The following is a 113600-nucleotide window of genomic DNA, read 5'->3' on the forward strand; positions in this document are numbered from 1 at the left end:
CCTGGCGACGGCCGTCGGCGGGAGTGCTCGCCGCCGGCGCCTGGCTGAGCGCTGTGGCGCTCGCGGCGCTGCTGATGCCCCTGCTGCCCGGATTCGACCCACTGCACGGAGACTTCGCCGCCCCCTCCGCACCGCCGGGCCCCGGCCACTGGCTGGGCACCGACGCCTCCGGTCGCGATGTCCTTCAGCGCACCGTCGCCGGCGCCCGCGCCTCCTTCGCGGTCGCCGCCCTCACCATCACCGTCGGCCTGCTCGGCGGTGGCGCGCTCGGCCTGGCCGCGGGCTGGTTCCGTGGCCCGGTCGACAAGGCCATCGGCTTCGCCACCGACGTACTGATGTCCGTGCCCACGCTGATCCTGGTGATGATCGTGGTCTCGCTGCGCGGCCCCAGCCTGCCCGTGATCGGCGGGCTGATCGGCCTGTTCACCGTTCCGCACTTCACGCGGGTGGTGCGCGCCGTGGTGCTCTCGCTCAGCGAGCGCGGCTTCGTCCAGGCCGCCCGGATGATCGGCACCGCGCCTCTGCGCGTGCTGCGCCGCGAAATCGTCCCGCACGTCGCGTCGGCCTCGCTCACCTTCGCCTTCACCGCGACCACGGTCGCCATCGTCGCCGAGGGTTCCCTCAGCTTTCTCGGCTTCGGCCTGCGTCCGCCGGAGCCGTCCTGGGGCGGTGTCATCGCCGAGGGCCGCACCATGCTCGGCAGCGCGCCCTGGATCTCACTCGCCCCGGCAGCGGTGCTCTGCCTCACCGTCCTGGCCCTCAACTACCTCGGCGAACAGCTGCGTTCGTCCGCACCGAAGGGAGTACGCGCATGACCGCCCCGAGCCCCGCGCCGAGCGCGGAAGCCAGCGCCGTACCAAATGCGGAAGGCATCGCCGTACCGAATGCAAGAGCGAGCGCCGTACCGAATCCCGCCCCCGGCGCCGCCCCGGTGCTGGACGTCCGCTCGCTCGACACCACCCTGCACACTCCCGACGGCCGGGCACTGCACATCCTGCACGGCGTCAGCCTCACCATCGACGCGGGCGAATGCCTCGGCGTGGTCGGCGAGTCCGGCTCCGGCAAATCGGTCCTCGCCCGCACCGTTCTCGGCGTCCACCCGCGTACCACCACCGTCACCACCAGCGGGCAGGTGCTCCTCCGCGGTGAGGACCTGCTCGACACCACCCCCGTACGGCGCTCCGAACTCCTGGGCACCGGCGTCGCCATGGTCCACCAGGACCCGATGACCTCGCTCAATCCCGTCGTCCGGATAGCCGACCAGGTCACCGAATCGATCACCAACCGGCGCCGGCTCTCCCGCCGCGCCCGCCGTGATAAGGCCGCCGAACTCCTCGCCGCCGTCGACGTCCCCGACCCGGCCCGACGCGCCCGCGCCTACCCGCACGAACTCTCGGGCGGTCTGCGCCAACGCGTCGGCATCGCCGCGGCCCTGGCCGGCTCTCCGGCACTCCTGCTCGCCGACGAACCCACCACCGCGCTCGATGTCACCGTCCAGCGAACCGTCCTGGACCTGCTCGACCGCCACCGCGAGACCCGCGGCCTCGCCACCCTGCTCATCACCCACGACATCGGCCTGCTCTACGGCCGGGCGCGGAGAGTCGCGGTCATGTACGGCGGCCGGATCGTCGAGACCGGCCCCACCGAGGTCGTCACCGAGCGCCCAGCCCACCCCTACACCGCCGCGCTGCTGCGCTCCGTCCCCCGCGTCACCGGCCCGCTGCGGCGTACCCTGCCGGCCATCCCCGGCACACCACCGGACCTCGCCCGACCGGCGACCGGCTGTCCGTTCGCGCCGCGCTGCGAGCGCGCCGAGGCCGTCTGCGCCACAACCGCCCCACCCGTCCACCCGGCCGGTCCCGACCACACGGCCACCTGCCACTTCCCCCTGACCAGGTCGGAGCACACCGCATGACCGCCGTCCTGCACGCCACCGGACTCTCGGTGGTCCACCGCACCCGCTCCGGGCCGCTGCACGCCGTCAGCGAGGTAGACCTGACGCTGCGCGAACGCCGCACCCTCGCCCTGGTCGGCGAGTCCGGCTCGGGCAAGAGCAGCATCGCCAGAGCCCTCCTGCGGCTGCCCCCGCCCACCGCCGGAACCGTCACCCTCGACGGCACCGACCTCGCCACCCTGACTCCCCGTGCGCTGCGCGGGCTGCGTCCCCGGATGCAGATGGTCTTCCAGGACCCGTTGTCCTCGCTCAACCCACGCCGCCAGGTCAGCGACCTGGTCGCGGAACCGCTCGACGCCCACCCCGACCCGGCGCGCGACCGCGCGGCCGTCATCGAACGGCAGCTGAACGCGGTGGGGCTGCCGCCCGGCCTGTTCGGCGACCGCCGACCGGGCCAGCTCTCCGGCGGCCAGGCCCAGCGCGTCGCCATCGCCAGGGCGCTCGCCGCCGAACCCCGCGTACTCATCGCCGACGAAGCCGTTTCCGCCCTCGACGTCTCCGCCCAGGCCACGGTGCTGAACCTGCTCCGCCGGCTCACCGAGGAACGTGGCCTGGCAAGCCTGTTCATCTCCCATGACCTCGGCGTCGTGCGGGCGGTCAGCGACGACGTCGCCGTGCTCCAGCTCGGCCGACTCTGCGAACAGGGCCCCACCGAAGAGGTCCTCGCGGCCCCGGCCCACCCCTACACGGCCGCCCTGCTCGCCGCCGTCCCCGAACCCGGCCGGCCCCTCGGCGACACCGGTCTGCTTCCAGCCGACCCGCCGTCCCCGCTGAACCCGCCCTCCGGCTGCCGCTTCCGTACCCGCTGCCCACTCGCCGACGCCCGCTGCGCCACGGAGACGCCCACCCTGCGCGAGATCGCCCCACACCGAACGGTCGCATGCCACCGGCCGCTGATCACCCCGGCCGCACCAGGGCGACGAGCGCCGATCAGTCGATGACCGCGGTGGCTTCGACCTCGACCAGATAGTCGAGGCCGGCCAGTGCCGCGACGCCCAGCAGCGTGCCCGGCGCGACCGGGGTGACACCCAGCTTCGCGGCGGCCCGTGAGACCCCTTCGAGGAAGAGGGGCATCTTGTCGGGGGTCCAGTCGACGACGTAGACGGTCAGCTTCGCCACGTCCTCGAAGGAGGCACCGACCTCGGCAAGAGCGGTGGCGATGTTGAGGTAGCACCGCTCGACCTGAGCCGCGAGGTCACCCTCGCCGACCGTGACCCCGATCTCGTCAACGGCGACCTGGCCGGCGATGAAGACCAGCTTCGAACCGGTTCCGACCGACACCTGCCGATAGACATCGGTCTCCGGCAGCCCGCCGGGGTTTACCAGGGTGATGGCCATGCTGTCTGTCTCCTTGCCTTGAGTACCCACGGGCTCACTTCCACCCGCCCAAGAGCAGCCTTTGGTTTCTGGTGGTTACTGGGAAACCGTAGGAGAGCGGCGGCTGACATGGAAGAACGCACTTCTTGGTGACCGGGGAACCTGATGGTGACCGAGAAGCCGTGTGTACGGCGGTGGGGCGTCGGGAGGCACCGGAGTGGGCTGCCGCACGATGCCAGGGCGACAGCGGCTCGGGTGCCCGGCCTGAGATCGCCGACATCGCTCAGGTCGCCGAGTCCGCCGAGATCGCTGAACTCACCCCCTGCGAAACTGGGCCCGGCGGTGCGAGAGGTTGCAGAGCATGCGCAATTTCGATGCGGCGTGGGCGGTGACGTCCAAGGCGATCGGACGGTGCCTGGCACTGGCTTACGAGGGTTTGACAGCAGGCGGTCCGGCGGGTCGTTGCTGGTGAACTCGTCCCGGAGACCGGGGCAGAGTCCATGACCGACGCCATCCCTGACGCCGGTCGGTCCAACAGCGCCTCCATGCCCGGGAGAGGGCTTACCGTGCGCGGTCCGCCATGAGCGCTCTCATGTCCTTGATCATCAAGGGCTTGAGTTGCTCGGGAGTGTGCGTGGAACCGGCGTAGAAGTTGAAGGAGAACTCCGCTGCGCCGTCGAGAACCGTGAGGATGACGACGGCGCCCTCGCTGAGGTCGATGACCCCGAAGTACGCGCGCTCGCCGAGACCTTCGACGCGTTTCTTGACGATCGTCGGGCCCGTGTTGGTCTCGACTGCCTCGCCGTTGGCCTCGAATTCCGGACGCGGGTCGGTGGCCCTGTGCAACTTGAGACGCAGGGTGAGCGTGTTCCCGGCCTCGTGGCTGCCCTTCTCGGCGAGCGTGTCGATGCATTCCGCGACATCCATCGCCCGATGGCGGTTTTCCCCGTGGGAGGAGTCGTCGCTGCGGTCGAAGAGCGCGCCTAGAGCGGCCATCTCGGCGTCCGCGCAGAGATTGTCGCTCATCCGGTACCGCACCTCGCGAGCACCCGAGGTACCTCCCGCCAGCAGGATTGCCCCGCCGCAGACAGCGGTGGCCAGTGCCGCACCACAGAGCGCCCACAGCGGACCCCTGCCTCGTCGGGACGTCGCCACAGTGGCCGGTTCCATGTCCGGCCGGTCTTCGACGGGGAGAGGCTGCTGCGATGAGATCTGCACGCACGTGAACATACGTCACCACCGAGTTGGTGCCCATCCGGGGTCCGGTGGCCGGTCCACGGGCGGAAGGACAGCCTGAACCAGGCCCCGAACGGCCCCTCCAAGAGCTCCCAGAGCCGCTGGGGCCACCAAGGCCCCAGAACGAAGTCGCATGGTGTGACTTTCCGCGCCGACGGGTGAACGGCGTCGCGTTCATGCGGGGCGGCCTTCACGAACCCGATACCAACATCGTGTCTGGTTCGTGGTCTTGGGAGCGGGGGGCGCGATGCGTACGGATGTCAGGGCAACGGTCGTCACGGCGGGCCAGGAAGCCGATGCCCTTGTCCGGCGCTGCCTCGGTGGCGGCGGAAACGGCGGTGTCAGGGGTGGCGGTGCCGGGCTGGGCACCCCGGTCGAGATGGCGTCCTCCCGGTGATGCGGAACCGGCTGTCCGGGGCACGGTGCCTGCCGTGGGCCGCGACGCTCACCTGCCTGGTTCTCGCGACGACCATCAACCACGCGGTCGCCACCCCGGCAGCGGCACAGCCGACGAAGTGCACCGGAGGGAGGACGGACTCACGTGGACATTCCTCGGTCGACGGGTCCGAGATCGCGTGGGAGGACGAGACCCGCTACGACGACGCCCGAAAGTTCGCCGCGACGGTGTGGTCGTCCAACGGACTCGACCGGGTGACCTTCCCGAAGGACGACGCATCACGGATCGCGGACATGGAATGGTCGGACATCAGCAAGACCGACGGCACATGGTTCAACGTCGGCGCCGCATGGAGCCCCGGCCCCGGCACCGACTGGATCCGCATGAACAACGCCTACCTCGGCAAGGGGAAGAAGTTCGGTACGAAGAGTGGGCGGCGCAGAGTCGCGGCCCATGAGCTCGGGCACGCTCTCGGCTTCTGCCACAAGGCGGCGTCCGGGCCGGCGTCTCTCATGAAGCGATACCTGGTCGAGCAGCCGACGAACGGCCGTCCGACCCGCTCCGACCGTACGAACTATCACGCACTGTGGGGCTGACTGTGAAGAAGACCCGGATCGTGGCCGTTGCCGGAGCGGCTCTTACGGTCATCGTCGCCACCGGCTGGACCGCGTACTCCTACCTCACCCCGGGCCGGTCGTTCTTCGAGGCGATGACGCTCCACGACCCTGACGACGACCAGGAGGTCGCCACGGCGGCCCGCGACGTCTTCCGCGCCACCGTCCAGCGCCACACCGGAACCCGGACCATCCAGGACGTGCCCTCCGACCTCTACGAAGTCCGCGTCATCCACACCTACAAAGGCAACCTCACCGGCACTGTCGTCATCACCCAGACCACCGGCGACCCCGCGCTGCGCCCCGGCCACGCCTATGTCATCCCGACCGTGCCCTGGAACAACCCCGAGCACGAACACGCCGTCCTCGCCGAGGCGCTCCCCCGCCCCGCCGACGACCCCGGCGCACCGGCCACCACCGTTACCGGCAAGGCCCACGGCACCATCGACCAGCACTGGACCTGGGCCGCCACCCACCCCTCACCCGGCGTCAACAGCTACCCCTGATCACACCCGGGACAGCAGCACGCGCCACTCGGATCCGCAGAGGTTCGAGTGAAAGGTGCGCCAACTCAGCCCCGACAGGGGGGCAGGGGTGAAGGTGAGCTCAGCGTGCCGTGACCGGCCGTGACGGGCCCGTGGGTACGACGCCGCCGATCAAAGGCCCCTGCTGCCGGCGTCCACCAGCCGCCGCTGCACTTCCGACACCCGACGCTGGAGCCGTCCCGATCGCACGCCCTCGTTCTGCATCCACTCGTCGAGGTGTGGCCGCAGATAGCGCGCCATGCCGGACCCGTGGCGGCGCAGCGCTGAACGGCTGATCGAAATCTCTTCCTGAATCTCTCTCCGGAGATCGTCGTTCCAGCCCTGCTCGAGGTCTTCCTGCTCCAGAGGAGCCTTGAGAGTGGCCACCGCCTCATCGAGGACTGTGAGCAGGTCCATGGTTCCTCCAAGACATCGGGTGCAACTGTTTCCCGTGAACAGCCCGTGGCCGAGCCGGTGACAGACCCGTCGGAGCCGGCGGAGCCCGGTCTCACGAGCTACGCCGTGCCGGCTTCGAGGGCCAGGAAGTCATCATGGACCTTGGGAGGCGACAGGACTGCATCGTGCGGCGGGCCGCATACTTCGACACGAGCTGTCGTGGCGGCGCGCTGGGGACCCGGCGAAAATCGTCGACATGGGGCAGGCCATCGAGGTCGGGGGAGATCCTCGCAATACGAAGGGTTAGCGTGCACCGACGTGGACACCGAAGATCCCAAAGACCTGGTCCGGCGTGGGTACGACGCGCTCTCCCTCCGCTATGACCAGGCGTACGCCGCCGAGACGAAGTACCAGCCGTGGATCAGCGAACTGTGCGCTCTCATCCCGGCCGGAGGCGCGGTGTTGGATCTGGGGTGCGGAAGCGGAGTCCCCGTCGTCCGCGACCTGACGACCGCAGGCCACCACGTCACCGGCGTCGACATCAGCGAGGAACAGATCCGCAGGGCGCGGGAGCTCGTTCCTCAGGCCGAGTTCGTCCGCGCCGACGCCACGGGCGTGGAGTTCGGAGCGGCTTCCTTCGATGCGGTCGTCTCCCTGTACGCACTCATCCACATCCCTCTCCCGGAACAGCTTCCGCTGCTGGAGAAGATCGTCGGATGGCTGCGCCCCGGCGGTTGGTTCCTGGGCACCACCGGCCATCAGGCCTGGACCGGCGTCGATGAGGACTGGCTGGGCGGCGGAACCCCTATGTGGTGGAGCCACGCAGACGCCGCCACGAATCGGAGCTGGATCACTCAAGCCGGTCTGACCGTCGAGAGGGAAGAGTTCGTGCCCGAAGGCGACGGCGGGCACGCTCTGTTCTGGGCCAGACGCCGCTGACAACCCCTCCGGCCGCCTCCCTGATCGGGAACTCCGGCTCCGGTCCCGCGCCCGATGGCTGCATGGGCACAGCCGGTACCGTCCTGACATTACGCATGAGTTCGATATGGCGCGGTCGCTCGCTGCGGGTACTGAAGACCGCAGGGCGCCTGGAAGTTCATCCGGGGTTTCGTCGCGGTCTGGGTGAAGGCGCTCGGTGATGACGACGGCTGGGGCGAGACGGATCTCGTGGCCGCCGAGGAAAGGCTCGGCATCCAGCTGCCGTCGGCGCTTCGAGAAGCGTATCTGCTGTTCGGCCACCGTCATGACCTCACCAGTAACCATGGCGTCCTGCTCAGCCCTTCCGAGCTGTATGTGGACCAGGCCGAGGAAGCTGGTCTTCCGGCATGAGAATCAGGGGGCCGCTTCCTGGGAAATCCGGCTCGGTGAGCTGACGGACGAAGACCCCGCCGTGTTCATCAGTGCCGACTTGGCCGACAAGGCTGCCGAATACTGGGAGACGTGGCTGGAACGGCTGTCTCCGTACTTCATCGAGATCGTGCTGTCGGAAGCTCCGCAGGCCGACAACGTGCTCTGCGACTTCCTGAGCGACTTCCGGTAGATCACTTCCGGCCGTCTGCCGGCCCGCCCAGTGGCGACTGAATCACGTCGGCTCGTCTGAGTGTGCCGGAGCACCGGCTCATGCGCGGAGCGACGTACAGGCTCATGTGCGGGAGGTGCAGGTGTTCAGTCCACCCAGGTCACCCACCGCCACGCCTGGCCGGGCGGCGGTGTTGTGGAAGCTCCGCAGCAGAGCGAGGCGCTCCGTGAGACAGGCGCGCGGATCTCCGCTGAACGCTGAGAATCCGCCTGCCTCCCGATAGGCGGAGCGTCTCCAGCAGGGGGCTGAGGTCCGTATCGGCCAGGGTGGCTGGTGGTGCGGACTGACAGAATGGGCTCATGAACGCAGTGGACCTTGGCGACTTCGTTGTGCGCCGCGCGAATGAGTCGGAGTCGGGCGCGCTGGTGGAGATCGACTCGGTCGCGGTCGAGGGTGACGTCGAGCGGCAGGCGAACATCCGGAGGTGGTGCGAGCAGGGCTTGGTGGTCGTTGCGGAGGACGCTTCTGGCCTGCTCGGCTACTGCGTGGTTGAGTACACGTTCTTCGAACAGGGCTTCGTCACGATGCTGATGGTGGCGTCATCCGCCCGTGGTAGGGGCGTTGGCCATCGATTGCTGGACGCCGTGGCAGCCTCGCGCACGACCCCGAAGCTGTTCACCTCGACCAACGTGTCCAACCAGCCGATGCAGCGACTGCTCGAACGAGCCGGATGGAGCCCGGTCGGCCTTCTCCACGGCCTCGATGAGGGCGATCCCGAGCTGTTCTACCTCTGTCGGCCGCAGAACGGGCCGGCCTGAAGCGGACCACACGGAGGGCATCGCAGAGCAGTACCGGCTCCATCCCAAGATGAGAGCCGGGAGTCTACGTGGGGCTGCCGAGGAACATTCATCCGTGCGCGGACACCTGGTCAGCGAAGGTGGTTCAGACCTGTCCGATCCTCACCTCATGGGGCCGACGGTCACTGTCTGTGATGCGATACTCAAGCGGTTGATCCGCATGAGTCGGCGCGTCGCCCGAACAGGCCCTGATTTCAACCTGTGCTGACGCCCCCGCATGTCCAGGTGGAAGGACCGCCCATGACGCTCCAGGCCGAGAAGACCACCATTCACCCGGACACCGCCTACAAAGCGTGGCTCGGTCACACCATGAATTGCTCCGCCTGCCGGACCACCACCACGTGCGCCACCGCTGCCCGCCTCGGCCGTACCTGGCGCGAGACCCGCCAATAGCGTCACGCCCGACCGGTGCCGAACGAGGTCCGCGCCGACCAGCCACAGCTACGGACCACGGCTGCGGACCACGTCGATCGCGCCGCAGACGTCCACGGGCGTCCGCCATCCGGCCAACCCCCGGGTGCGCCGCACACGAGTCGCTGTTCCTCTGCGCCTTGGACACGGTGCAGTTCAGCGGGTACGTCGCCCCGCCACGGCGTAGAGCCATGAATCAACCGCATCCAGCGCGCGGCCAGGGCCGGGAACACCCGCGGATCTCCAACAAGCGCCACGGACACGGACTCCCGCACCGCACCAGAACGGACCGGTCGGCCAGTCGGCTGGCCCGAAGTCCAAGAAAGCGCAGCGCAGGCCGCGTCGGCCACGCCGACGCGCCCCTCCCCCACAGGTCGGCGCAGCATCGCCTCGTCGTGCAATCCGGCCGACCCGCACCGCGCCCACCCCGCCCGAACTGATCCGACGGCCGTAAGAGGCCCGCTGCTCACGGCCGTGCCGGGGCACTTTGAGCACTCTCGCATTGCCGGTGCCTTCCAGGTTCGCAGAACGGGTAGAGGAGCACAGCAAGTTGGTGATCTGATGTCCATTTCCGCCCGTTCACTTCCGCGCACGTCACAGCGGTGAAGCCGAAGGACACCCAGGACGGATCCCACTCAAAGGCGGCAAGAGTGCACGAAGAAGAACGACCCACACATCGGCTGAGACCACGGTCCGGCCCGGTGGCAGGAGACACACCCGAATCCGCTGAACTCGCGAAATGGTTACGTGCGTGCGTAGCCGGACGGACCATGCAGCAGCTGGAAGACCTGTTCCCCTACCCTCGCGCCCAGTGGAGCGAATTCCTCAAAGGCCACAAGCTGATTACTCTGTGGCTGCTGGAAAACGTCGTCACCAAACTGGTCCCTCCACAGGACCAGCAACGGCAACGGGGCATCGGGCGCGAACTATTGAAAGCCGCCGAACAGGCCGACGCGACCCGCCGAGCGGCCGGATCCACTGCCGCTCCCCCCGATGGCACCGTGAACGAACTCCAGATGCGCCTGGACGACGCACGCCAAGGTCAGATCAAGGCACAGGCGACGGTGCAGGGTCTCACCCAGCTCATCTATGCCTTCGTGGCTCGACTCCTACGACGCCCACATGGACGCCATTCGCGAGCAGATCGGCATCCCCGCCCCGCCCGCATCCGACGAGCCGCGGACCATCCCTGGCGAGGCTGTCCCCACTCCGTCCACGGACGCCGCGGACAGCACCGGCACCGCGGATACCACCGGCACCGGGGACGTCGCCAATGTTTTCTCCGCTCTGCCGGAGGACAACAGCGCCGCCGGCAGCGGCTGGACCCGTGGAGACGATCCCCCGGCGAGCGGATCCGGATCACCACGCGGCCGAAGAGGCAGAGGATGGCCCGTAGCACTGATCAGCACGACCTGTCTGGCTCTGCTGGCGGGCGGCTGGCTCGCCTGGGACCAGCTGCGGGATGAAGGAGAGAAGGCCCCGCCGGTCGCCCGGGGGCCCCAGCGGGAAACCGACGGCGCATCCCTGCCGGAGTCCGACGTTCTCCGGAAGGCGAAGAATAATGAAAAGATCAGAATCGGGGTGAAAGCCGACCAGCCCGGACTGAGCGAGAATTCCGACAACAAATGGTCCGGATTCGATATCGAGTTCGCCAGGAACATCGCGAAGGCACTGGGATTCGGAGACAGGATCGAATTTATTGCAGCCGGTTCCCGCAACCGAGAGGACATGCTGCAGAATGGGCAGCTCGATATTTTTGCAGGAAGTTACAGCATCACCCCGGACCGTAAGACCAAGGTAGCTTTCGCGGGTCCTTACCTCTCCACCAACCAGGGAGTTCTGGCAGTAAAGGATCCGAGCGACACCGCCAAGAGCCGCATGGTGGAGGGCGGGAAAATACTGACGAAGGAGGTCAACAGTCTCGAAGAGTTCCCCAACGGAACAAAAATCTGTACAGCAAGCGAGTCGATCCCCAAAGAGATCTTGGATAAATTTCCGGAAAAAGACTTCGATGTCGATGACAGCAAAACCGACTACAAGGCTTGCGTAGAAGAGCTCAAAGAATACCGGAACACTACTGCCGCATCCTGGAAAACCCACGCAGTGGTCACGGACAGAATCATCCTGTCCGGCTTCCTGACCCGCAACCCTGACCTAAAAGTGATCCGCGACTACCTGAAAGGAAGTACGACTCACTGGGGTGTGGGAATGGCGCAGAACGACCCCGCCCTGCGCCGCCTGGTATGCAAATCCATCGCGGAACAGATCGAGGACAAGACCTGGGACAAACTACGCGAGAGTCACCTGCAGGAGGGCATCGACAAGGCGATGCCCACAGATATTTACGTCACCGCCCCGCAAAGAAAAGACCGGACCGACTGCCCCGACAAGTAAGATTTTTGGACACGAAACTCTTCAGCGCTCTGCGGGACAGGGGCGTCGCGAGCGGCTTCGCCCACTGACGCGACGGACAACACACCGAGCGGTTCGAGCCGAGTTTCACCCACAACAAGCCAACTCCGCCACACCTCACGTAGGCCCCGTTCAGGAACGGCTCGACGCGATCTCATGGCGCGGAGATATCGTCGGCCGCGCCGGCCCGTCGGGCCAGGATTCCGTCGACCGACCCGCCCGCCTGTCCGACTGCCCGACTGCCTCCACGCAGAGGCAGGCTCGTGAACGCGCCGACGGAGCGATCCCGCCATAGCGAGCGGTGATCAGGCGCCCTCACCGGCCGGGAACCAGTTGATCATCTCGTTGTGCAGGGCCAGGGGCTGATCGTCGGACGAGAGCCAGTCCGTCTCGCCCCGGCGCCACTCGTAGTCCCGATGGCGGGCCGCGATCTCCTCGACGAGTTCGGCGGCCAGCCGGGATGCCTCGTACAGGTCCTGGTCGGTGGTCTGTGAGCTGGCGGCGACGATCAGGCCCCGGACCTCGGCGGAGTGGCCGTAGCGGAAGGCGCCGGTGCCGAGCAGGTGCGGATCGGTGTGGACGGACGTCCCGTTGTTGCGGCCGAGGCGCCGGTGGGCCGCGGCCTTGGCGGCCGCCTTCGGCAGGAACTGACGCGCCTGGTCCCCGACCGTAATGGCGCCCAGGACCGCGTCTGCGTGGCCGGCCTGCGCGTCGGCCGTCGGGTCGAGGATGACGAATCCCATGGCGGGGCGCGGGTAGGGCCCGCGCGGCGCCTGTCCGAGATCGGCGGTGTGGTTCCGAAGGATGCTCTCGGCGCGACGGCGTCCGAGGTCCGACAGCAGCTCGGTGAGTTCGGTGTCGTCCAGCATGTATCGGTAGGGGTTGCGGCGCACGGCCGCCTGTACGCGCTGAGTTTCGGTCATGTCATTCTCCGATGCCGTCGACTTGAGGAACTGGGCGGCGAGTTGGGATGTTCGGAGCGGCCGGATCCGTGCCTTCTGGCGTGTCGGCGAGCGACAGTTTCTGGACACTCAAGGGGGCTAATTCCGGACGTCGCCCGCCGTTCGGCCCCGGGATTCACGAATGTCGTCTCCTGACCGATGATCCCCAACTCGCCCGGTGAGGTCCAGGATTGGCCATACGGGCGTATCGAATCCGCCTCCCCGAGGCAATCCACAATGGCCCACTCGGAGATCAACTTCCGTCCGCTGCCGGAGAGATCATGCACTCCCGACAGCCCCTTGGCAACGCCGTCGTATCGCACGGTGAGCTCGGCGACTGCCGTCATCCGCCCCATGACCAGGGGCGATGACTCAGCGGCGAAACTCCAACTGTCGCTGGACGTACGGACCCTGACGGATCTTGAAGGCCAAACGGCCTTGACCCCCGGGCGAGGCGCCTCGTAGGCTCCAGTTTCGCCTGCAAGGTCTAGACCAGCCATTCACGATTCGATGCTCTTCCGTAGACAGCTTTCTCTCCGTGTTGCGCCGAACGGCCCGGCGAGGTAGCGAAGGAGTTGTTGAGTTTGACCACGCAAGTGTTTTCCAGGACTTTGGAGAAGTTCTCCGATGACGGGTTCACGCCGCTGGGGGAGGTGATCTCTCCCGACGATCTCGCCGTCTACCGGGTCATCTATGACCGCCTCCTGAGCGGTGACATCGAATCCGGCGACAAAAGGTCTGATCTCGGCTCACACGTTCCGCGCAAGGAGGGTGTACGGGAGAACATCACCCAGATAATGTGGCCGTCGGCGCTCCATCCGCCGCTGTGCGATCTCCCGTTGCACCGGCGGGCCCTCACGATGGCCCGTGAACTCATCGGCGCGGACGCGGAACTCGATTTCGACATGATGATTCACAAGGCACCGCACACGGCCGTTGCCACGCCCTGGCACCAGGACGCGGCCTACTGGGTCGACATGCCCGATCGCCGCGCCGTCTCGATCTGGGTGGCGCTGGACGACGCGGATCTCGACAACGGCTGCATGTGGTACGTCCAGGGCTCCCATCAGGAGCCACTGCGGCCGCACCGGCCCACGAGCGACGGCAGGAACATCGAATGCGACTGCTCCGAGGACGAGCCGGGTGCCACGCCCGTACCCGTACGGGCAGGAGAGGCGGTGGCGCACTCCGGGACCACGCTGCACTACTCGCGCGGCAACACCACGGACGGCACGCGACGCGCGTACATCCTCAACTACCGCCCCGCCGCCATGATCCAGCTTGAGCGGGAGCGCGGCGCCGACCACGGCCTCAACGAGAACGTGCGCCAGGTCCGTAACCCGGACGCGGCCGAGGACTGACCGGACCGGCCGCAGCAGCCTGCGCGCCCCGCGCGCGCTGCCCACCGCGCAGACACTTCTCCGCCCAGCCGGGCCGGCCGATGGGCCGGCCCGGCCCTGAACGGCCAGAAAGGCATGCCGTGAACGCTGTCACGCTGACAGGCGCTGTGATGACCCACCCCAGGAGAATTGCCGCAGCCGAGGAAGTCGCGGCGAAAGACTCGCAGGGGCGCATTCGCGTCATCGTGGACCCGGACCCCTCCGGCCCGCCCACCGCGCTGCGTACCGCGAATCCGTCGTGGAACTGCGTCGGGGACGCGGCAACACATCACATCGTCTTCCAGGACGATGTCCTCCTGGCCGACGAATTCTTCGCTTACGTGGAAAAGACCGCCGCCGCCGTTCCGGGAGAGGCAGTCGCCTTTTACGAAGGGTGGGAGGGCAGGAACAGTGGTGTCGTGCGCCTGGGGGCCCTCACCGGAGAGCACTGGGCGTACGCGATCGACGAGCATGTCCCGTCGCTGGCGCTGATGCTTCCGGCCGATGTGGCCCGGGGATATGCCCAGTTCGCCGCGGAGCACGGTGACGGGTGGCCGTACGACGTTGTCATTCAGCGCTACCTCAAGGCGCTGGGCATTCCGGTCAGACTCGCTGTTCCCTGCACGGTCGACCACGACGACGTGCCGAGTCTCGCGGGGAACAGCAAGCACGGGTGGCGGCGGGCGACTCTCTTCTCCAGCAGGACTGTTGATGTCACCACGCACGCGTGTGCGTCGTTCTCCGTCGTGCCGTTCTACCAGTACGGGGAATCCAAGTGCGCGGTGCGCAGCGGCGCGCGCTGGGAGTACCTGGACACCGACCGCTATCTGCGGCGTATCGGCCTGGCCGAGCGCTGCGACGGCTACTTCGCCGAAGCAGGCGAAGCGAGCGAGGTGCGCGAGGCAGGCGCGGCGGGCGGAATGGCCGAGCCCGGACTGCCCGCCGTCGTGCGTCGGCAGGTGTGGCTCACGGCCTTCGCGACGGGCGTCGTCGTCGCCGGTCTGACGGAGCAGGACCCCGACCCCGGGACGGCCGGAGCCGTGATGGACTCCCTCGGCCCCGGTGGGCTGTGCGAGGAGTACACCGGCGCCGAACTCCTTCCCATGATTCCCCTGATCACGGAACTGGCCCTGGCCGCCTTCGAATCCGGCCGGTCGGCCCGCCGGGCCGGAAGTGACACCACTCCCCCTGTCACCGCCGCGGCCGCGGGCGCCGTGGTCACCGGTGGCAGTCCGGCGTTCGGTGAGCAACTGGCCGGGCTGCTCACCGACGCGGGCTGCGGCGCGGCGTATGCCGGGCAGCTCGGCCCGGAGCAGGACAGGGATGTACGCGCCCTGATCCACCTCGGTGATCCGCACGGCGGCCGCTCCGTGTCGGACCTGCTCGCCGACGCCGAGAAGCTCGGGATCGAGCGTCTGGTCCATGTGAGCTCGGCAGCCGTCTACCGCGGCGCGGGCACCGGCGATCGCGCGGAGGACGCCCTCGCCACGCAGCCTCACGACGCGGAGGCCCGCGCCTGGTGGGACCAGGAGCAGGAATGCCTGCGCTGGGGCAGCGAGACAGGCACCCCCGTGCAGATCGTGCGCGTCGCCGAGCAGGTGGGAGCGCACGCGCCGCTGCGCGGCGTGCTGGCCACCTGGATGCTGCGGGCATGGACGCGCCGCCCCATGGTCCTGGTCGAAGGGCGCCACCACCAGGTGGTCGACCACCGTGACCTGGCGGAGGCGCTCGCCGCCGTCCTCGCCGGGCCCGTGCGGTCCCCCGTCTACAACGTGGCCTCGGCGCGTTACGACGAGACCGAGTTCGCCGAGCTCGCCGCGGAGACGGCGCGGCGTACCCCGTGGGAACGGGCTTCCGGCACCGATACGCCGTACACGCCCCCCATGTCCACCGTCCTGATCACGGCCGAGACCGGCTGGCGGCCATCGGCCCCGGTACGGAGCGGGGCGCGGGCACAGGCCCAATGGCTGGCCTGCGACACCCACGACCACATCCCCGGTGTACTGCGGCAGGACACCGATGCCTGAGGAACAGCAGACTCTCCGGCCGGAGAACACCGTACTGCCGGGCCTCTTCTCCCGGCAGTACGCCGCCGCCACCACGACGTTCAGCGTGGTGATGTTCCTGACCGGGTTCGCCGCGCTGGCCGTGGTGCCCACCCTGCCGACCGCCGCCCGGGACCTGGACGGAGTGTCCCTGTTCCCGATGGTGGCGGGCTGCTTCGTGGCCGCCAGCCTGTTGGGCGGGGTGATGGGGGGCCACTGGGCGGACCGGTCCGGAGCTCGCCGCCCGCTGGCGCTCGGCATGGTCCTCTCGGTGGTGACGCTGCTGGTGTCGGCGTCCAGCGTGTCGATCTGGCAGCTGGCGATCGGCCGCTTCGTGGACGGTCTCGCGGCGGGGATGGTCGCGGTGTCGGTGACCACCGCGATCGGCCAGTCGTACCCGGAATACCTGCGGCCCCGGATGCTCGCGATGATGAGCGCGAGCTGGGTCATCCCGTCGCTGGTCGGGCCGCCGCTGGCCGGTGTGGTCGCCGAAGTCTGGTCCTGGCGTGCGGTCTTCTACGGCCTGGCCGTCCTGACCGCGCTGCCCGCCCTGGCCCTGGTGGTCGTACTGCGCGGAGCTCCGGCGGGAGGTCCGGACGCGAAGCCCGCCGATGCTCCGCCCGCGGAGGAACGGGCGGCCCGCCCGCCGCTCATGATCGCGGCGCTGCTCAGTCTGGGCGCGGCGCTCGGTCAGTACGGCGTGTCGGAGTGGGACGTACGCCACCTGGTGTTCGTCGCCGTCGGCGTCGTGCTCCTGGTGACCTTCGCACCGAGACTGCTGCCGAAGGGTACGTGGCGCAGCGCGCGGGGACTGCCGACCGCGGTACTGCTGCGCGGTCTGACCTCCGGCACCTACTTCACCGTCGAGGCGCTGGTGCCGTTGATGCTGATCACCGAGCGGCACGTCGCCGCGGTGGCGGTCGGCGTGGCGTTCACCGCCTCCGCGGTGTTGTGGGCCGGTGCCTCCTGGGTGCAGGGCAAATTGCTCCAGCACGTCGCCCGGCACCGTCTCGTCACGGCCGGCGCCCTGATCATGACGGCCTCCGTCGCCTTCGCGGTGGTGGGAAGCTTCTCGGCCGTGCCGCCGCTCACCGCGGCGGCGGCCATGCCCCTGGCGGCGATCGGGATGGGACTGCTCGACCCCTGTGTCACCGTGCTGTCCCTGTCACACAGTGCCCGGCACCGGCAGGGGCACACCACCAGCGCCATGCAGACCAACATGAACCTCGGCCAGGTCGTCGTCCTGGCGCTCGCCACCGCGGTTCTCAACGCCTGTCTCGCCGTGGGAACTTCGACGCTCAACGGCTACGCGACTGCCTTCGCGCTCCTGCTCGTGCCGACCGTTCTGGTCGCTCTGCTGGCCGTCCGGGCGCGCAGCAACTGAACGCTGCCGCCTCCTCGGACCGGTCCGGACTTCCCACCTCCAGCAGTACTCCACCCTTCCGAAAGGGAACGTTTTGCGAAGTGACCTTGTCGTCATTGGTCTGGGTTACGTAGGTCTTCCTCTCGCGGTGGAAGCCGGCCGCTCCGGTCTGAGCGTCATCGGTCTCGACCGTGACGCGGCGACCGTCGCGCGGCTCAACGACGGTGTCTCGCACGTGGACGACATCGACGACGCCGCCGTGGACGGCCTGCGGGCCCAGGGCTTCACGGCGACCACCGACGAGCGTGTCATCGCCGAGGCGGACACCGTCGTCATCTGCGTGCCAACCCCGCTGTCGACTCACGGCGGGCCGGATCTGGCCATGGTCGAGAGCGCATGCGCCATGATCAGCCGCCAGTTGCGGCCCGGAACCCTGGTCGTGCTCGAATCGACCACCTACCCCGGAACCACCGACGAGGTGGTCCTGCCCATCCTCGAACAGTCGGGCCTCACCGCGGGCACCGACTTCCACCTGGCCTTCTCGCCGGAACGGGTCGACCCCGGCAACAAGGTCTACGGGATCCGCAACACGCCCAAGGTCGTCGGCGGTTACTCATCCGCCTGCGCCACCGTCGCCACGGCCTTCTACGGAAAGATCGTCGACCGGGTCGTCCAGGCCGCCGGTACCCGCGAGGCCGAGATGGCCAAGCTCATCGAGAACACCTACCGGCACGTCAACATCGCGCTGGTCAACGAGATGGCGATCTTCTCCCACGAGCTCGGCATCGACCTGTGGGACGCCATCTCCTGCGCCGCCACCAAGCCCTTCGGCTACCAGGCATTCCGCCCGGGGCCGGGGGTGGGCGGACACTGCATCCCGATCGACCCCAACTACCTGGCCCACAAGGTCCGTACGCTCGGCTACCCCTTCCGGATGGTCGAGCTGGCCCAGGAGATCAACACCCGGATGCCCCGGTACGTCGTCGAGCGGGCGCAGCAGCTCCTGGACAGCAGCGGCACCACCCTCAGCGGGGCACGCGTCCTGCTGCTGGGCGTCACCTACAAGGCGGACATCGCCGACCAGCGGGAGACCTCCGCCCGTGACGTCGCCAGAAGGCTCCGTACCCTCGGCGCGGAGGTCTCCTACCACGACCCCTACGTACGCGACTGGGAGGTGGACGGTACGTCTGTCCCCGAGGCCCCTGACCTGACCGCCGCCCTGGACCGGACGGATCTGGCGATCCTCCTGCAGCAGCACAAGGCGTTCGACATGGCCGAGATCGAGAACCACGCCCCGCTGCTCCTCGACACCCGTGGCTCCGTGCACCCGCAGCCGCACATCACCCGCCTGTAGGACACCCCTGCGGTGCCGGAAATCCCTTCGTAGACCCGGGCACGATGCCCGATCAGCTCTCAGGAGTACTTCTCATGTGCGGTATTGCAGGGTGGGTAGACTTCGCGCGCCCCGTGGACCAGGATCTCGCGCGGACCATGACTGCCACGATGGCCCGCCGCGGACCCGACGCGGAAGGTCTCTGGACCGGGGACCATGTCGCCCTCGGGCACCGGCGCCTCTCCGTCATCGACCTGGAGGGCGGCTGCCAGCCCATGGTGGCCGACGGGGCGCCCGGCGCCCGCGCCGCGCTCACCTACAGCGGCGAGACCTACAACTTCCAGGAACTCCGCTCCCAACTGACGTCACTGGGGCACCACTTCACCAGCCGGAGCGACACCGAGGTCGTTCTCCGCGCCTATCTCCAGTGGGGTGCCGGCCTCGCCACCCGCCTCGAAGGCATCTACGCCTTCGCGGTCTGGGACATGGACCGGGAGGAGCTCGTCCTCGTCCGGGACCGGATGGGCGTAAAGCCGCTGTACTACGCCGAGACCCCGTCCGGGGTGCTCTTCGGGTCCGAGCCCAAGGCGATCCTCGCCCATCCCGAGTTCAAGGCGGTGCTGGACGCCGACGGGCTGCGGGACATCCTGTCGGTGGCCAAGGTGCCCGGACACGCGATCTTCCGTGGCATGCGGGAGGTCCCGGCCGGCTGCACGGTACGAGTGAACCGTGCGGGCCTCACCGAGGACCGCTACTGGCAGCTGGAAGTCGCCGAGCACACCGATTCGCTCGACCGGACCATCCACACGGTGCGCGAACTGCTCGAATCCGTCGTCGAGCAGCAGATGGTGTCCGATGTACCGCTCTGCACGCTCCTGTCCGGCGGCCTCGACTCCAGTTCCCTGACCGCGCTCGCCGCCCAGGTCACCCGCCGGAAGGGCCTGGGAGAGATCCGCTCCTGCTCGGTCACCGACCCGGACCTCGACGGCACGGCGGGAGCGGGGGCGAACGAGGATCACATCTACGCCCGTCTGCTCGCCGAGCATGTCGGCTCCCTGCACAGCGAGCTGCCCCTGCACGCCCCCGACCTGCTCGCCCCGGACCTGCGGGCATCCGTCCTCAATGCCTACGACCTGCCGATCGCCAAGGGTGACGAACACGCTTCCCTGCACATGCTGTTCGGTATCGTCCGCGGGCATTCCACCGTCGCCCTCTCCGGGGAGTGCGGCGACGAGGTGTTCGGCGGGTACCGCTGGCAGCGCGACCCCGACGCGGTGTTCTCCACCACGTTCCCCTGGGTGCACGAAGGCCGCCACAACTACCAGGGCAACGACGTCGTCTTCGCTCCGGGCCTGCTCGCCAAGCTCGACCTCGACGCCTACGAGCGCGACTGCCACAGCAAGGCGGTCGCCGAGATCTCCGCAGGCCACCACCTCGACGACCCCGCCGAGGCCCGCTACCGCGAGGTCACCTACCTCGCCCTCACCCGCCACGCCCAGGTCCTCTTCGACCGCAAGGACCGCATGAGCATGGCCTGTGGCCTGGAGGTCCGGGTGCCCTTCGCGGACCACCGTCTGGTCGAGTACACCTTCAACGTCCCGTGGGCCATGAAGAGCTTCGACGGACGCGAGAAGAGCCTGCTCCGCGCGGCCATGAAGGATCTGCTGCCGGAGGCGGTCGCCCAGCGCGTCAAGACCCCCTACCCGTCCATCCGGGCCGACGCCTACAACCGGACGCTCCGCGAGCGCCTGGCCGACGTCGTCCTCACCGGGTCGAGCCCCCTCGCCCCCCTCCTCTCCCCCCGTCTCGGAACGCGGATCCGCCACCATGGTCCCGCCGCACTGGAGGAGGGGATGAGCAGGGCGGCCCTGGAGACCACGCTGCAGCTCGACGGCTGGCTGCGTACGTACGACGTGGACATCGCCCTCTGACACGACACCCGAACGGACCCGGACCCCATATTCGTACGGGAACAGCCGCTGCCCGGAAGAGCGTTGCACCGCGCTCTCCGGGCGGACCCACCGGCATCCCGATGCCTGCCGTTCGCGCCGCGCGCAATTCGCCCGCAGCAGAAAGCGGCGGCCGTCTCTGGACCGCCGTCTAGCTTCGCACCATGAAGCCCCTCCGGATCACCCCTGTCATCTGGCAGTTGCCCTTCCCCGTCGGGCACGTCCACCTCGTGCGCCTGCCGGACGGATACGCCTTGATCGACACCGGAATGCCGGGGTCCGCCCCGGCGATCCTGGACGCCCTGGAGCGGCTCGGCGGCCGTCCTCAAGACGTGCGACAGATCGTCGTGACCCACTCGCACGTGGACCACATGGGCTCCGCCGCGGATCTAGCCGCGGCCACGGGCGCCCGTGTGCTGGCCGGTGCGCTGGACGCCCCGGTCATCCGAGGTACCGCCGCCGAACCCGAGCCGGTGCACACCGCCTCGGAACGTACCCTCCATGAGCAGATCTCGGCCGGCTTCGCGGACGGGGACATGCCACCTGTGCGACATGTGCCCGTGGACACCGAGCTGCATGACGGCGACACCCTCGCCGGCTGGTCGGAGCCCGTCCGCGTCCTGCACGCGCCGGGCCACACCCCGGGAAGCATCGCGCTCCACCTCACCTCCAGCAACGTGCTGTTCCCGGGCGACACCATCGCCACCGCGGAGGGGCGGGCCATCCTCGGTCCGTTCAACGTGGCCAGGGAGCAGGCCATCGCCTCCTTCCGGAGGCTGGCCGCGCTGGAGGTCGAAACGGTGTGCGTACCCCACGGCGAACCGTTGCTGGACAACGCGAGCGCGGTGCTCCGGGCGGCGACTCCGGAGAACGACTGGGCGTGAGCGTCGGGAGACCGAGAAGCCTCCGCTCCACCACGGCATGCCGTTCCCACCCCGGATACGCCGCCGGTCCGGGAAGCCCCGGAAGCAACGCCGATGACGCCCGCACGGCCGTCGAGCCACACACGGGAACCCACCGGATCCGCTCGCAGGCGGAGAGCCTACTCACGAGAGGCGGCGGTTGTGGGGGCGTCGGCTGCGGCGTCGGCGTAGCGGCGGGCCAGGTGGGCGAAGGCGTCCTTGAGCTCGGGCGGCCCGACGACCTCGATGCCGGCGTCGAACCTGCCGAGGGAAGCGGCCAGGCCGGGCCATGACCACGAGCCCATGACGAGCCGACAGCGCTTCGGGCCGAGTTCCTCGACGACCGCGTCGCGGGTGTAGCCGGACACTACGGCGGCGGGCAGGTCGAGGATCACCTCGCCGCGGCAGGGCCAGTCGCCCGAGCCGTCGGAGCCCCGGAACCTGCCCGCGACAAAGGCGGCCACATCGCCTCCGGGCAGCTCGCGCGAGGTGAAGCGGGGCCCGGCAGGGGTACGCGGGTTGATGCGATCGGCACGGAAGGTGCGCCAGTCCTCTCGGTCGAGGTCCCAGGCGACGAGGTACCAGCGCCCGCCCCAGGTGACGAGGTGATGGGGCTGCACCCGGCGCGGCGGCGTGTGTCCGCCCTTGCCGTCCTCTCCCGGTGGTGACGCGGGGGTGTAGTCGAAACGCAGCACTTCGCGGGCGTGGACGGCGGCGCCGATCGCCATGAGCACGCTGCTGTCGACCTGTGGGTCCGGTCGGGGCGTGGGCCGTTCGACGGCAGTGACCTGGAGGGTGTCGATCCGGTGGCGCAGCCGTGCGGGCATGACCTGGCGGACGGTGATCAACGCGCGTGCCGCGGCTTCCTCGATGCCCGCGATGGTGGTGGTGGCGACCTGGAGTGCGACGGCGAGGGCGACGGCCTGCTCGTCGTCGAAGAGCAACGGGGGCAGTTCCGTGCCCGCGTCGAGCCGGTACCCGCCGTCGGGGCCCTTGACCGCCAGAATCGGGTAGCCGAGTTCGCGCAGGCGGTCCACATCGCGGCGCACGGTACGCGGGCTGATCTCCAGCCGCTCTGCCAGTAGTGCCCCTGGCCAGTCCCGGCGCGCCTGGAGCAGCGAGAGCAGTGAGAGCAGTCGCGCTGAGGTCTTCGGCATGGCTCCATATTGCCTCAGGAAGCGGCCACACCCTGTCCTCTTCTCTTGCGAGTGTTGTCTCTGTCAGACAACGAGAACGACCGGAAGGGCCCGACCACCGTGACCACCACGACCGAGCAACCCTCAGCTCTCGACGCCGAGCGGGCCGACCTGCTCGCCGCGCTCGCGACGGCGCGATCCGCGCTGACCAACACGACGCGTGGGCTCAGTGACGAGCAGGCCGACGAGCATCCGACGGTCAGCGCGCTGTCCCTGGGCGGGCTGATCAAGCACGTCGCGTCCATCGAAGAGGGGTGGATGCGTTTCGTGGCCGAGGGCCCGTCGGCGATGCGCTACGACCTGCCCGACGGTGTCACGTGGGACGACCTCGCGGCCGGTACCGCACGCGAGTTCCCGCAGTGGGCGATCGATCACCAGGACGACCTGCGGATGCTGCCCGGCGAGACGCTGGCCGGAATCGTCGCGCGGTACGAGCAGGTCGCCGTCCGGAGCGAGGCGGTCATCGCCGCCGTGCCCGACCTGTCGGCGACGCACCCGCTGCCGGATGCGCCCTGGAACGAGCCGGGGACGGTGCGCAGCGTACGCCGGGTGCTGACGCACGTCATCGCCGAGACCGCCCAGCACGCCGGGCACGCGGACATCCTGCGCGAGACACTCGACGGCCGGACGTCGACCTGAGCGATGGCGAGTTCCTGCCGGATCGGGCCATCGGCCCGACCGGTGACGTCCGGTGGAATCCGGGCCCGGGGCCGGGTGGCCAGTAGCCGCCCGGCCCCGGGCCCACGGTCTCGCTGGGCCGGACCCTCGACTACCGCCCCCGCACAGTACGGAGACGAACATGTTCAACGCCGCCGACACCACACACGCGTCGCTACGCCGACGATCGGCCGACGGGCGTGCTGCGGCATGACCCCGATGGCCGTTCTCGACACCCGGGCGCTCAACCGCGCCACGCTTTCCCGGCAGTTGCTGCTCGATCACGCCGACGTACCGGTCCTCGACGCGGTCGCGCACCTCGGAGGTCTGCAGGCGCAGGAACCGCAGGAACCGTTCGTCGGCCTCTGGTCGCGGCTGCGCGCGTTCGACCCGGCGGAGCTCTCGGACCAGTTGGTCCGACGGAGCGTGGTGCGGACCCATCTCATGCGCCGCACCGTCCACCTCGTGACCGCCGACGACGCTCTGGCCTGGCGGGCCCGCCACGGCACCATGCTGCGTCAACGGGTGCTGGGAACCTACCGCCGGGAGCTCGACGGGATCGACCTCGACGAACTCGCCGCGGCAGGCCGGGCGGTCATGGCCGACGGCGAGCCGCGCTCGATGACCGAACTCGCGCGGGCGCTCGCCGGGCGATGGCCGGCGCCGGGGCCGCGTGCACTGGGCGAGATGCTGATCGCCGCCCTCCTCCCGGTGGCGCAGCTGCCGCCGCGCGGGCTCTGGCGGCAGAAGGCGGGTGTGCGCAACGTCCTGCTCTCGTCGTGGCTGGGCCGCGAGATCGACGCTCCCTCCCCCGACGGCTCCGATCCTGTGGGCCAGGCGCTGGTACGACGCTATCTGGCCGCGTACGGCCCCGCGGCCTCCGCCGACCTGCGCGCCTGGTGCGGTCTCGCCGGACTGCCCGCGGCGATCGCCGCGATGCGCGAGGAGCTGGTCACCTTCCGCGACGAGAACGGCCGCGAGCTGCTCGACCTCCCCGACGCACCGCGCCCCGACCCCGGCACACCTGCCCCGGTACGGTTCCTGCCTGCGTTCGACAACGCGATCCTCGGCTACCACGACCGCAGCCGCATCATCGATGACGCCGACCGCGGCCTGTCGGTCACCGGCGCTCGTGTCGTCCTGGTCGACGGCCGGGTCGCCGCGACCTGGAACGTGGAGGCCGGCACCGTGATCGTCACGCCGCTGCACCGTCTCTCGCGAGCCGACCGCGCCACCGTCGCCGAGCAGGGCCGGTCGCTGGCGTCGTTCCTCTCCGACAACGACAGCGACCGTGTACGGATCGCCGCTTCTGCCCGATGAGCCGCACCCACGGGCCGCTTCCGGGGCCGGGCGGTGAAGGCTGATCGCGGTGCGCGAGCGGCCCGCACCGCCCTGCTCCGCCGGGCGGTCAGGTGAGGTTCTCCTCCAGGCGGGTCAGGTAGGAGTCGATGAGGTGGTCCCGGATGCCGTCCGTGGTGGGGGCGAACAGGTCGGCGGTCAGTCCCCTGATCCTGTCCTGGATGCCGGGGACGAGGGGCATCCGGTCACGCAGGGCGCCCAGGGCGTCGAAGTAGCGCAGTTGATCGACATGGCTGAACAGGGGTGCCGGAGGGACCTGAGGGACGATGTCGTTGTTGTTGACGAACCGGTGGGTGCGGTTCTTGAGAGCGGTGTTGTAGGCGCCGGCCAGCGTACGGTCGCAGGTCCGTGGCTGCCCGTAGGTGTAGATCCCTGCGGGGAGGATGTCCGCCTCGAAGTGGAGCCGGGAACCTGCCAGCATCGCCAGCGCACCACCGAGGCTGTGCCCGGCCAGCCACACGCTCTGGCCCCGGTCGGTGAACTCGGTGACGGTGTCGCGGACACGCGGGTACACCGCTGCGAGGGCCTGATGGAATCCGTAGTGCACGAATCCCTTCCCGCCGGGGCCGGGAACGGGCGGAGTATTGACGTCGGAGAGCCAGTCCTGGATGTTCAGCGGTTCAGTCCCGCGGAAGGCGACGAGCACCATGTGCTCGCTTCCCGCGACGTACGCCTGAGTGTCCTCCAGGGGGAAGGGCATCGCGTGCGGCGAGACGAAATGACGGAACCGGTCGAAGCCCCAGCCCGAGAGTTCCTCACGGGCCGCGTCAGCGTCCAGATAGGCGGCACGGGCAGCCCTGGCCAGCCAGTAGGCGTGTGCGAGGTCGTACCCGCTCTGGCGGTGATCGAGGGCGGGAATGGGCACGGAAGCCTCCAGATACGACGGATGGATCGGGCTGCTCCGCATCCTTGGGCATCAGGCCCCGCCGACGCCCGCTCCCGCTCACCCATTCGGACGGCGCGCGGAAGCAACACCCCGTCCGCCTCCTCCCTCACCGTCGGCCCCGGCGGTGTCCGGCTCCCGCTTCCCCACTACCGCCGACCGGACTCTGAACGCGGAACCGCCCCTGGTGTGTCAGAGGCCGCCTGTGTACAGGAGGCGGTCGGGTGAACCCGCGCCCGGCGAGATCACGGCCCCTGTGGTCGCGGTGTCGATGAGGCGGCGGGTGACCTCCTGGGGAGTGGCCTGGGGGTCTCGCTCCTCAAGAAGTGCGGCTGCCCCGGCGACGTGCGGGCCGGCCATGGACGTACCGCTGAGCGTGCTGGAGCCGCCGCCGAGCTGCGCGGAGACGATTCCGACGCCGGGCGCGTACAGCGAAAGGCACGGGCCGAAGTTACTGAACCCGGCCTGGTGGTCCTGCCGGTCGACAGCGCCGACGGCGAGGGCCTTCTCGGCTCGGGCCGGGGAGGCGTCGCAGGCGTCCTGCGCGTCGTTGCCGGCGGAGACGACGGGCAGGACGCCGCGATCGGCCACCGCGTCGGTCGCGGTGTCGATCGCACGGGACGCCGGATCGCCGATGGACGCGTTCAGGACCGCCGGGGTCCGCGCGTGGGCGGCGATCCAGTCGAGTCCGGCGATGGTCTGCGCCGCGGTGCCGTCACCGGTGCAGTCCAGTACGCGGACGGCGACAAGGGAGACCTCACGCGCGACACCGTAGGTTCTGCCGCCGACCGTTCCGGCCACGTGGGTGCCGTGGCGGTGGCAGTCCTGGCCGTTGCGCCCGTCCTGGACGGCGTCGAATCCCACGGTGGCACGCCCTTCGAATTCGGCGTGCGCGGTCTCGATCCCGGTGTCGATGATGTACGCGGTGACGCCACGGCCCGTTCCGGTGACGGTGAATTGGCCGTCGAGGGGAAGGCCGCGCTGATCGATCCGGTCCAGACCCCAGCTCCCGGCCTCTGCCGCGGCTCCGCTCCCCGCAGCCCCCGCACCTCCGGTCGTCCTGTTCACAGCTCCCGGCGACGACATCGCGTCGAGGGTGATCTCACTGTTCTCCTCGATGGCCTCGACGGCGGGAAGAGTACGCGCGAGCCGCAGTTGGAGCGGCGTGAGGGCGGCGGCGAAGCCACGCAGCGCTGCGCCGTACGTGAACAGGGGTCTGACACCCAGTTTCCCGAGCACGTCGTCGGGCGAGAACGCGGGCTTGACCGTGACGATGTACTCGCCCGGCACCGCCCGGACGGAACGCTCCACCCCGAGCGGGCTCCCGCCGGGCGCGTCCACCGCGCCCGCCGTGCCGGTCACCGGAAGCAGCACGAGAACAAGAGCCGCCACCCAACGCATACGCACGCGCATACACACTCCGTAGAAAATTCCGCAGAAGAATGAGAACAAGCACCGTCGGGCCCCGCCATGATCCGTCGGCGCCCTCTGTCCGTTTCGGCCGAACGCGCCCTCGACTTGAGCGTTGCCGAACGACGCTGTTCCGGTGGGGCGTTGCCGATCCAGGGGCCGGGGACCGGCGGCGGCCGCGCCCGTCACACGTGGCGAGTGGTCAGGGGTGCTGTGCCAGTGCGGTGAGCAGTTCGGGCAGGGTGGTGCACGGGTCGGTGTCGTCGTCGCGGGTGAGCACGACGATGCCGGTGTCCTGTTCGGGGAGTCGGACCAGGAGCGAGCGGTGGCCGGGATTGTCGCCGTGGTGGAAGTGTGCCGGGTGTCCGGCCAGGGTTCCCAGGAACACTCCGTAGCCGTAACCGGTGGCGATGAGAGGGGTCGGGTACTGGGTGCGGGGGATGGCGTGTGGGGTGTACATGCTGCGGAGGGAGCCGGGGTTGAGGAGTTCGCTCTGTTCCAGTACGCGGGCCCAGCGGGCGAGGTCGTGGGCGGTGGACCAGAGGTCGCCGGTGCCGGGCAGACAGGAAAGGTCCGTCGTGCCGCTCTGCGCGCCGGCCCGGTGACTTGAGGTGCCGGTGTGGTTCAGGCGCAGCGGGAGGAGGATCCGCTCGCGGAGGATGTCGGTGTACGCACGTGCGCCGGCGTGCTCGATCATGAGGGCGGCCAGGACGTATCCGGGGCTGCTGTAGTGCCACCGGTCCCCCGGGGCGCTCAGCAAGGTCAGGCGCATGATCCGGGCAAGGGTGTCCCCGCGGGAGGGGGACGTGTGCGGACCGGGTTCGGGAACCGCGTCCCAGTGGGGCAGGCCGGACGTATGCGTCAACAGGTGGTGAAGGGTGAGGGCGGCCCACGCGGGCGGGCAGCCCGGGAGCCCGTCGGCCAGGCGGTCCGTCAGGGACAGGACGCCGTCCTCGGCGAGGAGCAGGGCGGTGGCGGCCACGAACTGCTTGCTGAGGGAGGCGATCTGGAACCGTGTCCCCGGGTGGCGGCGAGCCCCCGTCGCGGGATCCGTGCCGGTGTACACCTCGTGAACCACGACGCCGTCACGGGTCATCAGCACGGCTCCGGTCGGTCTCATGAGGAACAGCCAATCATGCGCGGGCGGTGCCGTCCGGCGGCCCGCGCACCGATCACCGGTCGCCGCGGGTACGACCTCACCCGCCTGCCCCCACGACGTGGGTGGATAGCGAAGGGCGGTCTTGTCTGAGTCGGGCGACTCCGTCAAAGTTGGGGCTTGTTTGTTCCGAGGAACGGGGGCGGTACGAAATCGTCGTCACGCCCCCGTCGTCGCGATGCTGTTGGCACGATCCGCTCCGGCCACGGGCCGGACTGCTCTTCCCGGAAGGACAACTGTGGAACTGCCGCGTCCCGAGTTGATGATCAATTCTTCTGAGCGTCTTGAATCCGTGGTGGCCAAAGTAGTGCAGGAGTGCCAGAACGGGCTGCCGGAACGAATAATCCATCTGTCGAGCGACGTAGGTTGGCCCGCCCTGCGGAAGCGTCTGGGCACGTATGCGCGCCGGATCGAGGCGTCCGTCGAGGAATGGGAGAACGGTCTGCGGCTGCGGCTTCCGCGAGCGGCGGTGACGATCGAGGAGCGGGCATCGTCCCTCGTGGTCCATGGCCATCGCGCCGGACCGGGCGTTGCTCGCGGTGGCCCGTTGTTACCGGCGCCGGAGCAGGCCGCGGAAGTCTGGCAGCTCGCCGAGTACCTCACTGGCCTGCCGGGCGACGCCGGCTCCGTACTCACCGGTGACGAGGAACGGCTCAGGGCCGCGCTGAAGCACGAGAGCTGGCTGGTGGCCACGCTCGCGTGTGACGTGCTGAACCGGTCCGGGGTCCCGGCCGTACCGCGATTCGTGCGTGACCACGATCCCCACCAAAACGTCGGAACGGGGGACGCCGCCCACGGTGACGGCACGTTCACCGAGGTGTGGGAGGCCCGCATCAGCGTGGACGAGTACGCGCTCTTCGAAGCGGTACACCCGGGCTATGCCGTGCAGATGGTGGAGTTGGGCCGCATGGTGCGGTCCCATTGCCGTTCTCTGCCGGATGTGGTGCTCGATGTGGGAAGCGGGCCCGGCCTGCCGACGGTGATGCTGGCCGAGATGTTCCCGGGCGCGCGGATCGACGCGGTGGAGCCCAGTCCGGCGGCCATCCCTCATCTGGTGAAGAACACGTCGGGTCATGCGGTGTCCGTGCACAGGACGGGGATCACCGACTTCGCCGGGCCCCACGACTACCCCGTGACGGTTTCGGTCGGCGCCTCCCACCACATGGACACACGTATGTTCCTGCGGGGTCTGAAGCGGCACACGGCGCCCGGTGGGCTGATTGTTGTCGCGGACGAGATGGTCACGCCGTACGCGTCGGAATCCGAGCGGTCGCGGGCCGTCACCGACCACCATTTCGTCTATATGGACCAGGCGCTCGCACATGTTCCGGACGCCCGTCTCCCGCCTGTCGAGCAGCGCCGTATCCGGGCCCTGCGTGATACGGACCGGCGGGTGCCGGGTCGTTTGGCGGACCTCCTTGAGGAAGTGCGCCAGGACCGGTGGTTCCACATCGGGGATGACAGCCCGTGGCAGCGCGTGCGTTTCTGCGTTCTGGAACTCGAAGCCCTGGTGGCTGGAGTCGACTACGACGTGGAGCGCAAAACCTGGGTGGAGAACTTTCTGACCCTGGCTCGGGACGAGGGGCTGGAGCCCGTCGAACACCGCCGTGTCCACGCCACGGTGGGAGGCCGTGACCTCGATGCGGGTACCCATGTTGTTGCTTTGCGCAACCCCCACCTGTCGCCCGTAGCTTCGAGGACGTTGTGACTGAACCGCATCGACGCCCCACGGCCCGTATCCACATCGAGAGCCGTGAGTGCAGCCCGCAACTGCTGGAGCGGCTGACCGGCGCGACGTACTTTCCCGAACGGCTGCTGGGACCCGCGATCGTCAACACGGTGCTCCGTCGTGACGGTCACCTGCTGTACGTGACAGCCCCGGGCCTGATCGACGCCGACCAACAGGTGGACTACTACCTGGGCCTCCTGTCGGGAGACGCTCAGGAGGCCGGTATCGGCGAACGGCGCCGGAAGCGCGACCTGGTCCGCATCGTGCCCCTTGACGATGCCTCCACCCGCTGGCTGAGCGTCAAGGTTCTCGATCCCGTCAGCACGCGTGCAGCCTCTGTGCGGGAGGTGCTGCGGGAGTTCGCGGACGCGCACCGGAGCACCGGAGCAGATGTGCGGCTGAGCTATTTCGAGCCATCCCAGCCGCTGGAGCAACTGGCCCGCGACCTGGAAGTGCCTGGCACTCAGCCTTCCGCTTCCCACATCCCGCTGGGAACCAAGCACGCCGGCCGTCAGATCTTTACCGCCGCCGCCATTCCGGTACCCGCGGGCAGCAGCGTGTGCCGTGACACCGCGGCACTCGCCACCGAGGTGGCCAAACTGGTCAGGGCCGGGAAACGCACACTGGTGTTGAAGCTCAACAGCACCGCGTACGGCGGGGGTCTGGGCAATGCTCTGCTCGAACTGGAGGACGGGATCGCCTCGGCACCCGATGACAGCGTCGAGGAACAGATCTCCCGGGCGCTGCCTCATTCGTCCCTGATGGACCCCAAGATCACCTGGGACGACTACGTCACCCTGATGAAGGAATCCGGGGTGATCGCCGAAGAGATGATCACGGATGTCCCGCTGCCCAGCCCGAGCTTCCAGGGCCGCCTGACCGACAGTGGCACCGTGGAAGCCGTGTCCACTCACGACCAGGTTCTCGGTGCCAACGGCCAGAGCTACCACGGCTGCACCTTCCCGGCCCATGCCGACTACCGGCAGTTGATCATCGAGTACGGGCTGCGGGTGGGTGAGGTACTGGTGGAGCGCGGCGTCAACGGCGGGGACTACGGAGTGGACTTCCTCGCCGTGCGGTCAGGGTCCGGGTGGCGCCTGCTGGGCTGCGAGATCAATCTCCGTGCCACAGCGACCAAACACCCCTTCACCATGGCCGTCGGCCTTCTCGGCGCGGAGCCGACAGCGGACGGTCGCCTCTTCGTGGACAACACCGAGTACAGCTATGAGGCATCGGACGCCATCATGGACCAACGCTACAAGGGGCTGCGCCCGGCCCAGCTCATCGAGGCCGTCACCGGTTCGCCGATCGGCTTCGACCCGGCGCGGAAGACCGGCGTGGTACTGCACATGATGAGCCCCGTCACGGAGTACGGAAAGTTCGGCGCCCTCTGTATCGGCCGAAGCCGTGCTCAAGCGGCCGCACTCATGCGAGAACTGCACGACCTCGCACAGCAGTTGACCCCGTCGCAGTAGCCACCGGGGGACTCGTCGCGTGTCCACACCGTTGGGTGCGGTTCGGTTCGGTTCGGTTCGGTTCGGTTCGGCCACGGTGCGGACCCGTCCTATCCGCGTTCGCGGAGGTAGACCTCCAGTGCGGCGCCCCCGGTCAGCATCGCGCGCCCGCGGGCGGACAGCCGGCCGCGCCAGTCACGCAGGGCGGCCTCCAGCGGCTCCAGCCCGCCCGCCGCCCGCACCTGGGCGAGCAGCGGAGCGATCTGCTCCAGCAGGTGGCCGCCCCGCCTGAGCTGATGGGCCAGCCGGGCGTCCCGCACGTCGGCCTCGTCGTAGACGCGGTATCCGGTGCGTGGGTCGCGGTGCGGGAGCACCAGTCCTGCGCGCTCCCATGTGCGCAGGGTCGCGGGCCGGATTCCGAGCTTCGCTGCCAGTGGCCCGATGAACGTGCCGCCGGGTCCGGACACCACGTCGGGCCCCGCGTCGGGCCCCGAGGCGTCGATGGGCCCCAGGTCGCGGAGGGCGCTCTCCACAGCCTGGAGCGTGCGCCGGTCCTCAAGGAGTTGGGCGTGACTCTCGTCGATGAGCCGGAATGCCTCATCGGGCACTGCCTCGTTCACCGCCCGCATGATCGACGTCGACCGCTGGTGGCCGTGGCCGGGCACCAGGGCGAGGAACGCGTCCAAGGCCCGCGCGTGCAGCGGGGTATAGGTGCGGTAGCCGTGGGGTGTGCGCCCGGCGGCCGGAAGGATGCCGGCCTCCTCGTAGTTCCTGACGGCCTGCGTGGACAGACCGTGTCCGCGCGCCAGGTCGATCGGCCGGAGCCGCTCACCGCTTTGAAGGTTTCGCCCCATGATCCTGCCGATATCGCGAGAAAGTCTCCACCGAAGGTTCAACGATACCGTTGAAGGCATGGCTACTGACATCAAGGACACCGTCCATGCCGTCGAGGCTGCCGCCGTCATGAGGCTGCTCCCGGCCCGGCCCCGGCTGCTCGCCCTGGGCGAGCCCACCCACGGCGAGGACACTCTGCTCGACCTGCGCAACGAGCTTTTCCGGCAGCTTGTCGAACAGGAGGGCTACGGGACGATCGCGATCGAGAGCGACTGCATGATGGGCCTGGTCGTGGACGACTACGTCACCTCGGGCACGGGCACCCTGGACGAGGTCATGGCGCACGGCTTCAGCCACGGCTGGGGCGCCTCCGCGGCCAACCGCGAGCTCGTGCGCTGGATGCGCGCCCACAACGACGGCCGGCCCGTGTCCGAGCGGCTCCGCTTCGCCGGTTTCGACGGCCCGCTGGAGATTGCGGGCGCCGCCAGCCCCCGGCAGGCCCTCACCGCGCTCCACGGCTACCTCGCGGCCCACGTGGACGAGGGTCTGCTCCCCTCCACCGCGCAAACGCTCGACCGGCTGCTCGGCACCGACGACCGGTGGACCGATCCCGCCGCGATGACGGACCCGTCCCAGTCCGTGGGGCAATCGGCCGAGGCGAGTCGACTGCGGCTGCTCGCCGACGATCTGGTGGCGCTGCTCGACACGCAGACGCCGCACCTGATCACGGCGACGCCGCGGGACCACTGGGACCGGGCACGCCTGTTCGGGCGCACCGCCACCGGACTGCTGCGCTACCACTACTGGATGGCCGACACCTCACCGGCCCGCATGACCCGGCTGGTGGGCCTGCGGGACCGGATGATGGCCCACAACATCCTCGCCATCGCCGAACGGAGCCCGGCACTCATCCACGCCCACAACGGCCATCTCCAGCGGGAGAAGAGCTCGATGACGATGGGCGGGATACCGCTGGAGTGGTGGAGTGCCGGTGCGCTGGTGAGCGCCCGGCTCGGCAAGGAGTACGCCTTCGTGGCCACGGCCCTCGGCACGATCCGGCATCAGGGAGTGGACACGCCGCCACCGGGCACCGTCGAAGGACTCCTGTACGCGCTCCCGGAGGACCGCTACCTCGTCGACGCCCCCCGGCTGGCCGCCGCCCTCGGCGACACACTGCCCGCGCCGCGCGTATCCCCCTGGTTCGGCTACGCCCCGCTTGACCCGGCCCAGTTGGCGGACAGCGACGGGGTCGTGTTCGTCAAGGACGTCCCCCAGAGCTGAGGCCTGTACCGGCACACGGGCGGCACTGGGACAGGGCCGCGGCACAGCACGCTGACCAGCATGGACACTAAGCACGAGGTCCGGGACGTCTGTAGGGCGTCCCGGACGGACGTTCCCCGTTCCGCACCGCCTCCTCCTGTCCCGGCATCGATGGGGCCGAGAGCGGACTTGCCGTTTCCGGCCGCGAGGCAGCGGAAGCGCTCAGCCCGGCGGGCCCGCTCACTCTCGACTCACCGTCAACGGTCCACTCCCCCGGGCAGCACGGTCGGGGCGGCGCATGTCAGCATGATCCGCCTGGTCCGGTGCACCGGACCAGCCCCGACCGAGGAGAAAAATGAACCGAAGACCGCTCTGGGCGACGGCTGCCGCCGCTGTTGTCCTGACGATGCTGGGAGCACCATCGGCTCAGGCGGAGGGCCGCGGAGACATCCGGATCACCAAGACTGTCGTCGACAACGGAACGAACGTCATCGTGGGCGTCTCGAAGCCTGTGACATTTCCGATCAAGATGACGGTCAAGGACAACTCCGGCGTCAAGCGCGTCGACTACGTGAGCACGTTCAGCACGCACAACCGCAGTGGCCCCGTGGAGTGGGTCGGCACGACCTGCGTGAAGAAGTCGAAGACCACGTCCGACTGCACGGCGACGATGCGCGTCAACCCGCTGGAGATGCCGTACATCAGCGATGAGGATCCGAACAGGATCGCAGGCGAGTGGCAGGTCAACGCGACTGTCGAGGCCAATGACAAGGATTACTGGATCTCCGACCGCATCGCGCTGTACCACTTCAAGCGTGCGGCGACCCTGACGACGAACGCGGCCCCGGAGCCCGTCACGAAGGGGAAGAAGCTCACGGTCAAGGGGAAGCTCTCCCGGGCCAGTTGGAAAGACCTCAAGTACCACGGCTACAGCGGGCAGAACGTCACGTTGCAGTTCCGCAAGGCGGGCTCGGCCTCGTACAAGAGCGTGAAAACGGTGAAGACCAGCGGTTCCGGCAACCTCAGCACCACCGTGACGGCGTCCGCGGCGGGCACGTGGCGCTGGCATTTCGCCGGCACCGGCACCACCATGAAGGTCACTTCGGCCGGCGACAGCGTCAAGATCAGCTGATCGCGTCCCGGTCCGAGGACCCCTGATGGACATGTGCGCCGCACCAGTGGCAGGGCACCTCCCACCGGTGCGGCGCACGGGTGTCCCGAGGGCATCGCGGCAGGCCCGGCGTGGAGCACCAGCGGGTGCGGGGCCGGCAGGTCGACAACGGCCAGACCTCCAGGGCCTCCGTACGTCTGGATCGCGACTGCCTTCACTTCCGTCTCCCGTGGTCCCGGCCGCTCAAGCGCGGTCCTGCTCCATCGCAGTGGGGCGGCCCGCAATGCCCACCACCGATCGCCGCTGACGACGGGGTCGCGGACCGCCGGGCACGGGACCGTCGGGGCAGGCCATCACCGGGTCTGGGTGCCGAGCGGGATCATGGGGAGCTGATGGTGGGGGCGGGCGGGGTCCAGCGCCGGGTACGTGGAACGGTTCCGGAGACGCCGTACTCCTTCTTGAGCTGCTCGGGGATGGTGTAGCGCATGACCCGGCCGCGGGTGAGCGAGGACAGTTCGAGGACCGTGGTGAGGTGGCCGAGGCGGTCCAGGGCCCAGGCACCGAGGGGTGAGCTGTCCTCGATGGTCTCCAGGACGCCGAGCAGGGGCGGCACGGCCTTGACGGCGGTGTCCCAGGCGGTGCGCGGCACGTCCAGCCAGTCGGCGCACGTGTCACCGATCAGGTAGCGGATCAGGGCGGCGACGATCGGGTCGAAGAGGGTGCCCGGGGCCACCTCCTCGTACAGCTCGATGAGGCGTCGGGTGAGGTGGGCGCCTTCCTCCGACGGGCCCATATAGCGGGTCATGTACAGGTCGAAGAACTGACGGGCGGACTCCAGGTCCGTGGGCGCATGGGCCTGGTCGACACCGAGCATCGCGCCGACGACACGCCACGCGTAGAAGTACGCCTCGGCTCCCTCGACGCTCATGTGGATGTTGAGGCGGTGCAGGGAGTCCAGGACGAGCAGGGAGAACATCATCTGCCCGCCGATCATGTCCTCCTGGCAGATCGGCCTGCCGAGGCTCTCCGCGTTCCAGTCGCCTTCTCTCGTGAGGTGGTGGCGGATGGAAGCGTGCAGCAGACGGACCTTCTGGACGGCGGGGATGAAGCGGCTGCCGGCGGACGTGTGCGGGGGAGATCAGTGCCGACGGTCGGTCGCGGTGCGGGACAGGTCGACCAGCGCCCGCACGACGTGCGTGGGAAGGCCGATGCCGTTCAGAGCACGGATGGCTTGCTCGACTCGGGCGCTGATCAGGTTCTCGATACGGGCAGGCGCTCCCAGGCGGCTCATCACGTCGCGTACCTCGTCCAGTTCTTTCGCTCCCAGGGCGCGCCGTCCCAGCACGCTGCGCAGTTGCTCGCGCTCGGCCGGGCCGGCGACCCGCCAGGTCTCGGCGAGCAGCACGGTCGGCCTGCGGGAGCGGAGGTCATCGAGATTGGCCTTACCCGTACGGGCCAGTACGCCGAAGAGGCCCAACAGGTCGTCGCGCAGCTGAAACGCCTCCCCCAGCGGCAGGCCGTAGGCGGAGAACGCCTCTCGCAGCCGCGAACCGGCACCGGCCAGCGCACCGCCGATGAGCAGGGGCTGTTCGACGGTGTACTTGGCCGTCTTGTACCGGATCACCTTCAGTGAGGCGTCCGTGTCCGGGGCGGTGCCGGTGCGCAGGATCTCCAGGCACTCCCCGGCGACAAGATCCCGGGCCAGGTCCGCCCACAGCGGACGTGCCCGCGTCACATGGGCCGCGGGCAGCCCACCCGTGACGAACATGTGCCCGGCCAGGGTGACCAGCAGGTCTCCGACGAGCATCGCCAAGTCCCTGGCAACCGTCCGGGAACGCGGACGGCCGTGCCGCACGCGGCGCAGCGCGACATGCGCCGTGGGCAGGCCGTGCCGGACGGGGCTGTTGTCGATGATGTCGTCGTGCACGACCGCGGCGGCGTGCACCAGTTCCATGGACGCCGCCGTCCGTACCAGGGCGTCGCTGTCCGGCTGCCCGACCGCACGCCACCCCCAGTAGCAGAACGCCGCGCGCAGCCGCTTCCCGTGGGCCACGAACTGCTCCAGCGCACGGTCGATACGGGCCTTGAGAGCGTCGGACTCGTACCGGTCAGGCATCGCCGCGAGCGGCCTGTCGATCGGTCACATGCCGGGCAAGCACTTCCAGGTGGGCAGGTGGTACGCCGAGATGCCGGTCCAGTGCCAGGCGCCCGCGCGCCACCAGATCGTCCTTCGCGTCACCGACCAGTTCGGCGGCGTCCGAGCGCAGCAGCAGCCCACGCGCGGCACTGATCACCGAACCGAGAGTGCTCGCGGCCACATCCGCCAGCCCCGCCACCACCAACACCGCACGCTCTTCGCGCACGGCTCGGCGCCCCGTCCCTCGCGTCAACGCGACTCCCCTTTCTGTCGGTTCCGACAGCGATCAGGCCACCAGGTCGTCCAGTGCGACGGTGACGTGGCGGGCCAGTTCCTGGATCTGGGCATCGGTGTACCAGGCCCGGCTGTAGGTCAGGGCGACGGCGAGGCGGCCTTTGTAGCGGCTGACGACCGCGAAGATCATCGGTACGTGGCCCAGCGGTGCCAGGCGCACGTCGCGGATCCGGAGACCGCCGGGCAGGCTCGGTTCGGTGATGATGCCCACGTTGGTGATGACCAGGCTGGGTGGGTGCTGGTCGAGCATGTACGCGAAGGCGGCCAGTTCCATCGCCGCGGCGCCCGTGTCCAGATCGGCGCGCAGCCGGGCGGCAAGGTCGTGCCCGACCTCGACCGGGCGGGACCGGTCGGTGACCTGGAGCCGGATGGACGTGGTGGTGGCGGCCGACTGAAGAACCTGGTCGGGCGGTGGCGGGTCGAGTCTGCGGCGCATGTCCACGGCCGTGGTGCACAGCATCCGTACGGGACCGTCCGGAACGGGACACAGGGAGCGCGGGCTGGTCAGCAGGATGCCGGAGACAAGGGCGTCGAGGGTGAGCGAGGCGTCGCGGGCGCGCTGGACCAGCGTCCCGCACCGGTCCGCGTCGGCTTCCACGCCGATGATGCCGAAGCTCGTATCGGGGCCGGGACCGCCGTCGCGGGAGGCGAGGGCGGGCAGCGGGGAGGGCGGCGCCCCGGAGTCCAGCCGCGCGCGTTCCGCGACGAATTCACTCAGCTGTTCCGAAGTGAAGCGGGAAGCGGGCATGTCGTCCAGGGCCGGGCCCAGCACCGGCCGGACGGGCTCGGTGGAAACCGGCCGGTGCGTGGCCAGTGCGGTGTAGAGGTCCCACAGCCGTTGATGGACGGCCGGATAGCTCATCCCGTCGGCGAACGCCCGAGGCAGCGTCATCACTACGCGGGTGCGGTGAGGCTCACGCAGCAGCGTGAGTCGCAGCAGCGGGCCCTTGTCCCGGGCAAGGGGGTGTTGATCTCCTGATCGAGATCAACACCGTTGTTCAGTAAGGGTCCTGGGGCAGTCTCGTCGATCCGGACGACCTGCTCGCCCTCCGCTCTCCGGATGATGCCGCCGGCCAGCAACGGGTAGCAGAACCGAAGGCGAGCCAGCGCCTCTGCCAGGATCTCCTCGTCCAGGTCGCCCTCGACCTCGCTGTGGAGCACGACCCGGACACCGGCCTCGGCGACAGCCGCCTCGTGCGGTGCGAGCAAACGCTCCACCATGGACTCCTCCCCAGCCTGACGCGCAGTGGCACCACCACCCACGAGGCCGCCTGCCCGATTACGGCCCTCGATAGTGCTGCCCACTCACCGGCCCACATCGACAGGCTCACCGAAGCACTCGACGGCGCCCTCCCGGCACGCGACTGCGCCCCCGCTCCCCCGCAGTCGCCAACGCGCTGTGCAGGACCAACGCACCGTGCAGCACCAACGCACCGTGCGATACCCGCGCCCCGTGTCGATCGCTTGTCAATCGCTCCTTCATAGAGCCGAAGCCGCCTTGACCGGTTCCGCACGCGTCGGCGACACGGCGGCCCGCGTGATGTTCCGTGCCATGCCGCCGAAGACGATGGCGTGGAACGGGGAGACGCTCCACCAGTAGGCATGGCCCAGCAGCCCCCGGGGATGGAACAGCGCCCGCTGCCGGTACCGGACACCGCCTGTACCGTTCGGCTCCGCGTAGAGCTCCAGCCAGGCCAGGCCCGGCAGTCGCATCTCGGCGCGCAGCCGGAGCAGATGCCCCCGCTCGATCTCCTCGACCCGCCAGAAGTCCAGCGAGTCACCCACTCTGAGCCGCGTGGCGTCCCGGCGGCCCCGCCGCAGTCCGACGCCGCCCACGGCACGATCGAGCCAGCCGCGGACGGCCCAGGCCAGGGGGAAGGAGTACCAGCCGTTGTCACCCCCGATGCCCTCGATGGCGCTCCACAGCGCCTCGGGCGGCGCGTCCACCTCAACCTTCCGCTCATCGACGTAGAGACTGCCGCCCGCCCAGTCCGGATCGGTGGGCAACGGGTCGCTCGGCACGCCGGGTACCGAGGCCGACGACCATCGTGTGGTCACGTTCGCCTCGCGCACCCTCTGGAGCGCGAGCGTGAGCGCCCGTTCGAAGGTGAACGGCTGCCCCGGGCCGTCGGGAACGTATCGCCGGATGTCGTGTTCGGCGCACACCACCTCGTACTTCAACGACTCCGCGAGCGGTCGCGCGATCGAGCGGGGCACCGGGGTGACCAGTCCGATCCAGTGGCTGGACAGGCGCGGCGTCAGCATCGGGACGGGCAGGATCAGCCGCTGCCGCAGCCGGGCGATCGCCGCGTACTCCTCCATCATCTCCCGGTACGTGACGACGTCGGGACCACCGATGTCGAAGGTGCGGTTCACCTCGGCGGGCATACCGACGCTGCCCACCAGGTACCGCAGCACGTCCCGGACGGCGATCGGCTGGATCCTGGTCGACACCCAGCTCGGGGTGACCATGACCGGCAGGCGTTCCGTGAGGTAGCGCAGCATCTCGAAGGAGGCCGAGCCCGAACCGATGATCACGGCCGCGCGCAGCACCGTGGTCGGAACCCCGGACCGCAGGAGGATGCCGCCGACCTCCGCGCGCGAGCGCAGATGCGGTGACAGCTCCTCCTCCGGTACGTCCGCAGGCGTGAGGCCACCGAGATAGATGATGCGGGACACCCCCGCGGCGCGGGCCTGCTCGGCGAAGTTCCGGGCCGCCTCACGGTCCGTGGCCTCGAAATCGCGCCCGCTGCCGAGCGTGTGGACCAGGTAGTAGGCGACATCCACGCCGTGCATGGCGGCCCGGAGGGAATCCGGGTCCAGGACATCGCCCCGGACGACCTCGGCCCGGCCCGCCCACGGGTGGTCGCGCAGCTTCTCAGGGGTACGCGCGAGGCATCGCACGCGGTGGCCGGCGTCGAGCAGCTCGGGAACCAGCCGCCCGCCGATGTAGCCGGTAGCCCCGGTCACCAGGCAGTGGAGCCCCGCTGCGGCGTCTTCCTGATCCATGGCGCCCTCCGTATCCTGTCGATCGCCGCCCCTTCCACCGTGCCCGTACACGGCTCATTCCGCTTCCCGGCGCGCGTCGCAGTTCCCGGTACCGGTAAGTCCCGCTGTGGGTGCCGGGGCAGATTTGTGTGGCGACGGGCGCGCCCAGGGACGTGAGCCGCGCGCTGAGCATCCGTGTCTCCTCGCCGCGGACGGCCTCGGTGATGGAGACGACATCGGCAAGGGCGAGCGCGACCCATCTCTCCGTGCCCGGGATGCGCGGATCGGGTTCCTCACCGTCGAGCGGGCCGGGTCACCGTCGCCGGAGGCCAGGTAGACAGGTGTGTGACTCAGCCCCTCGGCGCGGCGGTAGGGATCCCAGCCGAGCCAGGTCTCCCAGCGCTTCGAGGGGTCTCCGAAGACCGTGTAACCATCCACGCCAAGGAATCTCGCTCCGGAGAGCCACATTTCCGGGTGCCGTACCGGGTGCACGGGAGCCCCGAAAGCGGCGACGGCGCCGAACAGTCCCGGTAGCCGGGCCGCGAAACCCGGGGCGGCGTCGGTCCCGGCCGCGCTCGCGAGCAGGGTCCGGCGTGAGTGTGTGTTCTTCATAGGTGAGTCTTCGACCGCACACCACCACGCCATGAGGCTGACATCGCACGGTCGCCGACGGGCGGAGTCGCGGCGCCTTCCACCCGGCCGTGCGCCTTCGGCCCGGGTCGTCGGTCCCGGTCCCGGCTGCGGCTGCGGCTGCGGCTGCCATGACAGGCGCGATGACGAGTGCCACGGCAACCGCAGGGGTCCCCGGGGTCCCCGAAAGCCTCACCGCGTCATCAGCGCACCTCCGTTGACGTGCAGCACCTGACCGGTGATGTGCCGGGCGGCCGGGGACGCGAGGAAGTCGACCGGGCCGACGATGTCGGACGGTGTGCCGGGGCGACCCGTGGCCGTGCCGGCGATCAGTTGGTCGCGGCGTTCGGAGGAGAGGTGGTCGCGGAAGAACTCCGTGTCGGCGATGTAACCGGGCGCCACCACATTGGCCGTGATGTCACGCGGACCGAGCTGTCCGGCGAGGTCGAGATTCCACGTGGCCAGGCCCGCCTTGGATGCTCCGTAGGAGCCCGCGCCCTGGTCCGCGGCGATCGAGCCGATGTGCACGACCGCGCCGCCGGGTGCGAGGCGGCCCTCCAGCGCCTTGGTGGTCAGGGCCGCGCTGACGAGGTTGGCGTCGAGGTTGGCGCGGAAGTCGCGGGCGTACGACGCGAGGTCGTCGGCACCGTCGGCGTCGAAGTCCGTGTTGCCGCCCGCGTTGTTGACGAGTACGTCGATCCGGTCGGGGAGCTCGGACAGCAGTGCGGTGAGTGCCTCGGGCCGGGTGTGGTCACAGACCAGCCCACGGGCGCCGACAGCCGCGGCGGTCTCCTTGAGCGGGCCGGGCCGGCGGCCGGTGATGATCACGGCGTCGCCGCGCTCGGCGAAGTGACGGGCAAGGGCCTGGCCGATGCCGGTGGATCCGCCGGTGATCAGGATGGTGCGTGCCATATGCTGAGCTCCGTATCGCGTTCATGTAGGTCTAAATTTAGATCTAAACGTACCACCTGGGAGTAACACGGTGACGAGAGATCCCCTCACCCCGCCGCCGGGCGAGCCGGACGCCGGTGCTGCGGACGCCGGTGCTGCGGCCGGTGCCGCTTCGTCCGGCCCCGGTGAACAGTCCACGCCGGTCGACGGCGCCTTCCACTCGGCCGAGGACATCGCGGCCGCCTGGGAGCGCGAACGTCCGGGCACCCCCGTCTCCTCGATCGGGATCGTCACGCCGATCTGGCAGCTGGCCAAGCTCTTCGGCGACGACCGGCGCCGGGTGCTGGCCCGAGCCGGGGTGGACACGGCCACCCTCGACCTGCTCAGCGTGCTGCGCCGCAGCGGCGAGCCGTACACCCTGAGCACCCGCGAACTCGCGCAGCACTCCCTGGTCACGGCGGGCGCGATCTCGCAGCGGGTGGCGCGCGCGGAACGCGAGGGGCTCGTCGCCCGTCGGCCCGCCCAGGGGCGCCCGCGAACCGTACTGGTCACGCTGACCCCGGCAGGTCACGAGCTGGTCGAGGCCACCGTCGACCAAGTCCTGCGCGGCGAGGCCGACCTGATCACCGCTCTGACACCCCAGCAACAGCGTCAGTTGAACGAACTGCTGCGCGTACTCCTCCAGGACGTACAGCAGAGGCTCGGCGACGAGCGGATCACGCAGGTGGGCGAGCAGCGGTAGCACGGTAGTGCCGGGCAGGCCGTCCTCGTAGCTCTACGGTGCCGAGCAGTTCTACGGCGCCACGCAGCTCCATGGCGCCACATAGTTCTACGGCGCCATAGAGCTGAGTGGCCGATCACCGCCGGGCCCCTGGACGCCGCCCGTCCACAGCGACGGCATGCCGGTCACCCTCGATACCTCACGGGAGCCGAGGTGCGTCTCCGGGGTGTGCGCTGCGCCTCTTCGTACCGCCAGGGCCCGAAATGGTGTGTACGGGACGGAGGTTCGGGCGTTTGGCCGTGCGCCCGTCGCCGGAGGAACGGCCGTGCAGGCGCCTGCCGATCCAGGGACCGAGGAAGGAGGCCGCCCATCGCAGCTCGCCCGCCGCATGCCGCCATCCGGCGGGTACAGGTGCGCTTGGTCCGGCCAGGGGGTGGGTCCAGGAGTCGTCGCTGCCCGGCAGGCCGAGTGCGTGCGCGACGGCGGCTGCGATCCGTTCGTGGCCGAGCGGACTGGCGTGCAGCCGGTCCGGGCTCCACAGCCGGGGGTCGGTGACCACGGGGTGGAGTGCGGTCTCGGCGACGGCGACACGGTGCCGCTGGGCCGCCTGCCGGATGCGGTGATTCAGGGCGTCGACGCGGGAGCCGATCGGGCGGGCGAGCGGGGTGATCCGGGCGATGTCGGGGAAGGTGACGGTCGCGACGCGGGCCCCTCGGGCGGTGAGCGCCTCGAACATCGCCTCCAGGTGACCGGCGACCTCGTCGGCGTCGAACCGGGGCCGCAGCAGATCGTTGACCCCGGCAACGACCGTGGCCAGGTCGGGGCGCAGCGCGAGAGCGGGCGCGAGCTGCTCCTCACGGACCTGCCCGGCCAGTCGACCGCGTACGGCCAGATTGGCGTACTGGACGCCGGGGTGGTGCAGCGCGAGCTGCTCGGCGAGCCGGTCGGCACATCCCCGCAGTCCCACGGTGTCGTCGCCGTCTCCGAGCCCCTCGGTCTGGCTGTCGCCCAGCGCGACGAAGCGCAGATGGTCATCGCTGAGCACGGGTCGCCCGCCTCTCCCGCAGGAGCGCCGCCGTACGCCTGCACCAGTCCAGGTTGCCCCGCTCGAAGTCCAGGCCACGGCAGCAGGTCAGATAGGGACCGATGCGTTCGCCGTGGCGCAGGAACTCCTCCTCGTCGCGATCACCGCGCATCTTCCGCAGCTGCGCCTCGAACAGTCCGATCTTGGCCGCGGCGAAGGAGGCCCGTTCGGTGAGCTGCGCGACGAGCGCCTCGGTGTCGAGATGGTCCGCGGCCTGGACCATGACGAGCAGGTCGTCACGGATGAAGGAGGGCTTGGTGGGCGTCTCCGCGAACTGTTCCAGCTCGGCCAGCCCGGCGGCGGTGACACCGAACAGGCGCTTGTTGGGCCGAGTGTCCTGGACCACCTCACGGCCCACGACCAGCCCTTCCCTCTCCAGCTTGGTCAGCTCGGCGTACAGCTGTTGCGGCAGCGCGTGCCAGAAGTTCGCCACACCCATGTCGAACGCCTTGGCCAATTGATAACCGCTCAGCTCCACATCGATGAGCGCCGCCAGCACGGCGTGGCGCAAAGCCATCGGACCGCCTCCTTCTCGCCTCTGTCCACGAACACCGATTACATGATAATCAAGAATCTGACTAATCATATCCATGACTATCAAGGAGGAGCCATGGCCACAGCGGACCGTTTCCGTGCCGCCGTCGACAGCCGCGATCTGACAGCTCTGGACGACCTCTTCACCGAGGACGTCCGGCTCTACAGCCCGGTGAAGTTCACGCCGTTCGAGGGCAGGCCGATGGTGCTGGGGCTTTTCGGGGTCCTCCTGCGTACCTTCGAGGACTTCCGCTACGTCGGTCACTTCGACGGCACCGCCGAGACCAGCGCCGACGGCACCGAGGCCCCCTCGGCGGTCCTGCTCTTCCGCGCCACCGTGAACGGGAAGCAGATCCACGGCATCGACCTGCTGCATTTCGCCCCGGACGGACGGATCAAGGAGTTCACCGTGATGGTCCGCCCGCAGTCCGCGGTGCACGCCCTGGGCGAGGCGGTCCTCGCCGGTCTTGTCGCCGACGGTCTCGTACCGGCGCCGGCCGACCAGTAGCCGGCCAGGAATCCGAACAGACAGCACCCGGCGCAGAGACCAGCAGCCACCGCACCGCGCTCCCCCAAAAAAATATCCTGCCGTCGATGTTTCGTTCACCTACGCTCCGAAGCATGGACCATGGCGTGAGAGACCCCGCCCGGCTCGGGCAGACCCGGCTTCCCGACGGCCGGCGGCTGGCATGGGCGGAGTGGGGCCCGCAGGACGGCTGGGCGGTGCTGCTGTGTCCGGGCGCGGCAACCACCCGGTGGCTCGGCTTCGGCGGCAGCCTGGTCGAGGACGCCGGAATCCGCCTCGTCTCCGTCGACCGGCCCGGACTCGGCGCCTCGGACGCGTATCCCGGCCGAACGCTGGCCAGTTGGACCGCGGACATTCAGCACTTCATCCGATCCCGGGAACTGGGTGATCCGGCCGTCGTGGGGTTCTCCCAGGGGGCACCGTTCGCCCTCGCCCTGGCGGCGGCCGGTGCCGTGAGCGCCGCCGCCATCGTGTCCGGCAGCGACGAACTGGCCGGTCCCCGTTTCACCGATGCGCCTCACCCGCACGTCAGGGCGATGGTGGACGCCGTGGCCTCCGACCCGGACAGCGCCGCCGTGTCCTTCGCCGACTTCGGCAGCGCGGACGCGTTGTGGGACCTGATCATGGCGACATCCTGCGAGATCGACCGCACTGTGTACGCCGACCCGGTTCTCCGGTCCGCGTTCCGCCACGCGATGGGGGAGGCCTTCGCCCAGGGAACGGACGGGTACGCCCGCGACACCGTCCTGGCGATGGGCCGTTGGCCGTTCGACCCCGCCCGCATCACTGTTCCGGTCGACCTCTGGTACGGGCGGCACGACACCAGCCCGTCCCACTCACCCGATCACGGCGCTTCCCTCTCCCGCCTCATCCCCACCGCGCGACGCCACGTGCTGCCCGACGCGGCGGGCTCCCTGCTGTGGACACACACCGACGCGGTCCTCCGTTCCCTGCTCGCCCACCGGGATGCGCGCTGAGAAGGTGCCGGGCGGATGCTCGCGGGATATCGCCTCACCGCCCGGGGAGCAGTCGGGCCCCGGAGCCGGGCAGCTTGCTCCACCAGTGGTCGTAGCGGCGGTAGACCGCCGGTTCGCGGTCGGCGAGGAAGGCCGTCAGCGACTGTGCCTCGGCGGCGATCTCCTCCCAGACCTCGTCCGGCAGGTCGTGGAAGGCGGTCACCTCGACGCCTCCCCCGGCCGTGCGCCACACCCCTGCGACGTACCCGTCGACCAGCAGGGTCGGCAGCACGTCTCCGTTTCTGCGGATGACGAGCCCTCGGTACCGCGGTGGGATGACCCGGCCGCGGTCGGAGTAGGCAAGCAGCGCGCTGTCCCACATCGCCATCAGCCGCGGCGGTGCGGGCGCGTCCCCGTCCGGACGCGGCGCGCCCGGCGTGTCGAACAGTTCCTCGCCGTCCGGTCCTTCCAGCCGCTCGATGCCGCCGTCACCGGCGAGTGCGCCCAATGCTGTCCTGGCCCGGGTCCGCTGAACCAGCGCGAACTGCGCCACGTCCGCCACCGACGCGGGCCCGAACCCCTGGAGGTAGCGCAGGACCAGCGTCCGCAGGGACGCGGCTGACACCTCGGGGTTGTCCTGCTCCGGGCGGGCCGGAGGCGCGATGCAGGACGGACGGCTGCCGAACGACCACGGTGGGGTGGTGGGGGCGTGCAGCAGAGGCGCGTACTGCCGCAGCCCCCACCACGCTCCGGGCCTCGGCGGCCCGCTCAGCCGTTGGGTGAGCCACGACTCGAATTCCGCAGCCGTCCGGGGCCGGTCGGCGAACGCCAGCAGTTCCGGGACCAGCATGTCGGCGTCCTCGGCGGTCAGCCCCGATGCCGTGAAGCGGTCACCCAGCCTGGCGGCACGCACCGACGGCTGCACGGCCTGGCGGAAGGCCCGGAAATCGTCGGCGTGGACAGCGTGCAGCGTGATCCGCATCAGGATCGACTTGACGACCGTACGGTCATCGAATGCGGCATCGAGCTCTGCCGGGTCGAAGCCCACCAGCCGGTTCCACAGCGCCAGATAGGGCGAGGCCGCCTGTTGCGCCTGGAGCGCCACCACGCGCCGTATCCCCTCGGTGGCGCCGAGCGCTTCCCGCCGCAGCAGCAACTGCCGGGCGAGTGTGGAGCGGTTGAGCTCGCGCGCCGTGATTCTCATGCGGTGACCGCCTCGTTCCCCTGCGTTGACCACGACCATGACCACGCTCGCGGCTTTCCCGACCGTGCGCCCCAAGGGCTGTCCCGCTGTGCACCCCAAGGGCTGTCCCGACGGGACAGCCATGGCCCCGGACGTGCGGGGCCATGGCGGTTCCACGGGACGCCACCGGACTCAGGCCGGCCGGACGAGTCGCCCGTCGGCCGGCTCCAGCAGTCTGTCCCGATGGTGTTCCCGGAGCGCACGGTCATGGGTGACCATCACGACCGGCCCGGTGAAGTGTTCCACCGCCTCCTGAAGCTGCTCGACCAGGGCCAGACTCAGGTGGTTGCCGGGTTCGTCGAGCAGGAGCAGATGCGGGCGCCGCGCGAACAGCATCGCGAGTTCGAGGCGCCGCAGTTGCCCCACGGACAGCCGGTTCACCGGAACGTCGAAGTCCGCGGACCCGAACAGGCCGAACCTGGTCAGTTCGGCCGCGGCGTCGTCGATATAGGCCGCGCGATGCGCGGCGAAGGTGTCCAGCAGGCCGCGCCGCTCGTGCGCGAAATGACTGTCCTGCGGCAGGTAACCGATGCGCAGCCCCGGTCGGCGTACGACCACCCCGGCATCGGGGGCCCTGCGCCCGGCCAGGACGGACAGGAGCGTGGACTTGCCGGAGCCGTTCGGTCCGGTGATGACGTACAGCGAACCGGGTGAGAGTTCCAGGTCCACACCACGTACGACGTCGCCGACGACCAGTCCCTCGGCCCTGATCAGCACGCCGTCGGGCAGCTCCGCGTTCTCGGGCGGCGTGAAGGCGAGCGGCTCCGGTGGCCGGAGGACCTCCTCGTCCAGCAGCCGCCCCAGTTGTTGCCGGGCCGCGCGGGTCGCGCGGGCGACGGCGGCCTCGGCAGCGCTCCCGGCGGCGTTGTAGGCCAGCTTGTCGCCGTCCCGGATCCCACTGAAGGTGCGGCCGGATCTGCCGGCCCTGTCGAGCCGGCGGCGGGCTTCGGCCAGTTCCTGGCGCCAGTCGCGGTACCGCTGCCACCAGTGCGCCTGCGCCGCGGCACGCTCGTCGAGGTAGTCGCGGTACCCGCCGCCGTACCGCACGGTGGAGCCGGCGGGGCCGTCCAGATCGACGATGGCGGTGACGGCGGTGTCGAGCAGCACCCGGTCGTGCGACGCGATGAGGCACGGCCCCCGGTACTGGGCCAGCCACTGGACGAGCCAGTCCACCGCGCGGTCGTCGAGGTGGTTGGTCGGCTCGTCCAGCAACAGCCCGGCGGGTTCGGTGAGGACCAGGGCGGCGAGCGCCAGACGGGACCGCTCCCCGCCCGACAGCGTCTGTGTGGGACGTTGCCGGTCCGGACGGCCGAGACCGAAGACGTCCAGCACCTCACCGACGCGGGCGTCGAGTTCCCAGCCGCCACGTCGTTCGAACTCGTCCTGTAGCCGGCCGTACTCGGCGAGCACCTCGCCCGGGTCGTCGTTGCCGGATGCCATCAGCTCCTCGGCGGCGCGCATCCGTTCGGACAGTTCCCCGAACTCGGCGGTCGCCCGCGCGAGCACGTCCTCGATGGTCGCGCCGGCCGGAAAGCCCGGCTCCTGCGGCAGGAACCCCACCTGGCCCGCGACCGCGCGCACGACCTGACCGCGCCGCAGCGGCAGTTCACCGGCGAGGGCACGCAACAGCGTCGACTTGCCCCGGCCGTTCTCACCGATCAGCCCCACCCGCTCGCCCCGGGACACCTTCAGCGAGACGTCGCGCAGCACCAGCCGGTCCCCGAGCACGCAGTGAACGTTCTCGGCGAGGAGGTGCGCGGAGCGATGGTCGCCGGACAGCACGTCCTGCCGCACCGCTGTGGTCCCTGTGTGTCTCAGTCATCTTCAGGGGCTCCCCCGTCCACTTGCGGGGGCTGCCCCCGCCGTCCCCGCCCATGTGCGGCCGCCTCACCACGGGTTCAGCCCGCCTCCGTCGCTTCGAGCATTCCCCGGACCTCCTCCGCGTTGGTCTCCCGCAACTCCTCCCCGACGAGCAGCCAGCGGGTGATGCCGACCGATTCGAGGAAGGGCAGATCGTGGCCCGCGATCAGGAGCGCGCCTTCGTAGGATTCGAGCGCGCTCGTCAGCTGCCGCACGCTGGCCAGGTCGAGGTTGTTGGTCGGTTCGTCCATCATGACCAGTTGGGGTGCCGGTGCGGCGAGCATCGTCGCCGCGAGTGCGGCCCGGAAGCGCTCCCCACCCGAGAGGGTGCCCGCCCACTGCTCGGCGCGCGCCCCCTTGAACAGGAACCGTGCGAGCTGGGATCGGATGTGGTTGTCGCTGACCCCTGGCGCCAGACGCGCCACGTTCGCCACGACGCTCAGCCCCTCGTCCAGCACATCCAGACGCTGCGGAAGGAACCGCCACGGTACGAACGTCCTGGCCTCGCCCTCCAGGGGCGCGAGCTCCCCGGTGAGGGTGCGCAGCAGCGTGGTCTTCCCGGCCCCGTTGCGCCCGACCAGCGCGATGCGCTCGGGCCCGTGCACATGGAGTTCGCCGTCGCGCAGCTTGCCGAACCGCGGGCGCAGCTGGTGCAAGGTCAGAACGGTTCGGCCGGCGGGCACGGCCGTACGGGGAAGGCTCACCCTGATCTCGGCATCGTCGTGGATCGCGTCCGCGGCCTCCTCGCGCCGCTCGCGCGCCTCATTGAGCCGTTCCTCGTGTACGCCTCGGAGCTTGCCGGCCGACTCCTGCGCGGCCCGCTTTCGCGCACCGGCGAGGATCTTCGGCAGCCGCCGCTCGGCTTCCACCTTCCTGCCGTGCCGCTCGCGACGGGCCAACTTGATGTGGGACTCCTCCAGCTCGCGCTTCTGTCGCCGTACGTCGGCATCGGCGGCCCGCAGCATGCGTTCGGCCGCTTCCTGCTGGGTGGCCAGCGCCTCTTGGTAGGCGGACCAGCCACCTCCGTACCAGCTCACCGATCCGGTTCGCAGCTCGGCGATACGGTCCACGCGTTCCAGCAGTTCACGGTCGTGGCTGACCACGATCAGTACCCCGGAACGCCAGGAGTCGACCGCGTCGTAGAGCCGGCGGCGGGCGACCAGGTCGAGGTTGTTGGTCGGTTCGTCGAGCAGGAGTACGTCGGGGCGCTCCAGCAGCAGCGCGGCCAGGCACAGCAGAACGGTCTCCCCGCCGGACATCTCGCCCACGGTGCGGTCCAGTTCGACGTCGTCGAGCCCCAGTGAGTACAGGGTCGCCCGAGCCCGCTCTTCGACGTCCCAGTCTTCGCCGATCGTCGCGAAGTGTTTCTCGTCCACGTCTCCGGCCTCGATGGCGCTCAGCGCGGCCCGCCGCTCGGCGATGCCCAGAGCCTGATCGACGCTCAGTGTCGTGTCCAAGGTGATGTTCTGCGGCAGGTAGGCGAGGCTGCCGCCGACCGTCACCGATCCCCGGGAGGGGACCAGCCGTCCGGCCAGCAGGCGCAGCAGGGTGGATTTGCCTGTGCCGTTGGTGCCGACCAGGCCGGTTCGTCCCCGGCCGATGGTGAGAGAAAGCCCGTCGAAGAGGCGTGTGCCGTCCGGCCAGTTGAAGGACAGGCCCGAGCAGGTCACAGAGGCACTGGGCAGGGTGGGGTTGGCCATGAAGGTCCTCGCAGTCGCAAGCGCGGTGAACAGGGGGGCTTCGTATGCGAGCACCACACGGCGACCAGACCGAGAAGAACAAAGGGGGTGCGGCCTTCCGAAGGGTGAAGGACGGCTCATGCACCGAGGTCGCATCCACGCGGGGTCACGGGCGGCAGGAACGCCGGAAAAGCGTGACAGGTGTACGGACTGTGCCGTACCGCGTGATGATCGCGAACCTCAGATGCGCAACGTCCACCTCTATCGGAGACAATGGGACACGAGCACTATACCTCAGCTGCTCACGGCAGTGCCTTTTCCAGTCGGATGCCAGGCGGTTCGGCGTCGAGACCGCAGGCGCGCGGGGCCGGATCAACCGGGGCCCGCCGGACAGCGAACGTGGCCAGTACGCAGGCGATTCCCGTCAGGACGAAGGCGTAGACCGGGGTGGCCCCCGTGGGATGGGTCTCGTAGACGAGCGCCGCCGACAGCACGGTCAGCACCCTGACGGTGCGGCCGTGCGCCTGCGTGGCTGCGATCACCGCCATGCCCCACAGCAGGTACCAGGGCTGCACCATGGGCGAAAGGGCGACCAGGGCCAGCAGCGCCAGGCCCAGGGCGCGCACCGGGGCCATACGGCCATTCACCGCCCGCCAGGCCAGGAGGGCGATCAGTACAAGTGCCGCCCCCAGGCCCAGGGTCTGAACGGCGCTCTTGACCGGTTCGGGATCGGTGCCGAGAAGCAGGCGCAGCGATTCACCGAGCAGCAGGCCCAGGTCACTGGTGGCCGACAGCGCCGTGTGAATGGAGCCCGCGACGCTCTGGGTCCCGAGCCAGCCGAAGCCCGTGCCGGCGACCACCGTCGCCCCCGCGGCAACGGTCCCCGCGACGAGACCGGGCGCCAGCAGCGCCTTGGCCGCCCTGCGTACGAGAGGGCCGGTCGCCGCCCTGTACATGATCACGCCGATGAACAGCAGCGCGACCGCCGCCGGGGACTTCACCATCATGGCGAGGCCGATGAGCACGCTCCCGGCGATCCACTTGCCACGGGTGGCGAGCACCATTCCCGCCAGCATGAGGCCGATCATCAGACCGTCGTTGTGCATTCCGCCGACGACGTGCATGAGCAGCAGCGGGTTGAGCGCGGCGAGCCACAGGGCACCGCTCTCGCTCCTGCCGTGCTCGCGCGCGAGGTGCCGCACGGCCCACACGATCAGGACCAGCGCGGCCAGGGCGATGAGCCGCATCCCCAGCACGGCGGGAACGATCGTCCCGCCCGTGAGCTGGACCACCGCTCGCGCGAGGACCAGGAAGACGGGGCCGTACGGAGCGGGTGTGTCCGTCCAGTGACCGCCGACGCTCGCGGCGGCGTCGCCCCCGAGCCCGCCGGGGTCGAGAACCGACGGTCCCACGCTGTAGACGTCGTGTCCTTCGAGGACCATCGCGCCCTGGGAGATGTAGCTGTACACATCGGCGCTGTAGAGCGGCGGTGCCAGTACGAGCGGGGCCGCCCACCACACGAGGGTGATGAGCGTGGCGCGGACTGACGCCCCGCTCCTGCCGTACCCCCACCAGGCGATGACGAGGAGCGTCAGCCCGATGTACGCGAGAACGGCGGCTGCCACACTCACCCCGGGCCCGTGGGGGACCCAGAGTCCCCATGGGTCGCGGGCCGGCAGACTTCCGGCGGCCCAGCCACCCACGGCGGCCGCGGCGGAACCGGCCACTCCGAGCCGACGGTACCCTTCAGCGCTCAATGCCCACATGAGGCGCCAACCTACCGAACGGGGGCGCGGGCGGATCACCACACCCCAGCTCAGGGGCGATGGCAGACTCCGTGAGCACTCCGCGCGAAACCTGTTGGCCGGGTGCGGCCGGGGATGCCAGGCTGATCGGCACCCGAAGGGGCGTAGCTCAGAGGCCAGAGCGCCGGTCTCCAAAACCGGATGCCGCAGGTTCGACTCCTGCCGCCCTTGCCCATGGTGCGGCTGTGCCGTCACGACCCGGCTCGTGCGCGTGCTGTGCTCGTGCTCCGCCAAGAGACCGAGTGCGGCCGGGAGGCGGACCGGAGCGCCGGGAAGGGAGAGCCGGCCGAAGGGCCGGGGCGCGGCCGGAACGCCGCCCGTGTTCCGATCCTCACGCCGGACCCGCGCGAGCGCATCCGGAACAGCGGGGCGTCATCCGTCGGTGCGACGCGCGGGTGCGGAGCGCAAGCCCTGCCTACCGCACGTCGCCCCGCCAGTCCCACCGGTCCGGATCGCTCGGCCGGGGCCCGTACTCCGCGCGCCCACCGGGCCCGTAGGCCCCGATCTCCGTGATGAGTCCCGCACCCTCGCGCAGCGCGGCGGCGCTCCAGCCCGTGACGTCCAGGAGCAGCCCGTCCAGCGGGCCGCCCACCAGTTCGCGGTAATCGTGGCCGGTCTTCGGGCCGGGGTGGGGGTCGTCGTGGTCCGTGCCGTAGACCCGGCGCTGCCTCATGAGCTCGTCCATGCGGGCAGCATCCCACCGGGCACTGACAACGGCACGGTGCGTCGGGCCATCCGGCACCCGGACCGTGCTCCGGATCGGTCCGGTGTGCGGTACCTCTTCCGGCTCCGGAGTCGCCGCACACCGGCACCCGAAATATGATGCAGGGACTAACGCACCGCGGAGCGGCCCATGAACCGGCGTCGGACTTCCCGCTCAGCAAGCGCCGAGGACCTGCTCAATACGCTGCAGAGTCTCACCGCCCGCGCTCGGCAGGAAGTGGAACTGCACCAGGCCCGAGTGGAACTGGCGCAGGCCCTCCAGCGCGAGATGCTGCCGTCCTCCCTGCCGACGCTTCCCGGACTTGAGGCGGCGGCGGGTTACGCCCCCGCGCGTCATGGGCTGGACATCGGCGGCGACTGGTACGACGGTTTCCCGCTCCCCGACGGGGCTCTCGCCTTCGCCATCGGCGATGTGCAGGGTCACGATGTCGAGGCGGCGGCCTTCATGGGGCAGATACGGATAGCCATGCGCGCGATCGCGGCCACGACGTCCGATCCGGGTGAGGTCATGGGCCGTACCAACGATCTGCTGCTGTCCGTGGACTCCGGCCTCTTCGCCACGTGTACGTTTCTCCGGCTCGATCCTCTCACCTGGGAGCTGCACAGCGCGCGTGCCGGCCATGTGCCCTGCGTATGGGCGAGTGTGGATGGGGAGTCCGGCATCACCGAGGACCCCGGGGGGCTACCTCTCGGCATCCAGGCCGGGGAGGCGTATCCGGTCACCCGGCGCACGCTCGACAGCGCCGGTGCCCTCGTGCTGCTCACCGACGGCGTCGTCGAGGGGCCGTCGCTGCTGATCGAGGACGGTCTGGACAGGGTGCGGCGCCTCGTCGGCGCCCATGCCGGGGCGAGCGCCGAGGAACTGGCCGACGAGGTGCTGGGTGCGGCGGAGTCCACGGGCCATGAGGACGACGCGGCGGTACTCGTCCTGCGCCACGAGGCCACCGCACGCCGGACGCGGTGACTGCGGGACTGCGGGACTGCGGGACTGCGGGACTGCGGGACTGCGGGACTGCGGGACTGCGCCGAGCGTGTCACAGCCGCCTCCCGACCAGGTCGGTGTCTGATGATCCGTGTGATCCGCAGCGAGGAAGCCAGACGTCGGGCCGTGGCAGTCGCTCAGATTCTGGGCGTCGCCGCCGTCTACTACGGGTCGGGACGGCTCGGACTGCTCAGGGAAGTGGTGGTGCACGGTTCCGTCGTCACCCCGCTCTGGCCACCCACCGGCGTCGCGCTGGGCGCGCTACTCGCTCTGGGGACCAGGATCTGGCCGGGCATCGCGCTCGGCGCGCTCCTGACGATCACCGCGACCAGCGGCTCCTTCACGTGGTCCGGCCTCGGCATCGTGGCAGGCAATACGGTGGCCCCGCTGTGCGCGTACGTCATGCTGCGCAGGGCGGGCTTCCGGAACGAGCTCGCTCGTCTGCGGGACGGCATCGCGCTGGTCCTTCTCGGCGCGTTCGCGGGGATGCTCATCAGCGCGACGGTGGGCAGCGGAGTGCTGATGCTCACCGGCAAGCTCCCCGCCAGCAGCTTCTGGCTGGTCTGGTCGTCCTGGTGGGCGGGCGATGCCATGGGAGTGCTCGTGGTCACCCCGCTCCTGCTGGTCCTGCGCAAGGTACGGCTTCCGCGACGGAGCGACCGGTGGCTGGAGGCTTCGGTACTGATGGTCGTCACGCTCGTGGCCGGCCTGCTGGCGACGAGAAGCTCACTGTCCATGATCTATTTGGTCTTCCCGGTCCTCATCTGGGCGGCGCTCCGCTTTCAGCTGCCCGGCAGCGCACCCTGCGCGTTCCTGGTGTCCGTGCTCGCGATCGTCGCCGGAACCGACCGGGTGGGGCCGTTCGCGGATCACAGCCTCGTGGAGATCATGGTCAACCTGTCGCTCCTCAACGGCTGTGTGGCGCTCACCGCCCTGCTGCTGGCCGCGATCGTGGCCGAGCAGTCGAACATTCGCCGGAGGACGGAGCGTGCCGTGGAGGAGTTGCAGGCGTTGGTGGAGCAGTTCGCGCCGCTGCCGAGGCCACCGGCACGGCGCGCCACCGACGAAGGCCGGCCCGGCGGTCGGGACGGCGGACCGTCCTCCCGCTCCTGACGGCCCGGCCCCGGCCTGCCGCCGCTCCCCCGTTACCCCGTTACCCGACCGCCCTGCCGTCGGTTCTCACGAGGCGTGCGACGCACCGGGAAAGTGGTGCGCCAGGAACTCGTTGCGGAAGGTGCCCGTGGGGTCGGACCGGGCCACCAGCCGTTCGAAGTCGCCGTAGCGTGCGTACAGGCTCCGCAGGGTCTCGGGAGTGGTGGTGAACAGCTTCCCCCAGTGCGGCCGGGCGCCGAACGGTGCCAGTGCGTCCTCGATCGACCGAAGCACCGGGATGACCGCGTCGGTGTCCGGCAGCCAGGTGAAGTGGAAGGCGACGGAGTCCCGGCCGTGCGCCGGGCTGAGCCACAGGTCGTCGGCGGCGACGGTACGTATCTCCGAGATCCGGAGCAACGGTGCGATCCGTTCCTTGAGCCGGTCCAGGGCCGCGAAGGCGGCTGCGGCGTCGGACCGGGCCACGAAGTACTCCGACTGCAGTTCCTGTCCGCTGCTCGGGGTGAACTCGGGCCGGAAGTGCGGCAGACGGGTGTGCCAGGCCCCGGGCTCACCCTGCTGCGCGGTGCAGTTGGCGGGCGGCATACCGGGAACCGGATGACGTGGCCCGTCCGCGAGTGACGCGCCGAGCCACCGGGGCGGCGCCGTACGCGGACCTTCGTCGCCCATCCGTCGCTTGACCCACACCTGGTCGATCGGGCCGTCCTGCCAGGAAGTGAAGAGACTGACGCTGTACGCCTCGGACATGACCTCGTCGAAGTGGCTGCGCACGTGTTCCCGCGGCAGTCCCTCGTACACCCATTGCCGCATGTCGAAGGCGGGTACGAGGTCGAGGGTCAGACGGGTCACCACGCCGAGGGCGCCCAGCGAGACGACCGAACCGGCGAAGTCGGAGTCGGGCCTGGTCAGTTCCGCGGTGGCACCGTCGGCCGTGACCAGTTCCAGCGCACGGACGGCGCCGGCCAGCGAACGGTTGCCGACGCCCGAACCGTGGGTACCGGTCGCGCAGGCACCGGCGACCGAGATGTGGGGCAGCGAGCCCAGATTGTGCAGGGCGAAGCCGCGCCGGTGCAGCTCGCCGGTGAACTCGCCGAACCGTAGTCCCGCGCTCACGGTGACCGACCGGGCCTCTTCATCGATCTCCAGGAAACGGGGCAGCCCGGCCACGGAGACGAGATCGCCGCGGGTGTCGGCGACGGTGTTGAAGGAGTGGCGGGTGCCCAGGGCGCGTACCGCGCTCGCCGAGGCCACCGTCTCCTGGAGTTCGGCCAGGGAACGCGGGGTGCGCAGTCGGCGCGCGCCGAAGGTGACGTTACCGGCCCAGTTCGTCTCACCGGGGGTCACCGCGTGTTCCTCCGTCTCACGGAGAGTCACGCTCCGTGCCGCCGAACGCGCTCAGTACGGCAGCGGACGCCCTGAGGGGGTGCGCAGGTCGAGCGGGGGCGGCCCCGAGGGGGGCGGCGGACGACGGACGATCCTGATGCGGCCCACTGCCACCACCTCCTATTGGTCAACCGGTATCTGCCCACGCAGCCGGTCTTCAACCTTCCGTCCCCGCTGCGTCGCCACGGCCGGCGTACGTGTGCGGACGGTCCGGATGCGGCCCGGCCGATGTGCGGTGACCCTGGATGGGTGGGGGCGCCGAGGCGAGGAGGATCAGCCATGTCCGCGTTGGACAAGCTCAAGAGGATGCTCAAGGGGCATGAGGCCCAGGCAGGCAAGGCCGTCGACAAGGGCGGTGACATGGTCGACGACAGGACGAAGGGCAAGTACAGCCAGCACGTCGACACCGCGCAGGACAAGCTCAAGCAGCAGCTCGGAACGGACCGTGACCAGGACGGGCCGCCCCGCACCTGACGACACCGCCCCGGCCGCACTCCCCACGTCGGCCGTTGTTCACGCGTAGCTGCGCGTCGCCGCAGCACGCCGCTCCGACCTCCACGGCGTTTCCGCCGTGGAGGTCCGGCGTGCTGCGTACGACAGCGAAATCGGAGCAGCCGATCTCGCTGTCGCGGGAAAGAACGTGGGGTCGTCCGGCGGTTTCTTGTTATTGTCCCGGCCGCACCGCATCTCCCGGGTGTGGGAAGTGACAGAACAGGACCCCGGAAGAGTGAGCACAGTATGGGCGAGGACTACGGAACGGCGCTGATCACTGCGGCGCGGAGCGGCGATCAGCGGGCCAAGGACCGACTCGTCGCGTCGTGTCTGCCGTTGCTGTACAACATCGTCGGCCGTGCGCTGGACGGTCACGCGGATGTCGACGATGTCGTGCAGGAGAGCGTGCTCCGCATGCTGCGCGGTCTCCCCGGTCTGCGTGACCCGGAGAGTTTCCGCTCCTGGCTGGTGGCGATAGCCATGAACGAGATACGGGGGCATTGGCGGGACCGCACGACCGGAGCCCTGCCCTCCGATCGCCTCGACGACGCCCACGACCGGGCCGATCCGGGCGCCGATTTCGTCGACCTGACCATCCTGCGGCTCGGGTTGACCGGACAGCGGCGCCAGGTGGCCGAGGCGACACGGTGGCTGGACGAGGACGACCGGGCCCTGTTGTCACTGTGGTGGCTGGAGACTGCCGGGCAGCTGTCCCGCGCGGAGGTCGCCGCGGCACTCGAACTCTCCCCGCAGCACACCGCGGTCCGGGTCCAGCGGATGAAGGCCCAGCTGGAGGCGTCCAGGGTCGTGGTGAGCGCGCTGGGTTCGGACCCACGCTGCGTGCTGCTGGCGGACATCGTCGGCGAGTGGGACGGGGTGCCCTCGGCACTCTGGCGCAAGCGTCTGGCCCGCCACGCCCGTGGCTGCACCGTCTGCTCGGGGCACGGCTCGGGGCTTGTGCCCGCGGAGGGTCTGCTCGTGGGGCTGGCGCTGGTGCCTCTGGCAGCTTCTGTGACAGGCGTTGCTCCGGAGCTGGTTCCCACGGCCGCCGCGCACACGACCGTGCATCCCACGAACACTCCACATCCCACGCACACCTCACATGCCACCGCCGCCTCGCATGCCGACGCCGCCATCCATCCGTCCGGGCCCGGACGGGCGGAGCGCAGGCGCGGCCAGGTCCGGCGCCGCCGCCGCAACAGCGTCGTGGCGGCCGTGGTCGCGGTCGCGGCCCTGGGCACCGGCGGTGGCGCCGTACATCTCTACGCCACCGACGACGACCACCGGGACCGGAACGAGGACTCCGTGACGGCCGTTGCCCCCGCCGACCGTGCCCGTTCCTCGGCACCCGCCCCGACGCCGTCGCACCCTGCGTCCTCGGCACCGTCCTCGCCCACCGCTTCGCCGTCCCGGAATCCGTCCCGCAGTGCCGAGCCCACCGCGAGCAAGAGCGCCCGGCCCGAGCCGAGTTCGGCGGCTCCCGCGCCGAAGCCCGCCCCGCCGGCCCCACCCTCCATATCGGAGCAGGTCACCGAGCTCGTCAACACCGAACGTGAGAAGGAGGGCTGTGCCCCTGTACGTGGCAACGGCCTGATGTCCACGGCCGCGCAGGGGCATTCCGCCGACATGGCGACCCGGAACTACTTCTCACACACGTCCCCCGACGGCACGGATCCGGGTGATCGCCTCACCGCGGCCGGCTACCGCTGGAGCACGTACGGAGAGAACATCGCGAAGGGCCAGCGCACCCCGGCCGATGTGATGAGCTCCTGGATGGACAGTCCGGGGCACCGGGCCAACATTCTCAACTGTTCGTTCAAGGAGATCGGCGTCGGGATGCGGAACACCGGGAGCGGGCCGGTGTGGACCCAGAACTTCGGCGCTGCCGGATGAGCTGTTGACCATGCCCAGGACGCGCTGTCGGGCCTGCGGTTTCGCCGGTACGCGGGTTCCGCGGCCGAGCGTCGGCTGCGCGGGCGGCCGTTGAGCTGTCGTCGGCCGGACTTCCCCGGTCGCACACGGAGAGACTGGCGGCGCGTCCGTCGGCCCTCGACGACACACGCGGGGCACCGCGGCTCGCGGGAGCCGTCCTGGTGTGACTCCGCATCCGGCGTCGGGCGTCGGCCGACGGCTCCCTAGGATGTGGCCATGATCGCGGAACTGCAGTGCGTGGTGCTGGACTGCCCGGCTCCGAGGGAACTCGCGGAGTTCTACGCGGGGGTGCTCGGGGGCACCGTCGACCGGCCGGACGGACGGTGGTCGCTCGATGAGGGGTGGTCGACACTGCACACGGCGGCTGGGCTCGTGCTCGCTTTCCAACGGGTCGTGGACCACCGGCCGCCGCGGTGGCCCGATCCCGCACGGCCCCAGCAGTTCCATCTGGATTTCGCCGTCACGGATCTGGACCTGGCCCAGGAAGGGGTGCTGGCGCTGGGGGCGACCGTGCTCGACGGCGGTCCTGAGAAGCGCGGCTGGCGGATCTACGCCGATCCCGCGGGCCACCCGTTCTGCCTGGTGCGTCACTGACCGGATACGAGAGAGGGAAGAACGATGAACGCCCCGCACGTGCGGCACGCCCGCCCGGCCGACCTTCCGGTGGTCGTCGCCCTGGTGGCCGAGCACGCGGCGTACGAGCGGGCCGCCCCGCCGGCCGCCGCTCTGGAGCGCCGGCTGGCCCTGCTCCTCTTCGAGACGCCGTCGCCCCGGCTGCGGTGCCTGGTCGCGGAATCGCCCGACGGCGAAGTCGTCGGCTACGCCACCTGCGTACCGGAGATCTCCACCTGGGACGGCGCCGAGTACCTCCACATGGACTGCCTCTTTCTGCGCGACAGCACCCGGGGGCAGGGCCTGGGAGCTCTGCTGATGGACGCCGTGGTCGCCGAGGCGCGCGGGCTCGGCCTCACGGAGGTCCAGTGGCAGACACCCTCGTGGAACGAGGGCGCGATCCGCTTCTACGCACGGCGGCCCGGCGTGCGTTGCCAGGACAAGGTCCGCTACACGCTGCCGGTCGGCCCTCCGGTCACCGGGTGAGCAGGGTGAGCGCGGTGCAGGCGCCGATCGCCGCGCTCACAACCAGAGCGGAAGCGGCCACGCAGCGCGCCCTGAGCTGCTCGTAACGCTCGGTGTACTCACCGCGCAGCTCGGCGGCCCGGCCGGTGACACGCGTCAGCGATTCACGGCAGAGCGTCAGCCGGTCCATGAGGTAGACGCGCTCCACGTCCTCGCGCTGCGCCGTGGTGAGCCAGGGCAGTTGGCCGGTGAAGCGGCGGGCTTCCCGGCGCGCCTCCTCGACCTCGGCGTTCCACAGCAGATAACCCTCCATCTGGGCCAGTCCCCGGGCGCTGTCCTTGTCGGGTTCCACCAGTGCTCCTCTCGTCGGGCCGTCCCGGTCCGGGCGGCCGCCCCCTCACGCCTGCTTGTCCCCGGGCGCCACGGTCACGGAGGCGGCGGTGCTGTTGGCGGCGTCGTCCAGCACGCGGACCGTGGGGTGGTGCAGGTCGAACGCCGGGGATTCGGAACGGATCCGCGGCAGGGTGACGAAGTTGTGCCGCGGCGGCGGGCAGGACGTGGCCCACTCCAGCGAACGGCCGTAACCCCACGGGTCGTCGACCTCGACCTTCTTGCCGTACTTGGCCGTCTTCCAGACGTTGTAGAAGAACGGCAGCATCGACAGGCCGAGCAGGAACGAGGAGATCGTCGAGATCGTGTTCAGCGCGGTGAAGCCGTCAGCGGCGAGATAGTCCGCGTATCGACGCGGCATTCCCTCGGCACCGAGCCAGTGCTGCACCAGGAACGTGCCGTGGAAGCCCACGAACAGCGTCCAGAACGTGATCTTGCCGAGCCGCTCGTCCAGCATCTTGCCGGTGAACTTCGGCCACCAGAAGTGGAATCCGGCGAACATCGCGAAGACCACGGTGCCGAATACCACGTAGTGGAAGTGCGCGACGACGAAGTACGAGTCGGAGACGTGGAAGTCCATCGGGGGCGAGGCCAGGATGACACCGGTCAGACCACCGAAGAGGAAGGTGACGAGAAAGCCGATGGACCAGAGCATCGGTGTCTCGAAGGACAACGACCCCTTCCACATCGTGCCGATCCAGTTGAAGAACTTCACACCGGTCGGTACCGCGATCAGGAAGGTCATGAACGAGAAGAACGGCAACAGCACACCGCCGGTGACGTACATGTGGTGGGCCCACACAGTCGCCGAAAGTCCCGCGATGGCGATCGTCGCGGAGATCAGACCGATATATCCGAAGATCGGTTTACGACTGAACACCGGAATGATCTCGCTGACGATTCCGAAGAACGGCAGAGCGATGATGTACACCTCTGGATGGCCGAAGAACCAGAAGAGGTGTTGCCAGAGCAATGCGCCGCCATTGGCCGCGTCGAAGACATGCGCACCGAATTTCCGGTCCGCCTCCAGCGCCAGCAGAGCGGCGGCGAGGACCGGGAAGGCCAGCAGGACCAGGACACCGGTCAGCAGGACGTTCCAGACGAAGATCGGCATGCGGAACATCGTCATGCCGGGTGCGCGCATGCAGATGATCGTGGTGATGAAGTTGACCGAACCGAGGATCGTGCCGAATCCGGAGAACGCCAGACCCATGATCCACATGTCGCCGCCGATGCCCGGCGAGCGGACCGCGTCGGTGAGCGGGGAGTAGGCGAACCAGCCGAAGTCGGCCGCACCCTGCGGGGTGAGGAAGCCGGCCACCGCGATGATCGAGCCGAAGAGGTACAGCCAGTACGCGAACATGTTCAGCCGCGGGAACGCCACATCGGGCGCGCCGATCTGGAGCGGCATGATCCAGTTCGTGAATCCGGCGAACAGCGGTGTCGCGAACATCAGCAGCATGATCGTGCCGTGCATCGTGAACGCCTGGTTGAACTGCTCGTTCGACATGATCTGCGTGCCGGGACGGGCCAGCTCGGCGCGCATGAAGAGCGCCATCAGTCCGCCGATGCAGAAGAAGGCGAACGACGTGACCAGGTAGAGCGTGCCGATCGTCTTGTGGTCGGTGGTGGTCAGCCACGTGATGACGACATTCCCCGGTTCCTTGCGCCGTACCGGCAATTCATCCTGGTAGGCGGCATCGTCTTCCACCGGTTGTGAGGTGTCCCTCGTCGTCACTGCGACGCTCCTTCGGTCGACGGCCAGTTGCGGACTCGGCGACCAGAATGGACCCGTTACGTTCGGTGCGGTGGGACATCTCTCCCAGCACTGCGCGAGCGCGCACGAAGGACACTCAAATGGCCCAGGGGCATGACACACGCAGACCGTCCGATGCGCCCGGCGTGCGGGTACGGCCGTCGAGCGCTTCCGGGAGCGTGGTCAGGGCGCTCGTCTGCGCAGATCGAAGACGCGGCGCCCGGAGACCTTGCCGCTCAGGACATCCTCGATCGAGCTGTTGACGTCGCCGAGGCCGCAGGTCTCCCGGACGACTCCGGTGCGGCCGAGACGGCGCAGTGGGAATACCTCGGCAAGGTTCTCGCGTGCGCCGACGATCGAGCCGACGACCTTGGTGCCGTTCAGCAGCGCGCCGAGGACGGGGAGTTCGACCTACCCCTCGGCAGGAAGTGCCGCCGGCACGAAGGCTCCCCCCTCGGCGCCGCGCACCATGAGCCGGGCCGAACGAGTCGTTGCCCGCGTGCAGGGAGATCGCCGCGTCCGCGCCGCCGGTCGGTCCTGCGGGTCTCCTCGACGCGCGCGTGAGGAGTGTCCCGGCGGCGCACGCACGGGACGGTGCGTTTCCGGCTACCCGGCCGCCCAGTCGCGCATCGCCTGGGCCGAGGCGAAGTCGGCCACGTCCTTGTCCAGCGGTTGGTCGGTGTACTGATGGATACGCCACGACGCCTCGATACGCGGTTTGCCGCTGGTGACGAAGTCGGCGATCCACAACCCGTCACCCGCGTACGAGGTCGTGTCGTACTGCAGCCAGAACGAGCGGTTGCAGTACAGCAGGACACGGTTGTGGGGCCGCAGGCGTTTCACCTCACGGATGAAGCTGTCCTTCTCCACGTTGCTCGCGCGGGTGCCGTCGCCGGTCTCCTCCCAGTCGACAGCGAGCAGCTCACCGGCCTTCTCGGGCGCCTTGCTCAGGAAGTACGCGGCCTGCTCCGCCACGTTCCCGGGCCACAGGAAGTGGTAGAAGCCGACGACGCATTCGGCGTCTCTCGCCCGCTTGACCTGGTCTTCCAGTGCCGGATTGACGTACGAGCGGCCCTCGGTGGCCTTGATGAACACGAAGTCGAGGCCGTCCGTTTCGAAGGACGACTGATACGCGCTGACGTCGACGCCGTGCAGCATGGATACCGCCTCCACATGGGGATCCGAGGTTCCGGTTGTTGCCCTGGTATGTGCCCGCCGAGGTCCCGCCCCATCCGCGCCGCCGAGGGGAAACCGGTCGGCCACCGTAGGGACTTTTGTTCGGATCACGCCGAGCCCGGCCCAAATCGAGGACGCTCGGAATAGTGCTCGCCGGTGCGCGGTTGGTGATGCGACGAGACCACTTTCTCCACGCAGTCAGCATCGGAAGGTCGGACCCATGAAGATCGGCATCATCGGAGCGGGCAACATCGGCGGCAACCTGACCCGGCGGCTCACCGCTCTCGGGCACGAGGTGTCCGTGGCCAATTCGCGTGGCCCGCAGACGCTCGCGGCACTCGCCGAGGAAACCGGCGCCACCCCGGTCCACGCGTCCGAGGCAGCCCAGGACGCCCAGGTCGTCGTGGTGACCGTTCCCCTCAAGGCGGTGCCCGACCTGCCTTCGGGATTCCTCGACGGCGCGGCACCGGGCGCCGCGGTCATCGACACCGGCAACTACTACCCGCAGCAGCGTGACGGCAGGATCGCCGCCATCGAGGACGGGCTGACCGAGAGCCGGTGGACCGAGCAGCAGATCGGCCACCCGGTGATCAAGGCGTTCAACGGCACGTACGCCCAGGACATCCTGGACCGGGGCCGTCCGCAGGGCAGCCCCGGCCGCCAGGCGCTGCCGGTCGCCGGTGACGACGCGGCGGCCAAGCAGGCCGTGCGCGACCTCATCGACGAGCTGGGCTTCGACACCGTGGACGCGGGCGGGCTGGACGAGTCGTGGCGCCAGCAGCCCGGCACACCCGTCTACGGGAGCCAGGGCGATGTCGACACCATCATGAAGGCGCTGGCAGAGGCTTCGCCGGAACGTACCGCGGAGTGGCGCGCCTGACTCCGAGGGGCGCGAGCGGCCGGTGAAGGAGGTCTTCGCCGTTGTCCACCGGTCGGCCATGGCGGGGGCCTCCAGGGCGTCCCGCCCCGCGCGCCGCCCGCGCACCGAAGTGCCGCCCTCCGCACAGCCGGACGAAGCTACTCGCGAGTAAGGTGTGGGGCCCGGGGCGCCGGCTCCACGGTCCGTCCGGCCCCCGGCGGTGGACCGGGACGGCCGTGGACAAGGAGTCGCCCCATGCCCCGCACCCGTCGCACCATGTCCGTGTCGGACAGCATCGTCGTCCACGCCGCCCCGGCGGACGTGTACGAACAGCTCAGTGATCCCACCGCGATGGGACGCTGGAGCCCGGAGAACCGGGGAGCGACGGTACGCGGCGAACGCCGTGGCGCGTACGTCGGCATGGTCTTCGACGGCCGCAACAAGCGCGGCGCGGTGCGCTGGACGACCAGGTGCACGGTGACCGCCGCCGACCCCGGTGAGCGCTTCGCCTTCCGCGTCCACGCGATCGGCGCCCGGCAGCCGCGGCTACCCGGCCCGATCGCCACCTGGGAGTACCGCTTCGAGGCGGTGGACGGGTCCACCAGGGTCACCGAGACCTGGACCGACGACCGGCGCGCATGGCCTGACCTCCTGGCCAACGGCTTCGACCGGATCGCGACGCGGGGGCATACGTTCGCGGAGTTCCAGCGCCGCAACATCCGTACAACTCTGGAGCGCCTGAAGTCGGCGCTGGAAGCCGGTGAGACCTCCTGAGGGATGTCCCACGATCCCCGGCGGACACCCCCGTCAGGCCCGGCGCGCGGGTCAGTCCCAGTGCGCGGGGCGGGTCAGGGACGGCGGAAGCCTGGTCGCCGCGTCGCCCTTGGCCGCGTTGAGCTGGGCCTGGGTCAGGAACAGACTGCCGGTCAGGTCGGCGCCCGCGAGGTCGGCGTCGCGGAAGTCGGCGCCGATCAGGTCGGCGAGGCGCAGGTCGGCTCCGGAGAGATCGGCCGCGATGAGATAGGCCCCGCGCAGGTCCGCACCGCGCAGATCGGCGCCCTTGAGCCGGGCCCCGATGAGGTCGGCGCCGCGGTGGTCGCGCTTCTTGCGGCGGGGCGCGCTCGCCCGCACAAGTGCGCTGGTCCGCAGCAACAGGTCGGAGATCCCGCCCCGGTACGCCGCCACGTCCAGTTCGGCCAGGGCTTCGGCTGAACCGTCGCTGTGACGTTCCGTCGCTTCGATGGCGCGCCGGATCTCGGGATGCAGTGACGCGGCGGCGGACAGCGTGAGCGCCTCGGTGAGGTACCAGAGCAGTTCCCGCAGTTGGCGCACCACCGGGAACACCTGGAACATCTGCTGGGCGGTGTCCGGGGACGACCGCCAGTCCTGACCGGCGTACGTCTCCTGGGAGACCTTCTGCCCGGCGCCGAAGCAGTCGTACACCGTGCAGCCGGAGAAGCCCTTCGGCCGCAGTCGGGTGTGGATGCCGCAGCGGAAGTCGTCCTGGAGGTTGGGGCAGGGCCGCCCGGCGTCCTTGTTGATCGCGAAGTCCGCCGACACGGTCAGCGTCAGGGCGACACAGCACAGCCCGAAGCAGTTCGCGCAGTCCGCGCGCAGTGCGGCCCGCCCGGTGTCGGGTGCGGCGCTCGGATCGTTGTCGGTCACGGGGCGCGGTTCCTCTGTCTGGAGTGCAAGGGGCATCACGCGGATCACGTGTCCGGGGTGAGAGAGGGCCAAGTTTATCCGGGCGTCACCCGGACGCGCCGCGCCCATGACCGCCGGGCGGTGAGTCACTCACCGTAACGTCCCGTCTCGCCCTGTTCCCCAGGCGAAAGAGCCTCTCTTCATGCATGAACGTTTTCTGGCTGCCCCCGGTTCCGTCGGCAGTCGCCGTCCGCTCGCGCGCCGGCTGGTCGTCTCCCTGCTTCTCCCGCTGCTGACCGTCGTGGGCAGCGCCCTGGTCGCCCCCGGCAGCGCACTCGCCGCTCCGGCGGCAGGCCCGTCGCTCGCCCGTGCGACCGGTCCTTCGTTCACCTTCGCCCTGACGACGGTTCCGGATGCGCCGTGCACCAGTGGCGATCCCGTTGTCTGCGCGATCCGCGAGATGACACCGGAGGAGAAGGCGCAGGCCCGTGAGGTCCGCGTGCGGTACCACCAGTTGCTGGACGAGATGGAGTCGGTCGAGCAGCGGATGCGCGAGGAGGGCCGTTCGGACGAGGAGATCGCCCGGGTCCTGGTGACCATGCGCAATGAGGCCAAGGACATCACTCGGGCCGGGATGTCGCCCGAGGCGGTCGCCATGCTGGAGGCGCGCAACCTCGCGAAGTACGGCAATCCCCTGGGGCCGACGGCTGATCAGCAGTACGCCCGGTACGGCAGTTGGGCCAAGGTCATCGACGCGGCGACCCGCAGCAGCGCGGCAGTCGACCAGGAGCTGGGGCTGGAGCCGCGTCACTGATGTCCCCGGCCGTGCTTCAGGACTACGACAGGTACGGCAGGCTCTGGGTCCTGGACCCCGAGAGCGGGCGCCTCTCCCCCGGCCCCGCCGACGCCTTCGCGCGACCTGCCGGTGAGCGGATCTGCCACGGCTTCGTTCACGTCCTGTCGCACGACACCGGTGACGGCGCCGCCCTGTACGCCGCGTCCTCGACGCTCTGGCTGCAGTACGGCGCCGAGCGGTGGGACGCCGAGGCGGCTTCCGTCCGGTGCGCCTCGCGGCCGGACGGGAGCCGCCTCCTTACTGTCACCGGCGGCCTCGACGGGCCGCCGTGGGAGAGGGTTCTGCCCGCGCCGGCCCTTGGCCCCTTCGACCCGGCGTACGACTGGACCGACATGCTCGCGGACGACTTCTTCCTCTGGGTGACCGAGCAGCTCTCCGACGCCCGGCACCGGGGCGTGCTGCGCGAGCACTATCTGAAGGGCTTCACCCCGGTGTGACAAGGGCTGCGCCCCTCCTCCCCGTTCCGGGCACGTCGCGTTGTCAGTGGCGCGGCGCACACTGGACCTCAGTGCGGAACCGGCGAAGGGGAATGGGATGGGCGCCGAGGAGGAGACCGGGTTCGAACCCGCCACCGGGGACGGTCCGCCGCCCCTGGGGGTGAGCGACGGGGCCATCGACGTCGACCGGGCGGCCGCGGTGCGGGCCGCCTCGGTACGGACCGCTTTCGAGGGGCTGCTCCAGATCCGCCGGCTGACCAACGCCGGGCAGGCCGATCCGGAGGCTGTGCCCGCCAAGTGGGAGCTGCGTCGGACGGTACGGGCCGTCGCGCTGGTCCTGGAGGCTTCCGGGGCGACTCCCTCCGCCGTCGACGCGTCCGGGCGGCGCACAACGGCCGGGTATCGCGTGCTGGAGGGCGAATCCCCGGGCACGGCACGGGTGGAGTGGGCCGGCCCACCGGGGAGCGGAGCCGTTCATGAGGAAGAGGAGTCGCTGCCCCGGTGCGCCGACGCGTTGCGACGGCTGGGCTGGACGGCGCTGCTCTACCGGGGGCCGCGCCGGAGGCGGTTCCTGGAGGTGGAGCCTCCTACCGGTGCCACGCGCGGGAAGGGCGTGTGAGGCGGGCGACCTGCTCTCCGGGGCGGGACGGCGCGACCGCGGAGCGGCGTTGTCAGACCCATGGGGGATGCTTGCCGGTCCGACACCTCTGACCAGGAGATGCTGAGATGGACAAAGACGAACTGGCCGCCGCCCAGGCGTACATCCGGTTACTGGAGGCCACCCGGGCCGCGCTCTCGGACCCGGACGACGCACCGCTGTACCTGCCGTTGCTCACCTCTCCGATGGAGGAGGCGGACCGGGCCCTCAGCGGCGCGGGACTGACGGGCAACGAGGACAAGCTGTTCGCTCTGGTACGGGCGTTGCGGCCATGTCTGTCCGTCAGCGACCGCTGACCGGTGAGCCCGGCCGACCTACCGGCCGGTGCGATGGTGGCGCTCCACGGCGCCGGAGTGCCTCATCGCGGAACCACGCAGTGCCGGGGAGCGACTCCGGCCGGCCCTGCGCGACCTCATGGTGAATTGATTCAAAATCCTCCGAAACTTGGCTGACTGCTTGACTAGCAGCAAGAACGGAATCTAGCGTACGTTGCTGATGAAACGATTCACATCCGGGTCGCCAGCGGTCGCCGGATGACTCCGCTTACGAGGTGTTCATGTCTGATGTGTCGGCCGTCAAGGCAGCTCTCAAGTCCCAGGTGATCGAGACGCCGTCGTGGGGCTACGGCAATTCCGGGACCCGCTTCAAGGTGTTCGCCCAGCCAGGTGTGCCGCGCGACCCGTTCGAGAAACTTCAGGACGCCGCCCAGGTGCACGCGTTCACCGGTGTCGCCCCGAAGGTCTCCCTGCACATCCCGTGGGACGAGGTCGAGGACTGCACGGCGCTGACCCACCACGCCGAGGACCTCGGCCTGCGGATCGGTGCGATCAACTCCAACGTCTTCCAGGACGACGACTTCAAACTGGGCTCGGTCACCCACCCCGATCCCGCGGTCCGCCGCAAGGCCATCGACCATCTGCTCGCCTGCGTCGACGTCATGGACGCCACCGGCTCCCCCGACCTCAAGCTGTGGTTCTCCGACGGCACCAACTACCCCGGCCAGGACGACATCGCGGGCCGTCAGGACCGGTTGGCCGAGGCGCTGACCGAGGTCTACGACCGGCTCGGCGACCACCAGCGGATCCTGTTGGAGTACAAGCTGTTCGAGCCCGCGTTCTACACCACGGACGTGCCCGACTGGGGCACCGCCTACGCCCACTGCCTCAAGCTGGGTCCGAAGGCCCAGGTCGTCGTGGACACCGGTCACCACGCCCCCGGCACCAACATCGAGTTCATCGTCACGTTCCTGCTGTGCGAGGGGAAGCTCGGCGCGTTCGACTTCAACTCCCGCTTCTACGCCGACGACGATCTGATGGCCGGGGCCGCGGACCCGTTCCAGCTGTTCCGGATCATGCACGACGTGGTCAAGAACGGCGGTCTCAGGACCGAGACGAACGTCAACTTCATGCTCGACCAGTGCCACAACATCGAGGCCAAGATCCCGGCGGTCATCCGGTCGGTCACCAATGTCCAGGAGGCCACCGCCAAGGCGCTCCTGATCGACACCGTGGCCCTGACCGCGGCTCAGCGTTCCGGTGACGTACTCGCGTCGAACGGTGTCCTCATGGACGCGTACAACACCGACGTACGGCCGCTGCTCGTCGAGGTGCGCGAGGAACTCGGCCTGGCCGGTGACCCGTTCGCCGCCTACCTCGCCTCGGGCAACCAGGAGCGGATCGCCGCCGCCCGGGTCGGTGGCGATCAGGCGGGCTGGAGAGCCTGAGCCACTTTCCAGCCCCGACGTCCACGTAACCGACCGGCCCTCGTCCGGGCCGCCTCCCGAAGGAATCCTCATGACGTCCGCGACGCGTGCCGCAGTCGCCGCGCTCCTGGACCGCGCCCATCGGATCGGCTCCGATCCCCCGCAACACCAACTACGCGGGGGGCAACACCTCGGCCAAGGCGACCGGGACCGATCCTGTCACCGGCGGCGAGGCCGAACTGCTCTGGGTCAAGGGCTCGGGCGGTGACCTCGGCACGCTCACCGAGGCCGGTCTCGCCGTACTCCGTCTGGACCGGGTCCGCGCGCTCAGGGACGTGTACCCGGGGGTGGAGCGTGAGGACGAGATGGTCTCGGCGTTCGACTACTGCCTGCACGGCAAGGGCGGCGCCGCTCCGTCCATCGACACCGCGATGCACGCGCTGGTCGACGCCGCGCACGTGGACCATCTGCACCCGGACTCCGGTATCGCGCTGGCGTGCGCGGCCGACGGCGAGAAGCTGACGGCGCAGTGCTTCGGCGACACGGTGGCCTGGGTGGGCTGGCGCCGGCCCGGCTTCCAGCTCGGTCTGGACATCGCCACCGCCAAGGAGGCCAATCCGCAGGCCGTCGGCGTGATCCTGGGCGGTCACGGCATCACCGCCTGGGGCGACACGTCGCAGGAGTGCGAGCGCAACGCGCTGTGGATGATCCGTACCGCCGAGACGTTCCTTCAGGAACACGGCAGGGACGAGCCGTTCGGGGCCGTGCTGCCGGGCCGGGAGGCCCTGGGCGAGGAACTGCGCCGGGAGCGGGCCGCCGCGCTCGCGCCGGTCGTCCGGGGGCTCGCCTCCACCGACCGTCCGCAGGTCGGCCACTACAGCGACGCCGAACCGGTCCTGGACTTCCTGGCGCGTGCCGGACACCCGCGGCTCGCCGCGCTGGGCACCTCCTGCCCGGACCACTTCCTGCGGACAAAGGTCAGGCCGCTCGTCCTGGACCTGCCGGCCGACGCACCGCTGGACGAGGCGATCGGCCGGCTGAGGGAACTGCACGCGGACTATCGCGAGGAGTACCGCGCCTACTACGAACGGCACACCGTCCCCGGCTCCCCCGCCATGCGCGGTGCGGACCCGGCGATCGTGCTCGTGCCCGGAGTCGGCATGTTCTCGTTCGGCAAGGACAAGCAGACGGCCCGGGTCGCCGGGGAGTTCTACCTCAACGCCATCAACGTGATGCGTGGCGCCGAGGCCGTCTCCTCGTACGCGCCGATCGAGGAGCGGGAGAAGTTCCGCATCGAGTACTGGGAGCTGGAAGCGGCGAAACTGCGCCGGATGCCGAAGCCGAAGGCGCTGGCGACCAGGGTCGCTCTGGTCACCGGCGCCGGATCGGGCATCGGCAGGGCCATCGCCCGGTGGCTGGTGGCGGAAGGTGCCTGTGTGGTGGTCGCGGACCTGAACGCCGAGAACGCCGCCGCGGTGGCCGAGGAACTGGTCGGGGCGGACAACGCGGTCGCGGTGACGGTCGACGTCACCGGCGAGGAGCAGATCGTCGACGCGTTCAAGGCCGCCGTACTCGCCTTCGGCGGTGTGGACCTCGTCGTGAACAACGCCGGGGTCTCCATCTCGAAGCCGCTGCTGGAGACGACGGCGCGGGACTGGGACCTCCAGCACGACATCATGGCGCGCGGTTCGTTCCTGGTGTCGCGCGAAGGGGCCCGGGTGATGCGGGCACAGGGGCTGGGCGGCGACATCATCTACATCGCCTCCAAGAACGCCGTGTTCGCGGGCCCGAACAACATCGCGTACTCCGCGACCAAGGCCGACCAGGCCCACCAGGTACGGCTGTTGGCCGCCGAACTGGGCGAGCACGGCGTCCGGGTCAACGGCATCAATCCGGACGGGGTGGTGCGCGGCTCGGGCATCTTCGCCGCGGGCTGGGGCGCCCAGCGCGCCGCGACCTACGGCATCGAGGAGGAGAAGCTGGGCGAGTTCTACGCCCAGCGGACCCTGCTCAAGCGAGAGGTGCTACCCGAGCATGTGGCCAATGCCGTCTTCGCGCTGACCGGTGACGATCTCACCCACACCACCGGGCTCCACATTCCCGTCGACGCCGGTGTGGCGGCGGCCTTCCTGCGCTGACCACGCGCGGCGCGGCCCGGACACGGATCGGGCGGCGCCACCCGGATCGGATGAGATCTTCATGCCTGTCGCTTCACGGAACGACCCGGTCTTCGCCGCTGTGGACCTCGGTGCCACCAGCGGCCGGGTGATCACCGCGAGAGTGGGGCGCGGCGCGCCGGTGCTGACCGAGGTGCACCGCTTCCCCAACACTCCGGTCCGGCTGCCGGACGGGCTGCGCTGGGACGTCCTCGCCCTGTATCAGGGCATGCTGGACGGTCTGCGCACGGCCGCGCGCAGCGGTCCGGTCGCCTCGATCGGCATCGACACCTGGGCGGTCGACTACGGCCTGCTGGACGCCGACGGGGCCTTGCTCGGGATGCCGTTCCACTACCGCGACAGCCGCAACGCGGAGGCCGCGGCCCGGGTGCTGGCGCGCTGCGGTGCGCGGGAGTTGTATGCGGTGAGCGGGTTGCAGCAGCTGGCGTTCAGCACGGTGTTCCAGCTGGCCGCGCACGGCGGGGCGGCGCAGTGGCGGTCGGGGCGGACGCTGCTGCTGATTCCCGATCTGCTGGTGCACTGGCTGACCGGCACGGTCGGGGCGGAGATCACCAACGCGTCGACGACCGGGCTGCTCGACGCACGCGGCGGGACCTGGTCCGATGCGTTGATCGACCGTCTCGGGCTGGACCGCGCACTGTTTCCGCCCCTGCGTGAGCCGGGTGACACGGCCGGAACGCTGCTTCCCCATGTCGCCGAGTTCACCGGCCTGCCCGCCGGTACGCCGGTGACGACGGTCGCCTCGCACGACACGGCGTCGGCGGTGGCCGCGGTGCCGGCGACGGAGCCGGGATTCGCGTACATCTCGTGCGGCACGTGGTCCCTTGCGGGGCTGGAGCTGACGGATCCGGTACTGACCGAGGAGTCGCGGGCGGCGAACTTCACCAATGAGCGGGGCGTCGACGGCACTGTCCGCTACCTCCGCAACATCATGGGCATGTGGCTTCTGGAGGAGTGCCGCCGTACCTGGGACCGGTCCGGTACGGCTACGAGCCTGGCCGCACTCCTCGCCCGGGCGGCGCGGGCGCGGCCGTTCGCCGCGGTGATGGACCCCGACGATCCGTCGTTCCTGGCACCGGGTGACATGCCGTCGCGGATCGACGCCTTCCTCGTACGGACCGGACAGGCTCCACCGGACAGCCGGGGCGGCTATGTGCGGTGCGTGCTGGAGAGCCTGGCGCTGGCCCATCGCCGGACGCTGCGGCAGGCCGCTGAACTGGCGGGGCGCGAGGTGAACCGGATCCATCTGGTCGGCGGCGGTTCGCGCAACGAACTGCTCTGCCAGTGGACCGCGGACGCGACCGGCCTGCCCGTGACGGCGGGGCCCGCCGAGGCGACGGCTCTCGGCAACATCCTGCTGCAGGCACGCGCCCAGGGTCTGGTGGGCGATCTCCCCGATCTGCGGCGGCTGGTCGCCCGTACGCAGGAGTTGCGGCACTACAGCCCGCTCGGCGACCGACGGGCCTGGGACCGGGCGGCGGCGCGACTGGAACACGGCTGAGCGGCCGGGGTGGCGACGGGCGGGACCCTGGGCGGGTGGGGCGAGGTCCCGGGCAGACGCCGCAGGGTCCGTGGGTGGGGTACGTGAGCGGGTCCACGGGCGGGGTACGCGGGCGGGCGTCTCAGGGTCCCGGGCGAGGTGCGGCCTGCGCCCGCTCAGGCGAGCCCCAGTTCCCGCTCACCCGGTCCGAGCGGGGCGAAGAAGCGGGCGACGTCGCTGTCGGTGACCTCGGCGAGGACGGCCGGCTTCCACTGCGGGTTCCGGTCCTTGTCGATGATCTGGGCGCGTACGCCCTCCACGAAGTCGGGCTGCTCGAAAGCCCGGCTGGAGACACGGAACTCCTGGTCGAGGACGGCCTCCAGGCTGTCGAGTGCACCCGCCCGGCGCACGGCGGCCAGGGTGACCTTGAGCGCGGTGGGCGACTTCGCCAGGAGCGTGCGGGCGGTCTCTTCGGCGGCCGGTATGCCACGGATCCGGAGCCGTTCGGCGATCTCCTCGACCGTGTCCGCGGCATAGCAGGCATCGATCCAATGGCGCTGAGCGGCGAGCTCGCCGACAGGCGCGTCGGACGCGTCGGACGCGTGCCGCAGCACCGTACGCGTCACCTCGTCCGGCGTGGCACTCACGGCGAGGGCCGCGGCGAGTTCCGGCAGGCGCTGTGACGGTACGAAGTGGTCGGCGAGGCCGCACAGCAGCGCGTCGGCCGCGCCGACGGCCCGCCCGGTGAGCGCCAGATGCGTACCCAGTTCCCCGGGTGCCGCGGCCAGCAGATGCGTGCCGCCGACATCGGGCACGAACCCGATTCCGGTCTCGGGCATGGCCACCCGCGATCGTTCGGTGACGACGCGGATGCTGCCGTGGGCCGACACACCCACGCCGCCGCCCATCACGATGCCGTCCATCAGTGCCACGTACGGCTTGCGGAATCGGGCGATCCGGGCGTTGAGGCGGTACTCGTCGCGCCAGAACTCCAGGGAGGCCCGGCCGCCGGCGCGTGCGTCGTCGTGGAGGGTACGGATGTCACCGCCCGCGCACAGACCGCGTTCCCCCGCCCCGTCGATCACGACCGAGGTGACCGCGTCGTCGTGCTCGGCTCGGGCGAGGGCCGCGTCGACGAGCCGCACCATGACGTGGTTGAGGGCATTGAGCGCTCGCGGCCGGTTCAGCGTGATGAACAGGGCGTGGCCCTCGGTGTGCAGCAGGACGGGGTCGTCATCGTTCATGAGTGCGCTCCGGTCAGTGGGGCCCCTGGGCGGACTGACCGCCATTCGCGGACGATCTTTCCCTGCCCATTCTGCGACGGCCGCGCCGGGGGCAGGACAGGGAGGTGCGCAAGGGGCAGGACGGGGCAGGACGCAGCCCCGGCCGGACGGCCGCCGGAGGAGAATGACCCACTACCAACGGCGACAAGATGACTCAGCCCCGGGTTCCGCTCGACGACGGAATCCCAGCCAGTGGACCCATGTCCGCCTCCCCGGCTCGCCACAGCACCCCCGGCCACTGGATGAGGTGGAGCGTGTTGGCGCCGGGACGGTTCCCGAGGCCGGGGACCGCGGGACCGCACCGGTGAGGGGTGTGCCGCACCACCGGAAGTAGTGCGGCACACCCCTCGACGGGCTGCCCTCACACGCTCGTTCGCCCGGTCTCACGCGGCGCGAGGTGCGATCCGCGCGCCCCGTGTGCCCGACGGAACAGCGTCAGTTCTGGGCGGTACGACGCTTACGGACGGCCCAGAGGATGCCGCCGCCGGCGAGCAGAACCGCCACTGCGGCGCCACCGATGACCGGCGTGGCGGACGACGAGCCGGTCTCGGCCAGGTCCGGCGAGCTGGGGCTCGGAGAGGGCACGGCGGGCGCGGACTCCGAAGGCTTCTCGCTGGGGGTCTCGCTCGGCTCGGGAGTCGACGTGGTCGGGGTCTCCGACGGCTTCGTCTCGGTGGGCGTGGGGGTGGGCGGAGGCGTCTCGTCCTCGCACACCGGGGACGTCTCGGTCAGGTCGCGCGAGAACTTGCCGCCCTCGCTGCCGTCCTTGACGACGAGCCGGACGGTCACTTCCTTGTCGTGCGCGGGCAGCGTGAGCTTCTTGTGGAACTCGCGGCCGAACGTCTCTGTCGGCAGCAGGTCCTTGCCATCCACAGTGACGGTCACCGTGTTGGCGACGTCACTCGTGTAGTTGGTGAGGTCAACGCTCACATCAGAGCAGGTCACGGCCCAGGTGGGGGTGTGAGCTGCGGCCTGACCTGCGGAGATGACCCCACCGGTCAGACCGACGACCGCAGCGGCCACGAGTGCTCCCGCGCCACGCCACGATCTCCTGGGTATGGTCATGGATTCTTCCTCCAGATGAATCTCATCGCCCGAATGGCGGTGGGGCGCACAGTACTGCCATCGCCCCCGCGCGACACACCCACCCCGCACGTCACGGGATAGCCCAACTATTCCCATACCACCGCTACTTGAGACAAGGCGGACACGCACCTCCGAGGAGTACCTGCCGGGTGTGGCTCGATGAGAGAGTGGGCAATGAACGCATCTGTTGTCGCACGCGCGACCGATCCTGGAGCCTCGACCCGTTCTATGCGATTGCTGTTGATCCGTCACGGCCAGACGCCGTCCAACCTCGGCCATTTCCTGGACACGGCATTTCCGGGCCCCGGTCTCACCGAACTGGGCCTGCGCCAGGCTGCCGCGCTGCCCACGGCACTCGCGCAGGAGAACATCGACGCGTTGTACGCCTCGACCCTGACGCGTACGCAGCTCACCGCCGCGCCGCTCGCCGCCGAGCGAGGTCTGGAGGTGCGCATCCGCGACGGCATCCGTGAAGTCTCGGCCGGCGAGCTGGAGATGCGCGCCGACGAAGAGGCGATCGAACAGTATTTGACGACCTCGTTCGCCTGGGCCGCCGGTGACACGGTGCGACGGATGCCGGGAGGCGAGAGCGGGGCCGAGGTCCTGGCCCGCTTCGACTCCGTGGTGGCCGAGGCCGCTTCGGACAGCGCCCCCGGCACCTCCCGGACGGTGGCACTGGTCAGCCATGGCGCCGCGATCCGGATGTGGACCGCGGCCCGGACACGGAACGTCACGGTGGAGTTCGCCGCCGAGCACGCCCTCGACAACACCGGCGTGGTGGTGGTCGAGGGCAGTCCCGACGAGGGCTGGTCGACCCTTTCCTGGGCCGGGACCGTTGTCGCCCCGGCGACCGCGAGCGGCCGGGAGGACGGCGGTCCCGCCGGCCGCACCCTTCCGGACCTCGGCGGCTGAACGGGCCGTATCAGCGCGCTTCGTGGGCGAGGGACATCAGAACACCTTGTGCGTGAGCGCGGTAATCAGAGCGCCTTGTGCGTGAGCGGCATCAGCATCAGAGCGCCTTGTGCATGATGTGCAGACCGACGTACCCCTCGGTCGGATGGTTGAAGCCCTCCGGCAGCGTCCCCAGTATCTCGAAGCCGAGCGATCGGTACAGCTTGACGGCATACGCGTTCGTCTCGACCACCGCGTTGAACTGCATGGCCCGGAAGCCTGAAGTGCGCGCCCAGTCCATCGAGTACTCGCACAGGGCCCGCCCCACGCCACGCCCCGAGTGCTCGGGGTCGACCAAGTACGTGGCGCTGGCGATGTGCGAACCGTTGCCCATGTGATTCCGGTTCATCTTCGCCGTGCCCAGCACCGTCCCGGAGTCGTCGACCGCGACGACCGTTCGGTTCGGCGCCGCGAGGAACCACCAGCCCTGCGCATCGTCCTCACCGAGGTGAAGCGGATAGGTGAGTGTCTCGCCGGCGGCGACGATGGCATGGAAGAACGGCCAGATGGCGGGCCAGTCCTCAGTGGTTGCTTCCCTGATCAACATGGGGAACAGAGTGCCGGTGCGATGCGGGCGCCCGCCAGTTCTTATCGGATCCGCGCCTTCGCCACCGGAGCCGGGCGAGCAAACCCCTCGCGGGGGTCGGCGGGCACGGAGTGCCGGATACGGATTCGGCGAGATCCCCGACGGGACCTTCGACGGGGATTCCGAGGGAGACTTCGGACGGGCCTCCGGAGGCACCCGAGCGTACCGAGGCCGGTGTACTTACGGACCCGGGCCGTGACGCCGGAACCAGTGCGGGTGCGAGCCGTGACGCGGGGACAGGACCGGGTGCCCATGGTGGTGCGGGCCGGGCAGCGGGTGCCGGTCGGGGCGTGGACGCGGATGTGGGTGTAGGCGCGGGTGCGGGTGCGGGTGTGGATGCCGGTGACCCGGAGTCGCGCACAGGCGGCCAGGGCACTGCCGCCGCCCGCACAGGGGCTGTTGCAGTATCCGGCACGAGCCGTGGTCCGCGCTCGTCACCGGGGCGCGGGGCCTGCCGGTCCTCGCGGGCCCTGTCCAGCTCCAGCGCCAGGTTGACCCGCCGCCACAGGATCTCGTCCGGATCGTCGGCCAGCATCAGCTCCCCCATGGCCTCCTTGGCCGACACGGACCCCGGCCGTCCGAACACGGGTTCCGGCCGAACCCTGGCGAGGTAGGCCCGTTCGTACGGATCGTCCACCACCTCACCGAGTTGGACGGGGTCCAGGGCGGATGCCTGTACAGCGGCTCGCGCCCACGCGTCCTCTGTGCGGCCGAGCAGTCTGTCGATCCTCTGGGATCGCCAGTTGCGGGCACGCCAGTCGGCTCCGGCTTCCAGCATCGCCCGCATTCCGGCGGGGCTGGTGCCGGCGAGCAGCGTGGGCTCGCGGGTGGCGAATCCCGCGAGTTCGTCGACGAGGTAGAGCCAGACCACAGCCCGGTAACGGTTCAGATAGAACGTGACCGGCGCGAAACACCCCGCCCGTGCCAGCCGGGTGAAACGGGCCGGACTGATGGCGAGCAACGCGGCCCCTTCAGCGGTGCCCACCGTGCGCACCCGTCCCCCGAGGCCGTCGGGGAATCCCGGGTGCGCGCGCAGGCGCTCGATCTCGTCCCGGACGACCCGAGGCCGTCCGCCGTCCGGTCCGGTGGTGGTGGCTACCAGCCCCAGATGCACGGCGAGCTCGAACTCCCCGCGCCTCATGCCCAGTTCCTGCGCGGCTCGGCCCGCGGTCACCGTGACCGCGCCGTCACCGCTCTCACGCCCGCGCGCGTCCTCGTCATGCGTGCGGGTGGCTTCCGTAACGGTCATGCCCCTGCCCTCCCCGTGAGGTCCGAATACTCTCTGTGACCACGGTAGCCCGGAGGGGGCTTCTATCGGCATGCCTGTGGATAACTCCCGACGTCCAGCGAAAAGCGCAGGTCAGGGACTGTCGATGCCCTCTGTGGCGCCTTGGCGAACCGCTACACCGAGGTGTTCGCCGACCCGGTTGACGAGCAGCGTCATCTCGTAGGCGACCTGGCCGACATCGGCCTCGGCAGCGGTCAGCACGCACAGACAGCTGCCGTCGCCCGCCGCCGTCACGAAAAGCAACGCCTCGTCGAACTCGACCATGGTCTGCCGGGCTCTGCCGGCCCTGAAGTGCCGGCCAGATCCGCGAGCCAGGCTGTGCAGACCGGAGGAGACCGCCGCGAGATGTTCCGCGTCCTCACGGGCCAGCCCCGTGCTCGCCCCGGTCACCAGACCATCGTTCGACAGCACCAATGCGTGCCGTATGTGCTCCACCCTGCTGGTGAGATCGTCAAGGAGCCAGTCAAGTCCCCGGTCCAGCGCCATTTGCTCGTCCTCCCCGCTCATACGTTCCCCGTTGCCCGTATCGCGTAAGCCTTGCGTACCACTCCCGTACGGGCAAGCGCCCCCTTCCTCCGGGGCGTCGCTTCGCGCCACGCGAGGGTTCGTCCGAGGATGGGGAAATGGCACACCACATGACCGACGAAGAGCGGCGGGCCTTCCTTTCCGAGGGCACCCGCACCGCCAAGCTGTCGACCGTCCGGGCCGACGGCAGTCCGCACATCGCCCCCGTCTGGTTCCTGCTCGACGGCGACGATCTGGTCTTCAACACCGGGAAGGAAACCGTGAAGGGCCGCAATCTCGCACGCGACGGCCGGGTGGCCCTGTGTATCGACGACGACCGGCCGCCGTTCGCCTTCACCGTGCTCCAGGGCCAGGCCGAACTGAGTGAAGATCCTGACCAGTTGAGGCACTGGGCGACGCGGATCGCTGCCCGGTACATGGGCGAGGAGGTGGCCGAGGAGTTCGGGAGGCGTAACGGCGTATCCGGTGAACTGGTCGTGCGTGTCCGTGTCGACAAGGCGCTGGCCATGGCTGCCGTGGCCGACTGACCACGGCTCGCGACGCCCGGGGCTGGAGGGACCGGCCCGTCCGGTCCCTCCAGCCCGGCCCGCCCGGTTCCTCCCGTGCGGCCCGTCCGGTCCCTCCAGCCCGGCCCGCCCGGTTCCTCCAGTGCGGCCCGCCCGGTTCCTCCGACCCGGCCCATCCGGCCCGGTCCGGTCCGAAGCCGGTCCTCAGCTCACGGGGTCGAGGAACCGGGCGGTGTGCATCCGTCCGGTGTACTCGACCGTCCGGATCAGGACTTCTTTTCCGGAATCCCGGTCGCACGCGTCACAGAGGCACCACGGGCGTGCCCGGTCGAGGTCGAGGGCGTGCGACTTCTCGTACGCGCCGTAGGTGCGAGCGCCCGGGAAACACGGGAAACCCCTGGACGTCGACAATGAACGGGATGCGCCGGTGCTCGAAGGGGCCGACCCCGTTGTCGGCGTCCTGGACCGCGCTGTCGGCGTGCCCGGAGGGCATCGATCACTCTCTCGCGGGTGAGCCTCACGATGCGAAGGGGGCGGCCGGAGCCATCTCGGCGGGCTCGGATGGGTCACGCCCGGTATCGGTACGCGGACAGCATGGCCATACCGATACGGAAGGGTGCCCGGATCGGCCGCTCAGCGAGCGGGCGCGGGCCTCTACACTGGCATTTTCGGGTGACTGGCCCTGTCGGTACAGGGAAGACGTGCGGCGACGGGTGCGTGCGGACGGCCCCGTGAACGGGAGAGGTCAAGCGTGTCCACAGGTTCCGGCGGCGGTTTCCAGGATCCGCCCGCGGAGGTGCTGGCCGAGGCGGCAGCCGCGTTCGGGCTCCTGGCGTCACCGGCACGGCTGCACATCGTGTGGACTCTGTCCCAGGGCGAGTGCGATGTGACCGGTCTCGCCGACCGGGTGGGCGGCACCCTGCCCTCGGTGAGCCAGCATCTGACGAAGTTGAAATTGGCCGGACTCGTACGGTCGCGCCGTGAGGGACGCCGCCAGGTCTACCTGGTCGACGATCCCGGCGTGGTGACTGTGGTGCGCCTCATGGTCGGCCAGCTGGCGGAGCGCGCCGGGCACTCGGCCGCGCACCCCGTCCGCCTGCGTGAGCTCGGTGCCTGACAGGAGCGCAGCCGCAGGGCCGGGCCGCACGGAGCGGGACGACGCGTCGGCCACGGTGATCCCTCTGAGCCCCGGTGCGGGCAGCGATGCGGGGAGCCACGCCGGTTCAGGCAGCCGCGGCAGTGCGGGTGCGGGTGGTCGTCACGGTGCCGGGCCGACCTCGCTCCAAGTACTGCGCTCACTGGACAGCGGGCCGCGGGGACTGCTGGAGAGCGTCGCCGAAGAGCGCCTGGCCCACCTCGGCGAGAACGTTCTTCCCGCGTGGCGCCCCGTCTCGTGGCCCCGGCGTTTCCTGGCCAGCTTCCGCGACCCGTTCACCTCCGTGCTCCTCTGCCTGGGCCTGGTGTCGGCACTTGTGTCGGCATGGGGCACGGCCTGCGTGACTCTGGTTCTCGTCCTGGTCAGCTGCCTGCTGCGCTCGGGCGAGGAACACCGCGCCGACCGGTCGGCCGCGGCACTGCGGGAGCTGGTGGCGACCACGGCGACCGTGCTGCGCCGTACGTCCGCGGACGCCGCACCGCGTGCCCGTGAGGTGCCCGTGGCCGAGCTGGTGCCGGGCGATGTGATCCGGCTCGGGCCGGGAGATCTCGTACCCGCCGACGTACGACTGTTGCGCGCCAGTGGCCTCACCGTGCATCAGTCGGCCCTCACCGGGGAGTCGGCGCCGGTGCCCAAGCATCCCGTCGACGCCCCGGAACCATCCGTGTCCCCGTCCGGCCCGTTCGCACAGCCGCACCTCTGCTTCCAGGGCAGCAGTGTGACGTCCGGCAGCGGAACGGCGGTCGTCGTCACGACCGGAGGGGACACCTGGTTCGCCGCGGCCCATGACGGCCGGGCCCGCCGCCGGGGCGCCAGTGCCTTCGACCGGTCGGTGCAGGGCATCTCCTGGACCCTGATCCGCTTCATGCTGCTCACACCGCCCCTGGTCCTCATGGCCAACGCGGCACTGCGCGGCCGGGGTCTTGAGACGTTGCCGTTCGCCGTCGCCGTGGCTGTCGGCCTCACTCCCGAGATGCTGCCCGTCCTCGTCACGACGGCGCTGGCACGGGGTGCCTCACGGCTCGCCCGTACGAGCGGTGTCATCGTCAAGCGGCTGCCCGCACTGCACGATCTCGGGGCGGTCGATGTCCTGTGCCTGGACAAGACGGGCACCCTGACCGAGGACCGGCCCGTCGTCGAAGGTGCGGTGGACGGGGAGGGACGGCCCGACCCCGAGGTTCTTCAGTGGGCCGCGGTGGGCGCGCTGTGGACCTTGCAGCTCGCCGAGCTGCCCGCGCCCGACGCGCTGGACGAGGCGGTACTGGACGCTGCGGAGGACCACGCGGCCGAAGGCGACGGGAGTTCGCCGCTGTCGGTGTACGACGGGGTGGCCGCGTTGCCGTTCGATCCGGTGCGCCGTCTCGCCACCGCCGTGGTCCGGCGGCCCGGCCGTCCCGGCATCCACACGCTGGTCACGAAGGGCGCCGTCGAAGCCGTACTCGACCGGTGCGTACTGGACGACGGCGAACGCGAACGGCTGCTCGCCCGCGCCGCCCGGGAGGCCGAGCGCGGGCTGCGGCTGCTCGCCGTGGCCCGTGCCGACCGACCGTCCGGAGCCCGCGCCTACACCTCGGCCGACGAACGAGGGCTGACGTTCCTCGGCCTGGTCACCCTCCGCGACGTCCCCGCGCCGAGCGCCGCCGACGCGCTCGGCGTCCTGGCGGCGCGGGGCATCGCCGTGAAGGTCCTCACCGGCGACCATCCCGGCACGGCGGCCCGTGTCTGTCACGACCTCGGGCTGCCGCCCGGCGAGGTCGTGACGGCCGAACGGATCGACGCGCTGTCGGATGAGGAGCTGGCACGGCTGGCGGACCGGGCCACCGTGTTCGCCCGCTGCGCCCCGGAGCACAAGGCACGCATCGTCTCGGCGCTCCGCGCGGGCGGGCACACCACCGGATTCCTCGGTGACGGCGTCAACGACCTGCCCGCGCTGCACACCGCCGATGTCGGCATCTGCCCGCGCAACGCGGTCGACGTCGCACGGGAAGCGGCGGATGTCGTCCTGGCCGAAAAGGACCTGACCGCGATCGACCGGGCCGTGGTCGCGGGGCGCCGCAGCAGCGGCAACATCGCCACGTATCTGCGCATCACGCTCTCGTCGAATCTCGGCAATGTCCTCGCGATGCTGACCGCGGGCCTGCTGCTGCCGTTCCTCCCCATGCTCCCGGCGCAGGTGCTCGTGCAGAACCTCTGCTCCGACGCGGCACAACTCGCGTTCGCGTTCGACCGGCCCGCCGCCGCGGCCCTGCGCCGCCCCACCGTGCTCCGCCCCCGCGACTTCCTGCGGTTCATCACGGGCTTCGGCCTGCTCAACGCCGCCGCCGACCTCGCCACCTTCGGCGTGCTCGCCCTGGCTCTGCGCGATACGGCCGCTCCCGGCGGCGAGGCCGCGTTCCACGCCGGATGGTTCACCGAGAACCTGCTCACCCAGGCCCTCGTCATGATGTTGCTGCGTACCGGCCGGAACTCGGCCGAACGCAAGGCCGGCGGGCCACTGCGCGCGGCGGCCGCCGGGCTCGCCGCCGTGGGTGTGCTGCTGCCCCTCACCGCGCTGGGCCCGCTGCTGGGAATGGCCGCCCTGCCCCCGCTGTACTACCTGCTCCTCGGCACGGTCCTCGGGCTGTACGCGATCGGGCTGGCGGCAGCCCGCAGACGCTACGACCGCACGAACACCGCACCGTGATGCCGAGCGGACCGAGGGGGCGCTGGTTCGCCCCCCAGCCATGGTTATACAGTTGCGCAATGCGGCAACTGTTGCCGTGCGGACGGAGAGAAGGGCGGGACCAGAATGTTGCGCAACGGCCTGGAGCCCTGGCACCTGCTGATCGTGGCCATCGTGCTCATCGTGCTGTTCGGTTCGAAGAAGCTGCCGGACACGGCGCGCGCCCTGGGGAAGTCGATGCGCATCCTCAAGAGTGAGGCCAAGGCCATGAAGGAGGACGAGTCCCGATGAACGGCGAGAGTGCGGCGCAGGGGCCAGGCGACGACGAGTGCGGCCATCACCGGCTGCACGGCGCCCGGCGCACCCACTCCACTCGCCGACCCCACACCCCTGCGGCACTTTCTCGACCCGCGACATCTTCGCGACCTGCGGCACCTTCGCGGCTCACGGCGCCTTCGCCCTCTCGGCGTCTTCATCATCTTCACTTCACGACTTGCGCAATCCGGGAACCTTGACGACCGCGCCACGCGTTCGCGTAAGTGACGGCAGAACAGCACGGCCGAACCGTGCGGATCGACGTAACACTGGAGGAATTTTCATGGGTGTGACCCTGGCGAAGGGCGGCAACGTCTCCCTGACGAAGGAGGCGCCCGGCCTGACCGCCGTGACGGTCGGCCTGGGCTGGGACGTACGTACCACGACCGGAGCCGATCACGACCTTGATGCCAGTGCCCTGCTGTGCTCCGAGGCCGGCAAGGTTCTCTCCGACGCGCACTTCGTGTTCTACAACAACCTCAACAGTCCCGACGGTTCGGTGCGCCACACCGGCGACAACCTGACGGGTGAGGGCGAGGGTGACGACGAGTCCATCGACGTCGACCTGGCCGGGGTCCCGGTCGAGATCGCGAAGATCGTGTTCCCGGTGTCGATCCACGACGCCCAGAGCCGCGGCCAGAGCTTCGGTCAGGTGCGTAACGCGTTCATCCGCGTGGTCAACCGGGCGAACGGCGTCGAGCTGGCGCGCTACGACCTCAGCGAGGACGCGTCGACCGAGACGGCGATGGTGTTCGGCGAGCTGTACCGGCACGGTGCGGAGTGGAAATTCCGCGCCGTGGGCCAGGGTTACGCATCGGGGCTCGCGGGAATCGCGTCCGATTACGGCGTCAATGTCTGACAGGTGAGCCCACGCCGTCCGGCCGCTAGAGCGTCCGGAGGCCGTTGATCACCTCATGGAGAATCCATTCATCGGACAGCTCCGCAGCGGGTACGGGGCGACTGCCCCGTACCCGCCCCGTTTCGAACAGACCTCCCAGGAGCATGCGCGCCACGCCAACCGGCAGAGCCGGGTCGGCGGAGAGTTCCGCGACTCGGTTCGAAAGCTGATGAAATATGGCAGAGAGCCGCTTCCGAACAATCGCTCAACGCTCGAATGCGCGCCACGCCTCTTCCCGTTTCGTTCGGACGCCGACTGCGCGATCATGTCCACATGGCCGATGACCACGCACATGTCCAGGACTTCTTCACCCCCCGCGCGGCCGACTGGGACAGCCGTTTTCCCGACGACGGGCCGGCCTACGACGCCGCGGTAAGTGCGCTGGGGCTGCGTCCCGGGGACGCGGTGCTCGACGCCGGCTGCGGCACGGGGCGTGCGCTGCCGGCTCTGCGCTCCGCCGTCGGATCCGGTGGCACCGTGCTCGGCGTGGACCTCACGCCCGCGATGCTGAAGGAGGCGGTGCGGGCCGGGCGGGAGCGGAGCGGGGTCCTGCTGCTCGCCGATGCCGCACGGCTGCCGCTCCGCACCGGGGCGCTGGACGCGGTGTTCGGCGCCGGGCTGATCTCCCATCTCTCGCGGCCGGAGGAGGATTTGGGGGAGCTGGCGCGGGTTGTGCGGACGGGCGGGCTGCTGGCTCTGTTCCATCCGATCGGCCGGGCCGCGCTGGCCGCGCGCCACGGCCGCCGCATCACCGATGACGATCTGCGGGCCGAGCCCAGGCTCGGCCCGCTGCTGGCCCGTTCCGGATGGCGGCTGGACTCGTACACCGACGAGGACGACCGCTTCCTGGCACTCGCTGTCCGTACGGGCTGATACGGGTCGCCCCGTCGGCGGTCAGAAGGGGCTGCGCCGACCGGCCGCCGCACACGGAAGAGCTGGACGATCCGTTTCCGTTTCCGGCAGAGCGCCCTCACGATCGCGCGGGCGGCGGGCCCCGGCCGTTCGTACCGGAACGCCCGCGGCCGCGAATCGTCGAGAAGCGCGATACCGGCGCCGCGGCCGGCTCGTCGCGCACGCGGATGTTCCGGGGCGCACCTGATGCCCGCCGGTCGCACCCCCTCCGCCCCGCAACCCCGCTTGTCAGGGCCTCGACTACAGGGTTACCGAGTAGTTAGGGTGCGCCGACGGACCAAGCGATGAGGTATGCGGGATGAGGAGGATGCTGTGGCCGGAACGGACGACACGGTTGCCGACGACGACGCACTGTTTGTGCTGACCGCAGTACTGCTCACCCCCGCGCAGTTCCCGAGCGTGCTGGGTGACGACTATGTGGCCGCCTGCCGGACGCTCGCCCTCGAACCGTACGAGGAGGGCTACGGTCTGGTCCTCGGCCAGGACGGCAACGGTGCCCGGTGGACCGTGGTCGTGGAGGACGTCTCGCTGGTCGCTGTCGCCATCGCCGCCTGGGACTGTGGAATGGATTACGACCTCTCCCCCGACGACCGTTCCGTGGTGTGCGCGCTGCCCGGCTGGCCACTCGCCGTGGCTGTCGCCGCGCCCGGTGTTCCCGCGCCGCACGATCCGCTGCCGGATCCGGAGGCCGAAGGGGTGGGTCCCGCCCCGTTGACGCCGCCCGACACCGACGCCTGGGGACCGGCGCAGCGGCGCCTCGGGGCGGACGAGATCGCCGCGCGGTGGGCGACCTGGCGCGAACAGATAGCCGACTCGGAGTTCACCCGGCCCGGTGAGACGGTGCGCGAGGAAGCGGCGACCGTGGGGGCTGGGAGTGCCGGGCCCGGCGGCGTGCGAGAGCCGGCTTCGGATGCGGGTGCGGCAGCCGAGGATTCCGGGGCATCGAGCGGGAACGCGCAGTCCGGGCAGCACCCCGGTGTGCGCCGGGTGCTGGAGGAGGCCCGTGCGTATACACAGTGCCCACCGCCGCCCGGCCGGGTCCGGTCCGCCTTCGCCTCCGACGACGCCCGCACACTGCGCGCCGACGGTCCGGGCTGGTCACTGGTCGCCAGGACCGACGACATCGCGTTCATCCTGCTGGACGAGACGCCGGGCGAGATCCATACCGTGGGCCGCGGCCCCGAGCTGCCCGGCCTGCTCAAGGCTCTGGACGAACTGACCGTACGACCCGCCTGATTGCGGGATCACTCCGGCCGGGCGGAGGTTCAGGAGGCAGGCACGCGTTCTGCGCGATGTACGAACAGACCGGCGGGCGGCGCCCCGCAGTGGGCGCCGCCGCACGGTTGTCCGGTGGCCGGGGTCAGCGGCCTATCTCCTTGCGGCTGACCCTGCGGAGCCGACGCCGCTGGGCCGGGTCCAGCATCAGATACCCCACGACCGGTACGCCGATCAGCACCAGCAGCGCCCACCAGAATCCGATGAGGGGCCACAGGACCGCCGCCGCGACGACTCCCCCGATGGCGATCTTCGCACCGTTCGACATGGTCCACGCCTCCTTCGCGGCCGGAGCCGCTCCTGTTGTGTGAACGCTTGTGCGCGCCCATCGGTTCCGCAACGCGGCCCCGACTATCGCAACGGTTCGCCGACCTCGTGCATGTGGGTCAGCGCCTGGCGGTAGGACTCGATGAGCCCGGTCTCCGCGTACGGCATGCCGATGTCCTCGCAGTGAGCCTTGACCAGCGGCTGGGCCAGTCGCAGGTGGGGGCGCGGCATGCTCGGGAAGAGATGGTGCTCGATCTGGTAGTTCAGGCCCCCGAGGAACCAGTCGGTGAGGACGGCCCCGCGAACGTTCCGCGAGGTCAGCACCTGTCGCTGCAGGTGGCCCCAGCGGTCACCGTCCGGGTCGGGCATCTCCATGCCCTTGTGGTTCGGGGCGAAGGCCATGCCGAGGTGGAGGCCGAACAGCGCGTGGTGCACCAGGGCGAACACGACGGCCTTGCCGAGAGACATCGTGGTGAGGAGCAGCGTGGCGTACAGCGCGAGGTGCCCGGCCAGCAGCAGACCGGAAAGGGCCCGCTCCCTGACGGGCTGACGCCGCAGGAACTGGAAACCGTAGATCTTCAGGGCGATGCCTTCGAGGAGCAGCATCGGGAAGAAGAGCCGGGCCTGGTTACGGGTGAGCCAGCGGGCGAAACCTTCGCGCTGCGCGGCCTGCTTCTGGGTCCAGACAAGAGCGCCGACGCCGACATCGGGATCCTTGTCGATGTGGTTGGGGTTGGCGTGGTGGCGCACGTGCTTGTCGTTCCACCACGCCTCGTTCATGCCGAGGAGCAGATTGGCGTGGAAGAGCCCGATGATGCGGCTCGCCCTGCGGTCACCGGAGATCTGGGCGTGTCCCGCGTCGTGTCCGAAGAAGGCGGTACGGGTCCACAGGATCGCCAGCGGCAGCGTGAGGAGCAGTGTCCACCAGGTGTTGCCCAGGAGCACGAGACCGGTGATCACCGCCCCCAGGGCCACCAGGTTGACCGCGATGCCCGCCCCGTACCAGCCGGTGCGCCGCTCCAGGAGCCCTTGCCCCTTGACTGCCCTCAGAAGGGGGGCGAAATCGCTCCCTGAACTCCCGGAACTCGCGGAACCCCCGGAACCGGATCGCTCGGCGCCCTGCCCCTCCGAAACCGGGTTCTGTGAAACCGGGTTCTCCGAATCCGCGCCTGCGGCACACGCGACACCTCCCGTACTTCCGGAACTGTCCGATCCGTCGCGGGCGTGCTCCGCAACGGTGGCTATCGCCTGGGGCATGACATCTCCGGTCTCTGGGCATGTGCGCTGACCTTGTAGAACGTACGGATTGGGTGCTGGTGGCAGCCATGGCGCCACCACCCTGGTTCTCCGGGGGGTTGCCCCCGTGTCCCACGGTGGTGCTGGCTGCACCACGAGACCGGAAGGCAGAGGAAAGTGATGGGGGTCACGGCGCGAAATTGCCGGAAGAGGCGACGGGTGGAGTACCCTCGGCGACCCCGACCCACTAGTCAAATTTGAGGAATCTGACATCGCTGTGCACCTGCACCCTGCGGCAACGCTTTCCGAGATTTCTGAACTGTCCCGCTGCTCCGCAGTCTTCCTCCCCGCGGATCCGGCCCGTACCGGCCTGATCGCGTTCTGGAACCCGGACGGTAGCACCCCGCCCGATGCTCCCGGGATTTCGAGGGAACTGACCGTCGTCGGAGCCGATGCGCAGCCGCGTGCCGTACCGGCTCTGCACCTGCCCGTGCGGGATGCCCTCGCTGTCCTCACGCGTGCGCGGGTGAGCGGGCACGCCTCCCCCGCGACCGCCTTCTGGGGTGCCGCCGGAATCCTCGCGCTCCAACTCGCCGCCCGCGGACTGCTGCTGCCGGGGCTGAGCCCCACGGACCACGATGCGTGGCGGGCCGGTCCGCTGACCTCGGACGACCTCGCGCGGATCCGGGAGCTGGCGGCGTCCATGCCGCCCACCGCCCACTCCGTGCCGCTGGACGCCGGCCCGGACACGGCGGCGGGCCGACCGGTGCTGTTGCCCGAACCGGAGCGGCTGCTGCGGGCGTTCCTGGACGCGGTGGCCGACGGGCTGCCCCGTACGCCCGCCGCCCCATTCACCACAACGGGCCCCGCCTTCGCCGCCGATGCTCCGCAACAGCTCCCCGGTCTGCGGGGCTGGGCGGCCGATGTCGCGGCCGGTCACGACGCGGGCGTACGGCTCTCCCTGCGGATCGAGGTGTCGGGGCTGACCGAACCGGCCACCACGACCGGCTCCGACCACGGCTCGCGCCAGAACCAAAACCATCACTATCACGAGCAGTCGCAGTCGCAGTCGCAGTCGCAGTCGCAGTCGCAGTCGCAGTCGCAGTCGAGTGATCGTGGACCGTCGTTCCGGGCCGTCCTGCAGATCCACAGCGTCAGCGACCCCACCCTGGTCACCGACGCGGCCGAGGTATGGGCGGGCAGCGCGCCGACCGCTGCGGCATTCGGCCCGCGGGCCCGGATGGACGCCCTGCTCGCGCTGCGCCGCGCCGCCCGCGCCTGGCCTCCGCTGGCCCCACTGCTGTCGGCGGCGGTGCCCGACTCGGTCGAGCCGGCCGACGAGGAGATCGCCGAGCTGCTGGGCCCCGCCGCACGGGCACTGGCCGCGACGGGCGTTCAGGTGCACTGGCCCAAGGAACTGGCCAGGAAGCTCACCGCACGCGCGGTGATCGGACCGCCCGACCCGGATGACGGCCGAGCCGGGTCGGAGGACGGTTCCGGAGCCCCCGTCGGCACCGGGTCGGACGCTCCCTCCATCCTGTCCGCCGACGCGCTGCTCGCGTTCAACTGGCGGTTCGCGCTGGGCGACCAGAAACTGAGCCGGGCAGAACTGGACCGGCTCGCCGAGTCCAGCAGGCCGGTCGTCCGCCTGCGCGACCAGTGGGTGCTCATCGACCCCGAAGAGGCCCGACGGGCCCGGGAGTCCCAGGACCGCAAGGTCACACCCATCGACGCGCTGGGCGCCGTACTCACCGGCTCCACCGAGGTGGACGGGCACCGGGTCGAGGTCGAGGCGACGGGCTGGCTGGAGCGGCTGCGGGACCGGCTCGCGGACCCGGAGTCGGGCGCACAGCAGACGGTCGGTCAGCCCGGGGCGCTCACCGCGACCTTGCGCGACTACCAGCTGCGCGGCCTGAACTGGCTGAACACCATGACCTCACTCGGTCTCGGCGGATGTCTCGCCGACGACATGGGACTCGGCAAGACCATCACCCTGATCGCGCTGCATCTGCACCGCCAGAGCGATCCCGCGGCGGCCGGGCCGACCCTGGTGGTGTGCCCGACGTCCCTGATGGGCAACTGGCAACGGGAGATCGAGAGGTTCGCGCCGGGCACGCCGGTACGTCGTTTCCACGGTGCCACACGCTCCCTGGACGGGCTCGCGGACGGCGAGTTCGTCCTCACCACGTACGGCACGATGCGCCTCGACGCACCCCGGCTCGCCGGGACGAACTGGGGAATGGTCGTCGCCGACGAGGCGCAGCACGTCAAGAATCCGCACTCGGCCACGGCGAAGCAGCTGCGGGCCATCGGTGCGCGGGCGCGCGTCGCGCTCACCGGCACCCCGGTGGAGAACAACCTCTCCGAGCTGTGGGCGATCCTCGACTGGACGACCCCGGGACTCCTCGGCCGGCTCGGCACTTTCCGTACCCGGTACGCTGCCGCGGTCGAGGGCGGCAACGACCCGGCGGCCGCCGAGCGGCTCGCCTCCCTGGTGCGCCCGTTCCTGCTGCGGCGCCGCAAGTCCGACCCGGGCATCGCGCCGGAGCTGCCGCCGAAGACGGAGACCGACCGTGCGGTGTCGCTGACTGCGGAGCAGACGGGCCTGTACGAGGCGGTGGTGCGCGAGACCCTGGCGGAGATCTCCGGGTCCGACGGATTCGCCCGGCGCGGGCTCGTCATGAAGCTGCTGACGGCGCTCAAGCAGATCTGCAACCACCCGGCGCAATACCTCAAGGAGGAGGAGCCGAGGATCGCGGACCGTTCGGGCAAGGTGGAACTGCTGGACGAGCTCCTCGACACGATCCTGTCCGAGGAGGCGAGCGTGCTGGTGTTCACCCAGTACGTGCAGATGGCCCGGCTGCTGGAACAGCATCTGGCGGCGCGCGGGGTGCCCACCCAGTTCCTGCACGGCGGCACCTCCGTCGCACAGCGCGAGGAGATGGTCGAGCGGTTCCAGGCGGGCGAGGCCCCGGTCTTCCTGCTGTCGCTCAAGGCGGCCGGGACCGGACTCAACCTCACCCGGGCCGAGCACGTGGTGCACTTCGACCGCTGGTGGAACCCGGCGGTCGAGGCGCAGGCGACGGACCGCGCGTACCGGATCGGCCAGACCCGGCCGGTCCAGGTGCACCGGCTCATCGCCGAGGGCACCATCGAGGACCGGATCGCCGAGATGCTGGCCCGCAAGCAGGGAGTCGCGGACGCGGTGCTGGGTTCCGGCGAGGCCGCGCTGACCGAACTGACCGATGCGGAACTGGCCGACCTGGTCCAGCTGCGAGGGGGCGCACGATGAGCGACGCGTACGAGGACGTATACGAGAACGACGGCTACGACGAGCGTGGCGGCGGGCACGGCGACTGGCAGGGCGACGAGCCGGACAGTGAGCGGGGCGAACAGCCCGGTTACGGCCGGGGCGTTGAGGGGCGTGGCGGCCCCGAGCGTACGTTCGCCGCTCTGCCGCCGACGCAGGGGCGCGGGTTCGCCGCGTCGTGGTGGGGCCAGGCGTGGCTCAAGGCCCTGGAGGACACGGCCCTCGACGGTCAGCAGCTGAAGAAGGGGCGCCGGCTGGCCAGAGAGGGCAAGGTCGGCGCGGTCTCCGTGCGGCCGGGCCGGATCACCGCCGTCGTCCAGGAGCGGGACGCGACGGCGTACCGCAGCGATGTGCTGCTCCAGCAACTGGGCGAGGAGGAATGGGACCGCTTCCTGGACATGGCCGTCGACCGGGCGGGACACATCGCGGCGCTGCTGGACCGGGAGATGCCGCCGCACCTGGTGGAGGACGCGGCGGCGGCCGGGGTGGATCTGCTGCCGGGCATCGGTGACCTGGAACCCGAGTGCGGTTGCGAGGCGTGGGACCACTGCCCGCACACGGGCGCCCTGTGCTACCAGGTGGCGCGGCTGCTGGACGAGGACCCGTTCGTGTTGCTGCTGCTGCGGGGGCGCGACGAGCGGCGGCTCCTCGACGAGCTCCAGGTGCGCAGTGCCGCGCGAGCGGTCCGGACGGTGCGCGGGGAGCCGACGGGCGCGCAGGACCGGAGTGCGCCCGCGGCACGGCACGGCGTTCCGGCCGAGGAGGTCTATGCCGCGGAAGACATTCTGCCGCCGCTGCCCGAGCCGCCGCCGGTACCCGGCGAGCCGGGTCTTCCGCCGTCCCTGGACACGGAGACCGACCCGGCCCCGGGACTCGACCCGGCGGCGCTGGAGCTGCTGGCGGCGGACAGTGCCGTACGGGCCCACCGAATGCTGCTGGAAGCACTGGCTCCGGCACACGAACACCGCCCGCTGCCCGTCGAACTGACGCCGGACCAGGACGCGGTACGGCTGGCGGCAGACGCCGGTCCCGAACCGTGGATCGCCACCCGGCTCGCGGTCGGCTCCGGTCGGCAGCGGGCCGACCTGGACACCGCGGTGCGCGCCTGGCGGTACGGCGGCAGCGCAGCCCTCGCGGTGCTGGAAGAGGAGTGGGAGCCGGACCCGGAGTCCCTGGCGCGGGCCCAGGCGCAGCTCGCCGCGGCCTGGGAGGAGGGCGAGCGCCCACAGCTGCGCGCCGGGCGTGCCCGCTGGACGGTGACGGGCGCCGACCTCCAGCTCCGGTACGGGCGGGACGGGCGGTGGTGGCCGTACCGCAAGGAACGCGGCCGCTGGGTGCCGGCCGGGCCGGCGGACGACGATCCGGCGGGCGCGCTGGCGGTGTCACCGGCCGACGCCTGATCCGACGCATACACGTACCGGGGACGGGGCAGTACCTGTGCCGGAGGCGGAAGCACCGCATCCCGGCGTGCACGCGAGGCCGGGTTCGCCATCTGCTGCCCTCACGTTCAACTCGATGTCACCGGGTGTTGTACGTGAGGGCGGAACCTGACGGTCCTGATGAACCTTTGTGCCCCAGGAGGCCCCATGTCCGCGCGTGTTGTCCGTCGTACCCTTTCTGTCGGGCTGCCGCTCGCCCTGCTGTCCACCCTCGGTGTCGCCGCCACCGCGACCGCCGGTACGCAGGAACGCCACGCACACCACGAGCGTCCCGACCGGACCGCGCGGATCACCGGGAGTGCCGTGCTGGGCGACATACCGCTCGCCGGATTCAGCAACGGTCTGCTGCCCGGCACGGTCTCCGACGACCGCGGCGTGCAGCTCGGTGGCATCGGCAGCGACATCTACCCGGCGGGCCGCAAGGGCGAGTTCTGGACGGTGACGGACCGCGGGCCGAACGGCCAGATCAAGGTCGACGGCAAGAAGCGGCGTACGTTCCCCGTCGCGGGCTTCGATCCGGCGATCGTGAAGATCCGGGTCAGCGGCAAGCAGATCAAGGTGCTGAGCGCCATCCCGATCACGACGCGTTCCGGTGCGCCGGTCACGGGGCTGCCGAACCAGGCCAGCCGCGACGAGGCCCCGTACACGTACGACGCGCGGACCCCTCTCACGTACAACCCGAACGGGCTGGACACCGAGGGCGTCGTCCGTGCGGCGGACGGCTCGTTCTGGCTGGTGGACGAGTACGGCCCGTCCCTGGTCCATGTCTCCTCCCGGGGCCGGGTGCTGGCCCGCTACGTACCCGAGGGGCTGCGACTGAAGGGCGCCGACTATCCCGTCGTGGAGGCCCTGCCCGGAGTGCTGCTCCACCGCAAGATCAACCGTGGTTTCGAGGGGCTGGCCCTGCTGCCCGGCGGGGATCTGGTGATGGCGGTGCAGAGCCCGCTCTCGCTGCCCGACGTGAACGCGGGCGAGGCGTCGCGCAATGTCCGGCTGCTGCGCTTCTCGACGAAGAAGCAGGCGGTGACCGCCGAGTACGCCTACCGGTTCGACCCGGTCGAGGTCGTCGACCCGGGCGAGGACGACACGTCCGAGTTGAAGATCTCCTCGGTCGTCGCCCTGGACCGGAACACGCTGCTGGTCGAGGAGCGCACCGACAAGGCGGCCCGGCTGCACCGGGTGACGCTCCCCCACGGCTCCGGCATCCTCGGCTCGGCCTGGGACGACCCGGCGACCTCACCCTCGTACGAGGAGCTGACGGACCCCTCGGCAGCCGGTGTGCGGTTGCTGCGCAAGAACTTGGTCGTCGACCTCGGCACGGTCGCGGGAGTGCCCGGCAAGATCGAAGGCGTGGCGGTCACAGGCCGGAGCACCCTTGCCCTCATCAACGACAACGACTTCGGGATGACGGACGGCGCGGAGGCGTTCGACGCGAACGGCCGACTGGTCGACAGCGGCATCGAGACCTCGGTGACGTCGCTCAAGCTCCCCCGCCCGCTGAAAGGCTGAGCCCGTGCGGACCGACACCGTCGGCTGAACCACTGCCCCGTTTCGGACACCTGCCGTCTTCCGTCACCTCCGCGACGACCGTACGGTGGGCTCCGCCGGACGCTCGGCCGTACATCGGACAACGCCTTCCGGTCGTCGGACATGAGGAGTCACGGGGTGTCACGTCGCGGGGTGCCGGGTCATGGGGTGCCGGGTCACGGGGTGTCGGGGGAATCGCACGCGGAACTGCTGCGCGACGCCGTGGGACTGCGCGAGGTCCTCTTCCAGAGCATCACGGCGATGGCGCCCGCCGCTGCCATCACGGCGTCCATCCCCGCCGGTGCCGCGTTCGCCGGGGGCAGTCTGCCGTTGTCCGTCCTGGTGGCGCTGGTGGCCTGCCTGTTCACCGCGTCGTGCGTGGCGGAGCTGGCCCGGCGGTTACCGGCGGCCGGCTCGGTCGCCACGTACTCCGCACAGGGACTGCATCCGGCCGTCGGCTTCCTCGTCGGCTGGGGCTATGTCTTCGTCGAAGCTCTGATCCCAGCGCTGCTGCTGCTCCAGCTCGGTTTCACCACCGCGGGCACCCTGAACGAACAGTGGCCCGCCTTTCCGGCCGGCCTGTGGTGGCCCTGGTCGCTGCTGGGGGCGGTGGTCATCGCAGCCGCCGGTTACTTCGGAGTGCGGGCCTCCGCCCGGTTCGGCACCGTCCTCGGCATCTTCGAGGTACTGGTCTTCGTCGGGTTCGCGGTGGTGCTGATCGGTAAGGCGGGCACGGACAACACCCTGTCGGTGTTCGGCACGGGGCACACCCCGAGCGGCGGCGACGGCATCAGTGCCGTGTTCGCCGGGTCGGTGTACACGATCCTCGCGTTCGCGGGCTTCGAGGCCGCCGCCCCTCTCGCGGAGGAGACCAAGGACCCGCGGCGCACCATGCGGCGCGCGGTGCTCGGGGCGGCGCTCTCGGTCGGACTCGTGTACGTCCTCACCACGTACGCCATGTCGGTGTACTTCGGGCCCGACAGATTCGCCGATTTCGGTACGTCCGGCAGCGCGTCCTGGGAAGGCGTGGCCCGCGCGTCGTTCGGGCTGTTCTGGGTGCTCCTGTTCTTCGCCGTCGTCAACTCGACCCTGGCCAACGCCAACGCCTGTGCGAACGTCTCCACCCGGACCGCCTTCGCGCTGGGCCGGATACGGGTGTTCCCGCACGCCTTCGCCCGCCTGCATCCCCGGCGCCGCTCCCCGGTCACCGGCGTGGCCGCGCAGTTCGTGATCGCGGTCGGCGCGACACTCGGGCTGGGGTTCGCCTACGGCCCGGTGACGGCGTTCGTGCTGCTGGCCACCGTCATCGTGACAGTCATCATCGGGGTGTACATCGTCGTCGATCTGGCCTGTGCCGGGTACTTCCTGCGGCGCCGCCGCGACGCCTTCAACCCCGTACTGCACCTCCTCTTCCCGGTGCTGGGCATCGCGGCGTTCGTGCCGGCCCTGCTGACCGCGGCGGGCATCCCCGCCTTCGACTTCGTCTCGGAGCTCAGCGCTCCCGTGTCGTACGCGGGCCCGGTCGTGGGCGTCTGGATGCTCATCGGCCTCGTCGTCCTGGCGGTACTGCTGCGTCGCCACCCCGAGCGGGTGGCGCAGACCGGGCGGGTCCATCTGGACGAGTCCGCGCGGCAGCCGGCCGCCGGGTACGGGACCGCCGCGACCACCGCCACGAGCAACCCTGAGACCATGCCCGAGCCCGGGACCGGGGGCGGGGGCGGGGGCGGGGGCGGAACCAAGCCCGAGCCCACGCCGGAGACAGGAGACGCACAGCGATGAGCGACCCCAGGATTCTGACCGTACGACCGCGGGAGGGCGAGTACGCCTGGACGTTCGGCGGCGCCGCGCCGGTGGCACGGATCGAGCCGGGTACGTACCTCGACCTCTACACCGAGGACTGCTTCGCGGGACGGGTGCGCTCCCACAAGGACCTGGTGTCGGAGGTGTGCGAGTTCCCCTACCTCAACCCGCAGACGGGCCCGTTCCATGTGGTGGGGGCCGAGCCGGGCGACACCGTGGCGGTGCACTTCGTGTCGATCGAACCGGCCCGGGACTGGGCCGCCTCGACGACCGTCCCGTTGTTCGGGGCGCTGACCTCCACGCACACCACGGCCTCGCTCCAGGCCCCGCTGCCCGAGGTGGTGTGGATGTGGCAGCTGGACCGGGCACGCCGGACGTGCCTGTTCAGCGCACGGGACAGCGACTTCCAGGTGGAGCTGCCGATGGATCCGATGCACGGCACGGTGGGGGTGGCCCCGGCCAACCTGGAGGTCCGGTCGGCGCTGGTCCCGGACGCGCACGGCGGCAACATGGACACGCCCGAGATGCGGGCCGGGGTGACCTGCTATCTGGGCGTCAACGTCGAAGGCGCACTGCTGAGTCTGGGCGACGGACACGCCCGCCAGGGCGAGGGCGAGACCTGCGGCGTGGCCGTGGAGTGCGCGATGAACACGGTGGTGCTGGTCGAGCTGCTGAAGGGTGTCGCCACGCCGTGGCCACGAATCGAGTCCGACACCCATCTGATGTCCACCGGATCCGCCCGGCCCCTCGAAGACGCCTTCCGCATCTCGCAGTTGGACCTGGTGCAGTGGCTGGCCCGCGACTACGGGCTCTCCGAACTCGACGCGTACCAGCTGATCAGCCAGGCCGGCGAGGCACCGCTGGCCAATGTCTGCGACACGAACTACACCTGCGTGGCCAAGATCCGCAAGGAATGGCTGCCCGCGGGGGAACCGAACCGCGGCCTCCACCGTCATCTTCGGCAGACGGCCTCGGTGTTGCCTCGATCCTGATCCTGCGTCACCATCCCTTCCCACAGGAGTGCCGATGCACCGCAGAAGACTTCTTCAGGGCGCCGCCGTCACCGCCGCGGCGGCGCTGCTCCCCGCCTCGGCGCGGGCCGTGGCCTCCTCGACGGCCGAGACGGACTATCCGGAGGCCCACTGGGCACCGGCGTCCACGTCCAACTACACGTCCTCGTCCCGGCCCTCGGCGTATCCGGTCGACTTCGTCGTCATCCATGTCGCGCAGCAGACGTTCAACGAGACGATCGGCATCTTCCAGAATCCGGCCAAAAAGGTCTCCGCCCACTATGTGGTGCGTTCGGGCGACGGATACGTGGCCCAGTGCGTGCGGGAGCGGGACATCGGCTGGCACGCGGGGAACTGGGACTACAACACCCGCAGCATCGGCATCGAGCACGAAGGCTGGGTGGACCAGCCCGTCTACTTCACCAACGCCATGTACGAGCGTTCGGCGAAGCTGACGGCGGACATCTGCGACCGCCACGGCATCACGAAGGACCGGTCCCACATCATCGGCCACCACCAGGTGCCGGGCAGCGACCACACCGATCCGGGGGACAACTGGGACTGGGTCCGCTACATCCGCCTCGTGAATCTCTCCTGACTCCCCCTCCTCAGGGGCCACAGCGATTACTGTCCGCACCTGGGTTGTCGCGGAGGGCCGACCGGGGTCACGATGGGCAGGCGCGACGCCCCTGGACGGGAGGGTGAGTTGACGGACCCCTGGCTGGCTCTGGCAGCCGACACGGATCTCGGCGAACAGCTCGGTGCGCTGCGCCACGCACACGAGGTGTTCACCTCGGCGGGACGGCTGGAGCGACGGGTACGTTCCGTGGTGGGTGAGTCATGGCGCCGATCGGCCCGGGCCAGGGTCAGCCCGGACGGTGAGGCGCTGCTGGACCTCGGCGCGGAGGAACTGGGTTCCTACCGCGAGGCCCACCCGCTGGCCCGTGCGATGCCGGTGATCCGCGAGCTGATGAGCGCGTACGCGACCGACGGGGAGCACCTGCTCGCGGTCTGCGACGCGCACGGCAGGCTGCTGTGGGTCGAGGGTCACCCGGTGACGCGACGGCGCGCCGGAGTGATGAACTTCGTGGAGGGCGCCCGCTGGGCGGAGTCCGTGGCGGGCACGAACGCGCCGGGAACGGCGATCGCCGTGGACCGCCCGGTCCAGGTCTTCGGCGCCGAGCACTTCCTCCGGCCGGTGCAGCAGTGGACGTGCGCCGCGGCCCCGATGCACGACCCGCGGACCGGGCGGGTGCTGGGAGCCGTGGACATCACCGGCGGCGACCGGCTCGCGCACCCGCACAGCCTGGCGTTCGTGCAGGCCGTGGCACGGGCGGCCGAATCCCAGCTGGCGCTCCTGGCACCACCACCGACCGGTGAGTCCGTGCAGCTCAGCGCGCTGGGGCGGGACGAGGCGTTGCTCGTGGCGCGGGGCCGGAAGATCCGGCTCAGCAGGCGCCACAGCGAGATCCTGGTGGCGTTGGCCCGCCGTCCGGAGGGCCTCGGGGGTGACGAGCTGCTGATCGAGCTGTACGAGGACGAGTCGGTGACCCCGGTGACGCTGCGGGCCGAACTGTCCCGGCTGCGGCGGCTGCTGGGTCCCGAGCTGCTGCGCTCGCGCCCGTACCGGATCGCCGCCCCGGTGGACGCCGACTTCGACACGGTGGCGCGCAGGCTGGGCTCCGGGGCGGTGGCCGCGGCGATGGGCGCGTACGCGGGTCCGCTGCTGCCGGGTTCGCAGTCCCCCGCCGTGGTCCGGCTGCGCGGACAGCTCGCCGACCAGTTGCGGGCCGCACTGATCGACCGGGGCGATCCGGGCCTGCTCGCGGACTGGGCGTACAGCCCGTGGGGCGAGGAGGACCTGCCGGTCTGGCGGGCCCTGGCCGGGGCCGTACCGAGGGAGCGGCGCGCCGCGCTGCTGGCCAGGGTGCGGGGGCTCGACGCGGAGCAGCGCGGGTGACGGCGCGGCGGTCGTGGCCCCGCCGTCACGACCGCCGCCGGCCGGTGCCGGCTGCCGTCACGACCGCCGCCCGGCCGGTGCCGTCGTGACGGCGGGGCCACCCCACGCCGTGCAACGACGTTGCAACGTCGCGTTCCCTAGCCTCGCGCCGAGGGCCGTCCAACGGCGGGCGGCACCGCATCCGGGAGGCCACAGAGATGACCCGTTACGCTGCGCCGGGTACCGAGGGCGCCATCGTCTCGTACGAGTCGCGCTACGACCACTGGATCGGCGGCGCGTACGTCCCGCCGGTCCGGGGCCAGTACTTCGAGAACCCGAGCCCCGTCAACGGCCGCCCGTTCACCGAGATCGCCCGCGGCACCGCCGAGGACATCGAGCTGGCCCTGGACGCGGCGCACGCCGCGGCCCCCGGTTGGGGGGCGACCTCGGCGGGCGACCGCGCCTCGGTCCTGAACCGGATCGCCGACCGTATGGAGGCGCATCTGGAGGAGCTGGCGGTCGCCGAGAGCTGGGAGAACGGCAAGCCGGTGCGCGAGACGCTGGCGGCCGACATCCCGCTGGCCATCGACCACTTCCGGTACTTCGCGGGTGCGCTGCGCGCCCAGGAGGGCTCGCTCAGCGAGCTCGACGACGACACCGTCGCGTACCACTTCCATGAGCCGCTGGGCGTGGTCGCGCAGATCATTCCGTGGAACTTCCCGATCCTGATGGCCACCTGGAAGCTCGCCCCGGCGCTCGCCGCGGGCAACGCGGTGGTCCTCAAGCCGGCCGAACAGACCCCGGCGTCCATCCACTTCTGGCTCACGCTGGTGTCGGACCTGCTGCCGCCGGGGGTCGTCAACATCGTCAACGGCTTCGGCGCGGAGGCGGGCAAGCCCCTCGCGTCGAGTCCCCGTGTCGCGAAGATCGCCTTCACGGGCGAGACGACGACGGGGCGGCTGATCATGCAGTACGCCTCCGAGAACATCAAGCCGGTGACGCTGGAGCTGGGCGGCAAGTCGCCGAACATCTTCTTCGACGACGTGTCCTCGTCGAACGACGACTTCCTGGACAAGGCCCTCGAAGGTTTCACCATGTTCGCCCTCAACCAGGGCGAGGTGTGCACCTGCCCCTCGCGTGCGCTGATCCAGCGCGGGCACTACAACGAGTTCCTGGAGGCGGGCATCGCCCGCACCGAACAGATCCTGCCGGGGCACCCCCTGGACACCGACACGATGATCGGCGCCCAGGCGTCCAACGACCAGCTGCAGAAGATCCTGTCGTACCTGGACATCGGGCAGCAGGAGGGCGCGAAGATCCTGACCGGAGGGCAGCGCATCGAGCACGGCGGCGAGTTGGCGGGCGGCTATTACGTCCAGCCCACCGTCTTCGAGGGCGACAACCGGATGCGCGTCTTCCAGGAGGAGATCTTCGGCCCGGTGGTCGCGGTGACGTCCTTCACCGATTTCGACGACGCCATCGCCACGGCCAACGACACGCTCTACGGCCTCGGCGCCGGCGTGTGGACCCGGGACGTCAACACGGCCTACCGGGCGGGCCGCGCCATCAAGGCGGGCCGGGTATGGACGAACTGCTACCACGCGTATCCGGCACACGCCGCGTTCGGCGGGTACAAGCAGTCGGGCATCGGCAGGGAGAACCACAAAATGATGCTGGAGCACTACCAGCAGACGAAAAACCTCCTGGTGTCGTACTCGCCGAAGAAACTGGGCTTCTTCTAGCCACAGAAAAAGGGCGCCTGAGCAGGTGTTTTACCTGCCAGGCGCCCTTCATGCCACGCATCCAGACCATGGGGCGAGATACGAGGTAACCCTCCATATCTCCCGCCCCTGTCCCACCTCTGACCAGCCGTTCCGGGGCATTTCCGGGCCAAGGCCGGGCTCATGTGTCCCGGGCGGTGTCGTCCGGCCCTTCCCACCGCCGCATCGGCTCCTCTACCAAGGTGTTGGCATGATTCCGCGCCTCGGCCAGGAATTTGGCGTAGTAGCGAAAGAGCACCTGGATACTCTGCCCGGCGCGTGCACTCCGCAGGGTCGACACCCGAGGCAAGCCAGAACGGGATTCCTGTGTGTCGCAGGTCGTAGGGACGTTTCACCAGCTCAAGGGCGCGCTCGTCGAGGGTGAGCGCCGCCTCACGTGCCCGTCCCCACGTGATTCCGTACGCCGAAGCGTCAAGGTAGTTGCCAGCGGCATCGCGGAACACACGTCCGTCGGGGCAACACCGAAACTCTCTATATGCTCGCGAAGCATGCGGACAAGCACAGGCGGGATCGGCACCGGCCGCGTCGCCTTGGCTGCGCCGGGTTGGGCACGCAGTCCGAATCGACCTCGTCGGCGACTTCCGACGCAGACCATCGCAGAACACCCAATGGGTTCTGGCTGAAGTACCCCCGCTCCACCGCAACGCCGAACACCTCGTTCAAGGCTCACGTCCAGCACGTCCTGACGGCCATCGCCGTCAACATCGAGCGTCTCAGCGGACTGCCACCGGACGAGGAAACCCCCGCACCCCGCCGACCGACCGCCTTCCAGGACTACCTCGACCAGCGCGAGATGCCCCGGCTGAAGTCCTGGCGAATCTTGGGCAGCTGACCTCGGCGACTTCAAGATCCCCGACAGAGTCAAACTTATGTCCCGTCCCTGAACGAGCCCCGGACGCCTCAGTCCCAGACGCCGCCGTCGGATTCCGACCATGAGGATCACCGCGCGGCCGTCGGCGCGCACCGCGATTGCGGGAACCCGGTCCCCCTTCGCGCTGCCGAAGGTGTACTGGAAGGGCCCCCCGTACCCGTCGGGCGTCTGCTGCCGGATCACCCACGCCTCGCCGGACGTGTTGGTGTGGACGAAGACCTGGCGGCCCGACTACGGCGGGCTGTGGGTCAAGGGCCGGAACGGGCCCGGCAGCGCCGAGTGGAGCGACTTCGTCCCGCTCGCTCCGGGGGTGGCGAGCGACATCGTGCCCGTGCGCGGCGGCGATGGACTCCTCGCCCTCGTCCACCGCACCGTGGGCAACACCGCGCAGACGATCACGCAGGCACGGGTGTGAGTCGGTGAACCGCCGCCGCACGCCCTGACCGTACGTCCGCCGCCACAAAGCGTGCTGCTCGTGCTCCGGACACCGCCGGGGCACGAGCAGTACGCGTCGGGAGTGCCGGCGAGGGCCGGGGGTTACTCGATCACCTGGGCGACGACGCCGGCTCCGACCGTGCGCCCGCCCTCCCGGATCGCGAAGCGCAGGCCGTCGTCCATCGCGATGGGGTGGATCAGGGTGACCCGCATGGCGATGTTGTCGCCCGGCATCACCATCTCGACGCCCTCGGGCAGCTCGATGGTGCCTGTGATGTCGGTGGTACGGAAGTAGAACTGCGGCCGGTAGCCCTTGAAGAAGGGGGTGTGCCGACCTCCCTCGTCCTTGCTGAGGATGTACACCTCGGCGTCGAAGGTGGTGTGCGGCTTGATCGATCCCGGCTGTGCCAGGACCTGGCCGCGCTCGATGTCCTCGCGTTTGATGCCGCGCAGCAGGACGCCGACGTTCTCTCCGGCCCGGCCCTCGTCGAGGAGCTTGCGGAACATCTCGACGCCGGTGCAAGTCGACTTGGAGGTGTCCTTGATACCGATGATCTCGACTTCCTCACCCACCTTGACGACGCCCCGCTCGACGCGGCCGGTGACCACGGTGCCCCGTCCCGAGATGCTGAAGACATCCTCGATGGGGAGCAGGAAGGGTTTGTCCACGGCGCGTTCGGGCTGGGGAACGTAGGTGTCGAGGTAGTCGGCGAGTTCGATGATCTTCGCCTCGTACGCGGGGTCGCCCTCCAGGGCCTTGAGCGCGGAGCCGCGCACGACGGGGATGTCGTCTCCGGGGAAGTCGTACTGGCTGAGGAGTTCGCGGATCTCCATCTCCACGAGTTCGAGGAGTTCCTCGTCGTCGACCATGTCGCACTTGTTGAGGAAGACCACGATGTACGGGACGCCCACCTGCCGTGCGAGCAGGATGTGTTCGCGGGTCTGCGGCATCGGGCCGTCGGTCGCGGCGACCACGAGGACGGCGGCGTCCATCTGGGCGGCGCCGGTGATCATGTTCTTGACGTAGTCGGCGTGGCCGGGGCAGTCGACGTGCGCGTAGTGGCGGGACGGGGTGTCGTACTCGACGTGGCTGGTGTTGATCGTGACGCCTCGGGCCCTCTCCTCCGGCGCGTTGTCGATCTGGTCGAAGGCCCGGGCGTTGCCGCCGTACGTCTTCGCCAGGACGGTCGTGACGGCGGCCGTCAACGTGGTCTTGCCATGGTCGACATGACCGATCGTGCCCACGTTGACATGGGGCTTGGTGCGCTCGAACTTCTCCTTGGACACAGGGGTTCCCTCCCGTTTTCCACTGCGGTGGCCGGTGGGCGCTACGAACGGAGCGTTGCTGCGGTGTTACGGGTACGTGGGCCAGGGGTTCCGCGAAGGCAGGTCGTAGGGCGCGGGGTTGAGGACGGGCTCCTCGGCCTCGGTGGCGATGCCGCACTGGTTGCCGTTGTCGCGGGACATGAGGGCGAAGCCCGCGTCGCCCCAGTCGACGCCGTAGTCGTTCTTGACGATCCAGTAGTCCTGGTCGGCCGGGTCGGTCCCGTAGCCGACGACGGTGACGTAGTGGTCGGTGTTCGACGACGAGCACAGCGGCTCGTCGTAGACGCCCTCGCTGTACAGCGTGAAACTCACGTGCGAGGAGTCAATCTTCGTACGGACCGGGCCCCGGGCCACCGCGGCCTTCAGCGCCTCCTCGTCGCCGGAGGCAACAGCCGCCCACTCCTTGAAGGCACCGGCGGGCAAGGACGCCCCCGCCGGGCGCGGTTCGCCGCACACGCTCGGGTAGACGTCCTGACCGTCGGCGTCGGTGATCAGCGGAGTGAACCCGGTGAGCGGGTTCTGGTTCTGCACCACCCAGGCGCCTTCCAGAGCTGCGGCAGTGGCGTACGCCTTGCTGGCGATCTCCGCGCACTGCCCCTTGTTCTTCGCCTCGGTCACCGCCTGGCCCTCCCGCCAGTCGACGACTGCGGGCAGGCCGTCCGCCGTACCGGCCACGGCGGCATCAACACCCTCGGCGACAGGACTGCCTGCTGCGGCCGGTACGGCGAAAGCACCTGCGAGAAGGGAAACAGCCACCGTTCCGACAAGGGCGGCGCTCCGCACCCGGCGTCTCCCCGGCACGGTACGAGCAGAGCGGGGCGCGAGCTGGGTCACGTGTTCTCCAAGGTCAGCGACAACGGAAGGCGACACCACTGCGACGGTCACTCACCGCAGCGCTCCTTCAACGCATTGTTGCAATTCTGAGGCCGTGATTCAGGAACTTGCGCCAATCGGGGCGAAGGTCGCCCCGAACCAGCATGCCGCCCCCTGCGTGATGCCGGGGAGCTGCCGTCAGCCCGGCCCGGACGCTTTGTTTGTGTCCCAGACGCGGCGGTCGGCACAAGTACCCTCCGGGAGATCGTCGCTGACCGGCGTCAGCAGCCCGACCGGCAACGGCTCCGTGGTGACGACGACGAAGGTCGTGGTGGCCAGAACGAGCAGACCGGCCCGGCGGGGCGGACCGGTCCGATCCGTGAGGAGTGGTGCGCTCACGCCGACGTGGCGGCGGCGCGGCGAGGAACTCGCGTACGTGGCGGAGCCAGGTTGCCCGGTCCGCCGGGTTCAGGATGTGGGCGGCGCCGGGCAGTTCGATCAACTGGGCACCTGGGATGCCGGCCGCCAGACGGTACGAGCTCTCGGGCAGCACCAGCCGGTCGCCGGTCGGCGCCACCACCAGGGTGTGCGCGGACACCTTCGCCAGGTCGGCCCGGACGTCCACGCGGGACACGGCCCTGTTCTCGTATAGCTACCGCCCGGCGGTGTGTAGCACTGAGTAACTGCCATAGCCCTCGTTTCCCTGCTCCGACTGTCTCGTTGAGCTGAACGAGTGACGGCGAGGGGTCGAGGTGGATGCGGCAGGACTGGGAGCCGGAAGATCTGATCGAGGTCTGGACGCTGCTCGAAGACAACATGAAGAAGGTGCGGAACAAGTCCGGGGGCGACCCCGTTGGGTTTCGCGCTGTTGCTCAAGTTCTTCGAGGTGGAGGCCCGGTTCCCGGAGTCCGCCAAGGAGATGCCCGCCGCGGCGGTGGAGTACGTGGCCCAGCAGGTGAAGGTCCCCGCCGAGACGTGGGCGGACTACGACTGGCAGGACGACCGGATCAAGCGGCATCGCAAGGAGATTCGGGAGGCGTACGGGATCCGGGCGAACACCGAGGAGGACCAGAAGCAGTTGGCCGAGTGGCTGGCAGCTGAGCTGTGCCCCGTGGAGCTGTCGCGGGAGCGGCTGGCAGCGGCGGTGGTGGCCCGGTGCCGCAACGACAGCATCGAGCCACCGGCGCCGGGGCGGGTCGGGCGGCTGATAGGCAAGGCGGTCAAGGACTCCCGGCGTGGCAACCGGTTCCGGACGGCCCTACCTCGTGAGCGGCTCCACTCCGAGGAGGGCTGCGGTTTTGGTGTAGACGGTCCGGGCGAGAGCGTCGTTCAGGGCCAGGCGTGAAGGGGTGTCCGGCTGGGACTCGCTGAAGAAGCCGCCGCTGGGGCGCGGTGCGGGCGAGGCGCTGGCGAGCCAGACCGGGGTCTGCACGCCTTCGTCCGCGGTGATGGCGAACGGGCGGAACAGCGGGGCGGTCAGCCGCATCAGACCGCCGGCGTTGCTGTTCATCGCGGTGCCCTTGACCATGCCGGGATTGGCGTTGTAGAGGCTCATGCCGTCGGGCAGGCGCTGTGCGAGTTCTCGCGCGGCCAGGAGGCTGACGAGTTTACTCGTCGCGTAGACGTTGATCTGGTTGTAGAAGCGCTTGCTCCACGATGTTCCCGCGACATCCGGATCGGTGGCATCGAGACTGCCACGCTTTTCCACGAACGAGGACATGTTGACGATCCGCGCTTCGCGCGTGAGCACTCCCTCGGCCAGGAGTGCGTGGGTGAGCAAGAACGGGGCGTGGTGACTGAGTGCGTAGGTGCGCTCCACGCCGTCCGGCGTCTGCTCATACCGGGGGAACGCCGCCCCTGCGTTGTTGATGAGGACGTCCACCGGGTGTCTGTCGGCGGCCAGTTCCGCTGCCACTGCCTGTACCTGCGACCACTGTTCCAGGTCAGCGGTGTACGTCCTCGGCGGTGCCGCGTCACTGCCCGCCGGGGCCAGGCCGCGCAGACTGTCGGCGGCGGCCCGGGTGCGCGTCGCGTCCCGGCCGACAAGGACGACGCTCTGACCGGCCTTGACCAGGTGGCGTGCCGTCACAAGGCCCAGACCCGAGGCTCCGCCCGTGATGACCGCGGTCTTGCTGCTCACTGCTGCTCCTTTTCCACGGTGCCCTTGACGCCGGCGGCCTCACCTGTCGGCCGGGGGCCGTCGATCACTTCGCGGAGAAGCGTGTGCAGGCGCAGCCTGCTCCCGTGGTCGAGGAGGGCGAAGGGTGAGTGCTCGGTGGTGTGCCGGACGACGCGATCGCGCAGCGCGCATCCCTCGGAGGTGAGCTGGATGACTTTCGCGCGGCGGTCGGTGGGGTGGGGAACGCGGCGGACCAGGCCGCGCTTCTCCAGCCGGTCAATCATCGACGTGGCGGTTGAGGCGTCGCACTGCAAGAGTTCGGCCAGACGGCGCGCGGTCATCTCCCGCCCCCGGCTCAGCCTCCACAGCGCATCGGCCTGAGTGTCAGTCAGCCCCGCGTCCCGGGCCAGCTCCTTGAGCTCGGCATGCACCTGGGCGCGGATCGCGAACAGACAGTCGTAAAGCTCTTCGGTCAGCTGCCGATCATCCATGACCCACACAGTACATGGATAATCCAATTATTTGAAAGTCCATGCACTTTGCGGGGGTCCTCCCGGCGTGGTGGCGGACTGGCCCGCCGTGACGCTCAAGCCACCCCGCCCTGTCGACTCCTGGATGCAGTGGCCCGACTCCTGGAGGCGGTCCCTTCTCGGAGCAGGATCAAGAACAGTCGGCGGAAGCGGTCCGGATCGCGGGATTCGCTGTCACAACTTGTTCTCACTCAAAAATGGAACCGGGCGCGTTCTGGTAAATGTTTGTGACAGCGCCTAGGGCCATGGCTGACCCTTAGACCGCACTCGCGTCCGAAGCGGACGACGTCGAGCGCCACCCCTGCCCACGCTGTGACGCATCGCCAGGTTCACCCTGCGCTCCCGCTCCGGCGCGGTCGCCGGGACCTACCACACCGGCCGCTTCACGAAGATGCCCCAGCTCGCGAAACTCCTGCGCGTGCCCACCCCCACCGACCGCGGCCCGGCCAGCCGTGGCGGCCCGGCACCCCGGCCTACTCATCCCCACCGGCCGCCGCAAAGGGCAGAGCCCCAGCCTATCCAGCATCTACCGGGCCCTGGCCGAGCACGAGAAGACCCAGGCGTACCCCGAGGCCGCCGAGACCGCACACGCCGACTTCGCCGGCTTCCAGCAGCGCGACCGCAGCTGCAAGTAGTTACTCAGCACTACACACCACCGGGCGGTAGCTACACGAGAACAGGGTCGTGCTCCCAGCGAGTTCGCGGAAACTGAAGCTTCTTCAGCGGGAACCCGAGGGTCCAGGGACGCCATTCGCGGGGATTGACCCGTGGGTTCGCGGCGAACCCACGGGAGCGGCTTCGAGGTCGGCCTGGAAAAGAGGCCTGCCCCCGCTCCTCGTCGAGGTGGTCTCGCTTTGTCAGGCCGTCAGGGCGATCACAGGACGAGCATGAGCTTGCCGCCGGGTCGGCGGGACTGGCTGAGCTCGGCCGCTTCCTGGATCTGGTCGAGCGTGTAGGTGCGGGCGACCGGTACGACCAAGATGCCTTCGCCGGCGAGCCCGGGCGAACTCGTCCATCTGCTCATAGCGGATCTCGGTGGTGGTCCGGACGCCCAGCTCGGCCGCGGCGGCGAAGTCCGAGACGGTGAGGACACGGTCGGGATCCCCGGTCAGCTCGATCAGGGTCGGTAGCGAGCCGCCGGCCGGGCTGGGCTGGTCGGCGCGGTCGATCCGGCCGCCGGTCGGCGCCGCGTCGAGGGCACGATCGATGTGGCCTCCGGACAGTGCCCTGACACGTTCGGCCATGCCCTCGCCGTAGGCGGCCACCTGGGCGCCGGGTCTTCCGGAGGATCCTCCCGCATATCTCCCTGAAGAAAACTCACCTCGGGGCGTCGGGCATGAATGATACGTGCCGCATCCAAGAGGTCGCCGTCCAGGTCGAGCCCGCAGTAGCGGTACTTGTTTCTCTGCGAATGCCAAGACTCTGTTTCCTCCAACGAAAGGAGAAACTTCACCCCTTCACCGGCACCGCTTCCTACATCTAAAACGCGAGTTGTTTCCAGAGGGCCCAGGTAATCGAGCGCCGTGGAGAGGAATCCGAGTGTTACGGGCTCTTCCCACAGGCGCTTCACCGGATCCCGGCGGCCCGGTGACATGTAGTGACTTACCGCCCCTTGGTACGCGCTCTTCGGGGTGGCGGAGTACTGCTCAACGGCTGACACCATACTCATGCCCCTTAAACTCGTTTCGTGATGGGCGCCTGCCCTGTCCGAGTCGGTCAACCCATCTACTGCCTGGAGCAGGTCGAGAACAGGACACGAAGTTCCAGAACACGCAGGGCAGGAAACTTGAAAATTCAGGGCACTGAATGCGACGACCGGCGGGTATAGAGGAAAGGTCGCAGTATCCGGACAGCCGGGAACGTGTCCTGTTCATTGATCCGAAATGCCTGTGATTTTGGTCGGTGAGATGGGCGTGAGTGATCAGATGGGAGACGCACGGTTTCTGTCGCCGTCAGGGCAGAGGCCCTGCGGTTGCGGACGGTGACCGCGCTGATGGCGGGACGGACGTCGCCGCCCGACGGCCTCCCACCCGCGACTCTCGACAACGGCACGCCGCGGCTGTCCGTCGTCGTCCACCCGCCCGTCGAGGAGGGGGATCTTGACGGCTAAGCGTCGGTGTCCCGTCTCATCCGCCGTTGCTGACAGAGACCCCGGCATCCACCAAGTACGACGGCCACCGCTCCGTCAAAGCCACACCTCGGCCGCTCCGCCCCCGTGCTCGGCGAAAGCGGGCCGGCTGGAAGGAGGACTCCTACCGTCATGGTCGATCAGCCCGCCTCACCTCCGGCGCCCGCCGCCAACGCGCCGGGCGCCTTGCGAAAGCCGGCCCTTGTCCCACTCACGCCGACCGCTGACGGAGCGACTGCGGGCAGTGGGAATGCACTGAGGCTTTCCTGGGACTGCAGGCCGCGTCAACGGGCATGACCGTGAAACAGCCGAAAGAACATTTGTGCAGGTCAGCGGCTTGATCCCAGCGAATCCAGCAGGTCACGGGCCTGGCTGGTCCCTTCCGGGACAAATGACCCCTCGATCACCGCCTTGTCCCGCAGGACATGGGCAAAGTCGGGAAGCTCGCTGAAGGTACCGATTTCTCTCTGTTCGAGACGGTCGACACGGACGGGACACTTCAGCTCCACCGGAACACCTCACCGGCCTCACCGACGCGGCGGCCGACTGACCCCACTGCCGATGACTGGCCGATCGGAACCGGCAAGCAACTCCTCTACGGCTCACCCGGCCCGCTCTGGCGACGGCCCGGCGGTTTCCCCTCATCGGCGCTATTCGCCTTCGATTAGCACTTCACTGCTCCGGCTGGAGGTCTTGGGCGTCAGGCCCCCAAGGCCCTCGATTGCGAAAAACCACGACAAAAGCCATCACGCATCCAGGTTTATCTCCCCTCCCTCCGGACATCAACCTTGTACCCCACCACTGGGGTTGCACCGTTTCCGTCGGCGGATTCCTCAATCAATAATCACTTTTCGAGGTCGAAATGCCTGAGAACTTAAGCCAGTTGACTTTCTACTGCCCCATCGAAAAGGCTGAGAACCCGGCCGCCGCAGCAATCAATGAAAGCACGACGACCTGGGCCACCAAGCAAGGAATCCCTTCCGGCCGGGAACACCGGGAACGGTTTTCGACGATGCGGCCAGGAGCGCTCGCGGCGGGGGTCGTGCCGCACGGCAAGGGGGAAGGGTTCGCCGCCTTCGCTGATTACCACACCTGGCTCTTCGCCTTTGACGACGAGTACTGCGACGAGGCCGAGAACGCGGACGTGGATGTCACCGAGTGGGCGGCTTTCCTGGCACGGCTTCACAGGGTGGCCGAAACCGGAGACATCGGACTCCTGCCGGACAACACCTATGCCTGGGCGCTCCGTGATGTAGCGTCCCGCATCTCCGCATGCGCGACACCCACGCAGTTCTGCGACTGGGCTGACGCCGTCCGGTCCTACTTCGCCGCTCTGGTCTGGGAGCGGTCGCGGCGACGAATCGGAGAGAAGCCCCAGAGGTTGGATGATTATTTGTTGCTCCGCCTGCGCAACGGCGCGATGCAGAGCAGTATCGCCCTGTTGGACGTGGCAGGCGGATACGTGATGCCGAGGGAGTCGCGTGATACGCCCGAGGTCCGGGCTCTGGTGGAGATGTGCGCGGTCCTCGTCTCCCTCGACAACGATATCTTCTCGCATCACAAGGAGTCCCAGCACGGCTCTGCGGAGGTGAACCTCCTGGATGTGCTGGCGGCGGAGCGGCAGGCGACGACCGCCGAGGCGCTCCAGGAGGCCGTCGTGCTGCGCAACACGGTGATGCGTCGCTTCGTCGAGCTGAGTGAGCGCACGGTGACGCCGGAGGCCGGTGTCGAACTCCGGCGGTTCGTCGGGAGTCTCGGCCGTTGGGTACGCGCCAATCTGGATTTCAGCCTTGTCACCACGCGTTATGCCGGTCCGGTACGGGAGCGCCTCGTTCTCGGCCCGAGCGCACCGGATCCGCGGCCGGCGGGTGGGGCATCGGCCCCCGATTCCGCCGTGATCGGCTGGTGGTGGCGCACTCCGGACGCCGCATGGGCGGGCGAACGCCGGCAGCCGTCCCGGCGGGCAGACCCGCCCACCCGGTGAGCGCGCTCCGGCGGCCGCCCCGCCTGCTCCGGCCGTCCGGGCCGTCGGCGGGCTGCCCCGGCCGGGGCAGCCCGCCGACGGCGAACCCCGCGCCCGGGACGGACAAAGACGAGGCGCAATCCACGACAGCACAGGAGGCCATGCCCACCGTGACAACCACCTACACGATGGCGACCGCCCCGGGAGCCCTGCCCGTGCTGGGCCACGCGCTCGCGTTCGCCCGCAGACCACTGGATTTCGTGAAACAACTTCCCGCACATGGCGATCTCGTACGGATCAAGCTGGGGCCGCAGACCATGCACATGGTCTGCCATCCCGACCTGCTCCACCAGGTCCTCGCCGAGGACCGTGTCTACGACAAGGGCGGGCCCATCTTCGACAAGTGCCGAGAACTGGCGGGCAACGGTCTGCTGGGCTGCCCCGCCAACGCCCACCGCCGACAACGCAGGCTCGTCCAGCCGGCCTTCCAGCGCGGACGGCTGCCCGGATACGCGGCGATGACGAGCCAGGAGATCACGGCACTGACCGGTGCCTGGCACGACGGCCAGGTCCTCGATGTCACCAAGGCAATGTACCGGCTCACCACGGCCGTCACGGCCCGGTGCATGTTCGCCGCCGACATGGACACCCACGATTCCGCCGCCCTCTACGACAGCGTCGAGGCCATCACCCGCGGCATCGCCCGACGGGCCATGATGCCCGTCCCGATGGCCGACAGGCTCCCCACCCGCGGCAACCGCCGCTTCGACCGGGCCCGGGACCACGTCCGGCGGCTCACCGACACGCTGATCGCCAACCACCGCGCCGGTGTCGACCGGGGCGACTTGCTGTCCACCCTGCTGGCCCCTCAGGAGGAGAGGGGACCGGGCCTGTCCGACGACGAGATCCACGAGCAGGTTCTCACCTTCCTCCTCGCCGGGATCGACACCACCGCCATCCTGCTCTCCTGGGCGTGGCACCTGATCGGCACCCATCCCGACATCCAGGACCGGCTCCAGGCCGAGGTCGACACCGTCCTCGACGGCCGCCCCGCACAGCACGCCGACCTTCCCGCGCTGGAAGTGACCGACAGGATCGTCACCGAGACGCTCCGCCTGTATCCGTCGGCATGGCTTTTCACCCGGAACACGACCAGCGACTCCGTACTGGGCGGACACCGTCTCCCCGCGGGCACCACCATGATGTCCGGCGCCTATCAGGTCCACCGCCGCGCCGACCTCTACCCCGGTCCCGACACCTTCGACCCCGATCGCTGGCAGGGCGCGGGCAAGGCCCCGCCGGGCACGCTGCTGCCCTTCGGGAGCGGGCCGCGCAAGTGCATCGGCGAGGTCTTCGCCCGTAACGAGGCGACACTCGCCCTCGCCTCCATCGCCGCACGCTGGCAGCTCGACCCGGTTCCCGGCCGGCCCGTCCACCCCGCCCGCCGAATCACGCTCACCCCCAACGCCCTCTCCATGCGCCTGCGAGAACGCCGGCTGGCATATCCACGGAACACCCCGGAGGCTTCGTCGTGACCGGGACAGCCGACGGGCTTTCGGCACATGAGTACGGGGCGGGACTCCTCGACCACCGGATCCCGCAGGAGACGGCGCGGCTGCGGGCCCTTGAGGCGTACCTCGACCCCACCACACGCTCCGTCATCACTCGTCTCGGCATCCAGCCGGGCTGGCGGTGCCTCGAACTCGGAGGCGGCGCCGGATCCGTCGCGCGCTGGCTGGCCGAGCAGTGCGCCCCGGGGGAGGTCGTGGGCACCGACATCAGCACCGCCCTGCTGCCCCGGGATGTGCCCAACCTGTCCGTCCGACGCCACGATGTCGTCCAGGAGGACTTTCCGGCGGCCTCCTTCGACCTCGTCCATGCCCGAGCGCTACTGGAACACCTGCCGGAGCGAGCGGAAGTCCTCGGCAAGATGGTGCGCTGGACCGCACCGGGAGGCTGGGTGTGCGTGGAGACGGTTATGGCGGTCCATCCCCCGTCCGACACCCGGAACGCCTACCAGCGCTGCCTCAACGCCGTGTTCACCCTGTCCGAGACCGTGATGCGCACCGAGCAGCGATGGGGCACGGCGCTGCCGGGACTCCTCTCACAGGCAGGTCTGACCGATATCGGCGTCCGCTGCACCCCGGGCCTGGTGGGCAGGAACGGCAACGCCGACGCTTTCCTGCGGCTCTCCCTGGAACAAATCGGTCCGGCCCTGGTCCGTGAACGTCTCACCACACCCGAGGAGCTGGCGGACTGTACGAACCTGCTGGAAGGCGGGGACTACACCGACCTCGCCCTTATGACCCTGTCCGCCTGGGGCCGACGCACCCGCGCCTGACTCCCCATGAGCTGATTCCACCCTGAAATCTACGGGTCACGGGCGCTGGCGTGGTGCGAGGGCAGAGTGCTCGGGCAGGTCACGGGCTTGATAGTGCTCCGGTGGTCGTCCGTCGGCGGGAGATCGCGGCGTCGATCGGCACGAGCAGGGCGCGCAGGAGCCCCATGCGTCTTTCCGGCTGCTCAGCCTGGGCAGCCGGAGAGACGATCCTGCGGGGCCGAAGTGGGCTTCGGGAGCTGCGGGCAGCGCGCACGGCCGACGCCGGGGCGCGAGGCCCCAGGCGTCGACATCACCGCACGGGTGCCACAGTCCAGGTGGTGCCGCCCAGCCGAGCGGACCTCGGTGAAGAAGATCCGTGGCCGACGAGGACCCTGCCGCCGGGCTCGAAATACAACCGAAGGCGAGTGAATTCGAAATCTTTTTCCATTTACGAACACAATAACGATTTCTGTCGCCCATTGAGGGCAACCTCCCGAGCCGCAGCCAATTCGGCGATAGGAGAGTGTCTCACGTGGCACTTCGGGGTGCGGCATAGTATCGCT

The 113600-nt window shown here is 69.8% G+C and carries 104 protein-coding genes, 1 tRNA gene and 4 pseudogenes (1 of these 109 running past the window's edge); 65 read left to right on the forward strand and 44 right to left on the reverse strand.

What is annotated here, in order from left to right:
• The 3 genes in view from OG413_RS29250 to OG413_RS29260 are tightly spaced (each overlapping or abutting the next) and all read left to right on the forward strand, a layout consistent with a single transcriptional unit that may run on beyond the window.
• Positions 1-815: the 3' portion of an ABC transporter permease gene (locus OG413_RS29250; protein ID WP_266810888.1), read on the forward strand. 58 nt of this gene lie to the left of the window's left edge; 815 of the gene's 873 nt are visible here — the last part of the coding sequence; the start codon falls outside the window, past its left edge; the stop codon is at positions 813-815.
• Entirely contained in the window at positions 812-1915 is a 1104-nt protein-coding gene (locus OG413_RS29255) for an ABC transporter ATP-binding protein (protein WP_266810889.1), read from the forward strand. The genes OG413_RS29250 and OG413_RS29255 overlap by 4 nt, the downstream gene beginning before the upstream one ends.
• Positions 1912-2895: an ABC transporter ATP-binding protein gene (locus OG413_RS29260; protein ID WP_266810891.1), complete on the forward strand. Its 984-nt coding sequence runs from the start codon at positions 1912-1914 to the stop codon at positions 2893-2895. Before OG413_RS29255 ends, OG413_RS29260 begins: the two co-directional genes overlap by 4 nt.
• On the opposite strand, the gene OG413_RS29265 is transcribed toward OG413_RS29260, so the two are convergent.
• Both OG413_RS29265 and OG413_RS29270 read right to left on the reverse strand, forming a co-directional pair.
• Positions 2885-3292 carry a RidA family protein gene (locus tag OG413_RS29265; RefSeq protein ID WP_266810893.1) on the reverse strand — a complete coding sequence of 136 codons (408 nt, stop codon included), beginning with the start codon at positions 3290-3292 and terminating at the stop codon, positions 2885-2887. The genes OG413_RS29260 and OG413_RS29265 overlap by 11 nt on opposite strands.
• 540 nt (positions 3293-3832) lie before the next feature.
• Positions 3833-4297 carry a hypothetical protein gene (locus OG413_RS29270; protein WP_266810895.1) on the reverse strand — a complete coding sequence of 155 codons (465 nt, stop codon included), beginning with the start codon at positions 4295-4297 and terminating at the stop codon, positions 3833-3835.
• A gap of 606 nt (positions 4298-4903) precedes the next feature.
• Between OG413_RS29270 and OG413_RS29275 the strand changes: the two genes are divergently transcribed.
• Together OG413_RS29275 and OG413_RS29280 are read left to right on the forward strand one after the other, a co-directional pair.
• Positions 4904-5500, forward strand: coding sequence for a matrixin family metalloprotease (locus OG413_RS29275; protein WP_266810897.1), 597 nt, complete (start codon positions 4904-4906; stop codon positions 5498-5500).
• On the forward strand, positions 5491-6024 hold the full coding sequence (locus tag OG413_RS29280) for a hypothetical protein (RefSeq protein WP_266810899.1): 534 nt from the start codon (positions 5491-5493) through the stop codon (positions 6022-6024). Before OG413_RS29275 ends, OG413_RS29280 begins: the two co-directional genes overlap by 10 nt.
• A gap of 150 nt (positions 6025-6174) precedes the next feature.
• Here the strand turns inward: OG413_RS29280 and OG413_RS29285 are convergent, their stop codons facing one another.
• Positions 6175-6459 carry a hypothetical protein gene (locus OG413_RS29285; protein ID WP_266810901.1) on the reverse strand — a complete coding sequence of 95 codons (285 nt, stop codon included), beginning with the start codon at positions 6457-6459 and terminating at the stop codon, positions 6175-6177.
• A gap of 297 nt (positions 6460-6756) precedes the next feature.
• On the opposite strand from OG413_RS29285, the gene OG413_RS29290 reads away from it, so the two are divergent.
• The 6 genes from OG413_RS29290 (at position 6757) to OG413_RS29315 (ending at position 11619) form a co-directional block, all read left to right on the forward strand.
• A complete protein-coding gene (locus tag OG413_RS29290; protein ID WP_266810902.1) occupies positions 6757-7377 on the forward strand; it encodes a class I SAM-dependent methyltransferase in 621 nt (206 codons plus the stop codon).
• A 183-nt stretch (positions 7378-7560) separates the two neighbouring features.
• Entirely contained in the window at positions 7561-7767 is a 207-nt protein-coding gene (locus OG413_RS29295) for a hypothetical protein (RefSeq protein ID WP_266810904.1), read from the forward strand.
• Between the two features lie 61 nt (positions 7768-7828).
• Positions 7829-7978, forward strand: coding sequence for a hypothetical protein (locus OG413_RS29300; RefSeq protein WP_266810905.1), 150 nt, complete (start codon positions 7829-7831; stop codon positions 7976-7978).
• A gap of 338 nt (positions 7979-8316) precedes the next feature.
• Positions 8317-8775, forward strand: coding sequence for a GNAT family N-acetyltransferase (locus tag OG413_RS29305; RefSeq protein WP_266810907.1), 459 nt, complete (start codon positions 8317-8319; stop codon positions 8773-8775).
• Between the two features lie 279 nt (positions 8776-9054).
• Positions 9055-9207 (forward strand): hypothetical protein, encoded by a 153-nt coding sequence (locus tag OG413_RS29310; RefSeq protein ID WP_266810908.1) that lies wholly within the window; start codon positions 9055-9057, stop codon positions 9205-9207.
• 1140 nt (positions 9208-10347) lie between these two features.
• Positions 10348-11619, forward strand: a complete 1272-nt coding sequence (locus tag OG413_RS29315) for a transporter substrate-binding domain-containing protein (RefSeq protein ID WP_266810910.1) — start codon at positions 10348-10350, stop codon at positions 11617-11619.
• 323 nt (positions 11620-11942) lie between these two features.
• Here OG413_RS29315 and OG413_RS29320 read toward each other — a convergent pair whose 3' ends face one another.
• Complete coding sequence (locus OG413_RS29320) at positions 11943-12560, reverse strand: hypothetical protein (protein ID WP_266810912.1); 618 nt, start codon at positions 12558-12560, stop codon at positions 11943-11945.
• 602 nt (positions 12561-13162) lie between these two features.
• Here OG413_RS29320 and OG413_RS29325 point away from each other — a divergent pair.
• The 6 genes from OG413_RS29325 (at position 13163) to OG413_RS29350 (ending at position 21531) form a co-directional block, all read left to right on the forward strand.
• Complete coding sequence (locus tag OG413_RS29325; RefSeq protein ID WP_266810913.1) at positions 13163-13939, forward strand: phytanoyl-CoA dioxygenase family protein; 777 nt, start codon at positions 13163-13165, stop codon at positions 13937-13939.
• Positions 13940-14088: 149 nt separating this feature from the next.
• Positions 14089-15984 (forward strand): NAD(P)-dependent oxidoreductase, encoded by a 1896-nt coding sequence (locus OG413_RS29330; RefSeq protein ID WP_266810914.1) that lies wholly within the window; start codon positions 14089-14091, stop codon positions 15982-15984.
• Positions 15977-17386 carry an MFS transporter gene (locus OG413_RS29335; protein WP_266810916.1) on the forward strand — a complete coding sequence of 470 codons (1410 nt, stop codon included), beginning with the start codon at positions 15977-15979 and terminating at the stop codon, positions 17384-17386. The genes OG413_RS29330 and OG413_RS29335 overlap by 8 nt, the downstream gene beginning before the upstream one ends.
• Before the next feature lie 73 nt (positions 17387-17459).
• On the forward strand, positions 17460-18719 hold the full coding sequence (locus OG413_RS29340; RefSeq protein ID WP_266810917.1) for a nucleotide sugar dehydrogenase: 1260 nt from the start codon (positions 17460-17462) through the stop codon (positions 18717-18719).
• 74 nt (positions 18720-18793) lie between these two features.
• Complete coding sequence (gene asnB, locus OG413_RS29345) at positions 18794-20629, forward strand: asparagine synthase (glutamine-hydrolyzing) (protein WP_266810919.1); 1836 nt, start codon at positions 18794-18796, stop codon at positions 20627-20629.
• A gap of 182 nt (positions 20630-20811) precedes the next feature.
• On the forward strand, positions 20812-21531 hold the full coding sequence (locus OG413_RS29350) for an MBL fold metallo-hydrolase (protein WP_266810920.1): 720 nt from the start codon (positions 20812-20814) through the stop codon (positions 21529-21531).
• Between the two features lie 158 nt (positions 21532-21689).
• Here the strand turns inward: OG413_RS29350 and OG413_RS29355 are convergent, their stop codons facing one another.
• Positions 21690-22706 carry a YafY family protein gene (locus OG413_RS29355; RefSeq protein WP_266810921.1) on the reverse strand — a complete coding sequence of 339 codons (1017 nt, stop codon included), beginning with the start codon at positions 22704-22706 and terminating at the stop codon, positions 21690-21692.
• 99 nt (positions 22707-22805) lie between these two features.
• On the opposite strand from OG413_RS29355, the gene OG413_RS29360 reads away from it, so the two are divergent.
• Positions 22806-23384, forward strand: a complete 579-nt coding sequence (locus tag OG413_RS29360) for a DinB family protein (RefSeq protein ID WP_266810922.1) — start codon at positions 22806-22808, stop codon at positions 23382-23384.
• Between the two features lie 237 nt (positions 23385-23621).
• Positions 23622-24722 carry a winged helix DNA-binding domain-containing protein gene (locus tag OG413_RS29365; protein WP_266813143.1) on the forward strand — a complete coding sequence of 367 codons (1101 nt, stop codon included), beginning with the start codon at positions 23622-23624 and terminating at the stop codon, positions 24720-24722.
• An 88-nt stretch (positions 24723-24810) separates the two neighbouring features.
• Here the strand turns inward: OG413_RS29365 and OG413_RS29370 are convergent, their stop codons facing one another.
• The 3 genes from OG413_RS29370 to OG413_RS29380 form a co-directional block, all read right to left on the reverse strand.
• Positions 24811-25626, reverse strand: a complete 816-nt coding sequence (locus tag OG413_RS29370) for a lipase family protein (RefSeq protein ID WP_266810924.1) — start codon at positions 25624-25626, stop codon at positions 24811-24813.
• A 210-nt stretch (positions 25627-25836) separates the two neighbouring features.
• On the reverse strand, positions 25837-27057 hold the full coding sequence (locus OG413_RS29375; protein ID WP_266810925.1) for a S8 family peptidase: 1221 nt from the start codon (positions 27055-27057) through the stop codon (positions 25837-25839).
• Positions 27058-27256: 199 nt separating this feature from the next.
• Positions 27257-28174, reverse strand: a complete 918-nt coding sequence (locus tag OG413_RS29380) for a serine hydrolase (protein WP_266810927.1) — start codon at positions 28172-28174, stop codon at positions 27257-27259.
• A 274-nt stretch (positions 28175-28448) separates the two neighbouring features.
• Between OG413_RS29380 and OG413_RS29385 the strand changes: the two genes are divergently transcribed.
• Both OG413_RS29385 and OG413_RS29390 read left to right on the forward strand, forming a co-directional pair.
• Complete coding sequence (locus OG413_RS29385) at positions 28449-29918, forward strand: trans-aconitate 2-methyltransferase (RefSeq protein ID WP_266810929.1); 1470 nt, start codon at positions 28449-28451, stop codon at positions 29916-29918.
• Complete coding sequence (locus tag OG413_RS29390) at positions 29915-31414, forward strand: peptide ligase PGM1-related protein (protein ID WP_266810931.1); 1500 nt, start codon at positions 29915-29917, stop codon at positions 31412-31414. Before OG413_RS29385 ends, OG413_RS29390 begins: the two co-directional genes overlap by 4 nt.
• A gap of 89 nt (positions 31415-31503) precedes the next feature.
• On the opposite strand, the gene OG413_RS29395 is transcribed toward OG413_RS29390, so the two are convergent.
• On the reverse strand, positions 31504-32247 hold the full coding sequence (locus OG413_RS29395; RefSeq protein WP_266810933.1) for a TioE family transcriptional regulator: 744 nt from the start codon (positions 32245-32247) through the stop codon (positions 31504-31506).
• Positions 32248-32305: 58 nt separating this feature from the next.
• On the opposite strand from OG413_RS29395, the gene OG413_RS29400 reads away from it, so the two are divergent.
• Both OG413_RS29400 and OG413_RS29405 read left to right on the forward strand, forming a co-directional pair.
• Positions 32306-33508 (forward strand): erythromycin esterase family protein, encoded by a 1203-nt coding sequence (locus OG413_RS29400; protein ID WP_266810935.1) that lies wholly within the window; start codon positions 32306-32308, stop codon positions 33506-33508.
• A 334-nt stretch (positions 33509-33842) separates the two neighbouring features.
• The gene (locus tag OG413_RS29405; protein ID WP_266810937.1) at positions 33843-34619 is read left to right on the forward strand and encodes a hypothetical protein; all 777 of its coding nucleotides are present in this window, start codon (positions 33843-33845) and stop codon (positions 34617-34619) included.
• Between the two features lie 358 nt (positions 34620-34977).
• Here OG413_RS29405 and OG413_RS29410 read toward each other — a convergent pair.
• The 7 genes and pseudogenes from OG413_RS29410 to OG413_RS29440 form a co-directional block, all read right to left on the reverse strand.
• A pseudogene (locus OG413_RS29410) lies at positions 34978-35718 on the reverse strand (oxygenase MpaB family protein); the annotation flags it as partial.
• An 18-nt stretch (positions 35719-35736) separates the two neighbouring features.
• Positions 35737-36714, reverse strand: a complete 978-nt coding sequence (locus OG413_RS29415; RefSeq protein WP_266810938.1) for a polyprenyl synthetase family protein — start codon at positions 36712-36714, stop codon at positions 35737-35739.
• Positions 36707-36961: a polyprenyl synthetase gene (locus OG413_RS29420; protein WP_323137932.1), complete on the reverse strand. Its 255-nt coding sequence runs from the start codon at positions 36959-36961 to the stop codon at positions 36707-36709. Before OG413_RS29420 ends, OG413_RS29415 begins: the two co-directional genes overlap by 8 nt.
• Positions 36962-37021: 60 nt before the next feature.
• Entirely contained in the window at positions 37022-37921 is a 900-nt protein-coding gene (locus OG413_RS29425) for a condensation protein (protein WP_266810940.1), read from the reverse strand.
• Between the two features lie 2 nt (positions 37922-37923).
• Positions 37924-38250, reverse strand: a complete 327-nt coding sequence (locus tag OG413_RS29430) for a hypothetical protein (protein ID WP_266810942.1) — start codon at positions 38248-38250, stop codon at positions 37924-37926.
• Positions 38251-38508: 258 nt separating this feature from the next.
• Entirely contained in the window at positions 38509-40038 is a 1530-nt protein-coding gene (locus tag OG413_RS29435; RefSeq protein WP_266810944.1) for an SDR family oxidoreductase, read from the reverse strand.
• Between the two features lie 801 nt (positions 40039-40839).
• Positions 40840-41559, reverse strand: coding sequence for an SDR family NAD(P)-dependent oxidoreductase (locus OG413_RS29440; protein ID WP_266810945.1), 720 nt, complete (start codon positions 41557-41559; stop codon positions 40840-40842).
• A gap of 211 nt (positions 41560-41770) precedes the next feature.
• Here OG413_RS29440 and OG413_RS29445 point away from each other — a divergent pair, with 211 nt between their 5' ends.
• Positions 41771-42280 carry a MarR family winged helix-turn-helix transcriptional regulator gene (locus OG413_RS29445; RefSeq protein WP_266813145.1) on the forward strand — a complete coding sequence of 170 codons (510 nt, stop codon included), beginning with the start codon at positions 41771-41773 and terminating at the stop codon, positions 42278-42280.
• A gap of 178 nt (positions 42281-42458) precedes the next feature.
• On the opposite strand, the gene OG413_RS29450 is transcribed toward OG413_RS29445, so the two are convergent.
• A complete protein-coding gene (locus tag OG413_RS29450; RefSeq protein ID WP_266810947.1) occupies positions 42459-43304 on the reverse strand; it encodes an SGNH/GDSL hydrolase family protein in 846 nt (281 codons plus the stop codon).
• Complete coding sequence (locus OG413_RS29455; protein WP_266810948.1) at positions 43291-43860, reverse strand: PadR family transcriptional regulator; 570 nt, start codon at positions 43858-43860, stop codon at positions 43291-43293. The genes OG413_RS29450 and OG413_RS29455 overlap by 14 nt, the downstream gene beginning before the upstream one ends.
• Before the next feature lie 93 nt (positions 43861-43953).
• Between OG413_RS29455 and OG413_RS29460 the strand changes: the two genes are divergently transcribed.
• Both OG413_RS29460 and OG413_RS29465 read left to right on the forward strand, forming a co-directional pair.
• Positions 43954-44385, forward strand: a complete 432-nt coding sequence (locus tag OG413_RS29460) for a nuclear transport factor 2 family protein (protein WP_266810949.1) — start codon at positions 43954-43956, stop codon at positions 44383-44385.
• Positions 44386-44498: 113 nt separating this feature from the next.
• Positions 44499-45380: an alpha/beta fold hydrolase gene (locus OG413_RS29465; RefSeq protein ID WP_266810951.1), complete on the forward strand. Its 882-nt coding sequence runs from the start codon at positions 44499-44501 to the stop codon at positions 45378-45380.
• Between the two features lie 34 nt (positions 45381-45414).
• On the opposite strand, the gene OG413_RS29470 is transcribed toward OG413_RS29465, so the two are convergent.
• The 4 genes from OG413_RS29470 to mptB form a co-directional block, all read right to left on the reverse strand.
• Positions 45415-46563, reverse strand: a complete 1149-nt coding sequence (locus tag OG413_RS29470; RefSeq protein WP_266810952.1) for a winged helix DNA-binding domain-containing protein — start codon at positions 46561-46563, stop codon at positions 45415-45417.
• A 171-nt stretch (positions 46564-46734) separates the two neighbouring features.
• Positions 46735-48396, reverse strand: coding sequence for an ABC-F family ATP-binding cassette domain-containing protein (locus OG413_RS29475; protein WP_266810954.1), 1662 nt, complete (start codon positions 48394-48396; stop codon positions 46735-46737).
• A gap of 104 nt (positions 48397-48500) precedes the next feature.
• Positions 48501-50162, reverse strand: a complete 1662-nt coding sequence (locus OG413_RS29480; protein WP_266810955.1) for an ABC-F family ATP-binding cassette domain-containing protein — start codon at positions 50160-50162, stop codon at positions 48501-48503.
• A gap of 281 nt (positions 50163-50443) precedes the next feature.
• Positions 50444-51907, reverse strand: a complete 1464-nt coding sequence (gene mptB / locus OG413_RS29485) for a polyprenol phosphomannose-dependent alpha 1,6 mannosyltransferase MptB (RefSeq protein WP_266810956.1) — start codon at positions 51905-51907, stop codon at positions 50444-50446.
• Positions 51908-52044: 137 nt separating this feature from the next.
• Between mptB and OG413_RS29490 the strand changes: the two genes are divergently transcribed.
• Positions 52045-52117, forward strand: a tRNA-Trp gene (locus OG413_RS29490).
• Between the two features lie 244 nt (positions 52118-52361).
• Here the strand turns inward: OG413_RS29490 and OG413_RS29495 are convergent.
• Positions 52362-52631 carry a hypothetical protein gene (locus OG413_RS29495; protein ID WP_266810957.1) on the reverse strand — a complete coding sequence of 90 codons (270 nt, stop codon included), beginning with the start codon at positions 52629-52631 and terminating at the stop codon, positions 52362-52364.
• Between the two features lie 168 nt (positions 52632-52799).
• On the opposite strand from OG413_RS29495, the gene OG413_RS29500 reads away from it, so the two are divergent.
• Together OG413_RS29500 and OG413_RS29505 are read left to right on the forward strand one after the other, a co-directional pair.
• Positions 52800-53633: a PP2C family protein-serine/threonine phosphatase gene (locus OG413_RS29500; protein ID WP_266810958.1), complete on the forward strand. Its 834-nt coding sequence runs from the start codon at positions 52800-52802 to the stop codon at positions 53631-53633.
• A gap of 111 nt (positions 53634-53744) precedes the next feature.
• Complete coding sequence (locus OG413_RS29505) at positions 53745-54764, forward strand: MASE1 domain-containing protein (RefSeq protein WP_266813147.1); 1020 nt, start codon at positions 53745-53747, stop codon at positions 54762-54764.
• 66 nt (positions 54765-54830) lie between these two features.
• On the opposite strand, the gene OG413_RS29510 is transcribed toward OG413_RS29505, so the two are convergent.
• A complete protein-coding gene (locus tag OG413_RS29510; RefSeq protein ID WP_266810960.1) occupies positions 54831-56105 on the reverse strand; it encodes an FAD-binding protein in 1275 nt (424 codons plus the stop codon).
• Between the two features lie 318 nt (positions 56106-56423).
• On the opposite strand from OG413_RS29510, the gene OG413_RS29515 reads away from it, so the two are divergent.
• From OG413_RS29515 to OG413_RS29530, 4 genes are all read left to right on the forward strand, one after another.
• Positions 56424-56618, forward strand: coding sequence for an antitoxin (locus OG413_RS29515; protein WP_266810962.1), 195 nt, complete (start codon positions 56424-56426; stop codon positions 56616-56618).
• Between the two features lie 264 nt (positions 56619-56882).
• Positions 56883-58529: a sigma-70 family RNA polymerase sigma factor gene (locus OG413_RS29520; RefSeq protein ID WP_266810964.1), complete on the forward strand. Its 1647-nt coding sequence runs from the start codon at positions 56883-56885 to the stop codon at positions 58527-58529.
• Between the two features lie 255 nt (positions 58530-58784).
• Positions 58785-59162, forward strand: coding sequence for a VOC family protein (locus tag OG413_RS29525; RefSeq protein ID WP_266810965.1), 378 nt, complete (start codon positions 58785-58787; stop codon positions 59160-59162).
• 24 nt (positions 59163-59186) lie between these two features.
• Positions 59187-59666: a GNAT family N-acetyltransferase gene (locus tag OG413_RS29530; protein WP_266810967.1), complete on the forward strand. Its 480-nt coding sequence runs from the start codon at positions 59187-59189 to the stop codon at positions 59664-59666.
• On the opposite strand, the gene OG413_RS29535 is transcribed toward OG413_RS29530, so the two are convergent.
• The 3 genes from OG413_RS29535 to OG413_RS29545 form a co-directional block, all read right to left on the reverse strand.
• Complete coding sequence (locus tag OG413_RS29535; RefSeq protein WP_266810968.1) at positions 59656-59997, reverse strand: hypothetical protein; 342 nt, start codon at positions 59995-59997, stop codon at positions 59656-59658. The genes OG413_RS29530 and OG413_RS29535 overlap by 11 nt on opposite strands.
• Positions 59998-60042: 45 nt before the next feature.
• Positions 60043-61773, reverse strand: a complete 1731-nt coding sequence (gene ctaD, locus OG413_RS29540) for a cytochrome c oxidase subunit I (protein ID WP_266810969.1) — start codon at positions 61771-61773, stop codon at positions 60043-60045.
• A gap of 624 nt (positions 61774-62397) precedes the next feature.
• Positions 62398-62949, reverse strand: coding sequence for a GH25 family lysozyme (locus OG413_RS29545; protein ID WP_266810970.1), 552 nt, complete (start codon positions 62947-62949; stop codon positions 62398-62400).
• On the opposite strand from OG413_RS29545, the gene OG413_RS29550 reads away from it, so the two are divergent.
• Both OG413_RS29550 and OG413_RS29555 read left to right on the forward strand, forming a co-directional pair.
• Positions 62948-63847, forward strand: a complete 900-nt coding sequence (locus tag OG413_RS29550) for an NADPH-dependent F420 reductase (protein WP_266810971.1) — start codon at positions 62948-62950, stop codon at positions 63845-63847. The genes OG413_RS29545 and OG413_RS29550 overlap by 2 nt on opposite strands.
• Before the next feature lie 234 nt (positions 63848-64081).
• The gene (locus OG413_RS29555) at positions 64082-64600 is read left to right on the forward strand and encodes an SRPBCC family protein (RefSeq protein ID WP_266810972.1); all 519 of its coding nucleotides are present in this window, start codon (positions 64082-64084) and stop codon (positions 64598-64600) included.
• Positions 64601-64651: 51 nt separating this feature from the next.
• Here the strand turns inward: OG413_RS29555 and OG413_RS29560 are convergent, their stop codons facing one another.
• Positions 64652-65491, reverse strand: coding sequence for a pentapeptide repeat-containing protein (locus OG413_RS29560; protein ID WP_266810973.1), 840 nt, complete (start codon positions 65489-65491; stop codon positions 64652-64654).
• Positions 65492-65672: 181 nt separating this feature from the next.
• On the opposite strand from OG413_RS29560, the gene OG413_RS29565 reads away from it, so the two are divergent.
• From OG413_RS29565 to OG413_RS29595, 7 genes and pseudogenes are all read left to right on the forward strand, one after another.
• A complete protein-coding gene (locus tag OG413_RS29565) occupies positions 65673-66284 on the forward strand; it encodes a hypothetical protein (RefSeq protein ID WP_266810974.1) in 612 nt (203 codons plus the stop codon).
• Positions 66284-66763 (forward strand): hypothetical protein, encoded by a 480-nt coding sequence (locus tag OG413_RS29570; RefSeq protein ID WP_266810975.1) that lies wholly within the window; start codon positions 66284-66286, stop codon positions 66761-66763. Before OG413_RS29565 ends, OG413_RS29570 begins: the two co-directional genes overlap by 1 nt.
• A 97-nt stretch (positions 66764-66860) precedes the next feature.
• The gene (locus tag OG413_RS29575; protein ID WP_266810976.1) at positions 66861-67382 is read left to right on the forward strand and encodes a hypothetical protein; all 522 of its coding nucleotides are present in this window, start codon (positions 66861-66863) and stop codon (positions 67380-67382) included.
• 107 nt (positions 67383-67489) lie between these two features.
• Complete coding sequence (locus OG413_RS29580; RefSeq protein WP_266810977.1) at positions 67490-67717, forward strand: hypothetical protein; 228 nt, start codon at positions 67490-67492, stop codon at positions 67715-67717.
• A gap of 260 nt (positions 67718-67977) precedes the next feature.
• Entirely contained in the window at positions 67978-69144 is a 1167-nt protein-coding gene (rhaI, locus tag OG413_RS29585; protein WP_266810978.1) for an L-rhamnose isomerase, read from the forward strand.
• 70 nt (positions 69145-69214) lie between these two features.
• A pseudogene (locus OG413_RS29590) lies at positions 69215-71261 on the forward strand (bifunctional aldolase/short-chain dehydrogenase).
• A 61-nt stretch (positions 71262-71322) separates the two neighbouring features.
• A complete protein-coding gene (locus OG413_RS29595; RefSeq protein WP_266810979.1) occupies positions 71323-72801 on the forward strand; it encodes a rhamnulokinase family protein in 1479 nt (492 codons plus the stop codon).
• Positions 72802-72956: 155 nt separating this feature from the next.
• Here the strand turns inward: OG413_RS29595 and OG413_RS29600 are convergent, their stop codons facing one another.
• Positions 72957-74024, reverse strand: a complete 1068-nt coding sequence (locus tag OG413_RS29600; RefSeq protein ID WP_266810980.1) for an enoyl-CoA hydratase/isomerase family protein — start codon at positions 74022-74024, stop codon at positions 72957-72959.
• Positions 74025-74498: 474 nt separating this feature from the next.
• The gene (locus OG413_RS29605; RefSeq protein ID WP_266810981.1) at positions 74499-75128 is read right to left on the reverse strand and encodes an LAETG motif-containing sortase-dependent surface protein; all 630 of its coding nucleotides are present in this window, start codon (positions 75126-75128) and stop codon (positions 74499-74501) included.
• 249 nt (positions 75129-75377) lie between these two features.
• Here OG413_RS29605 and OG413_RS29610 point away from each other — a divergent pair, with 249 nt between their 5' ends.
• The gene (locus OG413_RS29610) at positions 75378-76061 is read left to right on the forward strand and encodes a histidine phosphatase family protein (protein WP_266810982.1); all 684 of its coding nucleotides are present in this window, start codon (positions 75378-75380) and stop codon (positions 76059-76061) included.
• A gap of 97 nt (positions 76062-76158) precedes the next feature.
• Here OG413_RS29610 and OG413_RS29615 read toward each other — a convergent pair whose 3' ends face one another.
• The 3 genes and pseudogenes from OG413_RS29615 to OG413_RS29625 all read right to left on the reverse strand — a co-directional run bounded on the left by OG413_RS29615 (position 76159) and on the right by OG413_RS29625 (position 78460).
• On the reverse strand, positions 76159-76647 hold the full coding sequence (locus OG413_RS29615; RefSeq protein ID WP_266810983.1) for a GNAT family N-acetyltransferase: 489 nt from the start codon (positions 76645-76647) through the stop codon (positions 76159-76161).
• 469 nt (positions 76648-77116) lie between these two features.
• Positions 77117-77935: pseudogene (locus tag OG413_RS29620) on the reverse strand (DUF6397 family protein); the annotation flags it as partial.
• A 111-nt stretch (positions 77936-78046) separates the two neighbouring features.
• Positions 78047-78460, reverse strand: a complete 414-nt coding sequence (locus OG413_RS29625; RefSeq protein WP_266813149.1) for a roadblock/LC7 domain-containing protein — start codon at positions 78458-78460, stop codon at positions 78047-78049.
• Positions 78461-78597: 137 nt separating this feature from the next.
• Here OG413_RS29625 and OG413_RS29630 point away from each other — a divergent pair, with 137 nt between their 5' ends.
• A complete protein-coding gene (locus OG413_RS29630) occupies positions 78598-79026 on the forward strand; it encodes a PPOX class F420-dependent oxidoreductase (protein ID WP_266810984.1) in 429 nt (142 codons plus the stop codon).
• 183 nt (positions 79027-79209) lie between these two features.
• Here OG413_RS29630 and OG413_RS29635 read toward each other — a convergent pair.
• Positions 79210-79441 (reverse strand): annotated as a pseudogene (locus tag OG413_RS29635) (ATP-binding protein); the annotation flags it as partial.
• Between the two features lie 315 nt (positions 79442-79756).
• Here OG413_RS29635 and OG413_RS29640 point away from each other — a divergent pair.
• From OG413_RS29640 to OG413_RS29655, 4 genes are all read left to right on the forward strand, one after another.
• The gene (locus OG413_RS29640) at positions 79757-80122 is read left to right on the forward strand and encodes a metalloregulator ArsR/SmtB family transcription factor (protein ID WP_073720110.1); all 366 of its coding nucleotides are present in this window, start codon (positions 79757-79759) and stop codon (positions 80120-80122) included.
• Complete coding sequence (mgtA, locus tag OG413_RS29645) at positions 80106-82844, forward strand: magnesium-translocating P-type ATPase (RefSeq protein ID WP_266810985.1); 2739 nt, start codon at positions 80106-80108, stop codon at positions 82842-82844. Before OG413_RS29640 ends, mgtA begins: the two co-directional genes overlap by 17 nt.
• A 105-nt stretch (positions 82845-82949) precedes the next feature.
• Entirely contained in the window at positions 82950-83114 is a 165-nt protein-coding gene (gene tatA, locus OG413_RS29650; protein WP_266810986.1) for a Sec-independent protein translocase subunit TatA, read from the forward strand.
• Between the two features lie 307 nt (positions 83115-83421).
• Positions 83422-83997, forward strand: a complete 576-nt coding sequence (locus OG413_RS29655) for a TerD family protein (RefSeq protein WP_266810987.1) — start codon at positions 83422-83424, stop codon at positions 83995-83997.
• A 25-nt stretch (positions 83998-84022) separates the two neighbouring features.
• On the opposite strand, the gene OG413_RS29660 is transcribed toward OG413_RS29655, so the two are convergent.
• Entirely contained in the window at positions 84023-84238 is a 216-nt protein-coding gene (locus OG413_RS29660; protein ID WP_266813151.1) for a DUF742 domain-containing protein, read from the reverse strand.
• Between the two features lie 71 nt (positions 84239-84309).
• On the opposite strand from OG413_RS29660, the gene OG413_RS29665 reads away from it, so the two are divergent.
• A complete protein-coding gene (locus tag OG413_RS29665) occupies positions 84310-84909 on the forward strand; it encodes a class I SAM-dependent methyltransferase (protein ID WP_266810988.1) in 600 nt (199 codons plus the stop codon).
• A 330-nt stretch (positions 84910-85239) separates the two neighbouring features.
• Complete coding sequence (locus tag OG413_RS29670) at positions 85240-86184, forward strand: hypothetical protein (protein ID WP_266810989.1); 945 nt, start codon at positions 85240-85242, stop codon at positions 86182-86184.
• Positions 86185-86308: 124 nt separating this feature from the next.
• Here OG413_RS29670 and OG413_RS29675 read toward each other — a convergent pair whose 3' ends face one another.
• Together OG413_RS29675 and OG413_RS29680 are read right to left on the reverse strand one after the other, a co-directional pair.
• Positions 86309-86491: a hypothetical protein gene (locus OG413_RS29675; RefSeq protein ID WP_266810990.1), complete on the reverse strand. Its 183-nt coding sequence runs from the start codon at positions 86489-86491 to the stop codon at positions 86309-86311.
• 83 nt (positions 86492-86574) lie between these two features.
• Positions 86575-87747, reverse strand: a complete 1173-nt coding sequence (locus OG413_RS29680; protein WP_266810991.1) for an acyl-CoA desaturase — start codon at positions 87745-87747, stop codon at positions 86575-86577.
• Between the two features lie 256 nt (positions 87748-88003).
• Between OG413_RS29680 and OG413_RS29685 the strand changes: the two genes are divergently transcribed.
• The 10 genes from OG413_RS29685 (at position 88004) to OG413_RS29730 (ending at position 101818) form a co-directional block, all read left to right on the forward strand.
• Positions 88004-91018 carry a DEAD/DEAH box helicase gene (locus OG413_RS29685; protein WP_266810992.1) on the forward strand — a complete coding sequence of 1005 codons (3015 nt, stop codon included), beginning with the start codon at positions 88004-88006 and terminating at the stop codon, positions 91016-91018.
• Entirely contained in the window at positions 91015-92436 is a 1422-nt protein-coding gene (locus OG413_RS29690) for an SWF or SNF family helicase (RefSeq protein ID WP_266810993.1), read from the forward strand. Before OG413_RS29685 ends, OG413_RS29690 begins: the two co-directional genes overlap by 4 nt.
• 159 nt (positions 92437-92595) lie before the next feature.
• The gene (locus tag OG413_RS29695; protein WP_266810994.1) at positions 92596-93984 is read left to right on the forward strand and encodes an esterase-like activity of phytase family protein; all 1389 of its coding nucleotides are present in this window, start codon (positions 92596-92598) and stop codon (positions 93982-93984) included.
• 201 nt (positions 93985-94185) lie between these two features.
• Positions 94186-95781, forward strand: coding sequence for an APC family permease (locus tag OG413_RS29700; RefSeq protein ID WP_266810995.1), 1596 nt, complete (start codon positions 94186-94188; stop codon positions 95779-95781).
• Complete coding sequence (locus tag OG413_RS29705; RefSeq protein ID WP_266810996.1) at positions 95778-96794, forward strand: acetamidase/formamidase family protein; 1017 nt, start codon at positions 95778-95780, stop codon at positions 96792-96794. The genes OG413_RS29700 and OG413_RS29705 overlap by 4 nt, the downstream gene beginning before the upstream one ends.
• Before the next feature lie 34 nt (positions 96795-96828).
• Positions 96829-97410: an N-acetylmuramoyl-L-alanine amidase gene (locus OG413_RS29710; RefSeq protein WP_266810998.1), complete on the forward strand. Its 582-nt coding sequence runs from the start codon at positions 96829-96831 to the stop codon at positions 97408-97410.
• A 108-nt stretch (positions 97411-97518) separates the two neighbouring features.
• Positions 97519-98772, forward strand: coding sequence for a GAF domain-containing protein (locus tag OG413_RS29715; RefSeq protein ID WP_266810999.1), 1254 nt, complete (start codon positions 97519-97521; stop codon positions 98770-98772).
• Between the two features lie 197 nt (positions 98773-98969).
• Complete coding sequence (locus tag OG413_RS29720; protein ID WP_266811000.1) at positions 98970-100493, forward strand: aldehyde dehydrogenase family protein; 1524 nt, start codon at positions 98970-98972, stop codon at positions 100491-100493.
• Positions 100494-101076: 583 nt separating this feature from the next.
• Positions 101077-101364 (forward strand): hypothetical protein, encoded by a 288-nt coding sequence (locus tag OG413_RS29725; protein ID WP_266811002.1) that lies wholly within the window; start codon positions 101077-101079, stop codon positions 101362-101364.
• A 100-nt stretch (positions 101365-101464) separates the two neighbouring features.
• Complete coding sequence (locus OG413_RS29730) at positions 101465-101818, forward strand: hypothetical protein (protein ID WP_266811004.1); 354 nt, start codon at positions 101465-101467, stop codon at positions 101816-101818.
• A 122-nt stretch (positions 101819-101940) separates the two neighbouring features.
• On the opposite strand, the gene tuf is transcribed toward OG413_RS29730, so the two are convergent.
• The 3 genes from tuf to OG413_RS29745 all read right to left on the reverse strand — a co-directional run bounded on the left by tuf (position 101941) and on the right by OG413_RS29745 (position 104376).
• Positions 101941-103125 carry an elongation factor Tu gene (tuf, locus tag OG413_RS29735; RefSeq protein ID WP_266811006.1) on the reverse strand — a complete coding sequence of 395 codons (1185 nt, stop codon included), beginning with the start codon at positions 103123-103125 and terminating at the stop codon, positions 101941-101943.
• A 66-nt stretch (positions 103126-103191) separates the two neighbouring features.
• Positions 103192-103920, reverse strand: a complete 729-nt coding sequence (locus tag OG413_RS29740) for a C1 family peptidase (RefSeq protein ID WP_266811008.1) — start codon at positions 103918-103920, stop codon at positions 103192-103194.
• 255 nt (positions 103921-104175) lie between these two features.
• Complete coding sequence (locus OG413_RS29745) at positions 104176-104376, reverse strand: hypothetical protein (RefSeq protein ID WP_266811010.1); 201 nt, start codon at positions 104374-104376, stop codon at positions 104176-104178.
• A 454-nt stretch (positions 104377-104830) separates the two neighbouring features.
• Between OG413_RS29745 and OG413_RS29750 the strand changes: the two genes are divergently transcribed.
• Positions 104831-105322 (forward strand): DUF4158 domain-containing protein, encoded by a 492-nt coding sequence (locus OG413_RS29750; protein WP_266811012.1) that lies wholly within the window; start codon positions 104831-104833, stop codon positions 105320-105322.
• Here the strand turns inward: OG413_RS29750 and OG413_RS29755 are convergent.
• Entirely contained in the window at positions 105236-106117 is an 882-nt protein-coding gene (locus OG413_RS29755) for an SDR family NAD(P)-dependent oxidoreductase (RefSeq protein WP_266811014.1), read from the reverse strand. The two genes, OG413_RS29750 and OG413_RS29755, sit on opposite strands and share 87 nt — an antisense overlap.
• Positions 106114-106587, reverse strand: coding sequence for a MarR family winged helix-turn-helix transcriptional regulator (locus OG413_RS29760; protein ID WP_266811016.1), 474 nt, complete (start codon positions 106585-106587; stop codon positions 106114-106116). The genes OG413_RS29755 and OG413_RS29760 overlap by 4 nt, the downstream gene beginning before the upstream one ends.
• Positions 106588-107078: 491 nt before the next feature.
• Between OG413_RS29760 and OG413_RS29765 the strand changes: the two genes are divergently transcribed.
• On the forward strand, positions 107079-107261 hold the full coding sequence (locus OG413_RS29765; protein WP_266811017.1) for a hypothetical protein: 183 nt from the start codon (positions 107079-107081) through the stop codon (positions 107259-107261).
• Between the two features lie 239 nt (positions 107262-107500).
• Here the strand turns inward: OG413_RS29765 and OG413_RS29770 are convergent, their stop codons facing one another.
• Together OG413_RS29770 and OG413_RS29775 are read right to left on the reverse strand one after the other, a co-directional pair.
• A complete protein-coding gene (locus OG413_RS29770) occupies positions 107501-107650 on the reverse strand; it encodes a hypothetical protein (protein ID WP_266811018.1) in 150 nt (49 codons plus the stop codon).
• Between the two features lie 1433 nt (positions 107651-109083).
• The gene (locus tag OG413_RS29775) at positions 109084-109263 is read right to left on the reverse strand and encodes a hypothetical protein (RefSeq protein WP_266811020.1); all 180 of its coding nucleotides are present in this window, start codon (positions 109261-109263) and stop codon (positions 109084-109086) included.
• 503 nt (positions 109264-109766) lie between these two features.
• Between OG413_RS29775 and OG413_RS29780 the strand changes: the two genes are divergently transcribed.
• The 3 genes from OG413_RS29780 to OG413_RS29790 all read left to right on the forward strand — a co-directional run bounded on the left by OG413_RS29780 (position 109767) and on the right by OG413_RS29790 (position 113058).
• The gene (locus OG413_RS29780; protein WP_266811022.1) at positions 109767-110738 is read left to right on the forward strand and encodes a terpene synthase; all 972 of its coding nucleotides are present in this window, start codon (positions 109767-109769) and stop codon (positions 110736-110738) included.
• A gap of 140 nt (positions 110739-110878) precedes the next feature.
• Positions 110879-112252, forward strand: a complete 1374-nt coding sequence (locus tag OG413_RS29785) for a cytochrome P450 (RefSeq protein WP_266811024.1) — start codon at positions 110879-110881, stop codon at positions 112250-112252.
• Positions 112249-113058, forward strand: coding sequence for a class I SAM-dependent methyltransferase (locus tag OG413_RS29790; RefSeq protein WP_266811025.1), 810 nt, complete (start codon positions 112249-112251; stop codon positions 113056-113058). Before OG413_RS29785 ends, OG413_RS29790 begins: the two co-directional genes overlap by 4 nt.
• The last annotated feature ends 542 nt before the right edge of the window (positions 113059-113600 follow it).

This window comes from Streptomyces sp. NBC_01433 (genome assembly GCF_026340105.1).
In the GTDB taxonomy this organism is placed as follows: domain Bacteria; phylum Actinomycetota; class Actinomycetes; order Streptomycetales; family Streptomycetaceae; genus Streptomyces.

What these genes read in the sequence shown, in the direction of transcription:
- asnB (WP_266810919.1), top strand. Translation starts at nt 18,794, where the DNA reads ATGTGCGGTATTGCAGGGTGGGTAGACTTCGCGCGCCCCGTGGACCAG.
- OG413_RS29440 (WP_266810945.1), bottom strand. Translation starts at nt 41,559, where the DNA reads ATGGCACGCACCATCCTGATCACCGGCGGATCCACCGGCATCGGCCAG.
- OG413_RS29525 (WP_266810965.1), top strand. Translation starts at nt 58,785, where the DNA reads ATGATCGCGGAACTGCAGTGCGTGGTGCTGGACTGCCCGGCTCCGAGG.
- OG413_RS29380 (WP_266810927.1), bottom strand. Translation starts at nt 28,174, where the DNA reads ATGAGACCGACCGGAGCCGTGCTGATGACCCGTGACGGCGTCGTGGTT.
- OG413_RS29605 (WP_266810981.1), bottom strand. Translation starts at nt 75,128, where the DNA reads ATGACCATACCCAGGAGATCGTGGCGTGGCGCGGGAGCACTCGTGGCC.
- OG413_RS29530 (WP_266810967.1), top strand. Translation starts at nt 59,187, where the DNA reads ATGAACGCCCCGCACGTGCGGCACGCCCGCCCGGCCGACCTTCCGGTG.
- OG413_RS29785 (WP_266811024.1), top strand. Translation starts at nt 110,879, where the DNA reads ATGCCCACCGTGACAACCACCTACACGATGGCGACCGCCCCGGGAGCC.
- tatA (WP_266810986.1), top strand. Translation starts at nt 82,950, where the DNA reads ATGTTGCGCAACGGCCTGGAGCCCTGGCACCTGCTGATCGTGGCCATC.
- OG413_RS29580 (WP_266810977.1), top strand. Translation starts at nt 67,490, where the DNA reads ATGGACAAAGACGAACTGGCCGCCGCCCAGGCGTACATCCGGTTACTG.
- OG413_RS29455 (WP_266810948.1), bottom strand. Translation starts at nt 43,860, where the DNA reads ATGGCTTTGCGCCACGCCGTGCTGGCGGCGCTCATCGATGTGGAGCTG.
- OG413_RS29350 (WP_266810920.1), top strand. Translation starts at nt 20,812, where the DNA reads ATGAAGCCCCTCCGGATCACCCCTGTCATCTGGCAGTTGCCCTTCCCC.
- OG413_RS29520 (WP_266810964.1), top strand. Translation starts at nt 56,883, where the DNA reads ATGGGCGAGGACTACGGAACGGCGCTGATCACTGCGGCGCGGAGCGGC.
- OG413_RS29480 (WP_266810955.1), bottom strand. Translation starts at nt 50,162, where the DNA reads ATGGCCAACCCCACCCTGCCCAGTGCCTCTGTGACCTGCTCGGGCCTG.
- OG413_RS29610 (WP_266810982.1), top strand. Translation starts at nt 75,378, where the DNA reads ATGCGATTGCTGTTGATCCGTCACGGCCAGACGCCGTCCAACCTCGGC.
- OG413_RS29305 (WP_266810907.1), top strand. Translation starts at nt 8,317, where the DNA reads ATGAACGCAGTGGACCTTGGCGACTTCGTTGTGCGCCGCGCGAATGAG.
- OG413_RS29760 (WP_266811016.1), bottom strand. Translation starts at nt 106,587, where the DNA reads ATGGATGATCGGCAGCTGACCGAAGAGCTTTACGACTGTCTGTTCGCG.
- OG413_RS29315 (WP_266810910.1), top strand. Translation starts at nt 10,348, where the DNA reads ATGGACGCCATTCGCGAGCAGATCGGCATCCCCGCCCCGCCCGCATCC.
- OG413_RS29310 (WP_266810908.1), top strand. Translation starts at nt 9,055, where the DNA reads ATGACGCTCCAGGCCGAGAAGACCACCATTCACCCGGACACCGCCTAC.
- OG413_RS29555 (WP_266810972.1), top strand. Translation starts at nt 64,082, where the DNA reads ATGCCCCGCACCCGTCGCACCATGTCCGTGTCGGACAGCATCGTCGTC.
- OG413_RS29545 (WP_266810970.1), bottom strand. Translation starts at nt 62,949, where the DNA reads ATGCTGCACGGCGTCGACGTCAGCGCGTATCAGTCGTCCTTCGAAACG.
- OG413_RS29550 (WP_266810971.1), top strand. Translation starts at nt 62,948, where the DNA reads ATGGATACCGCCTCCACATGGGGATCCGAGGTTCCGGTTGTTGCCCTG.
- OG413_RS29690 (WP_266810993.1), top strand. Translation starts at nt 91,015, where the DNA reads ATGAGCGACGCGTACGAGGACGTATACGAGAACGACGGCTACGACGAG.
- OG413_RS29515 (WP_266810962.1), top strand. Translation starts at nt 56,424, where the DNA reads ATGTCCGCGTTGGACAAGCTCAAGAGGATGCTCAAGGGGCATGAGGCC.
- OG413_RS29600 (WP_266810980.1), bottom strand. Translation starts at nt 74,024, where the DNA reads ATGAACGATGACGACCCCGTCCTGCTGCACACCGAGGGCCACGCCCTG.
- OG413_RS29675 (WP_266810990.1), bottom strand. Translation starts at nt 86,491, where the DNA reads ATGTCGAACGGTGCGAAGATCGCCATCGGGGGAGTCGTCGCGGCGGCG.
- OG413_RS29595 (WP_266810979.1), top strand. Translation starts at nt 71,323, where the DNA reads ATGCCTGTCGCTTCACGGAACGACCCGGTCTTCGCCGCTGTGGACCTC.
- rhaI (WP_266810978.1), top strand. Translation starts at nt 67,978, where the DNA reads ATGTCTGATGTGTCGGCCGTCAAGGCAGCTCTCAAGTCCCAGGTGATC.
- OG413_RS29430 (WP_266810942.1), bottom strand. Translation starts at nt 38,250, where the DNA reads ATGGTGGAGCGTTTGCTCGCACCGCACGAGGCGGCTGTCGCCGAGGCC.
- OG413_RS29670 (WP_266810989.1), top strand. Translation starts at nt 85,240, where the DNA reads ATGCGGGATGAGGAGGATGCTGTGGCCGGAACGGACGACACGGTTGCC.
- OG413_RS29780 (WP_266811022.1), top strand. Translation starts at nt 109,767, where the DNA reads ATGCGGCCAGGAGCGCTCGCGGCGGGGGTCGTGCCGCACGGCAAGGGG.
- OG413_RS29615 (WP_266810983.1), bottom strand. Translation starts at nt 76,647, where the DNA reads ATGTTGATCAGGGAAGCAACCACTGAGGACTGGCCCGCCATCTGGCCG.
- OG413_RS29395 (WP_266810933.1), bottom strand. Translation starts at nt 32,247, where the DNA reads ATGGGGCGAAACCTTCAAAGCGGTGAGCGGCTCCGGCCGATCGACCTG.
- OG413_RS29655 (WP_266810987.1), top strand. Translation starts at nt 83,422, where the DNA reads ATGGGTGTGACCCTGGCGAAGGGCGGCAACGTCTCCCTGACGAAGGAG.
- OG413_RS29470 (WP_266810952.1), bottom strand. Translation starts at nt 46,563, where the DNA reads ATGAGAATCACGGCGCGCGAGCTCAACCGCTCCACACTCGCCCGGCAG.
- OG413_RS29695 (WP_266810994.1), top strand. Translation starts at nt 92,596, where the DNA reads ATGAACCTTTGTGCCCCAGGAGGCCCCATGTCCGCGCGTGTTGTCCGT.
- OG413_RS29770 (WP_266811018.1), bottom strand. Translation starts at nt 107,650, where the DNA reads ATGAGCAGATGGACGAGTTCGCCCGGGCTCGCCGGCGAAGGCATCTTG.
- OG413_RS29400 (WP_266810935.1), top strand. Translation starts at nt 32,306, where the DNA reads ATGGCTACTGACATCAAGGACACCGTCCATGCCGTCGAGGCTGCCGCC.
- mptB (WP_266810956.1), bottom strand. Translation starts at nt 51,907, where the DNA reads ATGTGGGCATTGAGCGCTGAAGGGTACCGTCGGCTCGGAGTGGCCGGT.
- OG413_RS29375 (WP_266810925.1), bottom strand. Translation starts at nt 27,057, where the DNA reads ATGCGCGTGCGTATGCGTTGGGTGGCGGCTCTTGTTCTCGTGCTGCTT.
- OG413_RS29625 (WP_266813149.1), bottom strand. Translation starts at nt 78,460, where the DNA reads ATGGCGCTGGACCGGGGACTTGACTGGCTCCTTGACGATCTCACCAGC.
- OG413_RS29575 (WP_266810976.1), top strand. Translation starts at nt 66,861, where the DNA reads ATGGGCGCCGAGGAGGAGACCGGGTTCGAACCCGCCACCGGGGACGGT.
- OG413_RS29405 (WP_266810937.1), top strand. Translation starts at nt 33,843, where the DNA reads ATGAACCGAAGACCGCTCTGGGCGACGGCTGCCGCCGCTGTTGTCCTG.
- OG413_RS29500 (WP_266810958.1), top strand. Translation starts at nt 52,800, where the DNA reads ATGAACCGGCGTCGGACTTCCCGCTCAGCAAGCGCCGAGGACCTGCTC.
- OG413_RS29265 (WP_266810893.1), bottom strand. Translation starts at nt 3,292, where the DNA reads ATGGCCATCACCCTGGTAAACCCCGGCGGGCTGCCGGAGACCGATGTC.
- OG413_RS29730 (WP_266811004.1), top strand. Translation starts at nt 101,465, where the DNA reads ATGAGGATCACCGCGCGGCCGTCGGCGCGCACCGCGATTGCGGGAACC.
- OG413_RS29465 (WP_266810951.1), top strand. Translation starts at nt 44,499, where the DNA reads ATGGACCATGGCGTGAGAGACCCCGCCCGGCTCGGGCAGACCCGGCTT.
- OG413_RS29330 (WP_266810914.1), top strand. Translation starts at nt 14,089, where the DNA reads ATGACCCACCCCAGGAGAATTGCCGCAGCCGAGGAAGTCGCGGCGAAA.
- OG413_RS29415 (WP_266810938.1), bottom strand. Translation starts at nt 36,714, where the DNA reads ATGCCTGACCGGTACGAGTCCGACGCTCTCAAGGCCCGTATCGACCGT.
- OG413_RS29355 (WP_266810921.1), bottom strand. Translation starts at nt 22,706, where the DNA reads ATGCCGAAGACCTCAGCGCGACTGCTCTCACTGCTCTCGCTGCTCCAG.
- OG413_RS29495 (WP_266810957.1), bottom strand. Translation starts at nt 52,631, where the DNA reads ATGGACGAGCTCATGAGGCAGCGCCGGGTCTACGGCACGGACCACGAC.
- OG413_RS29335 (WP_266810916.1), top strand. Translation starts at nt 15,977, where the DNA reads ATGCCTGAGGAACAGCAGACTCTCCGGCCGGAGAACACCGTACTGCCG.
- OG413_RS29435 (WP_266810944.1), bottom strand. Translation starts at nt 40,038, where the DNA reads ATGGATCAGGAAGACGCCGCAGCGGGGCTCCACTGCCTGGTGACCGGG.
- OG413_RS29320 (WP_266810912.1), bottom strand. Translation starts at nt 12,560, where the DNA reads ATGACCGAAACTCAGCGCGTACAGGCGGCCGTGCGCCGCAACCCCTAC.
- OG413_RS29705 (WP_266810996.1), top strand. Translation starts at nt 95,778, where the DNA reads ATGAGCGACCCCAGGATTCTGACCGTACGACCGCGGGAGGGCGAGTAC.
- OG413_RS29720 (WP_266811000.1), top strand. Translation starts at nt 98,970, where the DNA reads ATGACCCGTTACGCTGCGCCGGGTACCGAGGGCGCCATCGTCTCGTAC.
- OG413_RS29365 (WP_266813143.1), top strand. Translation starts at nt 23,622, where the DNA reads ATGGCCGTTCTCGACACCCGGGCGCTCAACCGCGCCACGCTTTCCCGG.
- OG413_RS29460 (WP_266810949.1), top strand. Translation starts at nt 43,954, where the DNA reads ATGGCCACAGCGGACCGTTTCCGTGCCGCCGTCGACAGCCGCGATCTG.
- OG413_RS29285 (WP_266810901.1), bottom strand. Translation starts at nt 6,459, where the DNA reads ATGGACCTGCTCACAGTCCTCGATGAGGCGGTGGCCACTCTCAAGGCT.
- OG413_RS29680 (WP_266810991.1), bottom strand. Translation starts at nt 87,747, where the DNA reads ATGCCCCAGGCGATAGCCACCGTTGCGGAGCACGCCCGCGACGGATCG.
- OG413_RS29665 (WP_266810988.1), top strand. Translation starts at nt 84,310, where the DNA reads ATGGCCGATGACCACGCACATGTCCAGGACTTCTTCACCCCCCGCGCG.
- OG413_RS29255 (WP_266810889.1), top strand. Translation starts at nt 812, where the DNA reads ATGACCGCCCCGAGCCCCGCGCCGAGCGCGGAAGCCAGCGCCGTACCA.
- OG413_RS29275 (WP_266810897.1), top strand. Translation starts at nt 4,904, where the DNA reads ATGCGGAACCGGCTGTCCGGGGCACGGTGCCTGCCGTGGGCCGCGACG.
- OG413_RS29260 (WP_266810891.1), top strand. Translation starts at nt 1,912, where the DNA reads ATGACCGCCGTCCTGCACGCCACCGGACTCTCGGTGGTCCACCGCACC.
- OG413_RS29270 (WP_266810895.1), bottom strand. Translation starts at nt 4,297, where the DNA reads ATGAGCGACAATCTCTGCGCGGACGCCGAGATGGCCGCTCTAGGCGCG.
- OG413_RS29425 (WP_266810940.1), bottom strand. Translation starts at nt 37,921, where the DNA reads ATGACGCTGCCTCGGGCGTTCGCCGACGGGATGAGCTATCCGGCCGTC.
- OG413_RS29710 (WP_266810998.1), top strand. Translation starts at nt 96,829, where the DNA reads ATGCACCGCAGAAGACTTCTTCAGGGCGCCGCCGTCACCGCCGCGGCG.
- OG413_RS29570 (WP_266810975.1), top strand. Translation starts at nt 66,284, where the DNA reads ATGTCCCCGGCCGTGCTTCAGGACTACGACAGGTACGGCAGGCTCTGG.
- OG413_RS29630 (WP_266810984.1), top strand. Translation starts at nt 78,598, where the DNA reads ATGGCACACCACATGACCGACGAAGAGCGGCGGGCCTTCCTTTCCGAG.
- OG413_RS29565 (WP_266810974.1), top strand. Translation starts at nt 65,673, where the DNA reads ATGCATGAACGTTTTCTGGCTGCCCCCGGTTCCGTCGGCAGTCGCCGT.